Source organism: Herbaspirillum sp. FG34 (assembly GCF_057809315.1).
In genome coordinates this window covers 1-113,896 of record NZ_JBMDJS010000002.1, presented here as the reverse complement: position 1 = coordinate 113,896, position 113,896 = coordinate 1, and the positions used below count along the sequence as shown (strand labels likewise).

98 protein-coding genes, 2 pseudogenes and 1 riboswitch are annotated in these 113,896 nt (G+C 63.0%); of the genes and pseudogenes, 62 read left to right on the top strand and 38 right to left on the bottom strand.

Annotation, left to right across the window (positions count from 1 at the left end; translation table 11 throughout):
- Window positions 1-288: 288 nt before the first annotated feature.
- Window positions 289-4,089 carry a hybrid sensor histidine kinase/response regulator gene (locus ACODSZ_RS02595; RefSeq protein ID WP_488926984.1) on the top strand — a complete coding sequence of 1,267 codons (3,801 nt, stop codon included), beginning with the start codon at window positions 289-291 and terminating at the stop codon, window positions 4,087-4,089.
- Between the two features lie 81 nt (window positions 4,090-4,170).
- Here ACODSZ_RS02595 and ACODSZ_RS02590 read toward each other — a convergent pair whose 3' ends face one another.
- Window positions 4,171-4,785 carry a hypothetical protein gene (locus ACODSZ_RS02590; protein WP_488926983.1) on the bottom strand — a complete coding sequence of 205 codons (615 nt, stop codon included), beginning with the start codon at window positions 4,783-4,785 and terminating at the stop codon, window positions 4,171-4,173.
- Between the two features lie 2 nt (window positions 4,786-4,787).
- The gene (locus ACODSZ_RS02585; protein WP_175343495.1) at window positions 4,788-5,261 is read right to left on the bottom strand and encodes a PAAR domain-containing protein; all 474 of its coding nucleotides are present in this window, start codon (window positions 5,259-5,261) and stop codon (window positions 4,788-4,790) included.
- Between the two features lie 282 nt (window positions 5,262-5,543).
- On the opposite strand from ACODSZ_RS02585, the gene ACODSZ_RS02580 reads away from it, so the two are divergent.
- Both ACODSZ_RS02580 and ACODSZ_RS02575 read left to right on the top strand, forming a co-directional pair.
- Window positions 5,544-7,679 (top strand): TonB-dependent siderophore receptor, encoded by a 2,136-nt coding sequence (locus tag ACODSZ_RS02580; protein WP_488927093.1) that lies wholly within the window; start codon window positions 5,544-5,546, stop codon window positions 7,677-7,679.
- A gap of 66 nt (window positions 7,680-7,745) precedes the next feature.
- Window positions 7,746-8,996 (top strand): PepSY-associated TM helix domain-containing protein, encoded by a 1,251-nt coding sequence (locus tag ACODSZ_RS02575; protein ID WP_488926982.1) that lies wholly within the window; start codon window positions 7,746-7,748, stop codon window positions 8,994-8,996.
- A 25-nt stretch (window positions 8,997-9,021) separates the two neighbouring features.
- Here ACODSZ_RS02575 and ACODSZ_RS02570 read toward each other — a convergent pair whose 3' ends face one another.
- The gene (locus ACODSZ_RS02570) at window positions 9,022-9,846 is read right to left on the bottom strand and encodes a universal stress protein (protein ID WP_175343498.1); all 825 of its coding nucleotides are present in this window, start codon (window positions 9,844-9,846) and stop codon (window positions 9,022-9,024) included.
- Between the two features lie 229 nt (window positions 9,847-10,075).
- Here ACODSZ_RS02570 and ACODSZ_RS02565 point away from each other — a divergent pair, with 229 nt between their 5' ends.
- Complete coding sequence (locus tag ACODSZ_RS02565) at window positions 10,076-10,492, top strand: VOC family protein (protein WP_008329166.1); 417 nt, start codon at window positions 10,076-10,078, stop codon at window positions 10,490-10,492.
- Window positions 10,489-11,439: a 2-hydroxyacid dehydrogenase gene (locus ACODSZ_RS02560; protein ID WP_488926981.1), complete on the top strand. Its 951-nt coding sequence runs from the start codon at window positions 10,489-10,491 to the stop codon at window positions 11,437-11,439. Before ACODSZ_RS02565 ends, ACODSZ_RS02560 begins: the two co-directional genes overlap by 4 nt.
- Window positions 11,440-11,453: 14 nt before the next feature.
- On the opposite strand, the gene ACODSZ_RS02555 is transcribed toward ACODSZ_RS02560, so the two are convergent.
- The 5 genes from ACODSZ_RS02555 to ACODSZ_RS02535 form a co-directional block, all read right to left on the bottom strand.
- Complete coding sequence (locus tag ACODSZ_RS02555) at window positions 11,454-12,890, bottom strand: heavy metal sensor histidine kinase (protein ID WP_488926980.1); 1,437 nt, start codon at window positions 12,888-12,890, stop codon at window positions 11,454-11,456.
- Window positions 12,883-13,575: a heavy metal response regulator transcription factor gene (locus ACODSZ_RS02550; RefSeq protein ID WP_008329163.1), complete on the bottom strand. Its 693-nt coding sequence runs from the start codon at window positions 13,573-13,575 to the stop codon at window positions 12,883-12,885. The genes ACODSZ_RS02555 and ACODSZ_RS02550 overlap by 8 nt, the downstream gene beginning before the upstream one ends.
- A 99-nt stretch (window positions 13,576-13,674) precedes the next feature.
- Window positions 13,675-16,827, bottom strand: coding sequence for an efflux RND transporter permease subunit (locus tag ACODSZ_RS02545; RefSeq protein ID WP_488926979.1), 3,153 nt, complete (start codon window positions 16,825-16,827; stop codon window positions 13,675-13,677).
- Window positions 16,824-18,038: an efflux RND transporter periplasmic adaptor subunit gene (locus ACODSZ_RS02540; protein ID WP_488926978.1), complete on the bottom strand. Its 1,215-nt coding sequence runs from the start codon at window positions 18,036-18,038 to the stop codon at window positions 16,824-16,826. The genes ACODSZ_RS02545 and ACODSZ_RS02540 overlap by 4 nt, the downstream gene beginning before the upstream one ends.
- Window positions 18,039-18,093: 55 nt before the next feature.
- Window positions 18,094-19,554, bottom strand: coding sequence for an efflux transporter outer membrane subunit (locus tag ACODSZ_RS02535; RefSeq protein WP_488926977.1), 1,461 nt, complete (start codon window positions 19,552-19,554; stop codon window positions 18,094-18,096).
- A gap of 315 nt (window positions 19,555-19,869) precedes the next feature.
- On the opposite strand from ACODSZ_RS02535, the gene ACODSZ_RS02530 reads away from it, so the two are divergent.
- The 4 genes from ACODSZ_RS02530 (at window position 19,870) to ACODSZ_RS02515 (ending at window position 23,517) form a co-directional block, all read left to right on the top strand.
- A complete protein-coding gene (locus ACODSZ_RS02530; RefSeq protein ID WP_488926976.1) occupies window positions 19,870-21,258 on the top strand; it encodes a CoA transferase in 1,389 nt (462 codons plus the stop codon).
- Window positions 21,259-21,307: 49 nt separating this feature from the next.
- Window positions 21,308-22,003: a signal peptidase I gene (lepB, locus tag ACODSZ_RS02525; protein WP_175343505.1), complete on the top strand. Its 696-nt coding sequence runs from the start codon at window positions 21,308-21,310 to the stop codon at window positions 22,001-22,003.
- Window positions 22,004-22,109: 106 nt separating this feature from the next.
- Window positions 22,110-22,760: a TetR/AcrR family transcriptional regulator gene (locus ACODSZ_RS02520; RefSeq protein WP_217509863.1), complete on the top strand. Its 651-nt coding sequence runs from the start codon at window positions 22,110-22,112 to the stop codon at window positions 22,758-22,760.
- 418 nt (window positions 22,761-23,178) lie between these two features.
- On the top strand, window positions 23,179-23,517 hold the full coding sequence (locus tag ACODSZ_RS02515) for a hypothetical protein (RefSeq protein WP_237713545.1): 339 nt from the start codon (window positions 23,179-23,181) through the stop codon (window positions 23,515-23,517).
- Between the two features lie 8 nt (window positions 23,518-23,525).
- On the opposite strand, the gene ACODSZ_RS02510 is transcribed toward ACODSZ_RS02515, so the two are convergent.
- A complete protein-coding gene (locus tag ACODSZ_RS02510) occupies window positions 23,526-24,323 on the bottom strand; it encodes an endonuclease/exonuclease/phosphatase family protein (protein ID WP_488926975.1) in 798 nt (265 codons plus the stop codon).
- Window positions 24,323-26,632: a VTT domain-containing protein gene (locus ACODSZ_RS02505; RefSeq protein ID WP_488926974.1), complete on the bottom strand. Its 2,310-nt coding sequence runs from the start codon at window positions 26,630-26,632 to the stop codon at window positions 24,323-24,325. The genes ACODSZ_RS02510 and ACODSZ_RS02505 overlap by 1 nt, the downstream gene beginning before the upstream one ends.
- A 337-nt stretch (window positions 26,633-26,969) precedes the next feature.
- On the opposite strand from ACODSZ_RS02505, the gene ACODSZ_RS02500 reads away from it, so the two are divergent.
- From ACODSZ_RS02500 to ACODSZ_RS02480, 5 genes are read left to right on the top strand one after another with little or no spacing between them, the layout of a single operon-like run.
- Window positions 26,970-29,396 (top strand): ATP-binding protein, encoded by a 2,427-nt coding sequence (locus ACODSZ_RS02500; RefSeq protein WP_488926973.1) that lies wholly within the window; start codon window positions 26,970-26,972, stop codon window positions 29,394-29,396.
- A 52-nt stretch (window positions 29,397-29,448) separates the two neighbouring features.
- The gene (locus tag ACODSZ_RS02495; protein ID WP_488926972.1) at window positions 29,449-30,174 is read left to right on the top strand and encodes a methyl-accepting chemotaxis protein; all 726 of its coding nucleotides are present in this window, start codon (window positions 29,449-29,451) and stop codon (window positions 30,172-30,174) included.
- Window positions 30,171-30,779: a hypothetical protein gene (locus ACODSZ_RS02490; RefSeq protein ID WP_488926971.1), complete on the top strand. Its 609-nt coding sequence runs from the start codon at window positions 30,171-30,173 to the stop codon at window positions 30,777-30,779. Before ACODSZ_RS02495 ends, ACODSZ_RS02490 begins: the two co-directional genes overlap by 4 nt.
- A 31-nt stretch (window positions 30,780-30,810) precedes the next feature.
- Window positions 30,811-31,764, top strand: coding sequence for a chemotaxis protein CheX (locus ACODSZ_RS02485; RefSeq protein WP_175343511.1), 954 nt, complete (start codon window positions 30,811-30,813; stop codon window positions 31,762-31,764).
- A gap of 58 nt (window positions 31,765-31,822) precedes the next feature.
- Window positions 31,823-32,191 carry a response regulator gene (locus ACODSZ_RS02480; RefSeq protein ID WP_008329138.1) on the top strand — a complete coding sequence of 123 codons (369 nt, stop codon included), beginning with the start codon at window positions 31,823-31,825 and terminating at the stop codon, window positions 32,189-32,191.
- 50 nt (window positions 32,192-32,241) lie between these two features.
- On the opposite strand, the gene ACODSZ_RS02475 is transcribed toward ACODSZ_RS02480, so the two are convergent.
- The 4 genes from ACODSZ_RS02475 to ACODSZ_RS02460 form a co-directional block, all read right to left on the bottom strand.
- The gene (locus ACODSZ_RS02475; protein ID WP_488926970.1) at window positions 32,242-33,111 is read right to left on the bottom strand and encodes a PCC domain-containing protein; all 870 of its coding nucleotides are present in this window, start codon (window positions 33,109-33,111) and stop codon (window positions 32,242-32,244) included.
- 368 nt (window positions 33,112-33,479) lie between these two features.
- Window positions 33,480-34,796 carry a voltage-gated chloride channel family protein gene (locus ACODSZ_RS02470; RefSeq protein ID WP_034350366.1) on the bottom strand — a complete coding sequence of 439 codons (1,317 nt, stop codon included), beginning with the start codon at window positions 34,794-34,796 and terminating at the stop codon, window positions 33,480-33,482.
- Window positions 34,797-34,885: 89 nt separating this feature from the next.
- A riboswitch (Fluoride riboswitch) is annotated at window positions 34,886-34,959 on the bottom strand.
- Window positions 34,960-35,025: 66 nt separating this feature from the next.
- Complete coding sequence (locus tag ACODSZ_RS02465) at window positions 35,026-35,850, bottom strand: tetratricopeptide repeat protein (protein ID WP_081486055.1); 825 nt, start codon at window positions 35,848-35,850, stop codon at window positions 35,026-35,028.
- A 28-nt stretch (window positions 35,851-35,878) separates the two neighbouring features.
- Complete coding sequence (locus ACODSZ_RS02460; RefSeq protein WP_008329124.1) at window positions 35,879-36,253, bottom strand: cupin domain-containing protein; 375 nt, start codon at window positions 36,251-36,253, stop codon at window positions 35,879-35,881.
- A 266-nt stretch (window positions 36,254-36,519) separates the two neighbouring features.
- Between ACODSZ_RS02460 and queE the strand changes: the two genes are divergently transcribed.
- From queE to ldcA, 4 genes are all read left to right on the top strand, one after another.
- The gene (gene queE / locus ACODSZ_RS02455; protein ID WP_175343515.1) at window positions 36,520-37,155 is read left to right on the top strand and encodes a 7-carboxy-7-deazaguanine synthase; all 636 of its coding nucleotides are present in this window, start codon (window positions 36,520-36,522) and stop codon (window positions 37,153-37,155) included.
- Between the two features lie 106 nt (window positions 37,156-37,261).
- Window positions 37,262-37,708 (top strand): 6-carboxytetrahydropterin synthase QueD, encoded by a 447-nt coding sequence (gene queD / locus ACODSZ_RS02450; protein ID WP_034332336.1) that lies wholly within the window; start codon window positions 37,262-37,264, stop codon window positions 37,706-37,708.
- On the top strand, window positions 37,708-38,265 hold the full coding sequence (tadA, locus tag ACODSZ_RS02445) for a tRNA adenosine(34) deaminase TadA (RefSeq protein WP_175343578.1): 558 nt from the start codon (window positions 37,708-37,710) through the stop codon (window positions 38,263-38,265). Before queD ends, tadA begins: the two co-directional genes overlap by 1 nt.
- Entirely contained in the window at window positions 38,262-39,272 is a 1,011-nt protein-coding gene (ldcA, locus tag ACODSZ_RS02440) for a muramoyltetrapeptide carboxypeptidase (protein ID WP_488926969.1), read from the top strand. Before tadA ends, ldcA begins: the two co-directional genes overlap by 4 nt.
- A gap of 48 nt (window positions 39,273-39,320) precedes the next feature.
- On the opposite strand, the gene ACODSZ_RS02435 is transcribed toward ldcA, so the two are convergent.
- Window positions 39,321-39,899, bottom strand: a complete 579-nt coding sequence (locus tag ACODSZ_RS02435) for a DUF1439 domain-containing protein (RefSeq protein WP_488926968.1) — start codon at window positions 39,897-39,899, stop codon at window positions 39,321-39,323.
- Between the two features lie 244 nt (window positions 39,900-40,143).
- On the opposite strand from ACODSZ_RS02435, the gene ACODSZ_RS02430 reads away from it, so the two are divergent.
- From ACODSZ_RS02430 to ACODSZ_RS02390, 9 genes are all read left to right on the top strand, one after another.
- On the top strand, window positions 40,144-41,742 hold the full coding sequence (locus tag ACODSZ_RS02430; protein WP_175343518.1) for an ABC-F family ATPase: 1,599 nt from the start codon (window positions 40,144-40,146) through the stop codon (window positions 41,740-41,742).
- Between the two features lie 37 nt (window positions 41,743-41,779).
- Window positions 41,780-42,919: a quinolinate synthase NadA gene (gene nadA / locus ACODSZ_RS02425; protein ID WP_175343519.1), complete on the top strand. Its 1,140-nt coding sequence runs from the start codon at window positions 41,780-41,782 to the stop codon at window positions 42,917-42,919.
- Window positions 42,916-43,821: a carboxylating nicotinate-nucleotide diphosphorylase gene (gene nadC / locus ACODSZ_RS02420; protein ID WP_175343520.1), complete on the top strand. Its 906-nt coding sequence runs from the start codon at window positions 42,916-42,918 to the stop codon at window positions 43,819-43,821. Before nadA ends, nadC begins: the two co-directional genes overlap by 4 nt.
- A gap of 145 nt (window positions 43,822-43,966) precedes the next feature.
- Window positions 43,967-45,073 (top strand): zinc-binding metallopeptidase family protein, encoded by a 1,107-nt coding sequence (locus ACODSZ_RS02415; protein ID WP_488926967.1) that lies wholly within the window; start codon window positions 43,967-43,969, stop codon window positions 45,071-45,073.
- A 115-nt stretch (window positions 45,074-45,188) separates the two neighbouring features.
- On the top strand, window positions 45,189-45,602 hold the full coding sequence (locus ACODSZ_RS02410; protein WP_488926966.1) for a PAAR domain-containing protein: 414 nt from the start codon (window positions 45,189-45,191) through the stop codon (window positions 45,600-45,602).
- The gene (locus ACODSZ_RS02405) at window positions 45,599-46,102 is read left to right on the top strand and encodes a DUF4123 domain-containing protein (protein WP_488926965.1); all 504 of its coding nucleotides are present in this window, start codon (window positions 45,599-45,601) and stop codon (window positions 46,100-46,102) included. Before ACODSZ_RS02410 ends, ACODSZ_RS02405 begins: the two co-directional genes overlap by 4 nt.
- Window positions 46,095-46,451: a hypothetical protein gene (locus ACODSZ_RS02400; RefSeq protein WP_299540853.1), complete on the top strand. Its 357-nt coding sequence runs from the start codon at window positions 46,095-46,097 to the stop codon at window positions 46,449-46,451. Before ACODSZ_RS02405 ends, ACODSZ_RS02400 begins: the two co-directional genes overlap by 8 nt.
- Window positions 46,451-47,065, top strand: coding sequence for a Tox-REase-5 domain-containing protein (locus ACODSZ_RS02395; protein WP_488926964.1), 615 nt, complete (start codon window positions 46,451-46,453; stop codon window positions 47,063-47,065). Before ACODSZ_RS02400 ends, ACODSZ_RS02395 begins: the two co-directional genes overlap by 1 nt.
- Window positions 47,062-47,823 carry a hypothetical protein gene (locus ACODSZ_RS02390; protein WP_488926963.1) on the top strand — a complete coding sequence of 254 codons (762 nt, stop codon included), beginning with the start codon at window positions 47,062-47,064 and terminating at the stop codon, window positions 47,821-47,823. The genes ACODSZ_RS02395 and ACODSZ_RS02390 overlap by 4 nt, the downstream gene beginning before the upstream one ends.
- A gap of 73 nt (window positions 47,824-47,896) precedes the next feature.
- Here ACODSZ_RS02390 and ACODSZ_RS02385 read toward each other — a convergent pair whose 3' ends face one another.
- Window positions 47,897-49,240 (bottom strand): MFS transporter, encoded by a 1,344-nt coding sequence (locus tag ACODSZ_RS02385; protein ID WP_008329105.1) that lies wholly within the window; start codon window positions 49,238-49,240, stop codon window positions 47,897-47,899.
- A 160-nt stretch (window positions 49,241-49,400) separates the two neighbouring features.
- Between ACODSZ_RS02385 and cyoA the strand changes: the two genes are divergently transcribed.
- From cyoA to ACODSZ_RS02320, 13 genes are all read left to right on the top strand, one after another.
- Window positions 49,401-50,333 carry a ubiquinol oxidase subunit II gene (gene cyoA / locus ACODSZ_RS02380; protein WP_488926962.1) on the top strand — a complete coding sequence of 311 codons (933 nt, stop codon included), beginning with the start codon at window positions 49,401-49,403 and terminating at the stop codon, window positions 50,331-50,333.
- Window positions 50,334-50,409: 76 nt separating this feature from the next.
- On the top strand, window positions 50,410-52,413 hold the full coding sequence (gene cyoB / locus ACODSZ_RS02375; protein WP_008329103.1) for a cytochrome o ubiquinol oxidase subunit I: 2,004 nt from the start codon (window positions 50,410-50,412) through the stop codon (window positions 52,411-52,413).
- Window positions 52,406-53,032 (top strand): cytochrome o ubiquinol oxidase subunit III, encoded by a 627-nt coding sequence (gene cyoC / locus ACODSZ_RS02370; protein ID WP_008329102.1) that lies wholly within the window; start codon window positions 52,406-52,408, stop codon window positions 53,030-53,032. The genes cyoB and cyoC overlap by 8 nt, the downstream gene beginning before the upstream one ends.
- A complete protein-coding gene (gene cyoD, locus ACODSZ_RS02365; RefSeq protein WP_034350358.1) occupies window positions 53,029-53,514 on the top strand; it encodes a cytochrome o ubiquinol oxidase subunit IV in 486 nt (161 codons plus the stop codon). Before cyoC ends, cyoD begins: the two co-directional genes overlap by 4 nt.
- Window positions 53,511-54,362, top strand: coding sequence for an SURF1 family protein (locus ACODSZ_RS02360; RefSeq protein ID WP_008329100.1), 852 nt, complete (start codon window positions 53,511-53,513; stop codon window positions 54,360-54,362). The genes cyoD and ACODSZ_RS02360 overlap by 4 nt, the downstream gene beginning before the upstream one ends.
- 3 nt (window positions 54,363-54,365) lie before the next feature.
- Entirely contained in the window at window positions 54,366-55,748 is a 1,383-nt protein-coding gene (locus tag ACODSZ_RS02355; RefSeq protein WP_008329099.1) for an ATP-binding protein, read from the top strand.
- 129 nt (window positions 55,749-55,877) lie between these two features.
- Window positions 55,878-56,414, top strand: a complete 537-nt coding sequence (locus tag ACODSZ_RS02350) for a response regulator transcription factor (RefSeq protein WP_008329097.1) — start codon at window positions 55,878-55,880, stop codon at window positions 56,412-56,414.
- Window positions 56,415-56,526: 112 nt separating this feature from the next.
- A complete protein-coding gene (locus ACODSZ_RS02345; RefSeq protein ID WP_217509867.1) occupies window positions 56,527-57,714 on the top strand; it encodes an ABC transporter substrate-binding protein in 1,188 nt (395 codons plus the stop codon).
- A 56-nt stretch (window positions 57,715-57,770) separates the two neighbouring features.
- The gene (locus ACODSZ_RS02340; protein ID WP_488926961.1) at window positions 57,771-59,663 is read left to right on the top strand and encodes an ABC transporter permease; all 1,893 of its coding nucleotides are present in this window, start codon (window positions 57,771-57,773) and stop codon (window positions 59,661-59,663) included.
- Window positions 59,660-60,421: an ABC transporter ATP-binding protein gene (locus tag ACODSZ_RS02335; RefSeq protein WP_488926960.1), complete on the top strand. Its 762-nt coding sequence runs from the start codon at window positions 59,660-59,662 to the stop codon at window positions 60,419-60,421. The genes ACODSZ_RS02340 and ACODSZ_RS02335 overlap by 4 nt, the downstream gene beginning before the upstream one ends.
- Complete coding sequence (locus ACODSZ_RS02330) at window positions 60,418-61,071, top strand: ABC transporter ATP-binding protein (RefSeq protein WP_008329092.1); 654 nt, start codon at window positions 60,418-60,420, stop codon at window positions 61,069-61,071. Before ACODSZ_RS02335 ends, ACODSZ_RS02330 begins: the two co-directional genes overlap by 4 nt.
- Before the next feature lie 209 nt (window positions 61,072-61,280).
- Window positions 61,281-62,921 (top strand): histidine kinase famiy protein, encoded by a 1,641-nt coding sequence (locus ACODSZ_RS02325; RefSeq protein WP_488926959.1) that lies wholly within the window; start codon window positions 61,281-61,283, stop codon window positions 62,919-62,921.
- Window positions 62,922-62,949: 28 nt separating this feature from the next.
- Window positions 62,950-63,171: a hypothetical protein gene (locus ACODSZ_RS02320; protein ID WP_488926958.1), complete on the top strand. Its 222-nt coding sequence runs from the start codon at window positions 62,950-62,952 to the stop codon at window positions 63,169-63,171.
- On the opposite strand, the gene bioD is transcribed toward ACODSZ_RS02320, so the two are convergent.
- Genes bioD through bioB form a run of 5 tightly spaced genes read right to left on the bottom strand, consistent with a single transcriptional unit; the run spans window position 63,149 to window position 68,518 of the window.
- A complete protein-coding gene (bioD, locus tag ACODSZ_RS02315; protein WP_488926957.1) occupies window positions 63,149-63,829 on the bottom strand; it encodes a dethiobiotin synthase in 681 nt (226 codons plus the stop codon). The genes ACODSZ_RS02320 and bioD overlap by 23 nt on opposite strands.
- Window positions 63,826-65,172: an adenosylmethionine--8-amino-7-oxononanoate transaminase gene (gene bioA, locus ACODSZ_RS02310; protein ID WP_488926956.1), complete on the bottom strand. Its 1,347-nt coding sequence runs from the start codon at window positions 65,170-65,172 to the stop codon at window positions 63,826-63,828. Before bioA ends, bioD begins: the two co-directional genes overlap by 4 nt.
- A 13-nt stretch (window positions 65,173-65,185) precedes the next feature.
- Window positions 65,186-66,331, bottom strand: coding sequence for an 8-amino-7-oxononanoate synthase (gene bioF / locus ACODSZ_RS02305; RefSeq protein ID WP_175343533.1), 1,146 nt, complete (start codon window positions 66,329-66,331; stop codon window positions 65,186-65,188).
- 10 nt (window positions 66,332-66,341) lie between these two features.
- Window positions 66,342-67,508, bottom strand: a complete 1,167-nt coding sequence (locus tag ACODSZ_RS02300) for a cytochrome P450 (RefSeq protein WP_488926955.1) — start codon at window positions 67,506-67,508, stop codon at window positions 66,342-66,344.
- Window positions 67,505-68,518 carry a biotin synthase BioB gene (bioB, locus tag ACODSZ_RS02295; RefSeq protein ID WP_008329078.1) on the bottom strand — a complete coding sequence of 338 codons (1,014 nt, stop codon included), beginning with the start codon at window positions 68,516-68,518 and terminating at the stop codon, window positions 67,505-67,507. Before bioB ends, ACODSZ_RS02300 begins: the two co-directional genes overlap by 4 nt.
- 110 nt (window positions 68,519-68,628) lie before the next feature.
- Here bioB and ACODSZ_RS02290 point away from each other — a divergent pair, with 110 nt between their 5' ends.
- Entirely contained in the window at window positions 68,629-69,267 is a 639-nt protein-coding gene (locus ACODSZ_RS02290; RefSeq protein WP_008329077.1) for a GntR family transcriptional regulator, read from the top strand.
- Window positions 69,268-69,402: 135 nt separating this feature from the next.
- Complete coding sequence (locus ACODSZ_RS02285) at window positions 69,403-70,815, top strand: aminotransferase-like domain-containing protein (RefSeq protein WP_488926954.1); 1,413 nt, start codon at window positions 69,403-69,405, stop codon at window positions 70,813-70,815.
- 21 nt (window positions 70,816-70,836) lie between these two features.
- Here the strand turns inward: ACODSZ_RS02285 and ACODSZ_RS02280 are convergent, their stop codons facing one another.
- Both ACODSZ_RS02280 and ACODSZ_RS02275 read right to left on the bottom strand, forming a co-directional pair.
- On the bottom strand, window positions 70,837-71,043 hold the full coding sequence (locus ACODSZ_RS02280) for a hypothetical protein (protein ID WP_175343537.1): 207 nt from the start codon (window positions 71,041-71,043) through the stop codon (window positions 70,837-70,839).
- A 157-nt stretch (window positions 71,044-71,200) separates the two neighbouring features.
- The gene (locus ACODSZ_RS02275) at window positions 71,201-72,019 is read right to left on the bottom strand and encodes a lysozyme inhibitor LprI family protein (RefSeq protein ID WP_488926953.1); all 819 of its coding nucleotides are present in this window, start codon (window positions 72,017-72,019) and stop codon (window positions 71,201-71,203) included.
- Between the two features lie 196 nt (window positions 72,020-72,215).
- On the opposite strand from ACODSZ_RS02275, the pseudogene ACODSZ_RS02270 reads away from it, so the two are divergent.
- A pseudogene (locus tag ACODSZ_RS02270) lies at window positions 72,216-72,563 on the top strand (DNA polymerase II); the annotation flags it as partial.
- Between the two features lie 36 nt (window positions 72,564-72,599).
- Here ACODSZ_RS02270 and ACODSZ_RS02265 read toward each other — a convergent pair.
- The 9 genes and pseudogenes from ACODSZ_RS02265 to ACODSZ_RS02225 form a co-directional block, all read right to left on the bottom strand.
- A pseudogene (locus ACODSZ_RS02265) lies at window positions 72,600-72,824 on the bottom strand (cytochrome b/b6 domain-containing protein); the annotation flags it as partial.
- Between the two features lie 131 nt (window positions 72,825-72,955).
- Window positions 72,956-74,578, bottom strand: a complete 1,623-nt coding sequence (locus tag ACODSZ_RS02260) for an ABC transporter substrate-binding protein (protein ID WP_241822449.1) — start codon at window positions 74,576-74,578, stop codon at window positions 72,956-72,958.
- Window positions 74,579-74,743: 165 nt separating this feature from the next.
- On the bottom strand, window positions 74,744-75,442 hold the full coding sequence (locus tag ACODSZ_RS02255) for an HAD-IA family hydrolase (protein WP_175343544.1): 699 nt from the start codon (window positions 75,440-75,442) through the stop codon (window positions 74,744-74,746).
- A gap of 223 nt (window positions 75,443-75,665) precedes the next feature.
- A complete protein-coding gene (hppD, locus tag ACODSZ_RS02250; RefSeq protein ID WP_299540908.1) occupies window positions 75,666-76,742 on the bottom strand; it encodes a 4-hydroxyphenylpyruvate dioxygenase in 1,077 nt (358 codons plus the stop codon).
- Between the two features lie 136 nt (window positions 76,743-76,878).
- Complete coding sequence (locus ACODSZ_RS02245; RefSeq protein WP_175343546.1) at window positions 76,879-77,604, bottom strand: amino acid ABC transporter ATP-binding protein; 726 nt, start codon at window positions 77,602-77,604, stop codon at window positions 76,879-76,881.
- A 9-nt stretch (window positions 77,605-77,613) separates the two neighbouring features.
- Window positions 77,614-78,309, bottom strand: a complete 696-nt coding sequence (locus tag ACODSZ_RS02240; protein WP_175343547.1) for an amino acid ABC transporter permease — start codon at window positions 78,307-78,309, stop codon at window positions 77,614-77,616.
- 1 nt (window position 78,310) lies between these two features.
- The gene (locus ACODSZ_RS02235; RefSeq protein WP_175343548.1) at window positions 78,311-78,997 is read right to left on the bottom strand and encodes an amino acid ABC transporter permease; all 687 of its coding nucleotides are present in this window, start codon (window positions 78,995-78,997) and stop codon (window positions 78,311-78,313) included.
- A gap of 36 nt (window positions 78,998-79,033) precedes the next feature.
- Entirely contained in the window at window positions 79,034-79,873 is an 840-nt protein-coding gene (locus tag ACODSZ_RS02230; protein ID WP_299540919.1) for an ABC transporter substrate-binding protein, read from the bottom strand.
- Between the two features lie 56 nt (window positions 79,874-79,929).
- Window positions 79,930-80,835, bottom strand: coding sequence for a prephenate dehydrogenase (locus ACODSZ_RS02225; protein WP_488926952.1), 906 nt, complete (start codon window positions 80,833-80,835; stop codon window positions 79,930-79,932).
- 76 nt (window positions 80,836-80,911) lie between these two features.
- On the opposite strand from ACODSZ_RS02225, the gene ACODSZ_RS02220 reads away from it, so the two are divergent.
- Window positions 80,912-81,832 (top strand): LysR family transcriptional regulator, encoded by a 921-nt coding sequence (locus ACODSZ_RS02220; RefSeq protein WP_175343551.1) that lies wholly within the window; start codon window positions 80,912-80,914, stop codon window positions 81,830-81,832.
- Between the two features lie 185 nt (window positions 81,833-82,017).
- Entirely contained in the window at window positions 82,018-82,317 is a 300-nt protein-coding gene (locus ACODSZ_RS02215) for a hypothetical protein (RefSeq protein ID WP_008329061.1), read from the top strand.
- A 76-nt stretch (window positions 82,318-82,393) separates the two neighbouring features.
- Here ACODSZ_RS02215 and ACODSZ_RS02210 read toward each other — a convergent pair whose 3' ends face one another.
- Complete coding sequence (locus ACODSZ_RS02210; protein WP_008329060.1) at window positions 82,394-82,576, bottom strand: hypothetical protein; 183 nt, start codon at window positions 82,574-82,576, stop codon at window positions 82,394-82,396.
- A gap of 294 nt (window positions 82,577-82,870) precedes the next feature.
- Between ACODSZ_RS02210 and ACODSZ_RS02205 the strand changes: the two genes are divergently transcribed.
- The 6 genes from ACODSZ_RS02205 (at window position 82,871) to ACODSZ_RS02180 (ending at window position 87,738) form a co-directional block, all read left to right on the top strand.
- A complete protein-coding gene (locus ACODSZ_RS02205; RefSeq protein WP_488926951.1) occupies window positions 82,871-83,473 on the top strand; it encodes an undecaprenyl-diphosphatase in 603 nt (200 codons plus the stop codon).
- Between the two features lie 60 nt (window positions 83,474-83,533).
- The gene (locus ACODSZ_RS02200) at window positions 83,534-84,304 is read left to right on the top strand and encodes a COG4705 family protein (RefSeq protein ID WP_488926950.1); all 771 of its coding nucleotides are present in this window, start codon (window positions 83,534-83,536) and stop codon (window positions 84,302-84,304) included.
- A gap of 69 nt (window positions 84,305-84,373) precedes the next feature.
- On the top strand, window positions 84,374-85,132 hold the full coding sequence (locus ACODSZ_RS02195; RefSeq protein ID WP_241822446.1) for a COG4705 family protein: 759 nt from the start codon (window positions 84,374-84,376) through the stop codon (window positions 85,130-85,132).
- Window positions 85,133-85,153: 21 nt separating this feature from the next.
- Complete coding sequence (locus tag ACODSZ_RS02190) at window positions 85,154-85,819, top strand: response regulator (protein WP_488926949.1); 666 nt, start codon at window positions 85,154-85,156, stop codon at window positions 85,817-85,819.
- The gene (locus ACODSZ_RS02185) at window positions 85,795-87,144 is read left to right on the top strand and encodes a sensor histidine kinase (RefSeq protein ID WP_175343556.1); all 1,350 of its coding nucleotides are present in this window, start codon (window positions 85,795-85,797) and stop codon (window positions 87,142-87,144) included. The genes ACODSZ_RS02190 and ACODSZ_RS02185 overlap by 25 nt, the downstream gene beginning before the upstream one ends.
- Before the next feature lie 45 nt (window positions 87,145-87,189).
- The gene (locus tag ACODSZ_RS02180) at window positions 87,190-87,738 is read left to right on the top strand and encodes a cytochrome b (protein ID WP_175343557.1); all 549 of its coding nucleotides are present in this window, start codon (window positions 87,190-87,192) and stop codon (window positions 87,736-87,738) included.
- 51 nt (window positions 87,739-87,789) lie between these two features.
- Here ACODSZ_RS02180 and ACODSZ_RS02175 read toward each other — a convergent pair whose 3' ends face one another.
- From ACODSZ_RS02175 to ACODSZ_RS02155, 5 genes are all read right to left on the bottom strand, one after another.
- Window positions 87,790-90,450 carry an EAL domain-containing protein gene (locus ACODSZ_RS02175; protein ID WP_488926948.1) on the bottom strand — a complete coding sequence of 887 codons (2,661 nt, stop codon included), beginning with the start codon at window positions 90,448-90,450 and terminating at the stop codon, window positions 87,790-87,792.
- A gap of 94 nt (window positions 90,451-90,544) precedes the next feature.
- Window positions 90,545-92,047 carry a Tar ligand binding domain-containing protein gene (locus ACODSZ_RS02170; protein ID WP_488926947.1) on the bottom strand — a complete coding sequence of 501 codons (1,503 nt, stop codon included), beginning with the start codon at window positions 92,045-92,047 and terminating at the stop codon, window positions 90,545-90,547.
- A gap of 25 nt (window positions 92,048-92,072) precedes the next feature.
- Window positions 92,073-94,832: a hybrid sensor histidine kinase/response regulator gene (locus ACODSZ_RS02165; RefSeq protein WP_488926946.1), complete on the bottom strand. Its 2,760-nt coding sequence runs from the start codon at window positions 94,830-94,832 to the stop codon at window positions 92,073-92,075.
- Complete coding sequence (locus ACODSZ_RS02160) at window positions 94,829-95,920, bottom strand: response regulator (protein ID WP_175343560.1); 1,092 nt, start codon at window positions 95,918-95,920, stop codon at window positions 94,829-94,831. The genes ACODSZ_RS02165 and ACODSZ_RS02160 overlap by 4 nt, the downstream gene beginning before the upstream one ends.
- 15 nt (window positions 95,921-95,935) lie before the next feature.
- Entirely contained in the window at window positions 95,936-96,502 is a 567-nt protein-coding gene (locus ACODSZ_RS02155; RefSeq protein WP_175343561.1) for a response regulator, read from the bottom strand.
- Window positions 96,503-96,693: 191 nt separating this feature from the next.
- Between ACODSZ_RS02155 and ACODSZ_RS02150 the strand changes: the two genes are divergently transcribed.
- The 11 genes from ACODSZ_RS02150 to ACODSZ_RS02100 all read left to right on the top strand — a co-directional run.
- The gene (locus tag ACODSZ_RS02150) at window positions 96,694-97,218 is read left to right on the top strand and encodes a chemotaxis protein CheW (RefSeq protein WP_488926945.1); all 525 of its coding nucleotides are present in this window, start codon (window positions 96,694-96,696) and stop codon (window positions 97,216-97,218) included.
- Between the two features lie 46 nt (window positions 97,219-97,264).
- Entirely contained in the window at window positions 97,265-98,959 is a 1,695-nt protein-coding gene (locus ACODSZ_RS02145; RefSeq protein ID WP_488926944.1) for a methyl-accepting chemotaxis protein, read from the top strand.
- A 36-nt stretch (window positions 98,960-98,995) separates the two neighbouring features.
- Window positions 98,996-100,654 carry a methyl-accepting chemotaxis protein gene (locus ACODSZ_RS02140; protein WP_488926943.1) on the top strand — a complete coding sequence of 553 codons (1,659 nt, stop codon included), beginning with the start codon at window positions 98,996-98,998 and terminating at the stop codon, window positions 100,652-100,654.
- Entirely contained in the window at window positions 100,651-101,547 is an 897-nt protein-coding gene (locus ACODSZ_RS02135; RefSeq protein ID WP_175343565.1) for an XdhC family protein, read from the top strand. Before ACODSZ_RS02140 ends, ACODSZ_RS02135 begins: the two co-directional genes overlap by 4 nt.
- Before the next feature lie 44 nt (window positions 101,548-101,591).
- Window positions 101,592-101,825 (top strand): hypothetical protein, encoded by a 234-nt coding sequence (locus tag ACODSZ_RS02130; protein ID WP_488926942.1) that lies wholly within the window; start codon window positions 101,592-101,594, stop codon window positions 101,823-101,825.
- A gap of 443 nt (window positions 101,826-102,268) precedes the next feature.
- On the top strand, window positions 102,269-102,775 hold the full coding sequence (locus ACODSZ_RS02125) for an RNA polymerase factor sigma-70 (RefSeq protein WP_008329052.1): 507 nt from the start codon (window positions 102,269-102,271) through the stop codon (window positions 102,773-102,775).
- Window positions 102,776-102,953: 178 nt separating this feature from the next.
- Window positions 102,954-103,169: an MbtH family protein gene (locus ACODSZ_RS02120; RefSeq protein ID WP_488926941.1), complete on the top strand. Its 216-nt coding sequence runs from the start codon at window positions 102,954-102,956 to the stop codon at window positions 103,167-103,169.
- Window positions 103,166-103,921, top strand: a complete 756-nt coding sequence (locus ACODSZ_RS02115; protein WP_175343567.1) for a thioesterase II family protein — start codon at window positions 103,166-103,168, stop codon at window positions 103,919-103,921. The genes ACODSZ_RS02120 and ACODSZ_RS02115 overlap by 4 nt, the downstream gene beginning before the upstream one ends.
- Complete coding sequence (locus ACODSZ_RS02110) at window positions 103,896-104,579, top strand: 4'-phosphopantetheinyl transferase family protein (protein WP_488926940.1); 684 nt, start codon at window positions 103,896-103,898, stop codon at window positions 104,577-104,579. The genes ACODSZ_RS02115 and ACODSZ_RS02110 overlap by 26 nt, the downstream gene beginning before the upstream one ends.
- Window positions 104,580-104,636: 57 nt before the next feature.
- Entirely contained in the window at window positions 104,637-105,611 is a 975-nt protein-coding gene (locus tag ACODSZ_RS02105; protein ID WP_488927092.1) for a TauD/TfdA family dioxygenase, read from the top strand.
- A 25-nt stretch (window positions 105,612-105,636) separates the two neighbouring features.
- The coding region (locus tag ACODSZ_RS02100; RefSeq protein WP_488926939.1) for an amino acid adenylation domain-containing protein at window positions 105,637-113,896 on the top strand (8,260 nt) is incomplete at its 3' end.

Genomic DNA, 113,896 nt, shown 5'->3' with positions numbered 1-113,896 from the left:
GTGTAGGAAAACAGGAAGTCTGCGCTCGCGCTTGTGCCGAGCGGGGTTGCGGCCGACGGCTGGTTTGCCGTCGGTTGAGAGCGCCTCCGGAAGCGGCATGGGCTTCCCGTATAATCATCGGCGGCACGCAGCAGGTGCGGCGGGCGTTCGCGCCCCTCGGCAAGCGCCTGCTCCAAGCGGATGCGAACAACAATGAAGGGACCCGCGGGAGGATGACGGCGCAAGTCCGTCTTTCCCGCTCGACCGACCTCGGTGCTCAAAGCTAGGCTTAAAGGTAAGTTTCACGACATGGCAGACATTTCTTGGTTGCGCGGCACAGGCCTGGCCGCGCAGATCGTCACGGCAACCGATTGGACGGCAAGTCCCCTGGGAGCGCCGGCGCAATGGTCCCCGACCTTGCGTACCTCGCTCAACATCGCACTGCACTCGCCGCTGCCCAGTCTGCTGGTGTGGGGTGCGGCACGCCAGATGCTCTACAACGACGCGTTCGCCGCCTGCATCGGAGCGGCCCATCCGGCGGCTTTCGGTACGCGCCTGAGTCAGTCGCCGCTCTGGCGTGGCGCGGCACGTCTGTGCGAGGCGGCGATTGGCGCGGCCTTCAATGGCCAGCAACAGCAGCTGCCGCGCGTGTCGCTGTTTGCCGATGCCAGCCCGACAGACGGTGGGGCCGGCCAATGGGATCTGTCCTGCCTGCCGGTGTGGGAAGACGCTGCGGAGGGTGAGCCGGCGCAGGTGGCCGGCGTGTTCTGTACGCTTGTGCGCGCCGCGGGCCTGGATACCGCACTGGCGCACACCGACATGTTGCGCGACCTGATGGAGCAATCGCCCAGTTTCAAGGCGATCGTGCGTGGTCCGCAGCACGTGTTCGAACGTGTCAATGGTGCCTACTTCAAGTTGTTCGGCGATCGCCCGGTGCTGGGCCTGCCGGCGCGGCAAGCGCTGCCGGAATTGCTGGACGAAAATCTTTACGAACTGCTGGACCGTGTCTACCAGACCGGCCAGACCTATACCGAACGCGGCGCACGTCTGTTCTTGCGACGCGAGCACCAGAGCGGCTTTGCGGGTGCGGTGCTGGACTTCGTGTTTCAGCCCATCAAGGGTGCCGATGGCCGGGTAGCCGGCATATTCATCGAGGGCAACGATGTCACCGAACGCTTCGTGGCCGAAGAGCGTCTGCGCATCGTCGATCGTGCTGGCGGGATCGGCATCTTCGAGTGGTTCCCGGTTTCCGGAAAGCTGGCGGTCTCGGACCGTTTCCGCCGACTGTGGGGCCTGCCTGCCGAGGGCGAAGTGACTTCGCAGCAACTGGTGGACATGATCGACGAGGAGTTCCACCCCAATCTCGGTACTTCTCGCATCAAGGAGGGCGGACCGCGCAATCCGCTCGAATACACCGAGTACCACATCACCCGCCCCGACGGCGAGCAGCGCTGGCTGGCGCGCAAGGGCGAGGTGGTGGAGGATGATCCACGTACCGGTTCACGCTATGTCGGGGTGGTCTTCGACGTCACTTCGCGCAAGCTCGTGGAGCAGGCACTGGCCGCTTCCGAAGCCAGCGTGCGCGCCAACAATGCCTTCGTGCGGCAATTGCTGGACTCGACCGACCAGGGCTTCTTCTCCATCGACCGCGATGGCATCGTCACGCTCTGCAATGCCGCCTTCCTGCAATTGCTGGGCTATGCCGGCGAGAAGGATGTGCTGGGGCGTTCCATCCATGAGGTGATCCTGACTGCGGCTGACGACGGCACTGGCACGCGCGGCCAATGCGCCGTGCTCAAGGCCGCGCGAGAAGGGCTCGCGGCCCATGTGGAGAGCGAGGATTTCCTGCGTGTCGATGGCAGCAGTTTCCCGGTGCAGTACCAGGCCCATCCGGTATGGCAGGATGGCCAGCTGCAGGGAGCGCTCTGCACCTTCGTCGACCTGACCGAACGACGACGCGGACTGCAGGCCCTGTCATGGAGCGAGAACCGTCTCACTGCCATCTTCAACCAGGCCTCGGTGTGCTTCTCGGAGCTGGACCTGGAAGGCCGCTATCTGCGCGTGAACCAGGCACTGTGCCGTATGCTCGGACGCACCGAGGCCGAGATGCTGCAGATGACCCTGGCCGACGTCACCCATCCTGACGATGTGCCGATGAACATGACTCTGTTCAATCGCTGCATTACCGACGGTAGTTCCTTCACCCTGGAAAAGCGCTACCTGCGTCCGGATGGCAGTTCGTTCTGGGTCTCCAGCGACATCAGTCGCATCGTCGATGGCGAGGGCAGGCCGCAGGCCATGATCGCGGTGTCGACCGACATCACTGAACGCCGCCGTGCGGAAGACGCGTTGCGCGAACTCAACGATACGCTGGAGCAGCGTGTGGTCGAGGAAATCGTTGAGCGCAGTCGCGCCGAAGCGGCGTTGCGCCAGATGCAGAAGATGGAAGCGGTCGGCCAGCTCACCGGCGGTGTGGCGCACGACTTCAACAACGTATTGCAGATCATCGGCGGCAACCTGCAATTGCTGCAGACCGATCCGCGCCTGGACGACCGCAGCCGTCAGCGTGTGCGCACGGCCATCGGCGCGGTTGATCGCGGTGCCAAGCTGTCCTCGCAACTGCTGGCGTTCGCCCGCCGCCAGCCGCTGCAGCCACGCAGCATCAACCTGGAGCGGGTGGTGCAGAACATGGATGATCTGCTGCGCCGTGCCGTGGGTGAAAACATCGAGATTTCCACCGTCATTACGCATGACCTGTGGAACACCATGCTCGACCCCAACCAGGTCGAGAACCTCATCATCAACACCGCCATCAATTCGCGCGATGCGATGCCCAATGGCGGACGGCTCACCCTGCAGATCGACAACGTGCAGCTGAGTGATCCGGCCTTCCTCTCGCAGGCCGACCTGCAGCCGGGCGATTACGTGGAGCTGCAGATTTCCGACAATGGCGCCGGCATGTCGCCCGAGGTACGTGAGCGCGCCTTCGAACCTTTCTTCACGACCAAGCGCGAAGGCGAGGGCACCGGGCTGGGCCTGTCGATGGCCTATGGCTTCGTCAAGCAGAGCAGGGGCCACATCAGCCTGCACAGTGAAGCGGGCAAGGGCACCACGATCCGCATCTACTTCCCGCGCTGCATCGATCAGGAAGTGCTGATCGACGACAACCGCGACATGGAGGTGCGCGGTGGTGACGAGACCATCCTGGTCGTTGAGGATGATCCCAATCTGCAGTTGACGGTGATCGATACCCTGTCCTCGCTGGGCTACCGGGTGCTCAAGGCCGACAATGGCGAGCGTGCCCTGGCCATCCTGCAGAGCGGCATTGCAGTGGATCTGATGTTTACCGATGTGGTCATGCCGGGCAGTGTCCCCGTGACCGAACTGGCACGTCAGGCGCGGCAGCTGTTGCCGGAGATCGAGATTCTGTTTACGTCCGGCTATCCGCGCGATGCCATTGTGCATGAAGGACGCCTGGATGCGGGGGTGGAGCTGCTTTCCAAGCCGTATCGCATCAACCAGCTGGCCCAGCGCATCCGGCAGATGCTCTCCAGCCGGGCCCATCGCATCGAGCTGGCCCAGCTCACGCGCGAGCGCGACCAGGCCAATGCCAGCGCCAGCCTGCATGTGCTCCCGGTGGGGGATCCCCAGCGCCAGCCCGAGGGACAGGACGCGCATTTCGAACAGGCCGACGCCGGGAGCGCCGCTGCCGCGACGGCGACACCTGCGACACCTGAGCAGACGGCGGCCTCTTCCAGCGGATTGCGTCTGCTGGTGGTGGAAGACAACATCGATTCCCAGCAACTGGTGTGTGAATTGCTGGAGACGCTGGGCCACCAGGCACGCGGCGTGATCAGTGCGGAAGATGCGCAGCAGGCCCTGGACGAGCAGAGTTTCGATGTGCTCTTCACTGACGTCAATCTGCCGGGCATGTCCGGGGTGGACCTGGCCAGGCATGCCCTGGAGCGGTTTCCGGAAATGTCGGTGATCTTCGCTTCCGGCTACGGCACCATGGTGGCGCGCAACGTCGGCTTTGCCTCGCACTCCCTGCCCAAACCTTACGATATCGATCAGTTGCAGGAGATCCTCAGCAGGATTGCCATGGCCTGAGGAGGGCGGGGCGGTCGCAGACACCGTCCCGGCTTCCCCTGCGGCCGCAGACCGGACTGCTGAGCCATTCCGTTTCCGGTGTCATGATGGTTTCCTTGGATAGAAATTTTTCCTGACCAGACGGCGCGACTTCTCCAGCGCCGCGAGCAGTTCCGCGGGAGTCACCGGGGTGGGTGGCCAGCGCGGATCATGCGCGAGGATGCCAATCAACTCAAGGACGTCGGCAACGTTGGTCGAGCATGAATTGTCGAGAATGCTGTAGCTGCTCCGGGTGCCATTGCTTTGAAGGATCAGCTGCCTGTCCAGTGCCACTCTTCGTTTGAGCTCGACGTCCAGCATCTGCTTTTCCTTTGCCGATAACCAAAGGACGAGGCCAACACTGTCGCGATAGCTTTGTCCTCTGATGCTCAGGATTTTGAGAGCCTTCTCGAGTTTGCCACCATTCATGTACACGGTTTTGCTCATGACCAGGTATTCGTCATGCGCGCGCAAGTAGACGGTTCCATCAATCATGATCGCCGCATGACCCCACTGCTCCCCACTGCCGGGCGGTCGTGTGTCGCCAATGATGACCTCGATGAACTCCCTGTTCACGGTGACGACCTTCTCGCCGACATCGGTCATCGGCGTCAGCGTCCGGGTAGCGACCTTGCGCAAGGTCTTGCCGGTCCTGGGCGAGCGCAGCGGGTTATCCATCGTCAGCCCTCCAGATAAATATCCACCTCCCACCGCTGCGCCGCCGTTGCAGTCATGTGGGTGCGGCCATGCGCGTCGGTGAGGCCGAACTGCGGCGCTCCGCCGGCGATCGACAAGGCATATTCGGCATGGGCAATCGGGTTGCCGTGCTGGTCGCGCAGGAGGTAACGATCACCATAGCGGGTCTGTGCGGCCTGCGCCGTCGCCGTGAACTCGTCCGCCGTGACCTGCCGCTGGGTCGCCTGCAGCACGGCGCCGCATGAGGTCATCATCCCTTCCACCGCCACCTGACGCCCCAGATAGCGGAACTGCTCCGCGCCCTCGACAATGCTGAACACGCTGCGACATTGCGGGCAATAACCGCGATGCCCCACGCCGGCCATGGGCTTGCCAAACAGCGTGAAGTTGGAAAAGCCTTCCTGCACGATGCCGCCGTGAGAAGTGGGATCGCCTTGGCGGATGATGGCTCTGGCCATGTGCTGCTCCTCTTCATGGTTGAAACAGCACGAAGGTAAGCCGAGTTGAGCGCTTGTTGCTTATAAGCTGAAAGAGATCAAGCGGAGTCCGAAGTTATTCCAAAGACTCTTCTCATTATTTCGAGACAGCGAAGCGGGCAGGGGTGAAGACTTGTCAGGAAACTTTCTTTTTTCCGTCATATTGCTTAAAATAAATAAGAACTATTATCGTTCGCATTAAAGTTAATCAATATGAAGAGGAAACCCTTGATCCAGTCGTCGCTGCGCGCTCGTCCCCGCGCCATGTATCGCGCCTTGCGCCCGGTTTTCATCAGCATGGCGCTGGCCGGCGCGCCGGTGCTGGCGCAGGCGCAGGCGGTACAGACCGGCGCTGCCGACAGCGATGCCAATGACGCTGGCAGCGCGCAGTTGCCGACCGTGACCGTCTCCGCCACTGGCACAGGCGAGCGAACGCAGCACCTGCAAAGCCAGTCCAGCGCGGGTGCATTGGGATCGCGTTCGCTGCTGGAGACACCTTTCTCCGTCACCAGCATCACCGCTGCCGACCTGGCCGACAAGCAGGTCAACAAGCTTGGCGACCTGTTCTACAACGAGGCTTCGGTCAGCGACAACAGCGGTGGTTACAGTGCCTGGGCCTCCTACATCACCATTCGCGGCCTCCCTGCCGACTGGCAGAATTCCTTCCGCATCGATGGCAAGCCTTTCCTCGGCTATGGCATCACCTTGCCCTACGATCACTTCGAGCGGGTCGACCTGCTCAAGGGCTCGGCCGGCTTCATGTATGGATTCGGCTCGCCGGGCGGGGTACTCAACTACGTCACCAAGAAACCGACCGACACCCCCGTGCGCAGCGTCTCGGTGGGCTACACCAGCAACAGCATCTGGAGCGAGCACATCGACCTTGGCGGGCGCTTCGGTAACGACAACATGTTCGGTTATCGCCTCAACGTCACGCATGACCAGGGCCAGACCTTCAATGATGGCCACCTGCGCCGCAACTCGGCCTCGCTGGCGCTGGACGGACGCCTGACGCGCGACCTGACCTGGGATTTCCAGGCCATCTGGCAGAACAGCAATTCCACCGACCAGACGCCGTCCTTCGTGACCAGCAGCCTGAGCGGCAGCGCGCTGCCCTCGGTAGTGAGCGGCAGCGACAAGACCCTGGCCGGCCCCGGCCAGCATCTGGACACCAACTTCCAGTTCTACCAGACCGGGTTGACCTATCGGCTCAACGCCGACTGGAAGGCCAACCTGAGTTACAGCCACAGCACGGCCAAGCGCTTCCGCAATGAAGACATCGCCATGCTCTCGGATGCGGCAGGCAACTATGCCGACTGGCGTTCCGACAGCCGCGAGGGCCATACCTTCGACCAGTGGCAGGCCATGCTGGAGGGCAATGCCCGCACCGGCGGCATCGACCATCAGCTGGTGCTGGGGGCGTCATGGCAGAAGCAGGTCAATGATTATTCGATCAGTTCGGTGTACCAGCAGATCGGCAGCGGCAATCTGTATGTGCCCAATACCAATGCCTACTACAGCAGCACCGGCCTGCAGACCTATCACAACGCCATCATCAGCCAGCAGGCGATCTTTGCCAGCGATACGCTGAACTTCTCGGAACGCTGGTCACTGCTGGCCGGTGGCCGCTACAACCAGTTCAAGCAGGACAACTTCACCACCGCCGGTGCACTCAGTTCGCGTTACGACAAGTCGGCCCTGACGCCGACAGTCGCCCTCATGTTCAAGCCCGAGCGCAATACCACCCTCTACACCAGCTATGTGGAATCGCTGGAGCAGGGCGGTGTCCCCGGCGTGACCAACACCAACTACGGCAGCCAGCTGAAGCCGCTCAAGAGCAAGCAATATGAGGTCGGCGCCAAGACCGATCAGCAGAACTGGAGCGCCACCGCCGCGCTGTTCCGCATCGAGCGGGCTTCCGAATACACGCTCAATGGCGCGCTGGTGCAGGATGGTCAGTCCAACTACCAGGGCCTGGAGCTGGGCGCGGCCTATCGCCCGACGGCACGGTGGCTGGTCGCAGGCAGCCTGATGCTGCTCGATGCCAAGTACGACCAGGGCAATACCTACAACGGCAACCGTGTGGCCGGTGCACCGCGCAATATGGCCACGGCCCGGGTGTCCTACCTGGTGCCGCAGGTGGCCGGCCTGAAGCTGTCGGCCGATGCCAAGTTCACCGGCAGCACCATGGTGCGTGCAGCCAATGACATTGAACTGGCCAGTTACACGCTGTTCAATCTGGGTGCCAGCTACACCACGCGCATCGGGCAGCACGACACGACCTTCCGGGCGTCCGTCAACAATCTGCTGGACAAGCGCTACTGGCAATACCAGTACGAGAACTACATCAAGCCGGGTGACCCGCGTACCTTCAGCGTGTCGGCCAAGGTCGATTTCTGACCCGGTCATGGTCGCCTTCCGAGCAGCCCCTGAATCACTCCGCCCTCTAGCCAGGTAAGTCAGCCCATGCGTGCAATTCTCGTCCTCCTCCATCGCTGGTTCGGCCTGGCCGTGGCCGTGTTCCTGTTCATCGCCGGCGTGACCGGCGCGGTGATCTCCTGGGATCACGAACTGGATGCCTGGCTCAATCCGCAACTGTTCCATGCCCGCAGCGCCGACCGCCCCGACGCCGGGCCGCCGTTGCCGGGCCTGGAACTGGCACGGCGCGTGGAAGCTGCCGAGCCCGCCTTGCGCGTGACCTATGTGCTCACCGAGGCCGAACCCGGTCACACCATCAGCATGATGGTCGAGCCACGCCTGGATCCGGCTACCGGCAAGCTGCCGGTGCTGGATTACAACCAGATCGCGGTCGATCCGGTCACCGGCGACATACAGGGGCGCCGCATGTGGGGCGCGATCTCGCTGGCGCGGGAAAACCTGCTGCCCTTCCTCTACAAGCTGCACTACACGATGCACCTGCCGGACGTGGGCGGCATCGAGACCGGCATCTGGCTCATGGGCATCATCGGCATCGTGTGGACACTGGATTGCTTCATTGCGCTCTATCTGTCTTTCCCCAACTGGCGCAGCTGGCGCAAGTCGCTGGCCTTCCGCTGGCGCGAGGGCGGGCACAAGCTCAATTTCGATCTGCATCGCTCGGGCGGTGTCTGGATCTGGGGCTTGCTGCTGGTACTGGCGGTGACCTCGGTGTCGATGAACCTGGAGCGCCAGGTCATGCGTCCCCTCCTGCAGAGCGTTTCCACGCTGAGCGCCGGCCCCTTCGATACGCGCGCCCCGATCGCGCCCGACAAGGTGCCGGAGCCGCGTATTTCACGCGAACAGGCCGTGGCCCTGGGGCGCGCGCAAGGACAGAAGCTGGGGCTGACCGAGCCGGTCGGCGGGGTCTTCTATTCGGGCATGTTTGGCGTCTATGGGGTAGGTTTCTTCCAGCCTGGCAACGACCATGGCGATGTCGGGTTGGGCAATGCCTGGCTGTATTTCGATGCCATGAGCGGCGCCTATGAAGGCGGCAAGATTCCCGGTCGCGGCAGTGCCGGCGATATCTTCCTGCAGGCCCAGTTCCCGCTGCATTCGGGCCGCATTCTCGGGTTGACCGGACGCGTGCTGATTTCCTTGATGGGCGTGCTGGTGGCAATGCTGTCAGTGACTGGCGTGATCATCTGGGTGCGCAAGCGCCGTGCGCGCCTGCAACAGCGTGATCGTCTGGCCGCCCAAAAGACACCGGCCCGCGAGGGGCCGGTGGTGCAAGCGCGCTGACTCAGCGCAGGTCATGCTGATGGTGTCAGTGCGCCATCAGCACCGGCAGCGTCATGGTTTTGAGGATGGTCAGCGTCACGCCGCCCAGCAGCACTTCGCGGAAGCGGGTGTGACCGTAACCGCCCATGACCAGCAGGTCGGAACCCTTGTCGGCCGCCAGCGAGAGCAGGGCATTGCCGATATCGAGCGTGGTCTGTTCCTGCGCCACTTCCACCTTCACGCCATGGCGCGCCAGGTAGAGCGCGATGTCGGCGCCGGGCTGCTCACCGTGTGTGCCCAGGCGCTTGTCGGAATTGAAGAGCACCACCGTGACGTTGTCGGCCTGCCGCAGCAAGGGCAGGGCGGCGGTGATGGCGCGGGTCGATTCCATGCTGCCGTCCCAGGCGATGAGTGCATTCTTGCCCACCTGCCTGAATTCACCCGCGCTGGGGATGATCAGTACCGGACGCGGTGAATTGAGCATGACGTATTCGGGCAGGTCGGTGAGGAAGCTTTCGTCGGCATCATCGAGGTCGGCCTGGCTGACCACCACCAGGTCGGCATAGCGCGCCTGCAGAGCCAGACCGCCTTCGGCATCGTCATCGACGAAGCGCTTTTCGCAGGAGGGCACGCCGACGCTGTTGGCGATCTTGTCGAAGTTTTCCAGCGCAGCCAGGGCACGGTCGCGGAAACCATCCATCTGCGCCGCAACGTAGGCGGCGCCTTCCATGGTGATGAAGCTGGAGATGCCGCTGACGGCACTGCCGATCAGGTGCGCCTGCTGTGCGCGGGCCAGTTCGGCGGCAATGCGGATGCGCTGGGCGGCGTGACGCGACTGGTCGACATGGACCAGGATGGACTTGTAGCTCATGGTGGCTCCTCGGAGATTCGTGGGGGAAGGCATCCGCGGCGGAATGCCATGTCTTCAGAGTAGGCCGGACATGGGCAGGCGTCCAGCGCAAATCCGGGGCTGCTTGACGCATGTCAATGGCGTTTCGGCGCGATTGTATGGAAGCATCGTTGGCATGTTTCCATACAAGCACGCCCATTGCGGTATGCTAGACGGCTTTCGCAACCAGCCTGCCGATCCGGGACTTTTCATGCCATCCATCTTCCACCTGGCCTATCACGTGCGCGACCTCGACCAGGCGCGCCGCTTTTATTGCGATCTGCTGGGCTGCGCCGAAGGGCGCAGCACCGACACCTGGGTCGACATTGACTTCTTCGGTCACCAGCTCTCGCTGCACCTGGGCGAACCCTTTGCCGTGAGCAACACCGGTCATGTCGGTCATCACCTGGTGCCCATGCCGCATCTGGGCGTGATCCTGCCATTGGATCAATGGCAGCAACTGGCCGACCGTCTTGCCGCCAGCGGCGCGCTCCAGTTCGTGCTGGCGCCGCAGATCCGCTTTGCCGGAGAGCCAGGCGAGCAGGCCACGATGTTCTTCCTGGATCCCTCGGGCAACCCCATCGAAGTCAAAGGCTTCCGCGATCTGGCCACGGTGTACGCCAAATGAGCGCGGTCACGCCCATTGCCTTCGTCAGCCAGGGCGATGCCGCCTCGGTAGCCGCCTGGTTGCAGTGCTTGCGCGCGGCCATGCCGGAAGAAGAGATCCTGGCCTTTGCCGACCTGGATGAAACGCGACGTGCGCAATGCCGCGTGGCCATCGTCGCCAATCCCGATCCGGCGCAACTGAAACTGCTGCCGCAATTGCAGTGGGTCCATAGCGTCTGGGCCGGGGTGGAGCGGCTGGTGGCCGATCTCGATCAGAGCGGTCTGCAGATCACGCGTCTGGTCGATCCCCGGCTGGCTGCCACCATGGCCGAAGCGGTACTGGCCTGGACCCTCTACCTGCACCGCGACATGCCGTATTACGCCCGCCAGCAGCAGGCGCGGCAATGGCAGCCGCTGGACTACGTGCTGCCGGAGCAGCGTCGCGTGGGCATCCTCGGGCTCGGTGCCCTGGGTGAAGCGGCAGCAGCGGCCCTGCGCCAGGCGCGCTTTCCGGTGACGGGCTGGAGTCGCAGTGCGCGCAGCATACCGGGTATGCAGACCTGTAGCGGGATGGAGGGACTGGCACAGATGCTGGCACAGACCGACATTCTGGTCTGCCTGCTGCCACTGACGACCCAGACACGCGGTTTGCTGGATGCCGCGCGGCTAGCGCTGTTGTCACCGGATGCACAGCTCATCAATTTCGCGCGCGGACCCATCATCGATGATGCCGCCCTGCATCAGGCACTGGATGCGGGGCAGTTGCGGCATGCGGTGCTGGACGTCTTTGCGACTGAACCATTGCCGCCTGACGCCTGGCCGTGGTCGCATCCTGCGGTGACGGTACTGCCGCATTGTTCTGCTCCGACCGATTCGGGGACGGCCTCGTCCATCGTGGCGGCCAATATCCGCCATTACCGCAAGACCGGCGAGATCCTCGCCAATGTGGATCTGAAGCGCGGCTATTGAGGCCATCGGGTGCCTCAGTGGCGCGCGATGGTAAAGCCGATGCTGTTGTACCCGCCACGGCTGCTGGCGAAGGTCCGTCCACCGTGCATGCGCGCCACCGCCTTGACGATGGCCAGGCCCAGGCCGTGGCCGTGGCTGCCGTTGATGTCCTGGCGCGCGCTGTCGACACGATAGAAGCGGTCGAACAGGCGCGGCAGGTGTTGCTCGTCGATGGCCGCGCCGGGATTGGTGACGGCCACACGCACCATGTCTTCGCCGCTGGCGAGGTCAATGCGCAACTGCGCACCTTGCGGCGAATGCTGGATGGCGTTCTGGATCAGGTTGGTCAGGGCGCGCTTGAAAAGCGCGGTTTCCATGGTGGCCGTAGCCTCCAGGTCGCCCGCCACCGTGATGGCCATGCCGGTGTCATCGAGCACGAATTCGAAGAAATCCACCGTCTTCTGCACCGCCTCGGCCACCCGCACCGGCACCCGTGCGGTGGCGGCTTCGCCCTGGTCGGAGCGCGCCAGGAACAGCATGTCGTTGACGATGGAGCGGATGCGGTCCAGCTCTTCCAGATTGGATTGCAGCACGTCCTTGAATTCCCCCGCACTGCGTTCGCGCGCCAGCGCGACCTGGGTCTGGCCGATCAGATTGGCCAGGGGCGTACGCAGTTCGTGGGCGACGTCGGCATTGAAGGCTTCAAGCTGCGTATAGGCCTGTTCGATGCGTTCCAGCGCGCCGTTGAAGGCATCGGCCAGGACCGACAACTCGTCCGGCAAGGCTTCCACCGGCATGCGCGCCGACAGCTTGCGCGGAGAGAAACTCTGGGCGCGGGCCGACATGCGGCGCAAAGGGGCCAGGCCGGCGCGCGCAATCCAGTAGCTGGAAATGACGGCCAGCACGATGCCCAGCAGTGAGGAAATGCTCGTGGCCAGAAGAAAAGTGCGCCGCATCTCGAAGTAGGGTGCACCGTCGACCCCGACCGTGACCCGGACTTCCGGGCGGTCCTCGAAGGCAGGCAGGGTGCGCGTCATGATGTGCAGCGGATAGGCCCGCCCCGGCAGGTGCAGCCGTCCGACCTCCTTGCCATCCACATGATTGATGGCCGCCGGGGACAGCCGCGTGAGATCGCCATAGGTGAATCGCGCATCCTCGCTGGCGATCCAGAAGAATACGTGCTGGTCCGCCTGCGACAGGGTGGATAGTTTCAGTTGTACGCGGCTCCAGCGTTCGGTAGTGCCGGCGCGTTCGATCTGGTAGCTGATGTCATTGAGGGTAGTGAACAGGGAATCGCGTTCATGGCGCAGCAGCTCGCCCTTGAGGACGGTGTAGAGCACCACGGCAGCCACGGCGAAGATGAGCAGTGCCGATACCGCCGACATGAGCACCAGGCGCGCCGTGATGGAGCGCTGCAGCGGCAGGCGGCGTTTGTTCCGGCGGGCCCCCTGCGGGATCGGCGTCTCACTCATCGTCGCTGTCACAGGTGGCGCGCGGCTCCAGCACGTAACCCATGCCGCGCACGGTATGCAGCAGCTTCTGTTCGAAGGGCGCGTCGATCTTGGCGCGCAGGCGCTTGATGGCGACTTCGACCACGTTGGTGTTGCTGTCGAAATTCATGTCCCAGACCAGTTCGGCAATGGCCGTCTTGGAGAGGATTTCCCCCTGGCGCCGTGCCATCACGGCCAGCAGGGCGAACTCCTTGGCGGTGAGGTCGATGCGCAGCCCGCCGCGGAAAGCCTTGCGCGAGATCAGGTCGATCTGCAGGTCGCCGATGCGCAGCTGCGGTGCTTCCTGGACACGTCCCCGGCGGGTCAGTGCCTGCAGACGGGCCAGCAGTTCGAGGAAGGAGAAGGGCTTGATGAGGTAGTCATCGGCGCCCTCGTGCAAGCCCTTGATACGGTCTTCCACGCTGTCCCGTGCGGTCAGCATGATGACCGGCGTCTGCTTGACCGTGCGCAGCGAACGCAGCACGGCAAAGCCATCCAGGCCCGGCAGCATGACGTCCAGCACGATGACGTCATAGTCATGCTGGATCGCCAGGTGTTGTCCGTCGACCCCGTTGCCGGCCACATCGACCGCGCAACCCTGCTCGGTGAGGCCCTTGCAGAGGTACTCGGACATCTTTTGCTCATCTTCGACTATCAGGATCTTCATGCGCTCTCCACTGGCGGCGCCAGGAACATTCCCCGGCGCTCGCCCATGCCGGATTCTACCTTCCCGGCCGGACCTTGTTGATGACGCTGCTGCACAGGCTCAGTGCTCCTGTGCCAGGCGTGCCGCCTTGCGTTGCTGGCGCGCCTTCTTCTTGCGTTCGTACCAGTAGTGGGCGCGGTCCAGATAAAGGTAGACCACTGGCGTGGTGAAGAGCGTGAGCGCCTGCGACAGCACCAGCCCGCCCACCATCGCATAGCCCAGCGGACGACGCAGCTCGGAACCGGCACCATGGCCCAGCATCAGCGGCAGGCCCGAGAGCAGGGCACACATGGTGGTCATCATGATGGGGCGGAAGCGCAGCAGGCAGGCCTGGTAGATGGCTTCTTCCGGTTTCAGTCCCTGGCTGCGCTCGGCGGTGAGGGCGAAGTCGATCATCATGATGCCGTTCTTCTTGACGATGCCGATGAGGAGGATGATACCGATCAGGGCAATCACCGACAGGTCGTAGCCGCCTATCATCAGGATCAGCAGCGCCCCCACGCCCGCCGAGGGGAGGGTCGAGAGAATGGTCAGCGGATGGATGTAGCTCTCGTAGAGCAGGCCCAGCACGATGTAGACCGCAATGAGGGCGGCCGCGATCAGATAGGGTTGCGAGGCCAGCGAATCACCGAAAGCCTTGGCCGTACCCTGGAAGTTGCCCACCAGCGTTTGCGGCACGCCCATCTCGTCCTTGGTCTTCTGGATCACGTTGACCGCCTCGCCCAGCGACACGCCCTTGGCCAGGTTGAAGGAAATCGTCACTGCCGGGAACTGGCTCTGGTGGCTGATCGACAGGTAGGAGGTCTTGCTGGTATCGATCTTCACGAAGGTCGACAGCGGCACCTGCTGACCGGTCAGCGGCGAGGTCAGGTAGAGTTTGTCGAACAGTGAAGGATCCTTCTGCAGTTGCGGCGTGACCTCGAGAATGACGTGATAGCTGTTGATCTGGGTGAAGTATTGCGCCACCTGGCGCTGGCCGATGGCGTCATAGATGGTGGCATCAATCAGCGAGGGCGAGATGCCGAAGCTGGAGGCGCGCGCCCGGTCGATGGTGATGACGGCGGCGGCCGCCTGGTTCTGCTGGTCGGAAGCCACGTCGGTCAACTGCGGCAGGCGACGCAAACGCTCCAGCATGCGCGGCGCCCAGACGTTGAGTTCATCGAGGTCGGTATCGGTGACGGTGTATTGGTACTGGGTACGCGAAAGACGGCCACCGACGTTGATGTCCTGGCTGGCCTGCATGAACAGGTTCACTCCCTGGATCTTCGCGACCTGGGGACGCAGGCGCGCGATGATCTCGTCGGCATTGGTGGTGCGGCCTTCGTCCTTTGGCTTGAGCGCGATGAAGAATTGGCCGGTGTTGAAGGTGGTCGAGCCGGCACTCATGGCAAAGCCGAGCACGTCCGGATCACGGCGGACCACCTCGGCCACCTTCAGCAGGCGCTCGTGCATGGCCGCCGATGAGGTGTCCTGCGAGGATTCGGCAAAGCCGACGATGACGCCATTGTCCTGCTGAGGAAAGAAGCCCTTGGGGATGAAGATGAACAGCACCACCGTCAGCGCCACGGTAGCGATGAAGCTCATCAGGGTGATGAACTGGTGCCGCATCACCACGTCCAGCCCGCGTTTGTAGCCATTGAGCATGGCATCGAAGCCGCGCTCGAACCACTGGTACAGCTTGCCGTGCTGGTGACCATGTTCGTTCTTGAGGAAGCGCGAGCACAGCATGGGAGTCAGGGTGAGCGAGATGATGACCGAGACGGCGATGGTCAGCGTGACCGTGACCGCGAATTCGCGGAACAGCCGCCCCACGATGCCACCCATGAGCAAGAGAGGAATGAACACTGCCACCAGCGACACCGAGATCGAGATGATGGTGAAGCCGATCTCGCCGGCCCCCTTCAAGGCCGCCTCCAGCGGCGTCATGCCTTGTTCGACGTAGCGATAGATGTTTTCCAGCATGACGATGGCGTCATCCACCACGAAACCGACTGCAATGGTCAGGGCCATGAGCGAGAGATTGTCCAGGCTGTAGCCGACCACATACATCACCCCGGCCGTGCCCATGATGGCCATTGGCACCGTCACCGAGGGGATCAGGGTAGCGGCGACGTTGCGCAGGAACACGAAGATCACCATCACCACCAGCGCGATGGTCAGCACCAGGGTGAATTCCACATCCTGAACCGAGGCACGGATGGTCTGGGTGCGGTCGATCAGGGTATTGACGTGGATCGCCGCCGGAATGGCAGCGCGCAGGCGGGGCATGGCGGCCTTGATGCGGCCGACCGTCTCGATCACGTTGGCGCCGGGCTGCTTGGTGATGGCCAGCACGATGGAACGGCCATTGGTGATGGTGTGGTCGGCGGTATTGGCGGCCCCCGCGAAGGCCCAGGCGGCGATCTTGTTGTTTTCCGGGCCATCGACGGCTACGCCGATGTCCCTGACCCGGATCGGCGCGCCATTGCGCCAGGCCAGGACCATGTCATTCCATTGCTCGGCCTTGAGCAACTGGTCGTTGGTATAGACGGTAAAGGCCTGACGCGCACCATCGACGGTGCCCTTGGGCTGGTTGACGGTGGTGGTGGCGATGACGCCGCGCAGGTCTTCCAGGCTGATGCCCAGCGTGGCGATCTTGGCCGGATCGACCTGGATGCGCACGGCCGGTTTTTGCTGGCCGTTCACGTTGACCAGGCCGACGCCGGAGATCTGCGAGATCTGCTGGGCCAGGATGTTGTCGGCGTAGTCGTTGACCACCGTCAGGGGCAGCGCATCGGACTGCACCGACATGATCATGATGGGCGAGTCGGCCGGGTTGATCTTGCGGAAGGTCGGCGGATTGGGCAGGTTCGAGGGCAATTGCCCGGTGGAGGCGTTGATGGCCGCCTGCACGTCCAGCGCGGCGGCATCGATGTTGCGGTTGAGATCGAACTGCAGCGTAATCTGGGTGGTCCCCAGGGTACTCTGCGAGGTCATCTGCGACAGGCCGGCGATGAGCGAGAACTGTCGCTCCAGCGGCTGCGCCACGTTGGAGGCCATGGTCTCGGGACTGCCTCCGGGCAATTGCGCCGTCACCTGGAGGGTGGGGAAGTCGACCTGCGGCAGCGGTGCCACAGGCAGCAGCGGCCAGACCGCAATCCCCACCAGCAGGAGGGCGATGGCCAGCAGCGTGGTGCCGATGGGGCGCTTGATGAAGGTGGCCGAGACGCTCACTTGGTGCTTCCTTTCGTCTGGGCACTGGCCGACTGCGGCTTGCTTTCGACGATGCGGCTGCCGGGCTTGAGCTTGTACTGTCCGTCAATGACCACGCGCTGGTCAGCGCTCACGCCGCTGTCGGCGGCCAGGACGGCAATGCCGTCCTGAATACGGTCGACCTTGACCGGCTGCATGTCGGCCTTGTCGTCCTCGTCGATGGCATAGACGTAGGTGCCTTGCTGGTTGCGCTGGATGGCCGCTGCCGGGACCGTCAGGGCGTTGCCGTGGCTGTTCATCTGCAGGCGGGCATTGACGTACTGGCCTGGCCACAGCATGTGTTGGGCATTGTCGAAGCGCGCCTTCAGTTGCACGGTGCCGTTGCCGGTGTTGATCTGGTTGTCCAGCAGCACCAGTTTGCCGGTGGCCAGTATCTCCTGCGAATCGCGCGCATAGGCGATCACCTTGAGCGGCTGCTGGCTGCTGCGCTGAGCGCGATTGATGCCGACCACGGCGTCTTCCGGCAAGGTGAAGACCAGGGTGATGGGATCGATCTGGTTGATCACCACCAGCCCGTTGGCATCGCTGGCATGCACGATATTGCCCGGATCGACCAGACGTGCGCCGACGCGCCCCGAGATGGGCGCATGGATGGTGGTATAGCTCAGTTGCACCCGGGCATAGGCCACTTGCGCCTCATCGGTCTTGACCGCAGCTTCCAGCTGCGCCACCAGCGCCTTCTGCGTATCGAGCTGCTGCTGTGTCGCGGCATCCTGGCTGCGCAGGGTGGTATAGCGCTGCAGGTCCAGTCGCGCATTCATGAGGGTGGCGGCGTCCTTGGCGCGCTGCGCCTCGGCCTGGGCCAGCTGTGCCTGCAGGGCACGCGGGTCGATCCGGGCCAGCAGTTGTCCCTTCTTGACCTCGGCACCTTCCTGGAACCCGACCTGGTCCAGCTGGCCGTCGATGCGCGTCCTGACGACCACGCTGGCATTGGCGGTGACGGTGCCGACCCCGGCCAGGTAGAGCGGCAGATCGCGCTCCTGTACGCGGGCCAGCGAGACCGATACTGGCGGTGTTGCCTTGGCGGCCGGCTGGTCGGCGGCGCGGGCGCGCTGCAGGGTGATCCAGCCGCCAGCACCGGTGGTGAGGATGAGTGCCGTCGCCACGAAGAGGGCCAGGCGGGAGCGTTGCGCAGTCGGGGAAGTCTTGCGGGAGTTGGGTGAGGTGGTCATGCCGGAAACTCGTCCTGGAAAATGCACATGGGATTGGGAAGATGCAGCACGCCCGTCAGCGCGCCGCCATCGGTACCGGCACGCTGGCGGCAGCGGGCTGTCCGACCTGCCAGCCGCCGCCGGTCGCCTTGATCAGCGCGACGCTGGCCACCAGCTGGCGGCCCAGCAGGGTGACGGCACTGCGCTGATTGCTCAGGGACGTGGCCTGGGTGGTCACGACCGACAGGTAGGTGACGGTGCCGGCCTGGTACTGGCTCATGGCCAGCCGTTCGGCCAACTGCGCCGATTGCACCGCCTGGGCCTGGGCCGCGCTTTCCTGGTCCAGCACACGCAAGGTGGAGAGGTTGTCTTCCACGTCCTGCAGAGCGGCCAGGACCGTCTGCTTGTATTGCGCAGCGGCGGCGTCATAGGCGGCGACAGCGGCATCGTTGCGGGCACTGCGTGCGCCGCCATCGAAGAGGGTCTCGGCCAGCGCTGCGCCCAGCGACCAGACGCGGCCCGGGGTATTGAACAGATCGGCCAGGGAAGCGCTGTTGTAGCCCCCGCTGGTCGACAGGGTCAGGGTCGGGAAGTAGGCTGCACGCGCCACGCCGATGTTGGCATTGGCGGCGGCGGCCAGGCGTTCGGCATTGGCGATGTCGGGACGGCGTTCCAGCAGGTCCGAGGGCAGTCCTGCCGGGATCTGCGGCAGGCTGGCTTGCAGGTGCAGGGCGTTGGCATCCATGCTGCGGTCGCTGGCCGCGGCGGGCGGCAGCGGTGCCAGGCTGAAGGCGGCCGGGGCCTTGCCGATGAGCATGGCGATGGCGTGTTCCAGCTGGTTGCGGGTGGCGTCCAGATCGATCCATTGGGCTTGGGCAGCGCGCAGTTGTGTGTCGGCCTGGGCGACGTCGGAGCGCAGGGCGGTACCGGCTTCGTACTGATGCGTGGTCAGTTGCAGGGAGCGTGTATAGGCCGCCACGGTGCGGCGATACAAGTCTTTCTGCAGGTCGGTCACGCGCAGTTGCAGGTAGTTTTGCACCAGGGTCGCCTGAATTGCCAGGCGGGCAGCCGCGAGGCTGGCGGCACTGGCTTCGGCGCCGGCGTCACCGGCCTCGGCGCCACGGCGGATGCGGCCCCAGAGGTCGGCCTCCCACGAGGCGTTCAAGCCCACGGTATAGCTGTCGCCCAGGCGTTGTACTCCGTTGGTATTGGTCTGTGCGCGCGTGGCCCCGGCCTGCGCACCGATGGTCGGCCACAGGCTGGCCCGCGCCGCCGCAGCCGTGGCCTGGGCCTGGCGATACTGGGCCGCAGCCTGCTGGATGGTCTGGTTGGCGGCGTTGGCCTGACTGACCAGCTCATCGAGGACGGGGTCGCCATAGGCTTCCCACCAGCGCTGGCGATCATCGACCTGGCGCGGGGCGGCGACTTTCCAGGGGCCCTGTTCCTTGTAGGCCGCGGGCAGGTCGATGGCCGGGCGCACATAGTCGGGTCCGACCGCGCAGCCGCCCAGGAGCGCAGCCAGCACCAGTACCGTCATTGCCTTCTTGGCGCGGAAGGCGAAGTGTTGTGGAGGATGAGTGAAATGACGAAGACGGGCGCTGGCTGCGACGCGGCAAAACGGGACGACCATAGGGCTCACGATGATGGCTTGCGGATGAAGGACCGGCCGGCCTGGCGGCACCCCTCAGCGCCCAAGGCCGACCTCGGCTTACGGCGACAATGTAAGCGTTGACACTCAACGCGAGGCTGACATCAAGATGACAATTTTGTCAGCCAGGGCGCACACCGGTGCAGGCCGCGCCCCTGGCCCTGATATCCTGCCGGGATTGCTGAGCACTTTTCGAGGATATCCATGACCACATACTCCATTGCCCACGCCATGCTCCGCACGATCTGGAGCGCGCTGGACGGCGCGCCCGATGCACTCGCCGCCGTGCGCCTGAGCGGCCAGGGTGACTTGCCCTCGGTGTTTGCGACCTCCGATCTGGCCCAGGCCTCGGTGGCCGCCGCCGGGCTGGCCCTGGCCGGACTGGTCCAGAGCGACGGTGCCGCGCCTGCGGAGGTGGTCTGTGACCGCCGCCTGGCGGCGATGTGGTTCAGTGGCAGCCTGCGCCCGCAGGGTTGGGCGCCGCCGCCCTTGTGGGATGCGGTGGCGGGGGACTATCGCGCCGCCGATGGCTGGATACGCCTGCACACCAACGCCAGCCATCATCGTGCGGCGGCACTGGCCGCGCTGGGGCTGGACGCCCGGCAGGCCACGCGCGAGGAAGTGGGGCAGGCCGTCGCGCGCTGGAAGGCGGGCGAACTGGAAACTGCGGTGGTAGCACAGGGAGGTTGCGCGGCTGAAATGCGCAGCCAGGCGCAGTGGGCGACCCATGCGCAAGGTGCGGCCGTCGCCGCAGAAGCGCTGGTTGCACGGCAAGGCGTCGAGGCCGCCGCGCAGCCATCGGGTTCCATCGATCCACGGCGACCCCTGGCGGGAGTGCGGGTACTGGATCTGACGCGGGTGCTGGCCGGGCCGACGGCCACGCGCTGGCTGGCCGGTTTCGGGGCCCAGGTGTTGCGCATCGACCCGGCCTTCTGGGAGGAGCCCGGGCTGGTCCCCGAGATGACCCTGGGCAAGCGCTGTGCCGGGCTCGATCTGCGCCAGCGTGCCGATCTGGCTTGCCTGGAGGATCTGTTGCGCGGGGCGGACGTGCTGGTACATGGCTATCGCGCCGATGCACTGGAACGCCTGGGCCTGGGCGTGCAGCGTCGGCGCGAGCTCAACCCCGCTCTGGTGGACGTGGCCTTGAACGCCTACGGCTGGAGTGGTCCGTGGGCGCAGCGGCGCGGTTTCGACAGCCTGGTGCAGATGAGCAGCGGCATTGCCGAGGCTGGCATGCGCGCCGCCGCCAGCGACAAGCCCGTGCCGCTGCCGGTACAGGCCCTGGATCACGCCACCGGCTATCTGATGGCCGCCGCCGCCGTACGCGGTCTGACGCTGCGCCGGATTGCCGGTGAAGGCAGCCAATACCGCTTGTCGCTGGCGCGCACCGCGCAGTTGCTGGCCGACCATCCCGCCGCCTCGGGGCTGGCCGGACTGGCACCGGAAACGCCAGTCGACCTGCATCCGCATCTGGAACAGACCGTCTGGGGCCCGGCCCGGCGCCTGCGCGCGCCGCTCAGCGTGGGCCAGGCCGAGATGGCCTGGGATCATCCGGCCTCGCCCTTGCGTTCGGCGCGGCCTGAGTGGCTCTGATTTCGTTTAACATGATGGCCTTGTGAATACGGGGCAGGCAGGCGGCATCATGACATCCACGCTCAAGGAACTGGTGGCAGGCAACAAGGGCCTGCTGGCCTTCATCGCGCTGATGGTGGTGTTTCGCAGTGCCATCGCCGACTACAACGTGGTACCCAGCGGTTCCATGCTGCCGACCGTGATGGTAGGGGACCGCATCCTGGTCGACAAACTGGCCTACGACCTGCGCCTGCCGCTGACCCATATCAGTCTGTGGCGCCTGGGCGAGCCGCGACGCGGCGACATCGTCACCATCGATTCGCGGCAGGCCGGCGAATTGCTGCTCAAGCGTATCGTTGGCCTGCCTGGTGACGTGGTGGAACTGCGCGACAACGTGCTCTTCATCAATGGCCGGGCCGCCAGCTACGGTCCGGCCCACGCCCCTCCCGAAAGCGGTGACGGCATCGACCAGGCGCGCTATCGCGATGAAGAGATCGATGGCATGAACCACCTGGTACGTCTGTCCGCAGCGCATCCCAGCCTGCACAGCAGCTTCGGCCCGGTGGTGGTGCCGGCCGATCACTACATGATGCTGGGCGACAATCGCGACAACAGCATGGATTCCCGCTACTTCGGTTTCTTTGCCCGCAGCGAGCTGATGGGGCGTACCCGTCGCATCGCCTTTTCCCTGGATGCCGACCACTTCTTCAAGCCGCGCCCGGATCGCTTCGCTCTTCGCCTGGATGCCGTGACCCGACCGCAGTGAGATTTCGGCGATTTTTTGTCACAATAATCTTCATTTTTTTGCTGTCAATCGCTCAAGTTGTCCAAAAGCATGCCGTTACCAGTGACGGAAAACATGCCTTTGTCATCTGGAGCACATCATTTCTCTCACCTTCATCTCCGATCCGGCCACCGGTCGCCGCAGGAATGCCGTCAGTCATGACGCCATCCTCGATGCCACTTATGTGATGCTCGAGGAGATCGGTTTCGACAAGCTCTCCCTGGAAGGAGTGGCGGCGCGCGCCGGCGTGGGCAAAGCCACCATTTATCGCTGGTGGCCCAACAAGAGCGCGCTGGCCATGGAAGCCCTGCTGCGTGCGGTGGAACCCCTGCCCGCGCTGGGCGACAGCGGTTCGACCCGCGACGACATCGAACAGCACATGCTGCAACTGTCCCAACTGTTGCGCGGCAAGTCCGGCCGGGTGGTGCGCGAGATGATTGCCCTGGCCCAGTTCGAGCCGGAAAGCCGCCGCATTTTCAATGACAACTACCTGGAGCCGCGCCGCCTGGCGCTGGTCAATGTACTGCGCCGTGGTGCCCAACGCGGCGAGTTCCGGGAGGATGCCGACCTCAACCTGGTCTTCGACCTGCTGTATGCCCCCGTACTGCAGCGCCTCCTGACCGGCAGTGCCGACATCGACGAGCGCCAGATTCAGTCCCAACTGAAGCTGGTCCTGGGCAGCATCGCGCTGTCCCAACCCCTTTTGACGTCTAGTAAAATTTCGAGCCAACAAGCGTAAATTTTGTTGAGCAGTCCCCTGATTGCACCTAGAATCCGAGACGAAACGTATCGTATTGGTTCTGGGTAAGTGAACTTTTGCGTCAAAAATCAGCGATTCCGGGCAGCCGGGAGACGCTGGAAGCGCCAGCAGACGGCGCCACACGACGATAAAAATCCATCTCTTCCTCCGCAGAGGGTGCGGAGGACAGCCCACGGGAAATGCGAGCCGCCTGCATGCCGGGCGTCCTGTTGCTTTCCATGCGCCGGTGCAGGCCGGCGCTTGACCAGTCTACGTTGATCCGAACAGACATCGCCGGCTTCCCGCCTCGGGAGGCCGGCACATGGTTGCCGCAGCGCATTTGGGCGTCGTCATGACGGCGCGGTGGCAACCCAGGGGCAGACCACACATGCAAGATATGCCAGTGCAAGGGGGAAACATGCACAGCAACGCAATGCAGCCATGCCGGGGCGGTGACGCCTCCGGGCAGGGAAAACTACGCTGTCGCCGCTATCGCACGATGCGGCGCTGGTGCCTGACCGGCTTTGTCGGCATTCCGCTGTTGCTGGGATTTCTCTGGTTGCAGTTCGCGGCCGCGCGCAACGGTGGCGAATTGTTCTATGCCGATCAGGTCTGCGACTGCCGCCAGGCGATATCGATGTGGGTGCGGGATTATGTCTGGACCCAGATGATCTGGTTGCCGGGCAACATGCTGTTCCTGCTGATCTGGATCGCGCTGGCGGTCAAGCTGTGGAACGGCAAGCGCAACCCTGGCTGAGAACTGAATCAACCGTCGATGTGCGCCACCAGCGGCAGATGATCGGACGCCACCCGTGCCAGTGCGGTGCGATGCACCTGCACCTGCAGCAGGCGCTGGCGCGGACTGATCCAGATGCGGTCCAGCGCCAACAGCGGCCAGCGCGAGGGGAAGGTGGGCGGTGCCGGAGCGGCTTCGAAGTGCGACACCAGCCAGCGCAGCGCGCGCCCCCACATGAACCATTCATTGACATCGCCCATCAGGATCACCGGTGCCTGGTCGGTATCGAAGGCCCGCAGCAGTCGTTTGATCTGGGCGCGCCGCTCGGCAGGCTTCAAGCCCAGATGGGTGGCGATCACCCGCAGCATGTGCCCGTGGCAGTCGATATCGGCATCCAGCGCCCCGCGTGGTTCGCGACTGCCGAAGGAAAGGTCGATGCTCTCCTTGGCCAGGATGGGGTAGCGGCTCAGGACGGCATTGCCGTAACGGCGCTCGGCGCTTTGCAGGGTGGGGCCCTCGACCGCATGGAAACCGGTCTCTTCGCGCAGCAGCGCCAGCACATCCGGCTGCGAGCGGCCTCCCAGCGGTACCTCCTGCAGGGCCACCACATCGGCCCGGATTTCCTTGAGCACCCCGGCGATGCGTTGCGGCGCGAAGACGCCATCGGTACCGACGGCACCGTGGATGTTGTAGGTCGCCACGGTCAGCGGCCAGGGATCGCGCTCGCGCAGCGGCATATCCGCCGTGAGGACAAGCTCGGTATCGGCGTGCGGCGCAGACGGCGCAGAGTGGTCCGGCTCACGATGGGACAGGGTGCCGGTCGTCATCAGGCCTGCCTTGCCTCCACGCCATGCTCGGCATTGACGCGGGCGATGCCGTCATCGCTGGTCGATGGCGGCGGCGCACTGCGGCGCGCCGCCCTTGCGGAGGTGTTCGACGGTCTTGCCGCGCGCGGCTTGAGCAGCTTCTGCAGGCCAAAGGCCATGAGCATCAAGGCGGCAGTCACGCCGACCAGGATCAGCACTGTCTGCACACTGGGATGACGGATCGCTTCAGCCAGATTGTGCGAAAAGACCACCGTCAGGACGATGCCCGGCGCCATTCCGATCAAGGTGCCCAGCAGGTAATCTCGCAAGCCCAGATGAGATGCTCCCGCCACCACGTTGACCACGGTGAACGGGGCAATCGGCAGCAGTCGCACCACGGCCATGGCGGCGATGCCGCGCTGGGCAAAGCGGCGGCTGAGCTTGTTGATGCGCGGCCCCAGCATGTCACGCAGGGCATCGTGGCCCAGCCAGTGGCCGAGTCCGAAGCCCAGCAGAGCGCTCAGGCCCACACCCGCGGTGGCATAAAGGCCGCCATTGACGGGGCCGAACACCACCCCCGCCACGGCGATCAGGACGGTAATCGGCACCATCAGCATGCCCGCCACCACGAAAGCGGCAATCACGATGGCCGGCGTGAAGGGCATCTGGTCGACGCTGCGCGCCAGCGCAATGAGCGCGCTCAGGTTGATCCATTCGCGCAGCGGGGTGAAGCGCCAGGCCAGCGCAAAGATCACCAGCGCCACCGCCAGCACGCCCAGGCCGATCATCCGGCGCGGCACCGGCTTCCTGGCACTGCGCGGCACATAGGCATCGACGATCTCATCGGGGCTGACAGGGCGCTCGGGATCGAAGACGGCGTTGTCCTGGGTCAAGGCGTCCAGTTCGGGAATCAGGCGCGGATCCATCGGCCGCAGCTCACGCCGGCCGGCCTGGCGCAACCTTGCAATCGCGGCGTGCAGGCCGTGCTCCTGCTGCATGGCGGTCCGCACGTCCTGCACTGAGCAGCCCAGATGTTCGGCCAGCAGACGATTGCGCATGAGGGCGATGGCGGTGCGGATCTGCTCCTCTTTGGCGGCATCGCCCTGTACCTCGATAGTGAGGCTGCATTCGGTATCGAAGGCCATGGAGCGATTGCTCATGTTGGCCGAACCCACCGAGAACAGGCGGTCATCCATGGCAAAGACCTTGCTGTGCACATTGAGGCAGCAGCCATCCTCCAGTCCGGGCAAGTGCGGGCAATACATCTGGTAGCGGGCGGCTGCATGCTCGCCCTGGTTTTCCAGTGCCGTCTTGAGGCGGTGGTGGATGCGCGCCCGCAGCGCGCCCATGGTGGCCTGCTCCAGCCAGCCGCTCTGGGTCTGGGGCGAGATCACGGCCACTTCCGGGCCTTGGGGTTCGCGCAGGCGTGCGCCGATGGCTTCGGACAGCACGTTCGAGGTGAAATACTGGTTTTCAAAGAAGAGGTGATGCCGTGCTCCCGCGATGGCATCCAGATACAGCTCACGGATTTCGAAGACGCCCGGGCGGTCCTCATAGGCCGGTTCGGTACGGGAGATGCCGATCTGCAGGTCGCACAGATCGGGCTCGACACCGTGTGGCCATGGATCGTCGGCAGGCAGGGTCGGCACCGTTGACCAGGACGTGCGCCGCTCGGCATAGCCGGCCAGGGCCCAGCGTCGGCGCGCCAGTTCACCCAGGGCGCGGGCGACATCGCCATCGGCCATGGCCTGGACATCATGGAAGGGAGCGTAGGGCTTGTCATCGGGATCGCGCCGCAGCGGGTTCTCGGGCAAGTGCTCGGGGGTATCCCAGCGGCAGCGCGTCAGGTCCAGTCCGCCCACGAAGGCCAGCCTGTCGTCGATCACCACGATCTTCTGGTGATGCGACGCTCCCACCGGATGACGCGCGTCAGTGCGGAAGTGCAGGCGCTTGTTGCGCGCACGGCCGGGCTTGCGGGCCATCATCCATTCGCGTTCGAGCGCGTAGAGCATGGCGTAGTCCCAGTTCAGCACATGGATGTGCAGATCCGGCTGGCGTTCCACCAGTGCGTGCAGCAGGTCGCCCAGCTGCGGCGGCAAGCCGTCATCGGTGACACCGGGGACCAGCACGGTGCGGCTGTCGATGTCCCAGCCCAGGATGTAGACGCTGTGCCGCGCATTGAGCAAGGCCAGGCGCAAGGTACGGAAATAATCGGCCGCATCGATGAGCAGCTTGAACCGGTCCGCGTGCGCCAGCCGCCAGCAATTGCGGCCGGGTTGCAGCAGCCCGGCCGGCGAGCGGTCCAGGGCAGTAGGGATCTTGTCGCTCATGGTGTGCTGCTCCTCCATAGGGAAAGCGTGAGGGCGGCACGACGACGCGCACGGTGCCGCAAAAAGCTTCACCTTAGAATCTTCCTGCATCGCCGCCCATCGGACAGCCCCCCAAGCTGATGTAGGAAGATGCTGTCGCGCCGCGCCCGTCGGTGATCAAATGCGAGTTTCCCGATAGTGACGAAGATGTGAATTTTTGTTGTCACGCAGCAGTAATACTTGAGTGCAACAATGCGCCCCGCATCCAGACCGGCTGTTCATTCGTTCAGTTTCCAGGGAAGAAACTGAAGCAAATGATCAAACTTCACCGGTTCACCGCCACCTCAAGGGGAATTCCATGACCATCCGCATGCGTATCACGCTTTTGGTGATACTTACCTTCGTTGCTATCGCCGGTATTGGCGGCTATGCCATGATGCAGTCCCGCAGCAGCGCCCTCGAGGTACGCTCGGTCACGGAAGGCGTCATGCCCAGCGTGCTGGCGTCGGCCGACCTGATGGGCCAGTTGAAGGATGTGCAGCTGGCCGCGATGGTGATGGTCAACGAGACCGACAAGCAGCTGGTGGCCCAGGAAAACGACAAGCTGGCCGAGAAGAAGGCGGTGCTGGAGAAGGCCCTGGCAGCCCAGACCCGACAGGCTCAGGGCGTGGCCCAGCACGGCTTGATCGAGCAGGCCAGGGAGAGTCTGGACAATTACTTCGGCGCCATTGATACCACCGCCAAGTTCAAGCTGGCCGGCAAGAACGAGATCGCCCAGGCGCAGTTCTTCGGCGGCGTGATGCAGTACCAGACCGAGCTGGAAGGCATCGTCAACACCCTGCGCATCGAGAAGAACCGTTTCAAGGACAATGCGATCGCCTCGTTGAACGACAAGCTGGCGCAGACCACTACCACCATCAGCATCGTCACCGTGGTGGCGGTGTTGCTGCTGGGTGGCCTGGGCTTCCTGCTGTATCGCCAGATCACCGGGCCGATCAGCCGCATGGCGGCCATGATGGGCGAGATCGCCACCAGCCAGGACTTTACCCGTCGCCTGCCGGTACAGCGCATGGATGAAGTGGGGCACTCCATCGTTGCCTTCAACGGCATGGTCGAGAAGATCGAACTAGCCTCGGCCCAGGTGCGCCAGAAGACTGCCGACATGCAGGCCATGCTGCAGAACATCCCGCAGGGCATTCTGACCATCGTGGACGGCAACAAGGTGCATCCGGAGTATTCCGCCTTCCTCGAAACCGTCTTCGAGACCACCGACATCGCAGGCCGCGACGTGATGGAGCTGGTCTTCTCCAACACCAACCTGGGCGCCGACACCCTCTCGCAGATCGAAGCCATCGGTGGTGCCTGCATCGGTGAAGACCTGATGAATTTCACCTTCAACGAACACCTCATGGTCGGCGAAATCGAAAAGACCATGGCCGATGGCAGCGTGAAGATCCTCGATCTGTCCTGGTCGCCCATCACCGATGAAGAGGACAGGGTGATTCGCCTGATGCTGTGCGTACGCGACGTGACCGAGCTGCGCCAGCTGGCTGCCGAAGCCAACGAGCAGAAGCGCGAACTGGAAATGATCGGCGAAATCCTCGCCGTCGCGCCGGCCAAGTTTGCCGACTTCATCGGCAGCGCGCGCCGCTTCCTGGACGAGAACGAGCAGATCGTCCACCAGAACCCGGAAGCCACCGCCTTTGCCATCGCCAAACTGTTCCGCAACATGCACACCATCAAGGGCAACGGTCGTACCTATGGCCTGCTGCACCTGGCCAACGTCGTTCACCAGACCGAGCAACACTACGACGACCTGCGCCACGCCGACAGCGGCGCTGTCTGGAGTCAGGAAGCGCTGCTGCTGCAACTGGCGCAGGTGCGCGAGATCATCGACCGTTACGCCCGTATCAACGACGTGACCCTGGGTCGTGGTGCGGCTGCGGGTGTGGAAGCAGTGCTGCCGGGTTATGCGCGCCATGTCCTGACCATCGACCGCAAGCATATCCAGGACAGCCTGCTGCGTCTGGAAAACGTCAATACCGCCAACCTGCATGAACTGGTGGCCGTGCGCAACGATGTGCGCCGCACCCTGCGCCTGCTCGGTACCGAGACCATCGAGGAAATCCTGGCTCCGGTCATCGATTCGCTGCCGGCCCTGGCGGAGGATCTCGGCAAGGCGGCTCCGGTCGTGCTGATCGATGACAACGGCTACGTGGTCCACAGCTTCGCCTCGCCGCTGCTGCAGAACGTCTTCATGCACCTGATCCGCAATGCGGTCGATCATGGCCTGGAGACCGGTGAAGAACGCCTGGCCAAGGGCAAGCCGGAGGCCGGCACCATCAAGCTGGAGATGGGCGTGATGGACGACATGTTCCAGATGGCCCTGTCCGACGATGGTCGCGGACTGGCGCTGCACAAGGTGCGGCAGATCGGCATCGAGAAGCAGCTCATCACGGTGGACCAGGTGCTCACCGATGCCGAGATTGCACGGCTGATCCTGCAACCGGGCTTCTCCACCCGCAGCGAAGTGACCGAGGTCTCGGGACGCGGCGTGGGCATGGATGCGGTGTTGGACTTCGTGACCCGCGAACACGGCAGGATCGAGATCCGTTTCATGGATACCGAGGAAGGCGCAGCCTTCCGCACCTTCCAGATCATCGTCATGCTGCCCGAGAACGTGGCGGTGGAAGTCGACGGCATCGATGTCCCTTACCCCATGGCGGGGCAGGACGTGGCCGCACCGGTCGTGCTGCCGCAGGGCGGCGACGAGCAGGTGGCCTGAGCTTCCGGGCTGCGATCACGGACCATCATCAAAACAGCAGGAAAACCGATCCATGTTGCATTCTCTTCTCCTGGTGGCGCTGGGCGCCGTGCTGGCCGGTCTGCCGCTGGCCGGGCTGTGGTTGCGCCAGAAACGCCGTGCGCGCCAGCTCATCGATGCCGGCCAGCTCGAACAGGTGCGCGACCAGGCCCAGGCCACCCTGGCCGAGCAACAGCAGCAATGGGCCGCACATCAGCAGCAGCTGGAGCAGGATCGTCTGGCGGCCCAGGAGCACATGGCCGCGATGCGCCGCGAGAGCGAGGCCATGCTGGCCCGCCTGTCCAGCGCGCAGTCCGACCATGTCTCACGCGTGCGCCAGAGCTGCGACGAATCGCAAGACACCATCAGCAAGCTGCTGGGCCTGGTGCGCACCTTCGAGCGCTGGCACGACGACATGAACGAACTGATCGCTCACAATCGCGAGATGCACCGCAAGAACGACGAGTTCGCCCTGATCGTGAACCAGGTCATCATCGTGGCCCTCAATGCCTCCATCGAGGCGGCGCGCGCCGGGGTGCATGGTCGTGGCTTTGCCGTGGTGGCACAGGAAGTGCGTGATCTGGCGCAGCGTGCCGAGAAACTTTCCAAGAGCTATCGCGCCAACCTGTACCAGAACGACCTGATCACCACCACCACCTTCCAGGACCTGCAGGCCGGCGGCAAGATGATCATGGGCGCCGTCATCGGCCTGGACCTGATCAACAAGAAGACCCGCCAGGCCCTGGCTGAAGCCGCATGAGCGCCAACGACATGGACGAATTGCAGGCGGTGGCCGAGGTGGTGGGCGACGAACGCATCAGTGCCAGCGCCCGAGACGGCTTCGATAGCCTGCTGCTGCAGGCGCTGCGCAGCAGCCTGATACCTGCGGACACCAGCGCGGAGATCTCGGTGAGCGAGGATGCGGCCGATCTCACCGATCAGAAGATGGTGGTGCTGACCATCTCGTCTTACCTGTTCCGCCTGATGGTGATGTTCCACTTCAGGCCCGACGCCGGCACCCGTGCGCATTTTGCGCGGCTCACGCGAGCCGCCGCCAGCGAGATGGACGATCAGGCCCTGCTGGATGCCATCGCCGAATGCGGCAATCTTTGCTGCGGCATCTTCAACCGCGAGCTGGGGCGTTATTTTCCGCACCTGGGCATGTCCACGCCCAATGTGATTGATACCCGGTGTGTGGCTTATCTGCAAAAACTGAACTGTGCGCACGTACGGCATTTCGCCATCGACCTGCCCGAGGCGCCGCGCCTGCATGTCTCGCTTGCGGTCTGCGCCTACGACCGGCTGGACTTTGCCGTGGCAGCGGGCGAAGCGGGCGATGCCACGGGCGAACTGGAACTGTTCTGACCCATCAACGATTCGGGGGAATCTCATCACCATGGAAACCACTGCCAGTCTTGACGACGCCGTCACCAGCAAGATTCTGGTGCTCGATCGTGACGCCGATTGCTACGACACCATCAAATCCTTTTGTGATCGCCACAATCTGGTGGGCCTGAAGGCCCATGAGGAACACGTGATGGCGGTCCTGCGCAGCAACGTCGATCTGGGCGGCATCATGCTCTCGGAAAGTCTGGCCGGACTGGGCGGCACGGTGTCGGGTCTGGCCCGTCGCATTCGCGAGGTACGTCCGGAACTGCCGATCTTCCTGCGCCGTCGCCGCGAGAGCGCGGATAGCGACTTGTCCGATCGCGACAGCGAACTCTTCAGTGCCGTCTACCGCATCGAGGATATCGATGCGCTGGCACCGGCGGTGGCCTCGTCCATCTTCAGCCAACGCTATCCCAACGCGCTGGTGCGGGGCATTGCCGAGATCAGTCGCATGGTGCTGGAGAGCCAGTTCCCCGGCAAGCAGGTGGAGATCGAACAGCCTTACCTGGTGCGCGACCGCATCATCTTCGGCGAGGTGTTCACGCTCATCCCGCTGGAGAGCAGCTGGTGCCGTGGCTACATGATGCTGCAGGCTGAACAGAAGACGTTGCAGGCACTGGCCCCGGAGGAGTCGGGTGATTTCCGCCATCTCAACAATGCGCTGGGCGAACTGACCAATCTGATCTGGGGCTGGTTCAAGAACCGCTTCATCAACCAGGCCCCGCCCATCCATCAGTTGAGCCAGGTGCCGATCATCATCAATCATCAGCATCGTTACATTTCCTTCGGTTCCGAGGATGCGCAACTGTGCTTCAAGTATCTGCTGCGTCGTGATGACGGTGCGCCGCTGGTGCTGTTGCAGCGCTTCATCTTCAACCTGTCTTGGTCGCCGGAGGATTTCACCGAGAACCAGACCTCTGTCGAGGAACTGTTCGAATCCGGCGAACTGGAACTGTTCTGAAACCGGGCTGCCCGGCACTGATTTACCTTCCCCCCCCAAAGCAAAGAGAGCATTCAAGATGGCACAAATCCTGGTAGTGGACGATTCGAGCACCGTGCGCGCCGAAGTCGGTGACTTCCTCAAGAAGAATGGCCTGGACGTCGCCCTGGCCGTGGACGGCCGCGATGGCCTGGCCAAGCTCAAGGGCGACCCGGCCATCAAGCTGGTGGTATCCGACGTGAACATGCCCAACATGGATGGGCTGACCATGGCCGAGAAGATCCGCAGCGAACTGGGCAATGCCAGCGTGAACATCATCATGCTGACCACCGAGAATTCGCCCATCATGAAGGAGCGCGGCAAGGCGGCCGGCATCAAGGGCTGGATCGTCAAGCCCTTCAAGGGGGAGGCAGTATTGCCGACCTTCAAGAAGCTGGTGGGCGTCTAAGCCTTGCCTGGCGGGCGATCAAGCCGGCTCCCTGCCGCAAGGGGCCGGCTTCATTTTTCTTCCAGCACCAATTCGAAGCAGATCAGGACCGGATTGCGACCGCGTGCGAGCACACCCTCACAGACCTCGCCTTGTGGATTGATGAGCCCGATATCCAGCTGCCCGCGGCCCTCGCGAACTTCGCCCGAGCGGATCAGGATTTCGGTGGCGCGGTCCTCCAATACCCGTCCATCCGCGAATTCGGCGCCGATGATGCTGCCCACGCTGCCGCGCACGATGGCATGGTCGATGCCATGTGCTGCACAGGCGCGTTCGACGGCGATGGTCAGGTCCTGGTCCGGGCGGATGCGCGCCAGCACGACGCGTTTGCCGCTGCTCGCAGTGGGCCGGTCGCTGAGGCGGGTGGGGTAGAACAGGGTGAAATTGGTTTCAGGGTCGTAACGGGTCGCCATGGTGGCGTCGTGCAGTCCCCAGGCTTGCGCCGGTGTACTGGTCGCGACCATGGTCTTTTCCATCATCAGATGTCCGCCCTGGCGCTGGCCGTTGCGGCCGCGCCAGACGGCGTGACAATGCACGAAGGGCTCGCCGTCCTTGCGGCCCACGGTGGCGCAGGCGTATTCGATGAGCGTGCCTTCCTCCATGGCATGCGGTGCACTGTAGAAGGCGGCATGCTGGTCATCCACCGCCAGCGCGGGCATGAGGAAGTGCAGGGCGGCAATCGGCAGGTTGGCAAAGCGCACGGTGCCGCCCTCCAGGCCTGCGCGCGCCAGGGGAATGCAGATGGCGTCCCGCAGGTTGAGGCCGGCTTCGAGGGTGAAATCAAGCTGCATCGCCGGACCCGCCAGCGCGACGATGCGCTGCGGGTCGGGCGTGCCGGGATGACGGACGGTGCGGGCGAAGGATGGTGCGACGACTGGCATGGGGTCTCCTGGTCAGCTGGCTGCGGGCGGTGCGGCTTTGGCGGGCCGTCTGGGCATATCGGGAGCAAGGATTATCGCGCGTTCGATGCAAGCATGCGGGTGAATGTTTTTAATCTTCCGGCATGACGGAAAAGTCTTGATCAAATAATGCGGACGATTGTTTGACGAGATTTGCAGCCTGGAACAGTTGCACCTCTGAAAGGGAACGCACGGGAAATCGGCATTTACCCTGACACCGTCCGTACACATCAGCTTCGAGCAGCAGTACGGATCGTAGCCGGGGCCATTACAGTCCCAGTACACTTTACTGTACAGTTCTGGCGCCGACATCCTCTCTCACAAGACCGGATGTCGGTCCTGGTCCAGGCTCACTGCTCGGCAACGCTCTCCTGCTCGCTCTCCGCCCGGCGGCGCGCCCGATAAGCCCCGATCTCCCCGATCTTCAAGCCCTCCGGCAGCCGCAGATACTTGCCTTGTCCCACCCGCTGCGCATGATAGATCCCGGTATGCCCTGAAAACAGGTATGCCACCACGCAAGCCAGCGCCGCAAACGGTCCGATCTCCGGACCGAACAGTTCGATGGCCATGATGGTGGAGGCAATCGGCGTGTTGGCCGCTCCCGCAAAGACCGCCACGAAACCGATTCCCGCCAGCATCGAGAACGGCAGATGCAGCAGCGGCGCCATGGCATTGCCCAAGGTCGCGCCGATGTAGAAGAGTGGTGTGACTTCGCCACCCTTGAAGCCGCTGCCCAGCGAGGTCACCGTAAAGACCAGCTTGCCCAGAAAGTCCCAAGGGGCCAGCGGATGCTGGAAGGCTTCCACGATCACCGGGATACCCAGACCAATATAACGATGTGTGCCGATCGCCCAGACCGCCACCGCGACCACCGCGCCGCCGATGAAAGGCCGCAGCGGCGCATAGCTGACATGACGCTTCATGAAGGCCGACAGGCGGTGTGTGCTGTTGGCAAACACCATCCCCGCCAGCCCGAAGACCACGCCCGCCGCGATCACCGCTGCCACGCTCCAGAGCGCGACAGGCGCACTGCCGCTCATGAGGTAGTGCGTATGATGCACCCCCCAGGCCAGGCCGACCTGGTCGGCCGCGATGGCAGCGACGAAGCAGGGCAGGATGGCGTCATAGCGCATGCGGCCGATGGCCAGCACTTCCAGCCCGAAGAGCGCGCCTGCCATGGGGGTGCCAAACACCGAGGCAAAGCCGGCGCTGATGCCGGCCATCAAGAGAATGCGCCGGTCCTGGGTGCGCAGGCGCAGCAGGTGCGTGAGCTGGTCGGCCAGCGCGCCTCCCATTTGTACGGCCGTCCCCTCGCGGCCCACCGAGGCGCCGAAAAGATGCGACATCACGGTGCCAAACAGCACCAGCGGCGCCATCCGCAGCGGGATCACCTTGCGCGGATCGTGGATCTCATCGATGAGCAGGTTGTTGCCAGCTTCCACCGGCTTGCCGGTATGCAGATACAGCCAGCCCACGGCAAAGCCGCCCAGCGGCAGCAGCCAGATGATCCATGGATGGGCTTCCCGCCATTGGGTGGCATAGTCCAGCGCGAAGAGGAAGAAGGCCGAGGCCGATCCGGCCAGTACCGCGATCAGGCAGGCAATCAGACACCATTTGAGAATGTAAGGCAGCAGGTGCAGCTGTTCGGGGATATTTTGATTTTTCATGTAACCAGAGTGCTGAATGAACATCCTGGCACACGGAGCGTGGAGCGCGCGAAGCAGAAAGGCGAACGCCTACAGCCCCGGATTGCCAGGTCACTGTAGGCATCATCAGCCCCAACATGAAGTTGGTGGCGGTTGGAGGAGGAATGCCATCTCCTTGGCGGCGATAGTAGCAATTTTGCAGCTCATCGGCAACGGTACGTTGCTTGTTACCGACATGGTGTGGCGGTAATCATGCCCGCAAGGCCGCTTCCAGGTCACGCATGTGCAGCCAGAGGCGGCCGCTGGTGCCGGCCGTGAGGGCGTGGGCGATGCGTCCGAACCATTGCGGTTGCAGCCTGAGCGCTGTGCGGAAGGCTTGCAGGGCCTCGTCCATGCGATGGACTTCCTGCAGGGCCACGCCCAGGTTGAGGGCGGCATCGGCATAGTCGGGGCGCAATTGCAGCGCCCGGGCGAAGGCCTCGACGGCGGCGGCCGTCTCCTGCAGATCCTGCAGGGTCAGTCCCAGGTTGAACCAGGGTTCGGCCAGGTCCGCGCGCAGGCGGCACGCTTGGGTGAAGGCGGTGCGCGCGGCGGCCAGGTCTCCCAGTTCGCGCAGCGCACTGCCCAGGTTGAGGACGGCTTCCATCGCCTGCGGTGCCAGCGCCACGGCCTGGCGCAGGGCCGTGGCCGCTTGCGCATGACGGCCCAGGGCCGACAGGCTGGTGCCGAGATGGAAATGGGCCTGGCTCAGATCGGGCTGATGGTGCGCCGCCGCCTCGAAACAAGCTACGGCGCCTTCCGGATCGGCGTTGGCCAGCGCAATTCTCCCGGCGATGAGCAACGAGGGGACATGCTGCGGGCGCGGCGCCAGGCTCAGCAGGATATGTTGGCGCGCCTGTGCCAGCGCTTGACGGTTCAGCGCCAGCATGGCCAGCAGCTGATGCGCCGCAGGATGTTGGGGGGCCAGCGCCAGCACGGCATGGCTGGCCTGCTCGGCTTGCGCAAAATGCCCGGCATTGTAGTGCTGCAGGGCGCCAGCCAATAGCTGGTCCGGACTGGGCGACGGGGCTGGCATGGGAGCGCTGGGCAGTGGCCGGAAGGCGTCAGCCAGCGGCGCGTTCAACAATGACGTAATGCTTGCGGACCGGCTCGACCACCTCAAAGACACCCTTGAAGCCGGCCGGGATCACCATGGCATCCCCCGGGCCCGCCTCGGCAACCTTGCCCTGCTCATCGATGACGCGGCAGCGGCCCTCCAGCACGCAGAAATATTCATCCTTGTCGGGGGCGAAGGCGATACGCCAGCTGCCTTTTTCGCAGGCCCAGACGCCGGCGTTCATCTGGCCGCTGGCGCTGGTGAAGTAATTCCAGGTGGTGCGCAGGGGATTGCCCTCCAGTCGGCGGTCTTCGCGGGGATGGTCGTATTCGGGCGTGGGCGCGGCAAGGCGAAACTGGGTGATGGCGGGTGTGGCGGACATGATCGGCAGGCGTGGCGGTAAAGGGTCGACGATGAGGTCAGCAGTGTAACAGCAGCAGACGCGTGGCCGATGAGGATCAAGGCGCTGAATCGGTCCGGGGAACCGCTATAATGACTCCCCTGACGCGGAAAAATGGGCTGCTATATCAGTCACCAGTCACTTGGTCACGCCTGCCGATGCAGGACGGTCCTATTTGATGATGCCCTGGCCGTGTCGTGTACATTCATCCCCGTGCGGCCCCGCGCCTGCCTTTCGTCTTTCCTATCGTGACTTACAGTATCAAAGAAATCTTCTATACCTTGCAAGGCGAGGGGGCGCATGCCGGTCGTCCGGCGGTGTTCTGCCGTTTTTCCGGCTGCAACCTGTGGACCGGTCGCGAGGAAGATCGCGCCCGCGCCATCTGCCAGTTCTGCGACACCGATTTCGTCGGCACCGATGGCGAGAATGGCGGCAAGTTCAAGTCGGCCAGCGAACTGGCCGACCGGATCAACAGCTTCTGGCCGGCCCGCCATGCCGCCAGCAAATACGTCGTCTTCACCGGGGGCGAGCCGCTGCTGCAACTGGATGCGGCCCTGATCGAGGCGATGCACGCGGTCGGCTTCGAGATCGCCATCGAGACCAATGGCACCATCGAGGTACCACCGGGGGTGGACTGGATCTGCGTCAGTCCGAAGATGGGCGCGGAATTGAAGGTCAGGCAGGGCAGCGAACTGAAGGTGGTGGTGCCGCAAGCCGGACAGCCGCTGGACGAGTATGAACAACTGGACTTCCGACATTTCCTGCTGCAACCCATGGATGGCCCGCAGGCGGCGGCCAATACCCGCCTGGCCATCGAGATGGTCAAGAACAACCCGAAGTGGAAGCTGAGCATCCAGACCCACAAGCTGCTCAATATTCCCTGAGCGATTTTTTGCTTTTTTCTTCATGCGGCTGCGCGCCGCATGATTACAATGGCTTTACCCCGCCCGCTGCACGGCTTGTGCGGCCGGCATCCTCGAAGAAACATTCATGCTGACCATTACCCGCAAACTCGAATTCGACGCCGGCCACCGCATTCCGGACCACAAGAGCCAGTGCCGCAACCTGCATGGCCACCGCTATACGCTGGAAATCACTCTGACCGGCGCGGTCATCGACATCGAGGGCAATTCCGACAATGGCATGATCATGGATTTTTCCGACATCAAGGCTCTGGCCAAGGAGCATCTGGTCGACGTCTGGGACCATGCCTTCCTGGTCTATGAAAAGGATGCGCCGGTGCGCGACTTCCTGGCCAGCCTGCCGGGCCACAAGACGGTCATCATCGGCAGCATCCCGACGGTGGAAAACCTGGCCCGCGAAGCCTTCGCCATCCTCAAGGCGGCCTATAAGGACCGCTACGGCACCGGCCTGCATCTGCAAAAACTGGTGCTGCACGAAACGCCCAATTGCTGGGCCGAGATCACGGCGGATTGATGGACGGCGCCAGCAGCCCCTTGCCAGCGGTCATCACGGAGGCCGACCTGCGCCACATGCGCGCTGCGCTCGACCAGGCCAACCATGCCTGGGCGCTGGGCGAGGTGCCGGTGGGCGCGGTGGTGGTCAAGGACGGGGTGGTCATCGCCAGCGGCTTCAACCAGCCCATCGGCAAGCACGATCCGACCGCGCATGCCGAGATCATGGCGCTGCGTCGCGCAGCCGAAAAGCTGGGCAATTATCGTCTGCCTGGCTGTGAACTCTACGTGACGCTGGAGCCCTGCGTGATGTGTTCCGGCGCCATGATGCACGCGCGTCTGGCCCGCGTGGTCTATGGTGCGGCCGATCCCAAGACCGGCGCCTGCGGCTCGGTGGTGAACCTGTTCGAACAGGAGAAGCTGAACCATCATACCGAGCTGCTGGGCGGCGTGATGGCCGAGCAATGCGGTCAGTTATTGAAAGAATTCTTCGCCATGCGACGCGAACAGGTGAAGCAGCAACGGCTGCAGGAAGCCGCCGCGCAAGGCGATGCCCCCACATCAGGTGAACACGCATGAAGACTGCCTCTGCTGGTCGCGAATTGCTGGAAGAACTGGTGCCACCGGGCACCGGGGTGGCCGTCGTCGCCCCCTGCGGTCATGCCGGGCTTGATCCGACCGGCGTACAGCGTGGCGTGGCCTTGCTGGAGTCGCTGGGCTGCCGGGTACGCAACTTCTACGACCACGCCCGGCGTTACCAGCGCTTCGGCGCCAGCGATGAACGGCGCGCTGCGCAACTGATGGAGGCGGCGGCCGATCCGGACATCGACATCATCCTGGGCCTGCGCGGCTCCTATGGCATGAGCCGTATCCTGCCGGCGCTGGATATTGGCGCGCTGGCGGCCTGCGGCAAGCTGCTGGTGGGCTATAGCGATTTCACGGCCCTGCAGTGTTGCCTGTTGGCGCAATCCGGTCACGCCGGTTTCCAGGGGCCGATGCTGTGCGGGGACTTCGGTGCGGAGTCGCCCAACTGGGGCGCGCTGGCGACGCTGTGGCGTACCCTGAGCTCAGCGCAAGTGGTGGTGCGCAACTATGACGGGCAGGACGGTGCGGACCGGGCGCCCAATGGTGATCGCCGTACCGATCCCTTGAGCCCGGTCGTGCAGTGTGCGGGCAAGCTGTGGGGCGGCAATCTGGCAATGGTGGCGCATATGGTGGGCCATCCGCAGTTCCCGTCCCTCGAGGGTGGAATTCTGTTCCTTGAGGATGTGAATGAACATCCTTTCCGGGTGGAGCGCATGATCCTGCAGCTGGAGCAGGCCGGCGTGCTCGGTCGGCAGAAGGCCATCCTGCTGGGTGATTTCTCCGCCTACCGGCTCGCCGAGATCGACAACGGCTACGATTTCGGCGAAATGCTGGCCTACCTGCGCGGGCGCATCGCCACTCCCATCGTGACCGGCCTGCCGTTCGGTCATGTGCGCGACCTGGTGACGCTGCCGCTGGGCGCGCATGCGGTACTGGATGCCCGCGGTGCAGAAGGCTTCACCTTGACCTTGTCGGATTATCCGACGCTGGCCCGCCGTTGAGGTGCCCGGCGGACGCGCGGGCAGCCTTCGGCGCGACGGAAGGAAAGCTCACTTTTCCTTGATGTCGACCTTGACCGCGTCCTGTTCGACGGTGATCTTGCCCGGCTCGAAGGTCTTGCCGTTCATCTGCAACTGTTCCGGCTTGAAGGTGTAGAGCGCATAGTCGCGCAGGAACTGGTCGGCGGCGGCATTGCCCAGGGCCGTCAACTGCTGCGCATATTGCGGCGGCAAGTCAGTGCTGTCGACCTTGTCCACCTTCGGGCCGTCCAGACGCAGCGTGCGTGTGGACGGATCGTACTTGAAGGCGCTGCTCAGGGTCAGCACCGCGTTGACCGGGCGCTGCAGCAGCAGGGGATTGGCGATCTGGGCGTCGACCACGGTCTCCATGCGATTTTGTGCCGGCAACATGCCCAGGCGCGGGTTGCTCAGGGTGACATCGAAGATGTCCATGTAGCGCAGCTTGCGCGGAAATTGCGGCGCAATGGCGCTTTGCAGCTGCTGCTTGGAGACGGTGTATTCGCTGGTCCAGATGTTGTAGCCGGTATCGGCAGCGTGCGCCGATACCGGCGCAAAGACCAGCGTAGACAAGGCCAGGACGGCGGCTGCGGAAATGAGGGCTTGCTTCATGCTTGCTGTTTCCAGAGTGGCAAAGTGAATCAGAGCGCCCGTGACGGGCAAAAAATCCCGGGCAATTGTAAGCCGGTGCCGGTCGGCAAGCGCAGAAACATAGCATTTCAGCAAGTTTTGGCCGCCACCCCGGCCCGCAACGCAAGCCGCCACAGGCTTGCAGTGGTAAAATGTCCGGTTTCGCGCGCCGCCCCTTTGGCTTTGGTCGGCGCACGCAAGTTACATTTTTGAAAAGGTTTTCGCAGTGCTATCCACCGCAAACATCACCATGCAGTTCGGCGCCAAGCCGTTGTTCGAGAACATTTCCGTCAAGTTCGGCGATGGCAATCGCTACGGCCTGATCGGCGCCAATGGCTGCGGCAAATCCACCTTCATGAAGATTCTGGGCGGCGACCTGGAGCCGTCGGCCGGCAACGTCAGCCTGGACGTGAACGAGCGCCTGGGCAAATTGCGCCAGGACCAGTTTGCGTATGAAGAAATGCGCGTGCTGGACGTGGTCATGATGGGCCACGTCGAGATGTGGGCCGCGATGTCCGAGCGCGATGCCATCTACGCCAATCCGGATGCCACCGACGACGACTACATGAAGGCCGCCGATCTGGAAGCCAAGTTCGCCGAATACGACGGCTACACCGCCGAAGCGCGTGCCGGCGAGCTGCTGCTGGGCGTGGGCGTGCCCATCGAGCAGCACAATGGCCCGATGAGCAATGTCGCACCCGGCTGGAAGCTGCGCGTGTTGCTGGCGCAGGCCCTGTTCTCCAACCCGGACATCCTGCTGCTGGACGAACCGACCAACAACCTGGACATCAATACCATCCGCTGGCTGGAAGAAGTGCTCAACGAGCGCAATTCCACCATGATCATCATTTCCCACGATCGCCACTTCCTCAACCAGGTCTGCACCCACATGGCCGACATGGATTACGGCACCCTGAAGATCTATCCGGGCAATTACGACGACTACATGCTGGCGTCTTCGCAAGCGCGCGCCCAGCAACTGGCCGCCAATGCCAAGGCCAAGGAAAAGGTGGCCGAACTGCAGGACTTCGTGCGCCGCTTCTCGGCCAACAAGTCCAAGGCCCGCCAGGCAACCTCGCGCGCCAAGCAGATCGACAAGATCAAGGTGGAGGACATCAAGCCGTCTTCCCGCGTGAACCCGTTCGTGCGCTTCGAGGGCGAGAAGAAACTGCACCGCCTGGCCGTGGAAACTCAGGGCATCACCAAGACCTATGATCGTGACATCTTCAAGAACTTCAGCATCATGGTTGAAGCCGGCGAGAAGATCGCCATCATCGGTGCCAACGGCGCGGGTAAAACCACCCTGCTGCGCAGCATCGGCGGCGACGTTACCGGACTGCATCCCGATTCGGGCGAGGTGAAGTGGGCCGAGAACGCCAATGTCGGCTACATGCCGCAGGATCCGACCGAGGAATTCGCCGGTGGCGAGACCCTGACTGACTGGATGGGCAAGTGGACCCAGGAAGGCGACGATGATCAGGCCGTGCGCGGTATCCTGGGCCGTCTGCTGTTCTCCGGCGACGACGTGAAGAAGTCGGTGAAGGTGCTCTCCGGTGGCGAGAAGGGCCGCATGATGTACGGCAAGCTGATGCTGGGCCGCCACAACGTGCTGCTGATGGATGAACCGACCAACCACATGGATATGGAATCCATCGAGTCGCTCAACATCGCGCTGGAAAAGTACGCCGGCACGCTCATCTTCGTCTCGCACGACCGTGAATTCGTGTCCTCGCTGGCCACGCGCATCCTTGAAGTCAAGGATGGGCAGGTGATCGACTTCCAGGGCAGCTACGAAGACTACCTGGCCAGCCAGGGTATCGAATAATTTCCCCAACCGCATCAGCACCGTATTGTTGACCGCCATGCAAGCAACAGCAACCAAGGTCGTCGAGTTCGAGCGACCGCAAATGGAGACCGGCGGCAGTTGTACCGCCAATGCGTGGGCCAAGGTACCGGCCACGCCCAGCCCCGAGGAACGCGCGCAATTGAAAGCGCGCATCCGCCAGCTGCTCAAGGAGAAGCAGGCGGTGCTGGTGGCGCACTACTACGTCGATGGTGACCTGCAGGACCTGGCCGAGGAAACCGGCGGCTGCGTCTCCGATTCGCTGGAAATGGCGCGTTTCGGCCGTGACCACGCCGCCCGGACCCTGGTGGTGGCCGGCGTGCGCTTCATGGGCGAGACGGCCAAGATCCTGAGCCCCGAAAAGCGCATCCTCATGCCCGACCTGGACGCGACCTGTTCACTGGACCTGGGTTGCCCGGCGGATGAATTCGCCGCTTTCTGCGACCAGCATCCGGACCGCACCGTGGTGGTCTACGCCAACACCAGCGCAGCGGTGAAGGCGCGCGCCGACTGGATGGTGACCTCCGGCATCGGCCTGGAAATCGTCCAGCACCTGCATGCGCAGGGCAAGAAGATCCTGTGGGCACCGGACAAGCACCTGGGTAGCTACATCCAGAAACAGACCGGCGCCGACATGCTGCTGTGGCAGGGTTCCTGCCTGGTGCATGACGAATTCAAGGGCGTGGAGCTGGAACTGATGCGCGCCGAGCATCCGGATGCTCTGGTGCTGGTGCACCCGGAATCGCCCGAAGCCGTGGTGGCGCAGGCCGACGTGATTGGCTCGACCTCCCAGTTGATCGCCGCCGTGCAGTCCTCCGACGCGCCGGCCTTCATCGTCGCCACCGACAACGGCATCCTGCACAAGATGCGCCTGGCGGCGCCCGGCAAGCGTTTCATCGATGCCCCGACGGCGGGCAACAGCGCTACCTGCAAGAGCTGCGCGCATTGCCCGTGGATGGCCATGAACGGTTTGCAGAATCTGCTGCACGTGCTGGAGACCGGTGCCAACGAGATCCATGTCGATCCTGCAGTAGGTAAAAAAGCCGTGCTCTGCATCGACCGCATGCTGGACTTCGCTGCCCGGCGCAAGGCCAAGGTTCGCCCCTCGGCGCGCCTTGAAGACGAACAGCAACTGTTTGCAGGAATCGGCCCCGCATGACTCTCCACGCTCTCAAGACTGCCTCGACGATTGCGGCCAGCAACCTGCGCAATCCCTTCGGGCCTTTCGATGCCGCGCTGCATGCGGCCTTCGATGCCAATGTCAACCAGGCCATCGCCGAAGATGTGGGTGATTGCGATTACACCGGCTTGCTGGTGCCCGAAAACGAATTCGTGAAAGCCCGCGTGATCGTGCGCGAAGCCGCGGTGCTATGCGGCGCACCCTGGTTCGAAGCCGTCATGACCCGGCTCGATCCGCGTCTGCAGGTGAGTTGGGCCTATGCCGAAGGCGAGCTGATGGCCGCTGACAGCGAAGTGTGCCGCATCGAAGGGCCGGCGCGCGCCTTGCTGACGGCCGAACGTGGCGCGCTCAATTTCCTGCAACTGCTTTCCGGTGTGGCCACGGCAACCCGGCGCTACGTGGAGGTGGTGCAGGGCACCCGGGCGGCCATCCTCGATACCCGCAAGACCTTGCCCGGGCTGCGCCTGGCACAGAAGTACGCGGTCCGCGTCGGCGGTGGAGAAAATCAGCGCCTGGCGCTGTATGACGGCATCCTCATCAAGGAAAACCACATCGCCGCAGCCGGTGGCATCACCGCTGCCGTAGCGGCCGCGCTGAAGCTCAACGCCGGAGTGAGCATCCAGGTCGAGGTGGAGAGCATTGCCGAGCTCGACGAAGCCTTGCAGGCGGGGGCCGAGTCCATCCTGCTGGACAACTTCTCGCTGGAGATGATGCGCGAGGCCGTCACCGTCAATGCCGGTCGGGCGCTGCTGGAGGCCTCCGGCGGCATCAACATGCAGACCGTGCGCGCCATTGCCGAGACTGGCGTGGACAGGATCTCCATCGGCAGCCTGACCAAGGATATCCAGGCGACCGATTTCTCTCTGCGCGTGATCGGCTGATTGCGCTCGCCTGGCGCTGCGAGCCTGCGCCAGGCTTCATTTTCCTGCGCCATCAAGTGCAGGAACGTATTGAGGTTTTCCCCTTCCAATGCCAGATGCCGGCGACAATGGTTCGCCGGCCATGACGATAAACAAAGGGGGAGCCATGAAAACCTTTCACTGCGACAACTGCGGCCTGCAAGTTTTCTTCGAAAACACCGTGTGCGGGAATTGCGGCTGGATGCTGGGTTATCAGCCCGAGTTGCAAGCCATTGGCAGCTTTTCGCTACTGGATCCGGAAGTGGCGCCGCCACAAGATGCCGAGCCCGAACCGGGTTCGGGCCGCTGGCGCAGCGTCAGGCCGGACAACGAGGGCAGGGTCTTCAAGCAGTGTCTCAACTACTGGCGCGAGAACATCTGCAACTGGATGCTCGATGAGCGCGAACCGCACGAGCTGTGCGCTTCCTGCCGCCTGACCCGCGTCATTCCCAATCTCGACGAAGGCAACAACCGCGTGTTGTGGAGCCGACTGGAGACGGCCAAGCGACGCCTGCTGCATTCTCTCTGGACCTTGCAATTGCAGCCGGTACCAAAGATGGAGGATGAAGAAGCCGGCCTGGCCTTCGAATTCCTGCAGGATCTGCCGCATGGCGAGCGGGTGCTGACCGGGCACGCCGATGGCGTCATCACCATCAACATCGCCGAAGCCGATCCCGCCTACCGCGAACAGGCGCGCGAGCAGATGGCCGAGCCGTATCGCACGCTGCTGGGACATTTCCGGCATGAGAGCGGCCACTATTATTTTGATCGCCTGGTGGCCCCGACAGCATGGCTGGAGCCTTTCCGCGCCAAATTCGGCGACGAGCGCCAGGATTATGGCGAGGCGTTGAAGACTCACTACCAAAACGGCCCACGTCCCGATTGGGAAGAAAACTTCGTCAGCGCCTATGCCAGCAGCCACCCCTGGGAAGACTGGGCGGAGACCTGGGCGCATTATCTTCATATGTTCGATACGCTGGAGACGGCCTACGCTTGCGGCGTGCAATTGCGGCCACGTCACGAAGGCGAGCAGAAGCTGGTCATCACGGCGCCGCCGGTAGCGGCTGGCTCCTTCGATGAGCTGGCCCGCGAGTGGTTTGCGCTGACCTATGTGCTCAACAGCCTGAATCGCAGCATCGGTATGCCCGATTCCTATCCCTTCACCTTGTCCACGCCGGTACTGGAAAAATTGCGCTTCGTGCATGAGGTGGTCAATGCGGGCGCACCTGACTGAGGCTCAAAGGATTTCGATTATTGCTCGTTGATTGAATGAGACGGGGAGTCATTCTCCGCCGAGCGACTCGAAGCGGCTCATCAATTCCAGCGGTAGTGCTGGCAAGGAGAGCTGCATGGGGCGTCCCTTCATCGTTGTCGGCGACAAGACCAGCCATGGTGGCACGGTCATTTCCGGCGATCAGACCTTTCTCGTTCATGGCAAGGCCGTCGCGCGTGTCGGCGACCTGACCACCTGTCCCAAGTGCAAAGGGACATTTCCCATCACATCCGGTGCGGGCGACATGAAGTCCATGGGCCAGGCACCGGCGCGCGACGGCGACCGGACGGCTTGTGGGGCCACGCTGATGGCGAGTCAGGGGGTGGCCACGCATTCGGAGGGGCAAACGGCTGGCCAGACCGCGCCCGCCGAGGATGCCGTTACGGCCCAGTCCCTGGCGGCAGCCGCGTCGTCCTTGCCTTCCTCGATTTGCCTGCCTTGCCTGGCTGCCGCCGCGCGGTCTGGCCAGACCTTGATGGTGCGGACATGAGCGCTTCATTGCTGCATGGGCGTATCAAGGCGCTGCCGAAGCCTTTGCCGGGCGAGCACCTGCATGTGCTGGTCGATGGGTTTCAGTACGCGGAGATGAACTTGCCGGGGCGCCTGGCTGAGCAGCCGGGTGCTCAGGCTTTGTTCGCAGGTACCGAAGAAGAGTCCTTGAAGGAGGACGGCCCGTGGTTGCTGGCGGTGCAATCGCAATCCGAAGCGCTTTGCCGCGATTTGCTGGCATTGGAGCAATGCAAGCCGGCTGTTTCCTGGATTTATGCCGCGCTTGGCACTGCCGAACTTGCCGCGCATTTGAAGGCGCGCCTGGACATGCGCTTGCCTGACGGCCGCTCGGCCCTGGTCCGGTTCTGGGATCCACGCGTACTGGCGACGCTGGCGCAGCGGCTCGATGAGGCTCAGCGCCTGGTTTTCTTCGACTCCCTCCGGGAATGGCATTTTCTGCTCGACGGCCGTCCTGTTCATATCGGACGCGATCATGATTGAACTCACCCCTGCGCAATACCAGCAGTTTCTGGATAGCGATACTCAACACTTCATTTCGGCTGCAGCGGATCAATATCTCGCGGACCACGAAGATCTGCGTAGCGACCCCGGTCGTGCCGAAGTGATCGAGCGCATGCGTGTTGCCTATGAGCGGGGTAGGGAAATCGGGTTTACCTCGACGCCGCATCTGCTCTACATGATGACATTCGAAGCGGGGGCGCCTGGCTTGTTCGGCGATGAACTGATCCGCTACTACCTGAGCAGGCCAGGTGCCACGCCGGAGCAACGGCTGGATGACTTCGATGCCATTCTGGCCGACGAATTACAACGCATGAAGGAGGAACAATAATGGCAGGTCTTGCAGTTCAGGCCGGGCGCGCCGCGGCGCAACGTGCCGTGCCCGTGATCCAACGCTGGTTGCCTCGTGCCGCAGGCGGGGCGGGAGGCGTGGTGGCGGGTGAGGGAATCGAGAAGCGACGGGAAGAAGCAGATAAGACCAAAAATTCACCACTGGCCAAGGCCGAGGTGGATTCGGCGTCGCGGGACAAGTGCCGGGCTTGCCCGCCGCTGGCGGGGCATGAGATCACCAAGAATTTCAGGGAGCACAAGTCATGGATGGACTATCAGGCGCGTATTACTGGTATGCGATCCGGCCCATTGTTCTTGACGGAGTGGAAATACGACAAGAGAGAATTCGATGGATTCAAGCCGGCCGAGTGCTTGCTGATGGAGGCGAAGGCGGGATACGACCAGTTTTTTTCGGGCCCCGGCGAATTTGAATACGACTTCAAGAAAAGAATCATCCACGACATGGTGGGGCAGGCAAGGCTGCAGAACATTGCCGCTCAGCCACGACCGCCTGTAAAGCTGCACTGGTACTTCATGGAACCCTGGACTTATGCCTATCTAAAGCCCCTGTTCTTACGAATCTCCCCGACTATTCGAGTCATTTTCCGACCATGAGCAAGCCGATGAAAGCGTTTGATATCAATATTTTCTATCCAGCGGTAAAGCCCCGTATCAGCCTTGTTGAGCGAATGAAGAAGGCTGGCGACCTTTTATCTATGTGGAGCAAGCACGACAAATGGATGAGTCTGGAGCATTGGCTGGTGGCGACAGGCGATGAAGATGGCTCGTTTCGATATCCAGTCTTTGAGGGGGCAATGCCTGGCACATCCGCTTTGGCCTATTACCGTGAGTTCCAGCGCAATCACGAGCCGGACGATCCGCGCTATCTCTGTTTTTGGAATGGGCAGCTAGAGAGAGGAGGGCGGGCCAGTTACTCTGATGAATACAACCATGTGGACGGCAGTCCGGAGATTGTCTGCCTCACCGTTGATCACATGGAGCGCTGGCAATATCCTTCGGCCCTCGTGGATGCGTTGAAGGAGTCTGCAAACCTTTTCTCCCCGCGTGCGATGTTCGTCAAGCCTGCAAGCTATACGCCGGTATTCTTCGACAAGCCCTGCGTGGCCTGGATGCTTTATCTTCCAGTTCAGCTCTCACCCATACAAGTCCCAGAAGCGGCGCGACTTGAGCCCGTCCACGATGCTTCCGGCCAGTTGCTGGGTACGATCATCGTCAGCGTCGCAGATGTGGTTTTCGACATCGGCAACCCCGCGCACGTACGAACCGCACATGACATCGAGGTTCGCCTGACCGACCAGGATTTGCTGCCCCGCTATCCTGATCTGCTGATCGGCGAAGATGCCGGCAGATAGATCCAATAAAAAACCCGGAAGTCACCTTCCGGTTTTTTCATCCTGCCAGTACCGACGAGGTGCTCAACGCAGATCAGTCGTCCCGTGCCTCCAGCGCACGGTTCAGGCTCAGTGCAGCCAGCGAGCCGACCGCACCCGAGAGCAGGTAGAAGCTCACATAAGCCATGCCGAAGTGCGCCGACAGACCCAAGGCGACCAGCGGTGCGAAACCGGCGCCGACCAGCCAGGCCAGATCTGAAGTCAGGGCCGCGCCGGTATAGCGATAACGGGCCTTGAAATTGGCCGTCACGGCACCGGCCGCCTGGCCGTAGGACAAGCCCAGCAGGGCGAAACCGATCAGGATGAAGGCATTCTGGCCGGATTCGCCACCATTCATCAGCGTCGGCACGAAGGCCGACAGGATCGCGATCAGCAATGCCATCGAGCCCAGCGTGTTGCGGCGACCGAAGCGGTCGGCGATCAGGCCCGAGACCACAATGCCCACCGCCATGATGAGGCCGCCCCAGATCTGGATCACCAGAAAGTCCACCGCTTCCCGCAGCGAATACAGCTTGATCCAGGACAGCGGAAACACCGTCACCAGATGGAACAGGGCATAGCTGGCCAGGGCAGCCAGGGCACCAATGATGATGTTGCGGCCCTGGGTGGTAGCGAGCTCAACCACGCCGGCCGGTTCCAGCTCACGCTCATCGAGCAGCTTGGCGTATTCCGGCGCCGAGACCAGGCGCAGGCGCGAGAACAATGCGACCACGTTGATGGCAAAGGCCACATAGAAGGGATAACGCCAGCCCCATTCCAGGAAATCGGCGGTGGTCAGGCTGGAAAGCATGTAGGCAAACAGGCTGGCCGCCACCACGAAACCCAGCGGGGCGCCCAACTGGCCCAGCGCAGCATACCAGCCGCGCTTGTTCGGCGGCGCGTTCATCGCCAGCAACGAGGGCAGACCGTCCCAGGCACCACCCAACGCCACCCCTTGACCAACGCGCAAGAGCGAGAGCAAGATGATGGCCCACATGCCAATGTGTTCAAAAGTTGGCAACAAGGCAATGCCCGCAGTCGAAAAACCGAGCATGAACAGGGCCAGCGTCAGTTTCACCTCTCGTCCGAAGCGTTTTTGAATCGCCATGAAGATCGTGGTCCCGATGGGGCGGGCCAGGAAGGCGAAGGAAAAGATCACGAAGGAATAGAGCGTGCCTTCCAGTTTGGGCTCGTTGGGGAAGAAGACCTGCGGAAACACCAGCACCGAAGCCAGTGCATAAACGAAGAAGTCGAAGTATTCGGACGCTCGTCCGATCACCACGCCGACGGCGATCTCACCGGGTTCGATCGTGCCGTGTTCGTGGGAAGTGGAAGGATTGTTCGCTTGAGGCCGGAGTTGACCCGAACCCTGAGCATTGTGGATGCTGGTGCTTGCCATGGCTTTGTCTCCCACTGTTAGAGGTTTAGTCGCAGTACGTGCTACAAATCCCAACCTGGCAGGTGGCAAGTGACAGGGTGGGACAAAACGTCCAATCGCCAACACACTTTATTGGCGTTACATTACCACGCTCTGATACATACGACTGGAATTTTCCTTCATGGTTTCTCAAATCCTCCGTCGCGGATTGCTCCTGCTTCCTGCGCTTCTGTTGGCTGGGTGCAACACCGTCGTGATGAATCCTTCCGGCGACATCGCTAACCAGCAAGCACGCCTGATCGTCATCTCGACTGCGTTGATGCTGCTCATCATCGTTCCGGTGATCGTCCTGACGCTGCTGTTTGCATGGCGTTATCGCAAGGGCAACACTTCCGCTCCCTACGAGCCGGACTGGGATCACTCGACCCGCCTGGAGCTGGTCATCTGGGGCGCGCCCCTGCTGATCATCATCGCCCTGGGCCTGCTGACCTGGATCACCACCCACACCCTGGACCCGTACCGTCCGCTCTCGCGCATTGACGCCGAGCGTCCGTTGTCGCCCCAGGTCAAGCCGCTGGTGGTGGAAGTCGTGGCGCTGGACTGGAAGTGGCTGTTCATCTATCCGGAGCAGGGCATCGCCACCGTCAACGAGCTGGCCGCACCGGTGGATACCCCGATCCAGTTCAAGATCACCGCCTCCAACGTGATGAACTCCTTCTACATCCCGGCACTGGCAGGTCAGATCTACGCCATGCCGAGCATGGAAACCAAACTGCACGCCGTGATCAACAAGGCCGGCGAATACGACGGTTTCTCGGCCAACTACAGCGGTGCCGGCTTCTCGCACATGCGCTTCAAGTTCCACGGCCTGGATCAGGCCGGCTTCGACGCCTGGGTCCAGAAAGCCAAGGCGTCGGCCGGCAAGCTGGACCGTGCCGAGTACATGAAACTGGAACAGCCGAGCGAACGTGAACCTGCCCGCCTCATCGGCAGTGTCGAGCCCGACCTGTTCCACGCCATCGTGAACCGCTGCGTGGCTGCCAACACGGTCTGCATGGACAAGATGATGGCCACCGACCTGAACGTGAAACCGGGCCAGCAAAAGGCCGAATGATTTCCTTGCCTGGTAGCCGTATCAGCGCAGCAGAATACCGCTGCGCCCCCATTTCCTTTTTCCCCGGGAAGTAAAGATGTCTGACAATTTTGACCTGATAAAGCTGATCTTCGGCCGTCTCAGTCTGGAAGCGATTCCATACCATGAGCCGATCCTGATTGGTACCTTCGCCATGGTGGCGCTGGGCGGCATAGTGGTACTGGGCCTGCTCACCAAATATCGCCTGTGGGGCATGCTGTGGCGCGACTGGTTCACCAGTATCGATCACAAGCGCATCGGCATCATGTACATCGTGCTGGCCATCGTCATGCTGCTGCGTGGCTTTGCCGACGCGCTGATGATGCGTGCGCAGCAGGCCATCGCGTTCGGCGACAATGCCGGCTTCCTGCCGCCGCACCACTATGACCAGGTGTTCACCGCCCACGGCGTGATCATGATCTTCTTCGTGGCCATGCCCCTGGTGACCGGTCTGATGAACTACGTCGTGCCCCTGCAGATCGGTGCGCGTGACGTGGCCTTCCCCTTCCTGAACAACTTCAGCTTCTGGATGACCACCTTCGGCGCAATGCTGGTGATGGCCTCGCTGTTCGTGGGCGAGTTCGCCCGCACCGGCTGGCTGGCCTACCCGCCGCTGTCGGGCATCCTCTACAGCCCCGACGTGGGGGTGGACTACTACATCTGGGCCTTGCAGGTGGCCGGGGTAGGGACACTGCTTTCCGGCATCAACCTGGTGGTGACCATCGTCAAGATGCGCGCCCCTGGCATGAACATGATGAAGATGCCGGTCTTCACCTGGACCTCGCTGTGCACCAACGTCCTGATCGTGGCGGCCTTCCCGGTGCTGACCGCCGTGCTGGCCATGCTGTCCCTGGACCGCGTCTTCGGCACCAACTTCTTCACCAACGACATGGGCGGCAACGCCATGATGTACGTGAACCTGATCTGGATCTGGGGCCACCCTGAGGTCTACATCCTGATCCTGCCGGCCTTCGGCGTGTTCTCGGAAATCGTCTCGACCTTCAGCGGCAAGCGCCTGTTCGGCTACACCTCGATGGTGTACGCGACGGTGGTGATCACCATCCTGTCCTACCTGGTGTGGCTGCACCACTTCTTCACCATGGGTTCGGGTGCCAGCGTGAACTCGTTCTTCGGCATCACCACGATGATCATCTCGATCCCGACCGGTGCCAAGATCTTCAACTGGCTCTTCACGATGTACCGTGGCCGTATCCGCTTCGAAGTGCCGATGCTGTGGACCATTGGTTTCATGGTCACCTTCGTCATCGGCGGCATGACCGGCGTGCTGCTGGCCGTTCCCCCGGCTGACTTCGTGCTGCACAACTCGCTGTTCCTGATCGCCCACTTCCACAACGTCATCATCGGTGGCGTGGTGTTCGGCATGTTTGCCGGCATCAACTTCTGGTTCCCGAAGGCCTTCGGCTTCAAGCTCAATGAGTTCTGGGGCAAGTGCTCGTTCTGGTTCTGGCTGGTCGGCTTCTACCTTGCCTTCATGCCGCTGTACGTGCTGGGCCTGATGGGTGTGACCCGCCGCATGAGCCACTTCGACGATCCGTCGCTGCAGATCTGGTTCGTGGTCGCTGCACTGGGTGCCGGCCTGATCGCCCTGGGCATCGGTTCCTTCATCATCCAGATCGCCGTCTCCATCCGCGACCGCAAGAAGCTGGCCGATGTCACCGGTGACCCGTGGAATGGCCGTACCCTGGAATGGTCGACCTCGTCGCCGCCGCCGGCCTACAACTTCGCCTTCACCCCGGTCGTGCATGACAACGACGCCTGGGCTGACATGAAGAAGAACCAGTATCAGCGTCCGCTGGGTGACTTCGTGGAAATCCACATGCCCAAGAACACCGGTGCCGGCTTCATCATCGCTGCACTGTCGGCCGTACTCGGTTTCACCCTGATCTGGCACATGTGGCTGCCGGCCGTGGCGATCTTCGTTGCACTGATCGCTGCCACCATCATCCACACCTTTAATTACAACCGCGACTACTACATCCCGGCCGACGAAGTCGTCCGTGTCGAAGCAGAGCGCACTCGTCTGTTGAATAGCCATGTCTGAAGCAATCAACCACACGGCCGACGCGACGCCAAGCTCGCGCTACTTCGTCCGCCATCATCATCCGGAGAACGGCACCCTGCTGGGCTTCTGGATCTACCTGATGAGCGATTGCCTGATCTTCGCCTGCCTGTTTGCGTGCTACGCCGTGCTCGGCCGCAACTATGCAGGCGGTCCGACCGGCGCCGAGCTGTTCGACCTGCCGCTGGTGGCGCTCAACACTGCGCTGCTGCTGCTGTCGTCGATCACCTACGGTTTCGCCATGCTGGCCATGCAGGCCAAGAAGCAGCAGAACACCATCATCTGGCTGGTCATCACGGGTCTGTTGGGTGCGGGCTTCATCTACTTCGAACTGTATGAGTTCCTGCACCTGATCCACGAAGGCGCCGGCCCGTCCCGCAGCGGCTTCCTGACCTCGTTCTTCGCGCTGGTCGGTACCCACGGTCTGCACGTCACCTTCGGCATCATCTGGTTGATCGTGCTGCTGTTCCAGATCAACAAGCATGGCCTGACCGAAGCCAACGGTCGCCGCCTGATGTGCCTGTCGATGTTCTGGCACTTCCTGGACGTGGTCTGGATCGGCGTCTTCACCTTTGTCTATCTGATGGGAGTCCTGCCATGAGCCGCGGCCACCAAGAACACCCGGCCCGTCCGATGGGCCAGCATGACGACCATGGCCACGGCCACGGTCATGGCGACCACGCCGCCCACGGCACGATGAAGGATTACGTCACCGGCTTCGTGCTGGCCGTGATCCTGACCGCGATCCCGTTCTGGATGGTGATGAACAAGACCATTTCCAGCTCGTCGACCCTGGGCATCGTGCTGCTGGCCTTCGCGGCCGTGCAGATCGTGGTGCACATCAAGTACTTCCTGCACATGAACGGCAAGTCCGAAGGTGGCTGGAACATGCTGGCGATGATCTTCACCGTCGTCATCGTGGTCATCGCGCTGTCCGGTTCGCTGTGGGTCATGTATCACCTGAACCACAACATGATGCCGACCATGTCGCCTGAAAACATGCCCACCGAAACGGTGCCGCAATCGATGCAAGGTATGCCGGGCATGCAGGATATGCAGCACGGCGCAGCCCAATCGAAATGAGCCCGACGCCAACCGATGGCGTGACGCAAGGCAAAGAAAGCGGGGCGGTGCAAGCCGCCCCGGTATCCCGCACAAAGGCCAGCTTGCTGCTGCTGACGCTTTTGGCGGGATTTTTCTTTCTGGTCTTCGCTGCGCTGGGAACCTGGCAGGTCTATCGCCTGCAATGGAAGCTGGACCTGATCGCCAAGGTCGATGCCCGCGTCCACGCCGCACCGGCGCCGCCGCCTGGTCCGCAGGAGTGGCCGAGCGTGAACGCCGAACGCGACGAGTACAAACGCGTGGTTCTCGCGGGCCGCTATCTGTACAGCAAGACAGTCGCCGTGCAGGCCAGTACTGACCTGGGCAGCGGCGCCTGGCTGCTCACCCCCTTGCAGATGGCCGATGGCAGCGTGGTGCTGATCAATCGCGGTTTCGTAGCGGTCTCGCCGCTCAAGCTGGCGGAAATGCAGCTGACCGATGCGCCTGCGGGACAAATGAACGAAGTGACCGGGCTCTTGCGCATGAGCGAGCAGGGCGGCGGCTTCCTGCGCAGCAATGACGCCGCGCAGAACCGCTGGTATTCACGCGATGTGAAGGCAATTGCGCAAGCGCGTGGCCTGCCGCTGGCGCAGGTGGCCCCTTACTTCGTCGATGCTGACAAGGCTTCCGCGCAAGCCAATGCCGCCGTGGCGCCGGATGCACAGAAACCGGTCGGTGGACTGACGGTGATTGCCTTCCACAACAGCCACCTGGTCTACGCCCTGACCTGGTATGCCCTGGCTCTCATGTCGCTGGCTGCAGGCTACTGGGTGATCCGCGACGAGCGCCGCTGGCGCCAGCGCATTCTGGATGCGCAAACCGGGCACTGAGTCATGACTGCCTCCGACACCGTCGCCAAGCGCAAGACGCTGCGCGAGCGCTGGCAGCGTCTGCGCCAGGGCGAGCAGAACCCGGCCGGCCACCAGAACATGCTGCTGCTGATCCAGCTGCGCTGGCTGGCGGTGCTGGGGCAGGTGTCCACCATCGCCTTCGTGGTGCTGGTATTCGACCTGCACCTGCCGCTGCCGCACATGCTGGAGGTGCTGTCCTGCCTGATCGCCTTCAATATCGCCAGCCACCTGCGCTGGCACGAGCGGCGCATCGCCACCAATGCTGAACTGTTTCTGGCCTTGCTGGTGGATGTAGCCGTACTGACCTTCCAGCTCTATCTCAGTGGCGGCATCACCAATCCCTTCGCCTTCCTGTATCTGATGCAGATCATCCTCTCGGCGGTGCTGCTCAAGCCCTGGTCGAGCTGGGCCATCGTCGGCGTGACCATGCTCTGCCTGGCCGGGCTGGCGCTGTTTTCCGAACCACTGGCGCTGCCGCCGGACCATAACGCCGGCCTCCTGAGCCTGTACGTCGAAGGAACGCTGATCTGCTTCCTGCTCAATGCCGGATTGATGGTCTTCTTCATCACCCGCATCAGCAGCAACCTGCGCGCCGGTGACGCCTTGCTGGCCGACCTGCGCCAGCGCGCCGCCGAGGAAGACCACATCGTGCGCATGGGCCTGCTGGCCTCGGGTGCTGCGCATGAGCTCGGTACGCCCCTGGCGACCGTCTCGGTGATCCTGGGCGACTGGAAACGCATGCCCGAGATCAGCCAGCGCGCCGACATGCTTGACGACATCGCCGAGATGGAAGCGCAGCTGCAGCGCTGCAAGTCCATTGTCAGCGGCGTGCTGTTGTCTGCCGGTGAGGCGCGGGGCGAATCCTCCATCAAGACCACGATCAATACTTTCCTCGACAGCGTGGCCGAGGACTGGCGCAAGACCCGTCCCGTCGAAATCTTCGAATACCGCAACCAGATCGGGCAGGATGTGCCGGTGGCCTTCGACTCGGCCATCAAGCAGATGCTGGGCAATGTCCTGGACAACGCCTTCGAGGTCTCGCCGCAATGGCTGGCCCTGGAAGTGCGGCGCGAAGGCGATCTGCTGCTCATGGAAGTGAGCGATCGCGGTCCCGGTTTCCCCGACTGGATGATCAATCAGATCGGCAAGCCCTACCAGTCCACCAAAGGCAAGCCTGGACGCGGCCTGGGCCTGTTCTTCGTGGTCAACGTTGCGCGCAAGCTGGGCGGTCGCGTTTGGGCCAGCAACCGTTCCGCCGGCGGCGCGCGCGTGACGCTGGAGCTGCCCCTGTCGGCCATCAGCCTCGAACCGCTGGAGCAGGCTGGTCCCGCCAGCGAAGCGCCGGACTATCCGACCGGCGCTTGAGCTGCCGCAAGCCGCCTCTGAAGCGGCTTTGACCGTGATCATTTCCTTTTTCTTCAGGGGCCGGCCATGTCCGGTGCCGTCTCGCCTTACAATATCGGCTTTGGCAAAGTAGAAAAATAGGGAATGACCATGTCGGCTGATCGCCTGCTTCTGATCATCGAGGACGACGCCGCCTTCGCACGCACCTTGGGACGCTCCTTCGAACGTCGCGGCTACACCGTCCTGCTGGCCGCCAGCCAGGAGGAAGCGGCCCTCCACCTGAAAGAACACAAGCCCGGCTATGCCGTGGTCGACCTCAAGCTGGGCGGCAATGCCTCGGGCCTGGCTTGCGTGCAGATGCTGCACACCCACGACGAAAACATGCTCATCGTGGTCCTGACCGGCTTCGCCAGCATCACCACGGCGGTGGAAGCCATCAAGCTGGGCGCCTGCCAATACCTGGCCAAGCCCTCCAATACCGACGACATCGAAGCCGCCTTCGGCCACGTGGCCGGTGCTTCCGAGCTCGAACTGCCGGCGCGCGCCACCTCCATCAAGACCCTGGAATGGGAACGCATCCACGAGGTACTGGTGGAAACCGATTTCAACATCTCCGAAACCGCGCGCCGCCTCGGTATGCACCGCCGTACCCTGGCGCGCAAGCTGGAAAAACAGCGTGTGAAGTAATCTGCACATGCCGTCGGCAGCGGTTATCATTACGCCCGCCCCGCGCGGTGAAGCGGGCCGGGCACTTTCATCAGAGGGAAATGACGTGAACCATTTCAACTTCCAGCGCGGCCTGCTGTGGGCCTGCACCGCAGCCATCGTGAATCTTTCTGCCGGCACTGCCCGGGCCGAGGACACCATCAAGATCGGCGAGATCAACAGCTACAAGGCCCAACCGGCCTTCCTGGAGCCGTACCGCCGGGGCTGGGAGATGGCCCTCGATGAAGTCAATGCCGCCGGCGGCGTGCTGGGCAAGAAGCTGGAAGTGATCGCCCGCGACGACAACGGCAACCCCGGTGACTCGGTACGAGTGGCCGAAGAGCTGATGGCGCGCGAGCGCGTGGCGCTGCTGTTCGGCGGTTTCCTCTCCAATACCGGCCTGGCTCTGACCGATTACGCCAGGCAGCACAAGGTGTTCTTCCTCGCCGCCGAACCACTGACCGACAAGATCGTCTGGCAGAACGGCAACAAGTACACCTACCGCCTGCGTCCCTCGACGTACATGCTGGTGGCCTCGGTGGTCAAGGAGGCGGCCAAGCTGAAGAAGAAGCGCTGGGCCATCGTCTATCCCAACTATGAGTACGGGCAGTCCGCCGTGGCCAGCTTCAAGACCCTGATGAAGCAGGCCCAGCCGGATGTGGAATTCGTAGCCGAACAGGCCACGCCGCTGGGCAAGATCGATGCCGGCGCGGTCACCCAGGCACTGGCCGATGCCAAGCCGGATGCCATCTTCAATGCGCTGTTCGCGGCTGATCTGGGCAAGTTCGTCCGGGAAGGCAACACGCGCGGCCTGTTCGAGAAGGTGGACGTGGTGTCGCTGCTGACCGGCGAGCCGGAATACCTCGATCCGCTCAAGGGCGAAGCGCCGCAGAACTGGATCGTCACCGGCTATCCCTGGTACGCCATCAACACACCCGAACACAAGAAGTTCGTCGAGGCCTACCGCAAGAAATACAACGACTACCCCCGCAACGGGTCGCTGGTCGGCTACAGCGCCCTGATGTCCATCGCCGCCGGCATCAGGAAGGCCGGCAGTACCGATGCCGACAAGCTCTCCGCAGCCTTCTCGGGCCTCAAGGTGGACACACCGGTCGCCTCCATCGTCTATCGTCCGCAGGACCACCAGTCCACCCTGGGCGCCTTCGTCGGCCGCACCGGCATCAAGGACGGCAAGGGCATCATGACCAGCTTCAGCTATGTCGACGGCGCCAGCCTGCAGTTGCCGGATGCCGAGGTCAAGAAGCTGCGTCCGGCCGACTGATCCGCGCAGCAATCGTGTCCGCCTTCGTATCCGGCCCACGCTGAGGCCATGCGCTCATGACGCTTGCCAGTCTCACCGTCCAGCTGCTCAACGGCCTGGCCGATGCCTGCGCGATGTTTCTGGTGGCGGCGGGGCTGTCGCTGATCTTCGGCGTGACGCGCATCGTCAATTTTGCCCACGGCTCCTTCTACATGCTGGGGCTGTATGTGGCCTACAGCCTGGTGGACCGGCTGGGCAGCAGTGCGCTTGGTTTCTGGGGGGCGCTGCTGCTGGCTGCGCTGGTGGTGGCTGCGCTTGGGGCGCTGGTGGAAGTGCTGATCCTGCGCCGCATCTATCGCGCGCCGGAACTGTTCCAGCTGCTGGCCACCTTTGCCCTGGTACTCATCATCAAGGATGCGGCGCTCTGGCTATGGGGTCCGGAAGACCTCTTCGGCCCGCGCGCACCGGGCCTCTCGGGGGCCGTGCATCTGCTGGGACGCAGGCTGCCGCAATATGACCTGCTGCTCATCGTCATCGGCCCGCTGGTGTTCGCCCTCTTGTGGCTGCTGCTCAATCGCACGCGCTGGGGCACGCTCATCCGTGCGGCCACGCAGGACCGCGAGATGCTGGGCGCGCTGGGGGTGAACCAGGCCTGGTTGTTTACCGCCGTGTTCGCCTTGGGCTGCTTCCTGGCGGGGCTGGGTGGCGCGCTGCAAGGGCCGCGCATGCCGGCCAACCTGGCGCTGGATCTGGACACCATCGGCAACGCCTTCGTGGTGGTGGTGGTCGGCGGCATGGGCTCGCTTGGAGGCGCGTTCGCCGCCGCCTTGCTGATCGCCGAAGTCAAGGCGCTCTGCATTGCGCTGGGCAATGTCTCCTTGTTCGGACTGGAAGTCTCGCTCTCGCGACTCACGCTGGTGGTGGAATTCCTGGTCATGGCGGCGATCCTGGTGATACGCCCGTGGGGCCTGTTCGGCAAGCCGCTGGCGCTGCTGCGCAATGGCGCCGGGCATGACGCGCCGCTGCGCGCATCAGGCCGCCGGGCGCGCCTGGCGGGATGGGCCGCGCTACTGCTCTTGCTGGCACTGCCGTTGCTGGCTGCGCGCTTCCCCTATCTGCCGGTGCTGATGGTGGAAATCCTCATCGCCGTCCTCTTCGCGGCCAGTCTGCATTTCCTGATGGGGCCGGGTGGCATGGTGTCCTTCGGCCATGCCGCCTATTTCGGACTGGGTGCCTACGCTGCCGCACTGGTCACGCTCAAGCTGCAATGGCCGATGCCGCTGGCCATGCTCACGGGGGCGCTCACGGCAATGGCCGGGGCGCTGCTGTTCGGCTGGTTCTGCGTGCGCCTGTCGGGCGTCTATCTGGCCATGCTCACGCTGGCCTTCGCGCAGATCGTCTGGGCGGCCATCTTCCAGTGGGACGACCTGACCGGCGGCAGCAACGGGCTGGTCGGCATACGGCCCAGTGCAGCGCTGGCCTCGCCGCTGGCCTACTACTATCTGGCCCTGGGGTGTGCGGCGCTGGGTGTCTACCTGTTACGGCGCGCGATCCACGCGCCATTCGGCCTGGCCCTGCGTGCCGCACGCGATGCTGCCGTGCGCGCCGAATCGCTGGGCATGGACGTGCGCAGCCTGCAGTGGGGTGGCTTTGCCGTCGCCGGGCTGTTCTGCGGGCTGGCCGGGGTATTGTTCGCTTTTTCCAAGGGCAGCATCTCGCCCGAAGTGTCCAGTGTCGGACGCTCGGTCGATGGTCTGGTGATGGTCTTGCTGGGCGGCGTACAGAGCCTGCTTGGCCCGGTGCTGGGGGCGGCCCTGTTCACCTGGCTGCAGGATCTGGTGGCGCGCGAGACCGATTACTGGCGTGCCTTGCTGGGGGGCGTGATTCTGTTGCTGGTGTTGCTGTTCCCGGACGGTATCGCCGGGGCCTGGCAGCGCCTGCGCCGGCCGGTCAGGGAGGAGGGCACATGAGCCTGCTGCAAATCGACGGCCTGCGCAAATCCTTTGGCGGCGTTGCCGCGCTCGATGACCTGTCCTTCACGCTGCCGGCCGGCCAGATGCTGGCACTGATCGGCCCGAACGGCGCCGGCAAGTCGACCTGCTTCAATGTCATCAACGGCCAGTTGCGGCCCGATGGCGGGCGCGTACTGCTCGATGGTGCCGATATCGCCGGTCTGGATCCGCGCCGCATCTGGGCGCGCGGCGTGGGGCGTACCTTCCAGGTGTCGGCGGCTTTCGCTTCGCTCACGGTACTGGAGAACGTCCAGGCGGCCTTGCTCTCGCATCACCGTCGGCTGTGGCAGTTATGGCGTCCGGCGGCCGCCTGCCTGCGCCAGGAAGCCATGCAGCTGCTGGAGCAGGTCGGCATGGCCGACCAGGCCGGGCGGGCCTGTGCTGTGCTGGCCTATGGCGACATCAAGCGGCTTGAGCTGGCCATGGCCCTGTCCAATGCGCCGCGCCTGCTGTTGATGGATGAGCCGACCGCCGGCATGGCCCCGCGCGAGCGTCAGGAACTGATGGCGCTGACGCGCCGCCTGGTCAGCGAGCGCGGCTTGTCGGTGCTCTTTACCGAGCACAGCATGGATGTGGTCTTCGCCTTCGCCGACCGCATCATCGTATTGGCGCGTGGTCAGCTGATCGCCCAGGGCGAGCCCGAAGCAGTCCGCCAGGATGCCCGCGTGCGCGACGTCTATTTCGGTTCCGGCGCCAGTTTCGGGAGTGCGGCATGAGTGCGCCTCTGTTGAGAGTGGAGGGCCTGCATGCGTTCTACGGACAGGCGCACATCCTCTTCGATCTTTCCCTGGAGGTGGGGCGGGGCGAGGTGCTGGCGCTCACCGGTCCCAATGGCGCAGGCAAATCCACCACGCTGAAGGCGTTGATGGGACTGCTGCAAGGCACGCAGGGCCGGGTCATGCTGGACGGACATGACATCACGCGTCTGGCCCCCTATCAGCGCGCACGCCTGGGGCTGGGTTTCGTACCCGAGGACAGGCGCATCTTCACCGAACTGAGCGTCCTGCAGAACCTGGAGACCGGCCGCCAGCCCCCGCGCCAGGGCGTGCCGAGCTGGACCGTGCAGGCGCTGCTGGCACTGTTTCCCAACCTGGCCGCCATGCCGCATCGCCCCGGTGGGCGCATGAGCGGCGGTGAGCAACAGATGCTGACCATCGCGCGCACGCTGATGGGCAATCCCCAACTGCTGTTGCTGGACGAACCGTCCGAAGGGGTGGCCCCGGTCATCGTCGAGCAGATGGCCAGGATGATCCTCGACCTGAAGCAGCGCGGCCTCTCCATCCTGTTGTGTGAACAGAATACGCACTTCGCAAACATGGTCAGCGACCGCAGCTGCGTGCTGGATCAAGGCCGCTTGTTGGTGTAGGAAAACGCCCGATGGCGGCAAGCTCATCCGCGCCAAAGTGGCCTGTGGCAAGGCCCGTAGGGGGAGGGCCTGCAAGATGTAACAACGCATGCCCATCCTTGTTGCAAATCGCGGGGAACCGTTGAGGTGGCCCGTGTCCAAACTCCTGAACGCTGCTCGTTTCCTGTTTCCTCACTGCAATCGAGCCCAGCCCAACGGAGAAAAATACAATGCCCAACATCGCCAGGCACCCCACGGTGCATTGGCCTGCCGACGACTTCAATGATGCTGGAATACGCAACGACCACGCCAAGGTCGCGGTAGGCGATGACGCCAACGATATCTTCTTTGCCGCCGTCGAAATGACGCGCATGCCGATGATCGTGTCCGACCCCAACAAGCCGGACAACCCCATCATCTTCGTCAACAATGCCTTCATGAACATGACCGGCTACAGCCGTGCCGAAGTGGTGGGCAAGAACTGCCGCTTCCTGCAAGGGCCGGAGACCGACCGTTCGGTGGTGGCCCAGGTCCGCCAGGCGGTGGCCGAGCGACGCGAGATGGCCACCGAACTGTTGAACTACCGCAAGAACGGCTCGACGTTCTGGAATGCCCTGTTCATTTCACCGGTCTATGATCAGCGCGGCGAGCTGAAGTATTTCTTCAGCTCCCAACTGGACATCAGCCGCCGCCGCGATGCCGAACAGGCGCTGGGCCAGGCGCGCAAGATGGAGGCGCTGGGCCAACTGACCGGCGGCATTGCGCACGACTTCAACAACCTGCTGCAGGTCATCAGCGGTTACCTGGACATCATCAACCTGGCCCTGCGCAGCGATACGCCTGACCTGGGCCGGGTCTCGCGCAGCGCCGACAGCATCCGCAAGGCCTCCGGCAAGGCCGCCATGCTGACCCAGCAACTGCTGGCCTTCGCCCGCAAGCAGCGGTTGGAGGGCCGCACCATCAACCTCAATTCGCTCACGGAAGGTTTTACCGACCTGGTGCAGCGAACCCTGGGCGGCGACATCGTGGTACGGACCCAGCTGACCCCGGGTCTCTGGAATTGCCGCCTCGACCCCACCCAGATGGAAGTGGCCCTGCTCAACGTGCTCATCAATGCGCGCGATGCGATGTCCGGCAAGGGAACGGTACGCATCCATACAAGCAATGAAGACCTCACTTCCGAAGATCGTGCGATCCAGCTCGGCGTCAAACCCGGTCTCTATGTCTGTATCGCGGTCACCGACAACGGTCCCGGCATCCCGGCCGACATCCTGCCGCGGGTGATGGACCCCTTCTTCACCACCAAGGAGGAAGGCAAGGGCACTGGCCTGGGCCTGTCGATGGTGTATGGATTCGTCAAGCAATCCGGCGGCTCGGTGCGGATTTCATCGAGCGTGCAGAGCGGCACGACGGTATCGATCTACTTCCCGGCCACGCAGGACCAGGTCGGCGGGGCATTTGAGTATGACAATCGTACGCACACCCAGGGAGGGCACGAGCACGTCCTGGTGGTGGACGACAGAATCGAAGTCGCCGAACTGGCTCAGGCCATGCTGGAGAGCCTGGGTTACCGCGTGACGATGGTCAATTCCCCTACGGAAGCGCTGCAGGTGTTGCGCGCCGAGCCCAAGGTGGATCTGCTGTTCACCGATCTCATCATGCCGGGCAGCATGAATGGCGTGGTGCTGGCGCGAGAAGCCCGGCGCATGGTACCTTCCATCAAAATATTATTAACTACCGGTTACGCCAGTGAATCGATAGAGCGGCATGGGGCCGACGGCGAGTTTCCCGTCATCGACAAGCCATACCGCCATGATGAGCTGGCCCGCAAGATCCGCATAGTCTTGGATGGCGCCACTGGCGTGAGCTGAAAAAAAGAATAACAAGTCGTCCGTACACGTGCCCTCACACGAAGGGGAGTCATCCCATGCAGTTGGGCACTGGCTCGATGCCAACGAGGTCGACGCCATCTATTCCGAGGAAGCCGTCAGCGAACTGGTGGAACTGTCCAACGCCATGGCCGAACTGGGCCTGGCGAGCTACCGCACCATCTACGACAAGCATGTTACGGCGGTGCGCAGCGGCGCCTCCAATGGGCTCAGGCTGGATCTGGCCAAGTAAGGCAGGCGGCTGCTTGCGCTGCCGTCATTGCCGGTGACCACGGCAATCGCCCCAGCAGCGGTGCCTGCAGGCGCTGCACCAGACTGTTCACCATGGCCTCGGCCCGATCTTCGCTCGCATCGATGTGGTTGGCGACCCAGCCGGCCAGGTGCAGGCCACAGGATCGTATCGCCAGTGCGCTGAGCAGGGCATGGTTGATGCAGCCCAGGCGGATGCCCACCACCAGCACTACCGGCAGTCGCAGTCGGATCACCAGGTCAGCGCTGGTGAAATCCGCATCGAGTGGCACCATGAAGCCGCCCGCACCCTCCACGATCAACACATCGCAGGCCCGCTGCAATTGCGCATGACACCGTACAAGGTGTTCCAGCCCGATCTGCACGCCTTCTTCAGCGGCGGCGATGTGCGGTGCCGTGGCCTGCCGCAGCAGGTAGGGATTCACCAGTGAGTCGGGCAAAAGCACATTGGACGCCGCCTGCAAGGCCTGCACATCTTCATTGCACCAGAGACCTTCCTGCAGGAATGCCCCTGAGGCAACCGGCTTCATGCCTGCTGCGCGCAAGCCCCGTGCCGCCTGCAGATGGATCAGCGCCGCCGCCACCCGGGTCTTGCCCACGCCGGTATCGGTGCCGGTAACGAAATAGATGCGGGCCGTCATGGGCGTGCCTGCTGCTTCATCGCGGCATCGAACGCCGCATGCAGGCGTTGGCCCAGCCACTGCGCCTGCGCCTCGTCCAGAATGTAGGGCGGCATCACATAGAGGGTCGTGCCGATCGGACGCACCAGCAGTTCACGTTGCGCGGCTTCTTCAGCGAGACAGCGTGAGAAGCGTGCAGCCAGGTCGGCCTCCCCGATGACGGCATCACAGGCCCAGATCATGCCGCGCTGGCGTACATGCCGCACCCGTGCATCCTGCGCCAGCGGTTGCAGCGCGCGCGCCAGCACCGGTGCGAAGCGGGCATTGCGTTCCAGCACCCGCTCCTGCGCAAAGAGGTCCAGCGTCGCCAGCGCCGCACGACAGGCCAGCGCATTGCCGGTATAGGAGTGCGAATGCAGGAAGCCGCGCCGCACGTCGTGATCGTAGAAGGCCGCGTAGATCGCATCGCTGGACATCACCAGCGACAGTGGCAGGTAGCCGCCGCTGATGCCCTTGGACAGGCACAGCAGGTCCGGCCACACACCGGCCTGCTCGCAGGCGAAGAAGCTGCCGGTGCGGCCGCAGCCCACCGCGATCTCGTCGGCGATCAGGTGTGCGCCGTGGGCATCGCACAAGGCGCGCAGCCCGCGCAGGTAGTCCGGGTCATACATGACCATGCCTGCCGCGCATTGCACCAGCGGTTCGACGATGACGGCAGCGATGCGTCCGCGGCGTTCCTGCAGCAGCCTTTGCACATCAGCCAGGGCACGACGGCTGACATCGGCGGCACTTTCGCCAGGCGCCGCCTGCCGTGCATCGGGTGAGGCGGCGAGATGGGCCGGGCGCAGCAAAACCTCATAGGCGGTACGGAACAAGGGGAGGTCGGTCACGCCCAGCGCGCCCACGGTTTCGCCGTGGTAGCTGCCGGCCAGGCAGATGAATTCATTCTTGTCGGCATGCCCGGCATTGCGCCAGGCATGCACGCTCATCTTCAGGGCGATCTCCACTGCCGAGGCACCATCCGAGGCGTAAAAACAGTGGCCCAGTGCCTGACCGGTCAGCGCGGCCAGCCGTTCCGACAGCTGCACCACGGGCTCATGCGTGAAGCCCGCCAGCATGGCATGTTCCAGCTGGCCCAACTGGTCGATCAGGGCGGCGTTGATGTAGGCGTTGGTATGTCCGAACAGATTGACCCACCACGAACTGATCGCATCCAGATAGCGCCGACCGTCCGTGTCGAAGAGCCATGGCCCGTGGGCACGAGCCAGCGCAATGGGCGGGACCTCTTCATGCCGGCGCATCTGGGTACACGGATGCCAGACGCTGCGCAGGCTGCGCGCGGCCAGGGTGCTGGTGTGCTGCATGTGTTGTCTCTCCTCAGGCCAGGGCGGTCAGCGCCGTTACCAGACGTGCGACGTCGGCGGATGTATGGAGGGCCGACAGGCTGATGCGCAGACGTGCCGTTCCCTTGGGTACCGTGGGGGGACAGATCGCCGGGACCCAGATCCCCTGCGCGCGCAGTGCGCTCGACATGGCGCGGGCCGCTGCGTTGTCTCCGATGATCAGCGGTTGTATCGCCGTAGCGGAGGGCAACAGCGTCCAGGGCAGGCCGGCCAGGCCGCTGCGCAGTTGCGCGGCCAGTTCCTGCAGTCGCTGGCGGCGCCATTCATCCTGTGCAATCAGGCGCAGGCTGGCCGAGGTGGCCGCCGCCAGCGCGGGCGGATGGGCGGTGCTGAACATGTAGGTACGGGCGCGCTGCAAAATCCATGCAAGCACCCCGGCTTCACCTGCGACGAAGGCGCCGGCCACACCGGCGGCCTTGCCCAGGGTCCCCATGGTCAATACGTGCGGCGCGTGGACGCCGGCCAGGGCCAGGCTGCCGCGCCCCTGCGGCCCCAGCACACCCAGGCCGTGGGCATCATCGACCAGCAACCAGGCCGCGTGGCGGCCACAGACCGCCGCCAGTTCGGCCAGCGGTGCGAGGTCGCCATCCATGCTGAAGACGGCATCGGTCAGCACCAGCTTGCGTCCCGCCGTGCAGCGCGCCAGCACCTGCTCCAGGCGCTCCACGTCGTTGTGGGGAAACACCTTCAGGCTGGCCCCGGACAAGCGCGCCCCATCGATCAGCGAGGCGTGTGCCAGGCGGTCCACGATCACCGTATCGCCCTGGCCGACCAGCGCCGGGGTGACACCGAGATTGGCCATGTAGCCATTGGCGAAGAGCAGTGCCGAGGGCATGCCGACGAAGTCGGCCAGTTCGCTTTCCAGCACCTCATGGGCAAGACTGTGGCCGCTGATCAGCGGCGAGGCCGCCGCACCCAGGCCGTAGCGTTGCAGGGCCTGGGTGGCGGCGGCCAGCAGCGCGGGATGATTGGCCAGGCCCAGGTAATCATTGCTGCAGAAGGACAGCTCAGCGCGTCCATCGACCTGCAACAGCGCGCCTTGCGGACCATCGACCACGCGCCGCGTGCGCAGCAGGCCCTGGTCGGCGAGGGCGTCCAGCGCCGAGGTGAAATCTTGCATGGAGGACCTTTCAGAAACAAACAGACAAGCGATCCAGCGCCCGATAGGCGGCCTTGTCTTGCCAGACCGGCGCGGCCTGAGCCAGGGTCAGGGTGGGCAGGCGCTGCATCAGTGCAGTGAAGGCAATCTCCGCTTCCAGTTGCGTGAGGGCGGCACCCAGACAGACGTGCGGTCCCTGACCGAAGCACAGGTGCATGCCTTCATCGCGCCGGATATCGAAGCGCTGCGGGTCGCGGAAGCGCCGTGCATCGCGATTGGCCTGGCCGATGTGCAGGATGGCCAGTTGCCCGCGCCGCAGCGTCTGACCCGCCAGGGTGAGGTCCTGCAGCAGGCGGCGGCCGGTGTATTGCACCGGACTGTCATGGCGCAGCATCTCGCGCACGGCCAGACGCAGGGCAGCGGCATCTGCTTGACTTGCCTGGAGCGCCGCCCATTGCTGCGGATGCTGCAGCAGGGCCAGCAAGCCATTGCCCAGCAGGTTGCGGGTGGTTTCATAGCCGGCCATGAACAGGGTGCAGCATTGCGCCAGCAGTTCGTTGCGGTTCAGTTGCCCGTCCGCATGGGCTAGCAGCAGCCCGCGCAGCAGACTGTCCGGCGGCAGCTCGGCGGGGTGTGCCAGTGTTTGTCCGAAGAATTCACAGAGATTCTGCATGGCCTGCTGCGCGGCCCCGGTCTGGCTCGCCTCGGGCGTGGGACTGCCGATGAAGGCGGCCAGATCGGCGGCCCAATCGATGAATTGCGTCGGCACACGCTCCGGCAAGCCCATCAGTCGGGCAATCACCAGTGCGGGCAAGGGGCGTGCGAAGCGCGCGATGAAATCGAATCCACTCGCTGCCTGCGGATCGGCCACGATGTCGTCGATCAGTCGATGCGCCAGTGCAGTGATGCTGGCGCGCCGGGCCAGCAGGTCGCCCGGCTTGAACCAAGGAGTGAGCACGCCGCGCAGGCGTCGATGAGCGCGTGCGTCGAGGAACAGCAGGGAGCGCGAGAACAGGCGCTTGAACTGCTGCCGCTGCGGGTCCTGCTTTTGCCCGGCGTTCTCGCCCCGGGTACTGTTGATCCAGCGTACCGCGCGCCGCGCCGAGAAGCGCGGATCGCGCAATGCCCAAGCCACTTCCTCGTAACCGGTGATGACCCAGGCCCCGCCGCAATGGGCGCTGCTCCAATGCAGGCTCATCCGGCGGAGGCAGCGGCCGCCTGCAGTCCCAGGCGTTGCAGCAGATCAAGGTCGGCCGAGACCGGAGCATTGGCGGTGGTCAGCAACTTGGCCCCCAGGAAGATGGAATTGGCACCGGCGGCAAAACACCAGGCCTGGGTCGCCTCGCTCATGCTCTCGCGACCGGCCGACAGGCGGATCACCGCATGCGGCAGCGCGATGCGGGCCACGGCCACGGTGCGCACGAATTCGAATTCGTCCAGTGGCGCAACATCCTGCAGTGGTGTGCCGGCAATGGGGACCAGGTGGTTGATCGGCACCGATTGCGGCGGCACCGGCAGGCTGGCCAGCTGGGCAATCAGGCCGGCACGCTGGGCGCGTGTCTCGCCCATGCCGATGATGCCGCCGCAGCACACGTTCAGACCGGCTTCCTGCACGCGCTGCAAGGTGTCCAGCCGGTCCTGGTAGCTGCGGGTGGAGATGACCTGGCCATAGAAATCCGGGGCGGTGTCGAGGTTGTGGTTGTAGTAGTCCAGCCCGGCCTGCTTGAGCGCCTCGGCCTGGGTCTGTTCCAGCATGCCCAGGGTCATGCAGGTTTCCAGTCCCAGCGCGCGGACCTGGCTGACCATCTCGGTGAGGGCGGCCATGTCGCGCTGCTTCGGATTGCGCCAGGCCGCGCCCATGCAGAAGCGCGTGGCGCCCTGGGCGCGCGCAGCCCGGGCCGCCTGGACCACGTCATCCACGTCCATCAACTTGCCCGCCGGGACGCCTGCCTCCTTGTGATGGGCCGACTGCGCGCAGTAGCCGCAGTCCTCGGCGCAGCCGCCGGTCTTGATCGACAGCAGGCTCGACAACTGGACTTCATTGGGCCGGTGGTGCTCGCGGTGTACGGTCTGTGCGCGGTACAGCAGGTCCAGGAAAGGCAGTTCGAACAATTGCGCAATGGCGCCGCCGTCGACCGTGGTCGGCGCGCGGTACCAACGCAGGGGCGCACTGGCGGGTGCGGCGGTGGGGGAAGGGCACTGGCTCATCGATAAAATCCGGTCCGTGGATAAAAAGGCATAGAATTGCGTTCCGGCGGATTCTAACTTCGCTCAAATTCGTTCAACAATTTCTTTTTTAATAGATTATCTATAAAAATATGGTGCATCATTCCGAGCATCCGAGCACCGTGGAACGCATCGCCGAGGTGCTGCGCACACGCATCATTCGAGGTGAAATCGCAGGCGGGGCGGCGCTTCGCCAGGACCATGTAGCCCAGGAATTTCAGTCCAGCCACGTGCCGGTGAGGGAGGCTTTTCGCCAGCTGGAAGCACAGGGACTGGTGCTCACCTTGCCCCGTCGCGGGGTGCGCGTAACGCAGGTGGACCGGGCCGCCGTGAAGGAAAATGCCGAGATGCGCGGCTCGCTGGAAATCCTGGCGCTGCGCCACAGCGCCCGCAAGTTCGGTTCCGAGCACATCGCCCGCCTGGAACAGGCGCAGCAGGCTTGCGCCGAGGCGGCCTCCCTGATCGAATGGGACGCGGCCAACAACCTGTTTCATGACATCCTCTCCAGCGAGTGCGGCATGCCGCGCCTGCTGGCGGTGCTCAAGCAACTGCAGCTGACCAATTCGCGCTACCTGTTCTCGACCGGATTCAAGCGCGGCTGGCAGCCACGCTCCGATCACGATCACCGTCTCATCATCGACGCCTTGCGCGATCGCAAGACCGACCGCGCCGTGCAACTGCTGAGCATGCACATCGGCACCATGGAACGGGTTGGTTTCGTGGCCGCTTAGGCGGCAGGCACGGCGTGCCAGGCCTTGGCACAAAGGGAAGTCACGATGTATGGATTTTTGATGTCCATACATCCATACTAGACGACCGCCCCGCAGGAACGACCTGCTGGCACACTCGTTCATCCCAGGAGCCGCATGGCCAGACCGGAACCCCCACACGCCGCAGGGCATACTCTGCACTGGATTTCCCGCTTTACGGCCGGAGGTGGCCCGCGTTACCTGCAGATCGTCGGCTTCATGGAGCAGGCCATCTCGGAGGAGCGCCTCAAGCCCGGTGACCGCCTGCCGCCGCAACGGGTGCTGGCCGAACGCCTGCAGGTCGATCTGACCACGGTCACCCGCGCCTACGGTGAGGCGCGCCGCCGCCATCTGCTGGAGGCGCGCGGTGCGGCCGGCAGCTTCGTGGCTGCGCCCAAGGTGGATTTGAGTCAGGTGATCGACCTCTCCATGAACATTCCGCCACCCCCGGCCGGCATCGACCTGGACGACCTGTTGCGCCAGGGGGTCTCGCAGGTGCTGATGCACAGCGATATCGATCTGCTCATGACCTACCACCTGGGTGGCGGCAGCAGTGCCGACCGGGCGGCCGGGGCACTGTGGCTGCAGGACATGCTGGGCGCGCTCGATGAGAGTCGGGTGCTGGCCTGTCCGGGGGCGCAATCGGCACTGGCCGCCTTGCTGCTCTCGCAGACCCGGCCGGGCGAGACCATCCTGGCCGAGCCGCTGACCTATCCCGGCCTGCTGGCCGCCGCTGCGCAATTGGGGCGCAACGTGGTCGCCGTCGATGTGGATCACGAGGGCATGCGTCCCGATCTGCTCACTACCATGGCGCGCAGGCATGGCGCCCGCCTGGTGTACCTGAACCCGACCCTGCAGAACCCGACCACCCAGACCATGCCCGCTGCACGCCGTGCCGAGATCGCGGCCGTGGCCACGCGCATGGATTTGCGCATCATCGAGGATGATCCCTATTGGCGCTTTGCCGCCAACGCGCCCAGGCCGCTGGCGCACTATGCGCCCCGGCACGTGTTCTATGTCTCCACACTGGCCAAGTGCCTCTTGCCTGGGCTGCGCACCGCCTATCTGGTCACGCCCCAAGGACAGTCACAGGAGGAGGTGCTGGCGGCACTGCGCTCCTTCGTGCTGATGTCCACGCCGCTGACCACGGCACTCTCGACCCAATGGATACACGACGGCACCGCCGCCGCGCTGACCGCGGGCATCCGCCAGGAAGCCTGGGCCCGCCGGGAGCTGGCCTTGCGCACCCTCGGTGATGCAAGCCTGGCCGACAGCGGCGGCATCCACCTCTGGAAAGCCTTGCCAGAGCGCTGGAAGGGACAGGATTTCGTGGTCAAGGCCAGGGAGGCCGGGCTCAATGTAGTGGCTCAGGACAGCTTCGAGGTTGCTACCCAGCGCTCGCGTTCCGGTCTTGGATCGCACATCCGGATCTCGCTGGGGCGTTCACGCAGCCGCTTTGAACTGGTCCACGCATTGCGGCGGCTGATGGAGCTGGCCCATCGCCGCAGTGTGCGTGAAGTGGTGGTGTAGCGTCGTGACGAAGACGTGCGGCTAGGCAGGCAATGCGCTGGCGGTATGGTCACGCGCGGCGGCCAGGATCTCGCCGACGGCTTCGTCTTCGGAGTGGGCAGCCAGCGGCAGGGAGCCTCGGCTGATTTCTGCACGATCCTTCAGGATCGCGTAGGAAGCTTTCCAGCGGCCCTCGCTGTCATCGGCCTGATAGACCAGCAGGTAACCGTCGAATTCGATTTTCTTCATATGAGCTTCTCGCCAGGGCAAGGGGAGCATGCGCACCATGCTCGGTGCTGCCCAGTATGCCCGTGCCGTGCCGCCCCGCCTGTCATCCCTCTTCGCTATCGCGTGTAGGACAAGTGCGCAATCGCATGCCGCCCGTGGCCTGTTGTCATGGCTGTTGCTATTGCGACTGCACCGGTGCCAGCAGGCCGTTGACGGCATCGCTGACGATCAGTCCCGGCAGCGAAGCACGGTCATTGCTGACGATGACGGTGTCCTTTTCCACGTCGCCCGGCAGGGCCAGCTGTGCGATGTAGCGGCAATCGGCACTGCAGGTGTAGCGCAAGACGGTCTGGCCGCGCACGGCTTCGAGGATGTACTGCCCGTTCTCCATGCCGTAATAGCGCACGGCCACCAGCGGCTGTGTCTCGGCTGCCTGGGGATCGCGATAGAAATACTGGCCGCGCTCGACTCGCGCATAGTGCGGCCAGGGCATGCTGCCTTGCGGTGCCAGTTGCTCGATCTGGCGCGTGTCCAGCCCCAGCCTCAGGGCTTCTGCCGCCGCCGGCGCACTTGTGGTGGCGCCTGGCGGCACGGCTGCCAGGGCGGGCGCGGGCGATCCGGCCGGTGACTTGGGCGGCGTGGCCGACAGCGCCACGGGTGATGCAGCCGGCGCCGCCTGGGCCTGCAGTTCGGCCTGGCGGCGCTGATACCAGGCCAGCAGGCAGTCGCGGTCACGGCAATTCTGTTCGCGCCAGCGCCATTGCGCATCGCTGGCCGTCCGGAAGGCGCGCACATCGGTGGCAGCCTGGCGGGCGCGCCGATAGGTACGGCCCAGTTGGTCATCCAGGGCCGACAGTTCGGGGTCGCGGCAGATGGTCTTCTCGTTGGCCGACCCGGCCTTGCTGCAATCGAAGCTGGCGGCGCGGGCCGGCGAGAGTTCAAGTGCACCCAACAGGCTGGCGCTGCCGAGCAGGAGGACGAGGGGCAGGGATTTCATGGCGAGACTCTCCGTATTGCGGGAACGTGATGGGCGCCAGCATCGCACCGCCTGCCAAGGCTCAAAACGTGGAGAAGAAACGGAATTTTTTAAAAATCTTTGCAGCTGAAAAAGCGTGTTGGGGATTCTTCACAATTGCTCTGCCCCATGGGTGCGCAAGGATGCTCACATCCAAGTAGAATCCCGTCTCCATCGCATGTATCCGCAACCGCCGGTGACCGACGCAGCCACTCCCACGACTTCTTCTGCCTTGCGCCCCGGCGAGCGCGCAGGTTTCCTGCTGTCCCGGCATTGGCGCGATACGCCGGCCGGGGTGGAGATCGAGCTGTGGCTGGCCACCGACGACGGTCCGCAATGCCTGCGCCTGCCGCCGCAGATGGCGGTAGCCTTCGTGCCGCAGGAGCATGCCGAACGGGTGCGGGCACACATCGTCAACGAACCCGATATGGAACTGCGCACGCTGGCGCATTTGAAGGATCTCAGTCAGCGTCCTGTGCTGGGTCTCTATGCGCGCCAGTACCGCAAGCTGCTGAAGATGGAGAAGGCGCGGCAGCGGCAGCTCCGCTGGCACGCCCAGCGTCTTGCGCGCGATCAGGCGCACCACGACCAGGATCAGTACCAACTGGCCTGCGTGCATGTGCACGGTGCGCAGCAGGTCGCGCAGGGGATCGCTCTTGGGAATGTCATCGCGATATTCGATGGTGGCCAGCGCCACCACGAACAGCAGGAACATCAGCCAGTGCAGCGCGGCGTAGAGGGGGTGATAACGGGTGCCTTGCCCGAGTGCATCATCGGTATTGTTCATCTGGGTTCCCATGGAAAAAAATGTTCCCAATGGTAAGTCAGGAAACTTGGATCAGCATTAGCCTGGCGCAATATTTTTTGACCAATGCTGACCATCGCCCCGTCATTGCCCCGCAACTTGTATGGATCAGATCACGCATCCAGCCATACATGCTCGGCGAAGGAATACCCCATCATGCCGCCCAGCGGAATCGGCGAGAGTCCCTTAAGCTTGCTGCTGTACCCGTCCAGGCTGGCGAGGAACATGGGAATGCCGATCCCGGCCTGCTCATGAATGAGGGTCTGCATGTCTCCATACATCTGCTTGCGCTTGCCGATATCGATCTCGGCGCGCGCAGCCGTCAGCAACTGGTCGAACTGCTCGCTCTTGAAACGCGACTCGTTCCAGGCGGCCTGGGACTGGAAGAACTGCGTGAGCAGTACGTCGGCGCTCGGGCGCGGATTGACGTTGCCGAATCCGACCGGATTGCTGAGCCATTGGTTGGCCCAGTAGCCTTCGGGCGGCATGCGCTTCAATTCCAGTTCCAGGCCGATGCGCTGCGCGGTCTGCTGCAGCACCGTGGCGATATCGACGGAATACATGGCCGCCACCGAGCAGACCATGGGCACCTTGCCGGTCACGCCCGATTTCTGCAGGTGGTACTTGGCCTTGTCCAGGTCCATCTGGCGTTGTGGCAGGCCGGCCAGATAAAAGCGGTTGGTCGGATCGATGGGCTGATCGTTGCCCAGCACGGCGTGGCCGCGCGCGATGTTCTTGCGCATCACCTCGCGGTCCATCAAATACTTCATGGCCAGCACGAAGTCGGGGTTGCTGCCGGGGCCGATGTCCTTGCGCAGGATCAGGTCGGTGTAGGCGCCGGACTGGGTTTCCAGCACCGCAAAGCCGGAGCTGCCTTTGATCCGCTCGATGGTGCGTGGATTGAGGTTGGCCACCAGGTCGAGTCCGCCCGAGAGCAGGGCGTTGACGCGTGCATTCTCGTCGCCGATGCCGACCAGTTCGATCTCGTCCAGATAGGGCTTGCCAGGCTTCCAGTAGTTGTCGTTGCGCACGACCACGGAGCGGATGCCCGGACTGAATTCCTTGAGCTTGTAGGGGCCGGTACCGATGCCGGTGCTGAAGTCGGTCGTGCCGGCCTTGACGATGTGGAAGTGGAAGGTACCGACGATGACCGGCAGGTCGGCATTGGGTGCAACCAGGGTGACGGTGACTTCGTTGGGCCCGCTCTCCTTGACGCTGTCGATCTGGTCGGCCAGGGTCTTGGCCTTGGACGCCGTGGCCGGGTCCTTGTGGCGCATGAGCGAGAACACCACGTCGGCCGGCGTGAGCGGCTTGCCGTCATGGAAGGTAACGCCACGGCGCAGCTTGAACACCCAGACCTTGGCATCCTTGCTGCTGAACGACTCGGCCAGGGCCGGTTGCGGCGTCAGACTGGCATCCAGCGAGGTTAGGCCGTTGTAGAGCATGGTGCCGCGCGAGTAATCGGTCTTGTTGGCCTGCTTGGCCGGGTCCAGCGTGTCGCTGACCGAGGCGGTGTCGCTGCCCACGCGCAGCTTGCCGCCGCGACGCGGAGTCTGGGCGTAGGCGCTGGCGGCGCTGGTCGCCAGGCTGCCGGCCAGTGCGGCCTGCATGCCGCCGGCCATGAGCACCTTGAGAATATCGCGGCGGCTGGCGCCACGCTTGAGGCAATCCATCACACCGGCGGTAGCGCTGGCCAGCAGAGTGAGATCGTGTTTGTTCTTGCCGTTGTCGTCCATGTTGCAGCTCCCTGTGTGGTTGAGGCGTGAGAAGACAGGCGGACCGGAGGGGGGATGGCCGGTCCGGACTTGGATGAACTGATGCAAGCTGGCGCCGCGCAGCGCCAGTCAGGGCGGGCTGTACGGCCCGCCGGGAGGTGGGCGGATCGCGCGATCCGCCCTGCGTCACTGACCTGCTTCTACCGCATCGGCCAGTTGGGCCAGCGTGTGGAAGTGGTAATCCGGTACCGTATGTTCGGAGGCGATGGTGCCGCCCGAACTGGGCTTGCCGTGACGGCGCTCGATCCAGCAGGTGGTGATGCCCAGGCGTTTGGACACGCCGATGTCGTGATACTGGCTTTGCGCCACATGCAGGTTGTCGGCCTGGCGATACCCCCATTGACCTTCGAAGCGGCCGCGTGCGTAGGCGAAATATTGCGGGTCGGGTTTTTCGCAGAGCGCGTCGTCGCAGCTGAGCAGCAGGTCGAAGGGCTCGCCCAGGGTGCGCGCGAAGTGCTGCAGGGCCCAGGTCTGGGCGTTGGTCATGGTGACCAGCTTGAAGTGCTTGCGCAGACGCTGCAGGGCCTCGACCGAGTCCGGGAACGCCGGCCAGTTGGCCACCGAGTCACGCAGACCGCGAGCCAGCGCGGGCGTATCGGGCAGGCCCAGGCCAGGGGCGATGACATGCCAGCAGCGTTCCAGGTCATCCGGATACCAGCCTGTGTTGCCGTCACTGCGGGCGGCGCGATAGGCTGCCAGGAAATCCTCATCTGAGATCTTGCTCTCGGGGACAGCCTTGCGCAGATAGGCGAGCATGCCGCCTTCGAAATCAATGAGGGTGCCGACGACGTCAAACGTGAGTACCTTGAAATCCTTCAGAGGCATGTCTTGCTCCAGAAAAAGGGAATGACGATGAGAGTGGGGGCATAGCCACGAATGAGAGCGATTGAGCTATTGCTTCAAGAATACGGGCGCGCGCGCCTGCACTGGATGCGAAGTAGGCAGGTCAAACCGCACAGAATTTTTTTCTGGACGGCTGCCACAGCATGCTGTGGCATGCCTTCTCCAGCGTTGCCGCAGGACGGGAATGCGCTTCTGCAGGTTCTCATCACGAGGCCGCCAGTACGCCCCGCTCGATCTGGTCGCGTTCAATGGATTCGAACAGGGCCTTGAAATTGCCCTCGCCGAAGCCGTCATCCCCCTTGCGCTGGATGAATTCGAAGAACACCGGACCCAGCAAGGTCTTGGAGAAGATCTGCAGCAGCAGGCGGCGTTGTCCGCCTTCGCTGCTGCCATCGAGCAGGATGCCGCGCGACTGCAGTTCGGTCACCGGTTCGCCATGGCCGGGCAGGCGGCCTTCGAGCATCTGGTAGTAGGTCGCCGGGGGCGCGCTCATCAGCGGCAGGCCGGCGGCTTTCAACTGGTCCAGAGTGCCGATGAGGTCATCGGTGGACAGGGCGATATGCTGGATGCCCTCGCCATTGAACTGCATCAGGAATTCCTCGATCTGGCCTGCGCCCTTGGAAGATTCCTCATTGAGCGGAATGCGGATCTTGCCGTCGGGTGCCGTCATGGCCTTGGAGGTCAGGCCGGTGTATTCACCCTTGATGTCGAAATAGCGTATCTCGCGGAAGTTGAACAGTTTCTCGTAGAAGCCCGCCCAGTAAGCCATGCGGCCGCGATAGACATTGTGGGTGAGGTGATCGATTTCCTTGAGGCCGACGCCCTTGGGCTGGCGTTCCACACCCTCGATGAAGGTGAAATCGATGTCGTAGATGGACTTGCCTTCCTCGAAGCGGTCGATCAGGTATAGCGGTGCACCACCGATACCCTTGATGGCCGGCAGGCGCAGTTCCATCGGGCCGGTGGGCATGTCCACCGGCTGCGCGCCCAGCGAGAGTGCGCGGGCATAGGCGTGGTGCGAATCCTTGATGCGGAAGGCCATGCCGCAGGCGCTGGGGCCGTGCTCGCTGGCGAAGTAGGCCGCAGCGCTGCCGGGTTCGCTGTTGAGAATGAAGTTGATACCACCCTGGCGGTACAGGCTCACCGCCTTGGAGCGATGGGTGGCGACCTTGGTGAATCCCATCATGGAAAACACCTGGTGCAGCACGGTCGGATCGGGGGCGGCGAATTCAACGAACTCGAAACCCATCAACTGCATGGGATTGTCAAACAGGTCGGGCATGGTCTTCTCCTTGGGCAAGACAGGATCGATGGCTGGCGGATGCGCAGGCTGCGCGTGACCGGCCGCAAGCGGCGACTGGCCGCTGCGGTGAGTCAGGTTGGCATGGGGAAGGCCGGGCTCAGGCGGCCTCGGTCATTCAGTGCCGGGTATCGGACAGGAACTTCTGCGCGCGCGGATGCTGCGGGCGGTGGAAGAAATCCTCGGGCGTGGCGCGCTCCAGTACCTGACCGGCATCGATGAACCAGACGCGATCGGCCACCTCACGGGCAAAGCCCATCTCGTGCGTGACGCAGACCATGGTCATGCCCTGGCGGGCCAGGTCCTTCATCACGGCCAGCACTTCGCCGACCATTTCCGGATCCAGCGCACTGGTCGGTTCATCAAACAGGATCAGCGGCGGTTCCATGGCCAGCGTGCGGGCAATGGCGACACGTTGCTGCTGGCCACCGGAGAGTTCAGTCGGGAAGGCCTGTGCCTTGTGTGCCAGGCCGACCCGTTCCAGCAGGGCATGGGCGCGCTCGCGCGCTTGGGCGCGGGGCATGCCGCGCACGGTGGTTGGCGCCATCATGACGTTCTCCAGCACGCTGCGGTGAGGGAACAGGTTGAACTGCTGGAACACGAAGCCGATCCCGGCACGCAGGGCATTGATGTCGCGTCCCGGTTCGTGCACATCCTGATCGGCCACGCGGATGCTGCCGCGGTCGATTTCTTCCAGTCGATTGACGGTGCGGATCAGGGTCGACTTGCCGGACCCGGACGGCCCGCATACTACCACCACTTCACCGGTGGCGACCTTTTCCGAAATCCCCTTGAGCACAGGCGTATTGCCATAGGATTTGTGGACGTCGATGAATTCAAGCATGGTCATTCCTCAGGCAGGACGGCTGCGGCGGGTACGGGCGATGCGCTGTTCGAGCGCGGCCACGGCACGGCTCAGGGCGAAGCACACCACGAAATAGGTCATCGCCAGCAGGGCATACACTTCAAACGGTTTGGTCAGCAGCTGGCTGTTGACCTGATAGGCGGCGTTGGTCAGTTCATCGACCCCGATCACGTAGGCCAGAGAGGTGTTCTTTACCACCACCACGAACTGGTTCATCATGCTGGGAATCATGTTGAACAGCGCCTGAGGCAGGATCACCTTGCGCAGCGTGGTCCAGTAACCCATGCCCAGCGTGCGCGCCGCTTCGGTCTGGCCACGCGGCAGGGCCTCAATGCCGGCCTTGACGATCTCACCCAGATAGGCGCTTTCGTAGATCACCAGCGCCACCAGCATCACCAGGCTGGCATTGATGCTCTTGCCGAACAGCATCGGAACGGCGAAATACGACCAGAACACCAGTAACAGCAGGGGCAAACCGCGCACCGTGTTGGCATACAGGCCGGCCAGCCGTGCCACCAGCCGTATCGGCGAAGTGCGACCGATGCCGACCAGCACCGCCAGCGGAAAGGACAGCAGCAGGGCGGCGGCGGCCAGAATGAGGGTCATGGCCAGTCCGCCCAGCGGGCCGTGCGGATATTCGCCGATCAGCAGGATCAGCCCATAGTCGTGCAGGATATCGAGCATGTCAGTTCCTCGCGCTGTTCAAGCGACGGCTGGCGTAGGCACCGGCCCCCATGATGAGCCACGACAGCAGCACATACACCACCGAGACCATCAGGAAGGCTTCAAAGGTGCGATAGGTCTCGTTCTCGATCTGGCGCGTGGCGTGCATCACGTCAGCTACGCCCACGGTCATGGCCAGGCTGGTGGCCTTGAACAGGGCCAGGGTCTGGTTCACCAGCGGCGGCAGGGCAGCACGCAGCGCCTGCGGCAGCAGGATGTGCTGCAGCGTCTGGCGGTACGACATGCCCAGCGAACGCGCTGCCTCCACCTGCCCGCGCGGCAGCGAACGCAGGCCGCTGCGCAGGTCCTCGCTCATGTAGGCTGCCGCGTAGAGCGTAAGCGCGATGCAGGAGAAGAAGAACTCGCCGTCGTGGTGGTTGATCCAGCGCTGCACCTCGCGCGGCAGCAGTTGCGGCATGCCGAAATACCACACGAAGATTTGCACCAGGCCAGGCACATTGCGGTGATACTCGACAAACAAGGCCACCAGGGCCTGCCCCAGCCTGCTGCTGGTGCTGCGCACGGCAGTCAGCAGCGAGGCCAGCAGCATGGCCAGGATCCAGCTGGTCACGAACAGCTTTACCGTCACCAGCAAACCATGCGCAAGCAGGCTCTGGTAATCCGGATTGGCCAGCAACAGGTCTTTCATGGGCTCCCCTCGGTCCTCATTCTGGTGGCTTGGCGCTTATTGGGCAAAGGCCGAGATGGGCGTGAGTTTCTTCTCGCGGGCAAAGGCGAAGCGCGTGTTGGGCCCGTACCACTTGTTCCAGATGGAATCGATCTCGCCAGCCTTTTCCATCTCTTCCAGCGACTTGTTGACCGCCGCCAGCAGGGCCGGCTCATCCTTCTTCACGCCCAGCGCGGTCGGCTCCCAGGCCAGAGCATCGTTGATGTAGGTGGCCTGCCCCTTGGATTCGACCAGGTAGCGCAGACCGGCGGTCTCGGAGGTGGAGAAGCCGTCCACCTTGTCCTGCATGAAGGCCAGGAAGGCGGATGGTCCATCCTGGTAGGTCACGATCTCGGTCTTGGGCAGGCCGCGACGGGCGTAGATTTCCGTGGTGGCGCTCTTGACCGCACTCACGCGCAACCCCGCCAGCTTGGCAAAGCTGTCGATATTGGCCGATTTCTTCACCATCACCCGGATCGGCACCTGATAGTGAGCCGAGCTGAAGGCAATCTGCTGTGCACGTTCCTTCGTATAGCCCAGGGCAGCCGACACCACGTCCACCCGTCCCACGCTCAGTTCGGGGATACGCTGCTCGATGGAGAGCCCCTTGTGTTCCATCTTCAGCCCCATGTGCTGGGCCAGGGCCTTGCAGATATCCACGTCGAAACCAACGATCTGGCGCGTCTGCGGATCCTGGTAGCCCAGCGGTTCGGTGCTGGTCAGGGTGCCGCAGACCAGGGTGCCGCGTGCCTTCATGTCGGCCAACTGGTCGGCATGAACGGCGGGCACGGCGGCCAGGCAGGCGGCCGAAACGGAAAACGCGAACAGGGTCTTGCGCAGTGCGGAGTGGGTGGTCACGGTGAGGCTCCTCGTTTTTGTGGTGGGGTGGACAAAAGGGCGTTGCAAGTCGTGGGTCAGGATCCGGCCGGGCGTTGCGTGACTGCATGCAAATCCCGTGCCGTGGAGAAATGCCCGGCCAGTCGGCTGCGCTCACCGGCGACCAGCGCAGCGCGCAGCTCGGCCAGCGAAGCGCTGAAGCGATCAATCTCGGCCAGCAGGGGGCCAGCGTTATGCACGGCAATGTCGGCCCAGAGTGCCGGATCTGAGGATCCCAGCCGGGTAAATCCGGTAAAGCCAGTGCCGCGATAGTCCAGCCACTGCCGCGCCAGAGGTTGCTGCGCCAGGCTGTGCAGGTAGGCATAGCTGAGCAGCTGGGGCAGGTGACTCAGGCTGGCATAGATGGCGTCGTGCTCGTCGGCCGCCATGCGTGCCGTACGCGCGCCCAGCCGCTGCCAGAATTCCTCGATACGGGCCAGCGCGGCCGGTGGTGTGGCGGCATCCGGGGTGAGGATGCAGAGCTTGTCCTGCAGCAGATCGGCATCGGCCGACACCCAGCCGTGGCTGGCCTTGCCGGCGATGGGGTGACAGGGAATGAAGCGCGCCAGCGCGGCGCTGCTGCCATCTTGTTGCAGGGCCTGCAGGACCGGTCCCTTGACGCTGGCTACATCGATGCCCAGTGCGCGGCCGGCCGTGATATCGCGCCGGTGTACCCGCAGGTAGTCCAGCAGCACGCCCACAGGCTGGCACAGGATCACCAGGTCATGGTCGCGAAAGAAGTGTTCGGGACTGGCCGCGACCAGGTCGGCAAAGCCCGCTTCGCATATCTGCTCGGCCAGGGCGCGGTCGATGTCGAACACGGTCACGCGGCCCTGGTAGCCGTCGGCCCGCAGCGCCTTGAGGATGGAGCCGCCGATGAGACCCACGCCGCACAGGGCAATGCGCTCGAAGGGAAGGGACTGGCGTGTGGATGAGGTCAGCATGGGGCAAAGTATCAGATAGACATTCCATAATCACCAATGCCAAAATATCCAGACTCCATAACATCAGGTTAGACCCATGAATTTGCGCCAGATCGAAGTTTTTCGTGCCGTGATGCGGGCCGGCACCTTGTCTGGTGCGGCCGAGGTACTGCATGTCTCGCAGCCCGCGGTGAGCCGGCTGATCCGCTATCTGGAGAGCAAGCTGCAGGTGGCGCTGTTCGAGCGCAGTGGCGGGCGCCTGCATCCCACGCCCGAGGCGATGGCCCTGATGCGCGAGATCGACAGTGCCTGGCGCAGCATCGACCGCGTGAAGATGTATGCCGAGCAGCTGCGGCACGGCGTCTCCGACACCCTGCGCATCTGTACCAATCTGAGCCCGGCACTGGATCTGCTACCGCGCGCCGTTGCCGAGCTCAAGCGCCGCATGCCGGGCCTGCACATCGCGATGGAGATCGCCACGCAGACCCAGATCACCGAGCAGTTGTTGACCGGAGAGTGCGACATCGGCGTGGCGGCCTTTGTCCAGCACCGTCATCCGGCGCTCACGCATCACCTGATCGGCGAGGGCAACGTGCTGTGCGTGATGGCGGCGGACCATCCGCTGGCCATGCGCACACAGCTCAAGCTGGAAGAGATCCAGGCCTATGACGTCATCTCGTTCGGGACCGAAACAGCGCATGGCAAGGTGGTGGAGGCCTTGCTGGGCAGCAGCGAGGCGCTACGCAAGGCCACGGTGGATGTCCGTTATGCCTATATCGCCTGCAGTGTGGCCGTGCATGGCTGGGGCATTGCCCTGGTGGATGACCTGACGGTGGCGGGCTTCAAGGATCCGCGGCTGGTGGCGGTCCCGTTGGCGCAGTCGGTGCGTTACGGGGCCTACGCCATGAGCAGTGCCGAGCGTCCACCGTCTGCCGGCGGACGCGAGATAGTGAACCTGTTGCAGCTCTACTGGAAAGAGGCTTGCCGGACGATGAATGCACAGACCATGGCGCAGTGAATCGTCAAGAGCAAGTCTGCGCGAGCGCAGCACCAGGCGGCATTGCCAGTGCAGTTGGCAAGGCGGCGGGGACACGGTGTCACGGCGCAGGAAAGACCGCACTTGTCGGTGTTGAAATCAGGAAACGCCTGATGGCGCTGCGGCGGGGCGAGCCCTATCTTGATTTGCACAACAAGGAGGGAGACATGTGTACCAATGCCATGAGCATCGCGCGGCGCCATCTGTGCATCATCGTGCGGCTGTGCGAGATGTCCGAACAGGAGGAACCGATCGGCGAACTGGTGCGTGCCACCGTACGCAATTGCCTGCTGGCCATGCAGACAGCGGGAACCGAGCCCATCGAGGCCGCCGAGATCATCGAGCAATTGCTGCAGCATGAACTGGCAGCGCTGCCTACGGAGCGAGCGAAATGTCGCCAGGTGCTGGAAGCGGCACACCTGCACGCCGAATACCTGACCATGGCCGAGCGGCGAGCGACCCATTGAGCGGGGTGGTGTGCGAGTCCGCGCTCATCCCGATGAGCCGACCATTCAGATAGGCAATGGCCGGCTTGCCACTACATCAGGCGTGCGTATCGATCATTGTGCCGAGCGTGCCGGACATCGGCTTGGCCTTTTCTACTTCACCTGGCCGACTGTTGTCATTATCTCCGTCACTGTCGGTCTTGCTGGCGCTTTGACGCGGATTGGCCGCCACAACATTGTTGTAAAAGCTGCTGGAGAGACTGCTGATCGCTGAAGTCATGGATGGCTCCTTGGGTTGATGGATGTTGCCAGACAATAATTCTGGCAGCTTGAGCTTATTGTTCGAGACTTAGCCAGGCCTTAGCCGCCCGGATATCCGCAGTCCGGTTTCTGCCGCAATACCTTCCTGTCTCATGTCGGCCCAGTCCGTGCTCAGTCCGGGCTAAGTTTTCCTGGCTACATTTCCCCTGTCCACCAAATCTTCCTGCTCATTTTGCAATGCGCCGCGTGTTGTGGTTGTCGCAAGCCATCATCAAGCCGACCGTCCATCATCGTTCATTGCCAGCGCTCCATCATGGAAAATATCAATAACATTGTCTTCTTGTGGTTGAATGCCTCCTCACATCCCAGTCTGATTGCCGTCGACCTGGCCACGGTGCTCGCAGAATTCCAAATCTGGATCGTTCCGATCGTGATTGCCGTGATCTGGTTGCGCGGCCACGAGCCTCAGCGCCGAACCATGCTTGTCGCGACCGCAGCCGGCCTGATCGCATTGTCCGCCAATCAGCTCATCGGCATGGTCTGGTGGCATCCTCGTCCTTTCATGATCGGACTGGGACACACACTGATCCCGCATGCCGCCGACTCTTCTTTTCCCAGCGATCATCTGTCACTGTGGTGGGCGGTGGCCTTCAGTTTCCTGCTTGCCCCTTCGTTGAGACTTTCCGGGATTATCCTCTGCATTTTTGGTTTGCCATTGGCCTGGGCACGTATCTATCTCGGCGTGCACTTCCCCTTCGATATGGCAGGGGCCGCCATCGTGGCGATGCTCAGCGCAATCCTCGTGCACCGCCTTCCTGCCTGGTGTCTTGATGTCACTTACCAGGTGACGATCCGCATCCACTGCCGTCTTCTCTCCAGGTTCATCGCCAATGGATGGGTTCGTGGCACCAGCTAAGTGAGAGCTAAGTTCAACGGTTCAGACTTCTCAACATTAAATTTCTGTCAGGAGAGCGACATGATCATGCCCAATGTCGAACATCCCAAGCACTGGCTGAACAAGGTTCCCGAAATCGGTTTGTCGTTCTGGATCATCAAGATCATGTCGACTACGGTAGGTGAGACCGGGGCGGATTTTCTCGCATTCCATGTTGGATGGGGCCAGGCAATCACCAGCGCGATCATGGCAAGCATCCTTGCAGTCGTTCTTTTTGTCCAGTTGAAGACTCGCCGGCATATCCCCTGGCTCTATTGGATGAGCGTGATACTGGTCAGCATCGTGGGCACTCAGATTACCGATCTCCTGACTGATAACCTGGGCATCAGCCTTTATGTCAGTACCAGTGTCTTCTCTCTGTTGCTCGCCGTGATCTTCTTCGTGTGGTATCGCGTCGAGCACAGCCTGTCCATTCACCATATCGTGTCACGTCGCAGAGAGCTTTTCTATTGGGCCGCCATTCTGTGCACTTTTGCTCTGGGCACTGCCGCTGGCGACCTGGCAACAGAGGCATTGGGCCTGGGATTCGCATGGGGTGCGCTGATCTTCGGCACGCTGATCGCTATCACCTACCTCGCCTGGCGCCGGGGTGGCAATGCGGTCGCCAGCTTCTGGATTGGCTATATCTTGACACGACCTTTCGGTGCAGCGCTGGGCGATCTGCTGACCCAGAACAAGGCGGACGGTGGCTTGGGAATGGGAACGATGTGGATCAGTGCGTTGTTTCTGGCGGTCATCATCATGCTGGTCGCCGCCGCACAGGTTGGCACCAGCAGGCAGCGATCAGCCTGAACATCTGCGGGCGATCAAACTTTGGCTCGACGAACTGCTGCGTCTACGATCAATTTCGAAGGAAGATAGATGAAAACATATTCTGAAAATGTCTTGGCAAAAGTGCCCGAAGTGACTCTGGGATTCTGGCTCATCAAGATCGCAGCGACCACGCTTGGCGAGACCGGAGGTGACGCGGCCTCCATGTCGATGAACCTCGGCTATCTGACCAGTACGGGCATCTTCGCTGCACTCTTCCTGATCGCTGTGGCGTACCAGATCAAGTCCAAAACTTTCCATCCCTTGATCTATTGGTCCACGATTATCGCCACCACCACCGTTGGTACCACGCTGGCTGATTTTGCGGATCGCTCCTTGGGGATCGGTTACGCCGGTGGCACGACCTTGTTGTCGGCGCTTTTGCTGGCGTCCCTGTTGCTTTGGAAGCGCATGCTTGGCTCTGTTTCCGTGAACACGGTAAGCAGCCCGCGAGCAGAAATGTTCTACTGGATGACCATCATGTTTTCGCAGACATTGGGCACGGCACTCGGGGACTGGACGGCCGATAGCGCAGGACTGGGTTATACCGGTGCGGCTGCGGTTTTCGGTGGACTGCTCGTTTTGTTGGTGTTGGCCTACTACGGAACAAAAATCTCCCGCACCCTGCTATTCTGGGCGGCGTTCATTCTGACGCGTCCACTGGGCGCCGTGGTGGGCGACTTTCTCGACAAACCGCTGAGTGCCGGTGGCCTGGCCCTGAGCCGCTACGGTGCGTCCATCGCGTTGCTGGCGTTCATGCTGTGCGCCATGCTGGTGTTCCGGCAGAGGGCGGCAACGGCAGCACATTGACACCATTCCAACGGAGGCAACATGCGGGTACTGCTGGTCGAAGACGACGCAATGATTGGCGAGGCGATCCAGGCCGCGTTGAAGGATGCGTCGTACGCGGTGGACTGGGTCAAGGACGGACAGATTGCCATCACCACCATCAGCAGCCAGCATTACGACATTGCCCTGCTGGACCTGGGATTGCCAGGCAAAGACGGGTTGGATGTGCTCAGAAGCATACGCGCGAAGAACATCCCGATTCCCTTGCTGATCATCACGGCGCGCGACGGGCTTGATGATCGGCTGCAAGGACTGGATGGCGGCGCAGACGACTACGTCCTCAAGCCCTTCCAGATGGCCGAGCTGCTGGCCCGCATGCGCGCGGTCCTGAGGCGTAAAGGGGGAATGGCTTCTCCTTTGCTCACCAATGGACTGGTGTCACTTGACCCGGTCAGCAAGGAGGCAAGTCTGCCAGAGGGAGGCGCGACGCAATTGTCCAACCGAGAGTTCGCTCTGCTCCACGCATTGCTGATACGTCCGGGAGCAATTCTGTCGCGCAGCGAATTGGAAGACAGAATCTATGGCTGGAACGAGGAAGTCGAAAGCAACGCGGTCGAGTATTTGATCCACGCCTTGCGCAGAAAGCTTGGCAGCGACATCATCAAAAACGTCAGGGGGGTAGGATGGATGGTCTCAAAAGGCGGCTGAACGAATCGGTTCAGCTGAAGCTATCCGTCACACTTTGCATGGCGATACTGGCCGTAGCCGTTGTGGCAGGGGTGTTTTCATTCGCCTCCGCGCTGGATGAAGCGCACGAGTTGCAGGACGATGTGCTTCGTCAGATCGCACATCTGATGGAACGCCAGCGACTTTCGCCTGGCTCTCCCGTGCCGGAGGTCAGTTTCGCTTCGTCGAACGAAGAGTCTCGCGTCATCGTTCAACATCTTGGCTATGCCGCCAGCAAAGCCGAAGTGGCTGCTGAAGAAGCACTCCCTCTGCCGTCCAACCTGACCGATGGCCTGCACAATCTTGACGCTGCGGGAGAGAATTTCCGCGTGCTGGTTCAGACCATGCCGGGTGGAGAACGCATCGCCGTTGCACAAGAGTCCGATTTTCGCGATGAAATCGCCAGAGACGGTGCCTTGAGGACCGTCATGCCCTTCCTGCTCCTGATGCCGGTCCTGCTGCTGATCGTCGCCGATCTGATCCGGAAAATGTTCCGTCCCATCGCGGCATTATCCAGGGAAGTGGACCAGCGCCAGGATGAGCAATTGCATCCGGTACAGACCAGTCACTTCCCTGTTGAAGTAAGACCGTTTGCGGTGGCCATCAACCGACTGCTGGGTCGGGTCGAGCAATCGATGGCGTCGCAGCGGCGCTTTGTTGCGGACGCCGCACATGAACTGCGCTCCCCCATGACGGCCATCTCTCTGCAGGCGGAAAGGTTGGCGCAAGCCGACATGCCGGAGCAGGCGCGGCAACGCTTGCACGCATTACGTGATGGAATCGACAGAGGTCGCAATCTTCTCAATCAGCTGCTGGACCTGGCAAAGGCTCAGTCGTCCGTGTCGGTGGTCGATACACCCGTCTCCGTCCAATCCGTTTATCGTCGGGTGTTGGAGGAGCTCATGCCATTGGCCGAGTCCAAGCAGATCGATATCGGCGTGGATGGTCAGCGAGATGCTCATCTGATGGTAAGCGAACTCGATCTGTTTTCGCTCCTCAGAAATCTTGTTGATAACGCCGTGCGGTATACGCCGAATGGGGGCAAGGTGGATCTTTCAATCGAATTTGACGATAAAAACGTGGCCTTGATTGTTGAAGATAGCGGGCCAGGTATCCCTGTGATCGAGCGGGCGCGAATCTTCGAGGCGTTCCACCGGTTGCTGGGTAGCGATCAGGTCGGCTCCGGCCTGGGCCTGTCCATCGTCAAGGCCATCGCAGACAGGCTGGGCGCGAGCATCACGCTGGGCTTCAGTGACGAGTCAAGTCAAACTGGACTGCGCGTGGTGGTCAACATCCCGAATCAATGAGTGCGTCAAACAGAAGTCCAAATCAGTGAAATCCAAGGAGCCATCATGTCCAACAGTGTTCAAGAACAATATTCACCCATCGCCAAGTTTTTCCATTGGATCACGGTGCTGCTCATCATCGCCCAGTGCACCATAGGCTGGACCATGCCAGATGTGGACGATCTGCAATCGCCCGAAGGATTGGTCAGTCTGCACATCTCGGTAGGATTGCTGATTCTCCTGGTCATGCTGGCCAGACTGATCTGGCGCCTGATCAGTCCGGCGCCCAAACCGCTCCATACGCGTGTGACGCTCACCGTGGTTGTCGCCAAGCTCGTGCATGGCGGACTCTACCTTCTTCTGGCCATCTCACCCATCCTGGGCTGGATGAACGCTGCAGAGCGAGGCTGGAACCTGTCCTTCTTCGGTTTGATGCAGTTGCCCGCCATCTTCCCGGCAAATTCCGATCTGCTGGCCACGATCGGAGATTGGCATATTGCCTCGGTCTGGGCGCTGTTGGCCTTGATTGGCCTGCATGTCTGCGGTGCGCTCTATCATCAACTTGTCGTTAAAGATGGAACGCTCTCGCGCATGCTTCCATTGAGCAAGCGGTAATCGTCAGCTTGTCCGCCCTGCAGGGCGTCGGTTTGCGCCCGGGTTCAAGCCTCAACAGACGTCTTCAAACTGCTCGGCCGGCATCGGACGTCCGAACAGGTAGCCCTGATAGCGCGTGCAACCCAGTGCCGCCAGGAACTGTTGCTGCTCGCGGGTTTCCACGCCTTCGGCAATCACTTCCAGGCCCAGGGCATCGGCCAGCGTGATGATGCTCTTGGCAATGGCCACGTCGCTGGGCGCAAACAACAGTTCGCGTACGAACGACTGATCGATCTTGAGCTGGTCGATGGGCAGGCGCTTGACCAGAGACAACGAGGAATAGCCCGTCCCGAAGTCGTCCAGTGACAAGGCCAGGCCATGCTGCTTGAGTTCCATCATCTTCTCGATGGTGGACTGAACATCGTCGACCATGGCTGATTCGGTCAACTCCAGCTTGAGATGACAGGGGTCGGCGCCGGTCGCCTTGATCGTTTCCAGCATGCACTGCACGAAGTCGGGCTGGCGTACCTGTACTGCGCTGACGTTGACTGCGATCACCACGGGCTGACGACGACTGTCGCGATTCCATCGGACAGATTGCCGACAGGCCTGCTGGAAGACCCAGTGGCCCAGCGGCAGGATCAGTCCCGATGACTCGGCTACCGGAATGAAGATGGCCGGTGAGACGCTGCCCCGGAAGGGACTGTTCCAGCGCGCCAGGGCTTCCACGCCGATCAGATTGCCGGCCTGGTCGCGCTGCGGCTGGTAATGCAGCAGGAATTCGCTGCTGCCGATGGCGCGCCGCAGATCGCTCTCCAGGCCCGTACGGAAATGCAGCGCATGCTCCATGGCCTGGTCAAACAGGCAGCAGGTATTGCGTCCTTTCTGCTTGGCCGCGTACATGGCCAGGTCTCCCTGGCGCAGCAGGTCTTCGACGCTGGCGCCTTGTTCCTGCATCAGGGCTACACCGACCGAGCAGGTTGCGAAATGGCTGAGCCCGTTCAGATCGAATCGCTGCTCCATGGCTGCGACGATGCGCTGGGCAAATCCGGTGGCGGTCTCCTCGATGATTGCCTGCGTCGCCGCTGGCTGCTGTTGCAACACCACGAACTCATCTCCACCCAGGCGCGCCACCAGGGCGCCTGCAGCCAGTTCCTGCAGACGTGCGGCAATCTGGCACAGCAGACGATCGCCGATCGAATGCCCCAGCGCATCGTTGAGGTCCTTGAAATTGTCGATGTCGATAAAGAACAGGGCCGCCTGATGTCCCAGGCCGCTGGCGGCGGCGATTCTGTCGAGCAACAGGCGTCGGTTGGGCAGCCCGGTGAGAGGGTCATAGAAGGCCAGTTGGCGGGTCTCCTCCTGCAGGCGTTTCTGGTCGCTGATGTCGACCTGGGTGCCGACATAGTGCGTAATGCGTCCGCTCGGATCGGCAACGGCAGTCAGCGTCACCACCGCGTAGAAGGATTCGCCATTGCTGCGCCAGACGCGCAGCTCTCCCTGCCACTTGCCGTCGCGCTGGACCAGTGCCCATAGTCGTGCGCGGAAATCCTCATGGTCTTCTTCGCGCTGGCACGGCGGCATGCCTGAGGCGGGTACCTCGTGCTGCTGGTAGCCGGTCAGTGCAGTAAAGGCGGCATTGGCATCGAGCACCTTGCGGTTGGCGTCCATCACCCAGATCGCCTCGGAGGAGTGGAAGGCCGCTGCCGCGATGCGCAGCGAGGTTTCGCTCTGCTGCAATCGGGCCGTGCGCCGGGCCACTTCGCGCCGCAGATAGGCCGCGATGCCCAGGGCGCCCAGCAATAGCACCAGTGCGCCACACAGCAGCCACCAGACATAGCCAGGCAGGGTGGTATTGCCGCGCCCCCATTTGCGCAGGATCTTGAAATAGATGGAATCGGGATCGCCCTGCCACTGGCTGAGCGCACGGTCGACCGCAGCCAGAATCTCGGGGGGCTGCTGTCTGGCGCTCACGAAGAACAGCTTCACCGGCTGGAATACGATGTTGGTATCGGCCAGGTGATAGCGGTCGACCAGCATGTCACCGACCTGCTGGCTGGCCACGAGGCCATCGATCTCGCCCGCTGCCGCCATCCTGAACCCGTCCTCGATGCTGTGCAGCGCGACCAGCTGGACCTTGATGCCGGAGTTGTCCATCAGGTTGCGGAAATAATTGGACTGCACCGAGTTTTCCAGCAGGCCTATCCGCTTGTCCTTGAGATCGAAGATGGAGTTGATCGCCACCGAGCGGTTGCGATAGAGAATGGACCAGCTGTAGAGCGCCGGAACGGTCGAAAAACGCATCAGTTTTTCGCGCTCCTCGGTCCATGCCACGTCAGGCAACAGGTCGATCTGGCCGTTCTCCACCTGCTGCAGGCAGGCCTGCCACTCACAGGGGACGAAGCGCAGTTGCCAGTGCTCGCGCTCGGCGATGAGTCGGATCAGATCAATGTGCAGTCCGCTGGCCGTGCCTTCGCCATCGAAGAAGATTTTTGGGGGATTCTGGTAAACCCCGACCGTGAGTACCTTGCCCGGTTCAGGTGGCTGCGCCTGTGCGGCAAGCCAAACACCGCAGCCGACCAGCAAGGCCAGCCCCACCAGCGCTGCCCGGCTGCGCAGAGCTACATGCAGCCAGCGCGCCGCTTGCCACGCGCGGTGGCATGGCGGCCGGTCTCGATGGCCGCCGGTCTGACTCTCCCCCGTCGCAGCCGGAATGGGTGCTGGATGCTTCATGCTGCCTGCGCCTGTCCCTGATTTGGTTTTTTGTCTACTTTATAGAACATCCAGCCAAATGGAAACCCTCATCGGAGCAGGGTATTGCGACCTGTCATGGGTGCTGCTTCCTCGTGGTATCCAGACATTCGCCCTGCCTCGAAAGACTTCCGCCACTACTCGCCCCTGGAGATGTATTTCCGAAGGGAAACAGGAGTTGGAAGCAACTTCCCTTACCTGGGGTTGATCTGACTAGCACGTGTCCTCCAATCCGGCTCATGATGCCATGCACCATGGAGAGACCCAGGCCTGTTCCCTTGCCGATGTCCTTGGTGGTGAAGAAAGGATCGAACAGGCGTGACATGTGCTGAGAGAGGATGCCGCGTCCTGTATCACGCACTTCGAGCGCCAGGTACATTCCGGAAAACCGCTGCTGAGCGAGGGCGCAGACCTGGTTGGTGATTTCCACCCGGTGCAGGATCATGTCGATGCGGCCCTGACCTTCGATGGCATCGCGCGCATTGATGATCAGGTTGACGAGCACCTGATTGAGTTCACCTGGATCCATCTTGATCGGCTCGGCATCTTCGATGCTGATCTGCAATTCGATGCTGGAGGGGATGGATTGGCTCAACATGGAGCAGGCCTCCCTGACGACATCGTCCACAGCGATCAGGCGGGCCTCGTCGCTGGGCTCGCTACGCGCGAAGATCAGCAGCCGTCGAACCAGATCGCGTGCGCGCTCGCTGGAGGCAATGATCTCGGCCAGATAACGTCCCAGCTTCGAGTGTTTGTCCACGACATGCCGCTCCAGTGCCAGGTTGGCATAGCCGAGGATGGCAGTGAGCATATTGTTGAAATCGTGGGCGATGCCGCCGGTCAGTTGCCCCAGAGCCTGGACCTTCTGCGATTGCTGCAGTTGTCTCTCCAGTTCCCCCTTGGCCTTTTGTGACTGTTCAAACTGCTGGCCGGATCGAACAATGCCTCGCACCAGGAGTCCGCCCAGCCCAGCGGCGAATACCAATCCGGCGCCCATCGACAGTAAAGAAATCTGCCAAAGTATGTTGAAGCGGGCTAGCGCCTTTTCGTATTCGGCATTGGCGCTGTCTAGCTGTAGTCGCGCCAGAGTGTGAAGATGGGTCCGATAACGCGCCGAGAGCGGAATCATCACATCGAGCTCGATCTTGCGGATTGCATCGTAATCGGCGGACTTCAGTGCAGTCAGGGCTGGAATGAATCCGGCTTCCCGAAAACGCTGAAGATCCGAGCGGAACTCCTCCGCCAGAGCGGCTTCCTCCGGTGGTAGCGGCGTACTGAAATATTCAGCCAGGAGACGATCGACCGAAGAGAGGCTTTCCTCGGCATCCTTGAGATAAACGGCAGTGAACTCCGGTGTGCGGATGTTGCGCCCGATCGAGATGATCAGCCATGTTCGCTGCATCAAGCGCTGGATTTCAGCCAACTTCCACATGGGAACCGTGCGCTGCTCATACACCCGCTTGAGTGAATCATTTGCCTGATGCACACCGGCCAGCCCAATGACTCCTACCAGTAGCAGCAGCGAACTCAACAATGCCACGAGAAGGGTCAGACGACGCGAGATGGAACGTAACATCATGTGTGCAGTCCTTCCTGCGTCGCGCTCATTGGGCGGATTCCGCAGGCAAGTGGTGACTAAGCAGATCGGCAATCGCCTTGAGCAGCTCAGGTGCGGGGACCGGCTTTATGAAGAGGCGGTCGATTTGATAGCGGTCCAGGTCCTTGCTGTCAATCCCTTCGCCGAAGCCCGTACAGATGATCACGGGCAGCCCGGGCCGCAGTTCGCGCGCATGGCTGGTCAATTGCAAGCCGGTCAGGCCGGGCATGGTCTGGTCACTGATGAGCAATTCAATACGCTGGTGATTGCTGCGCAAGGCGCTCAATGCGATCAGGGGATCATTGAAGAGCCTCACCTCATATCCACTGTCATCGAGCAATTCACCCAAAAAACCGGCAACCGCGCGTTCATCATCGACAACCCAGATGGCCTGGCCGTTGCCCGGGCGTGCGCGTTTCTCGCCGATCACAGCCAGGGTGACCTCTTCGCTTCCATGTACCAATGGGAACAAGAGCTGAAATAGACTGCCGCGCCCTGGCTGGGACGAGACGATCGCATGGCCACCACATTTCTGCAGAATTCCCTGAACCACCGACAAACCCAGCCCGGTTCCCCTGCCGACTTCCTTGGTAGTGAAAAAGGGATCGAACAGACTTCCTAGGTGCTCGTCTGCGATACCGCTGCCGTTGTCGCCAACCTCGATACAGGTGTATTGGCCGAACAGGCGTTCGTGGGTAATGGCGCACACCTGTCCTTTCATCTTGCAGCCACGCACACGGATATCAATCCTGCCCTGGCCGGCAATGGCATCACGTGCATTGATGATCAGGTTGACCAGGACCTGGTTGAGCTCGCCCGCCTCCATGAGGATCGAGCGCTCTTCGTCACTGCGGCAACTGAGCTGGATGCTGGTGGGAATCGACGGTCGCAGCATGGCTATGACTTCTTGCACTACCTGGGACACGGAAATTACTCGCATCGGACCAACAGGCTGGGTACGCGCGAAGGTCATCATCTTGGCGATCAAATCACGGGCACGCTCACTGGCAGTGACGATCTCGCGCAGGTAAAGGGCAAGTTTGGACTCCTTGTCCTGCGCGAAACGACTCAGCGCAAGATTGGCATAACCCAGGACCGAAGCGAGGATATTGTTGAAATCATGAGCAATGCCGCCGGTGAGCTGTCCGAGTGCCTGGATCTTCTGAGCATGTTGCAACTGGCGCTCCAGATCCTGTTTGGCCATGCTGTGCTGCTCGTGCTCGCTCATGTCGCGGCAAAACACATAGCAATGCAGGGATTGCGGATCGTAGGCCACGGACATGTCCAGAGGAAGAATACTGCCGTCCTTGCGGATGTGGCGGCAGGAAAAGCGTGCATGGCCGTTTTGTACCGCTAGCGCCAGATAACGGCGGATATTTTCTTGCTCAGGCACGCTGGCGAGATCGTAGACGCTCATGTTCAGCAATTCATCCTGAGAGTAGCCGGTCATGCGCGCAAAGGCGCCGTTGCTCTCCAGAAACTTCCCGTCCGCACGAGATAGCCAGTAGCCATCAAGGGCGGTCTGCAAGACGCGCTGATGGCGCGCCTGTGTCTGGACGTTGCGGGTGATGTTTTCCGAGACAGCGACGTAACCTTCCAGCGCACCAACATCACTTCGGATCGGAGTGACCGTGCGATCCAGATAGAGATGCTCCTGATCCTTGTGGAGATGGACCAGATCACGCCACACTTCTCCGTTGACCAGGGCCTGTTTCATCTTGCGTCGTTCGTCCGGATCGGGTGTGAGCACCGGATCGAACAGCGACATGCTCTCATCATGGGCTCCCGGACATAGGGCGATTGCAGCGCGATTGCGCCAGCGGATGATGCCGTGGATATCGGTGACGCAGACCGGCGTAGCCGTCGATGCCAGTGCCAGGGACCGCACACGCAAGGCTTCATTGACTTCACGCAGCGCCTGCGTCTGCTGCGACAGGATTTCGTAGGGCTTGCGCACGCTCAGCAGGAACATCGCCCGGAACACCATCCAATAGGAAACGATCTTGTACAGATGGCCAACCATATTCTGCATGTCGTTAGCGACCAGATAGTTGGCGAAGAACAGTTCGCCCACGGCCGACAGGGAAGCAGCTCCGAACATGATGGCGTAGTAAGCCTCGCCGCTGGAGCGGGCGAGCACGTAGAAACGCCAGGCAGCAACTGCAAAGACGCTGACCAGAACGACTTCCGCACTGCTCTTGAGCAAGGTGGTCCCGTGTCCGCCAATGAAGAAATGCGGTACTAAGCGCTGATGGAACAGCACCATCCATGCCGTTGCCATGCTCGCACCGACAAACAGTAGCGCCAGAGCAATGCGATTGGTTCGCGAAATGGCCACATTCTTGCGGATGATGCAGCCGCTCAGAAGGCCCGCTGCGACCGTAGCCCGTGCCGCCAGCCAGAAGGAGATGCTTTTCTGCGAGTCATTGGTGGTGACGAAGTCAGGCATGCCGTTGATGGACATCATATGCAGAAAGTCCAGTATGCCCGCACTCAGCAGAGACAGCGAGATGATGACCAGCGACGTCGAAACGTGACGGGAGGGCGTGCTCCAGATGATGGCAAAAACCAGGAAGGAAATTAGTACCGAGATAAACTCCAGCACAGTATGAACCGGGACATATCCATCGATGGGCAGATGCACGTCTTCCAATGGCAGCATGACCGTAGCCAGATAGATCAGCAATGCCGTCACCAGCGCTTGCACTTGCGGCCGCAGACTGGCTCGACTGGCTTCCTGCGGTACATGCTCCTGCGCGGAATTCATGGCAATTCCCTGCGGCACCATTCGATCGCTCCCGTCGCCTGAATCTCTCCGAAGAGCCTGCATCCAAGGTCCTCCTGATTAGCCGGCGGAGGTTCGAGAAGCTCTGGCTGGTTCTCTGCGATTTCCAGGAACAAGCTTGTAATTTCGGGATCGCGCCAGCCGCGCTGCATTTCCTCTCGCATCGTCGCGATCACCTGTTCGCGCACCATTGCGGGCTTGTACGGACGGGCATGGGTTAGCGCATCATAGATATCAACGGTCTGGAAAATGCGTGCCAGCAAGGGGATGTCCCGCCCCGCCAGGGCATGGGGATAACCGGTGCCATCCCATCTTTCGTGATGGTGCAGGATGATCGGAGCGGTCAGACGCATACTCTTGAGTTCGCCGACGATGCAGGCCCCGATATGCACATGTTGCTGCATGAGCCGCCATTCCTCCTGCGTCAGCTTGCCCGGCTTGAGAAGGATGCTTTCGGGAATGCCCAGCTTGCCGATGTCGTGCAGCACGCCACCACGGCGCAGCGCCAGAAGTTCCTCAGCAGACAGACCCAGCGCCCGCCCCAGCACCACACTGGTGTGTGAAAGGCGGGTGCAGTGATCGCCCGTCGTGCCGTCCTTCGCTTCGACCATACGCGCCAGCGAGAACAGAAGACTCTCAGCGCTGTCAAGCTGGTCAGTCAGGCGCTTCTGCGCCGCAGCTGCGTCGACCCTGGCGATCAGTTCCGCCGGATGGTAGGGCTTGCGTATGAAGTCCGTCGCCCCCACCCCCAAGCTGTCGGTAAGATTGGCAATGTCGTTGCTGCCGGTGACCATGAGTACCGGCAGCAAGGCCAGCCCCAGTTCCCCGCGAATACGTCGGCATGTCTCGTCGCCATCCATCCCGGGCATGCGCTTGTCTAGCAAGACTACATCTGTCTCATGATGACGTAGCCATTCCAGCGCCTCTGTACCGGATTCACATTCGCTGACTTGATAGCCTGGTGAGTCGAGCAGTTCTCTCTCCAGCTTGCGATGCTGGGTATCGTCATCGACGATGAGCACCCGGACCGGAGGATGAGCAGGAAGGGCAGAAGAGTTGGCTAACGACATTGCGACTCCTTGGTGTCAGTTGCCCAGGCCGATCGTTTGCAACAGGCGGTCGGTGTCCAGGGGCTTGGTAAAGCAACATTCAGCGCCGACGGCGAGCAGTTCCTGTTCGTCTTGAGGAGTCAGGTAGCCGCTCATGGCCAGCACCCTTATATCGGCATTACCTTCGACCTGCTTGATGCGGCGGCAGACCTCCGTTCCCTTCAGGCCGGGCATCATCAAGTCCAGCAACACCACGTCCGGCCGGAAGGTGTGAACCTTCTGTCCTGCTTCGAAACCGTCGAAGGCCGCCTCTACCACTGTCCTGCCGGAATCATCGCTGAACAGTTCCTTGAGAAATCCGACCAGAGTTCGATCATCGTCTACCACCAGGATACGAAGCGGGCCGGTATTTCCCTGGGGATTCCAGGCACGGGCAAAACGCTCGACCACTTCGGCACGATAGCGCCGATGCCCGCCGGGCGTGACCTCTGCTTCCAGCAGTCCTCTCTGAGCCCAGCCACGCACGGTGATGGGCGAAACCATCATGCGCCTGGCGACTTCGCTGGGCGTCATGTAGGTCTTTTCCTCTGTAATGTCTTCCATGCTTATTCATCCATTAAATCGATTTAATCGATTATCAACAGCTGCTGGATGTTTGTCCATAAAAGACCACCAGAATCAAGAATTGGATTAAATCGCTTAAATCGATTGACCGCGCGCCGATTTGAACTATATCATCGATTCAATCGATTTTAAACGATCAATCGAATTAGCTTCTCATGAAAGGGAAAAGGATGCACCAGACTCCGACCACGGCCAGTAGCAGTCTTGTGACGTCTTCAGTGTCCGAGTACCTGGCATTTGTGCTGGGCCAGGAGCATTACGGGATCGATGTGCAGAACGTGCAGGAAATCCGATCCTATGAGAGGCCCACCCAGTTGGCCGATTCGCCCGCATTCATCAAGGGCGTGATCAATTTGCGCGGCGTCATCGTACCGGTGGCTGATTTGCGGCTGCGCTTTCAGATCGAGGTTGCACGCTATGGCGCATTGACGGTGGCCATCATTCTCAACGTGAAAGGGCGCACGGTGGGGTTGGTGGTTGACGCCGTCTCGGAGGTCGTTGCGCTGTCGAGCGACGAGGTCAGGCCCATGCCCACCATGTCGGCCGCTGTCGGGGCAGCCTGTGTAAGGGGGGTGGGGACTGCCAATGGACGCATGCTCATGCTGGTCGATATCGACAAGCTGATGACGGAAATGGGAATGAATGGCCAGCACGCTTTAAGGGAAGCATCGCTGGCAACAGGCTGCACAACTTAGGCATGCTTTGTGGCCGCTACAACGTACTGAACTAAAAGGGGAAGACATGAACTTCAGCAACATGAAGGTGGGGGCCAGGCTGGCCTGCGGTTTTGCGGTGATCATCCTGACGGGACTGGGCGTGGCCATTTATGGTGCATGGCAGCTCGACCGGATCAAGGCCGAGGTCAACCGACTGGTTGAAGACAGGATCGTCAAAGTCGAGCATGTGAACCAGCTCAAGGACAATCTCAATTCGGTCGCGCGAATCACTCGCAATATCGTGCTGTTGAGAGAGGAAAAGGCCAAACGGGTCGAAATGGACCGCATCAAGCAGATCCGAAACAATAGCTCTGCCATCTTCAAACTGCTGGACCAGGTCGCCAGGGACGAGAAGGAGCGTACGGTTCTCAAGAACCTGGTCGGCTATCGGGTGGCCTATAACGAAGCGATCAACAAGGCGCTGGATCTGGCCATGGCAAGCAAGGAAGAGGAGGCGCGCGACATGTTGCTGGTCGAGACACGGCCGGCGCAGTTGGCCTACTTCAAGATACTGGACGAATTTATCGTCGTACAGAAGCGCGAAATGAATGAAAGCGGTGCGTTGGTGCGTGAGATCGCCCGTCGTACAGGTGTCCTGATGATCGTCATTGCCGTCCTCTCTGCGGCTGCCGCCGGGATCGTGGGATGGCGCATTACCCGTTCTTTGACGCGCCAGCTGGGCGGCGAGCCGGACTATGCTGCTGGCGTGATAAGGCAGATTGCCAACGGCAACCTGCAAGTAGATGTGGCCTTGCGCGGTGGTGACCAGTCCAGCATGCTAGCGGCCATGAGTGCCATGCGCGAGAGCCTGGCCGGTGTGGTGGGCATGGTACGACGCGGCGCCGACAGCGTGGCCGCCGCCAGCCTGCAGATCGCTCAGGGCAATCAAGACCTGAGCGGGCGCACCGAAATGCAGGCCAGTTCGCTGGAAGAGACCGCTGCCTCGATGGAGGAACTCAGCTCCACCGTCAAGCAAAATGCCGAGAACGCTCGCCAGGCCAACCAACTTGCCCTTAACGCATCCTCGGTGGCAGAAGAGGGAGGGGTAGTGGTGGCCCAGGTAGTCGATACCATGAAGGAAATCAGCGATAGCTCGCGCAAGATCGCCGATATCATCAGCGTCATCGACGGTATTGCCTTCCAGACCAATATCCTGGCGCTCAATGCTGCGGTGGAAGCAGCACGTGCCGGCGAGCAGGGCCGTGGCTTTGCGGTGGTCGCCAGTGAGGTACGCAGTCTGGCCGGCCGTAGCGCCGCAGCCGCTAAGGAGATCAAGGAGCTCATTACCCGCAGCGTCGAACGTGTCAGCCAGGGCAGCTCCTTGGTCGATCAGGCCGGCGCCACCATGCAAGAGGTAGTGGCCAGCGTGCGCCGCGTCACCGACATCATGAGTGAGATCAGCGCTGCCAGCGCCGAACAGAGTGCCGGGGTGGCGCAGGTGGGTGAAGCCGTGACGCAGATGGACGAAGCAACCCAGCAGAACGCCGCGCTGGTGGAAGAGATGGCTGCCGCTGGCGCCAGCCTGACCGATCAGGCACAGGCACTGGTGAAAGCGATGTCGGTGTTCTCGGTCGATGGCAGTGTCGCTGCGCCTGTGTTCTCGCATCATCGCGCTCCGAGCGTCCCATTGGTCGCGCTCGATGGCCGCCCTGTGCGCAACTTGCCGGCCAACTCTGGCACGGCTGCCGCCAAGAGCGGTGATGAATGGGAAAGTTTCTGAGTCTTGTCGCCCCGACCTACCTGACAGGAGCTCAATATGCGTATCAACATACCCGTCACCCAGCAGGGCTACAAGCTGACACCAGGTGAAATCCTGGTGTCGGTCACCGACCTCAGGGGGCGCATCACCTATTGCAATCCGCCCTTTATTGACGTCAGTGGTTTCAGTCGGGATGAATTGCTAGGGCAGCCGCATAACATCGTGCGCCATCCGGACATGCCTGGCGAAGCCTTCCGCGACATGTGGCTGACCATCCAGTCAGGCGCGCCGTGGTCGGGTCTGGTGAAGAACCGTCGCAAGAACGGCGACTATTACTGGGTGCGCGCCAACGCAACGCCGATGATGGACGGCCAGCGTATTACGGGTTATCTGTCGGTGCGTACCATGCCTTCAGACCTGGAGATTGCCGAGGCACAAGCTCTCTACCAGCGCATGCGCGATGAAGCCAGGAGCGGGCGCCGCATCCATACGCTGAGCGCCGGGACACTGGTCAAGCGATCGCCGACTGCGACGTTGGGCCGCCTGTTCAAGCCGAGCACACTGGCAAGACTCGCGCTGGCGCAGTTGGCTCCGCTGGCGTTGATGATTGCCAGCGGAGCCTTCGATCTGCCGATCCTGCCGGCGATCCTCGGCAGCGCACTGTGCTGTATCCTGGCGATTTACCTAACCTGGCGCCTCGCTCTCAAGCCCTTGCAGGCCGTGCTCAAGGATGTGAATCGTCTGGCATCGGGAGACTTCTCCCTGACGGTAAAGGTGAGAGACGGTGGTCAGCTCGGGCGTATCCAGCAGGGGCTGAACCAGATGGTACTCAACCTGCGCACGGTGGTCAGCGATGTACGCAAGGAAGTGCAAGGCCTGCGCAGCGCCGTAGCGGAGATCGCCCTCGGCAATCAGGACATGTCGGCCCGTACTGAATCGCAGGCCAGCAGCCTCGAACAGACCTCGTCAGCGATGCACGAGATTAATAGTACCGTCCAACAGAGCGCTGCCTCGGCCAGCTCCGGCGCTGACCTGGCCCGCGAGACCGCCGATATCGCCAACGTGAGCAACCAAGCTGTGTTGTCGATTGCCGCGACGATGGGCGATATCTCCCAGTCTTCCCACAAGATCGAAGAAATTACCCAGGTGATCGAAGGGGTCGCCTTCCAGACCAACATCCTGGCGCTTAACGCCGCCGTGGAGGCGGCTCGTGCCGGAGAAGCCGGACGTGGCTTCGCGGTGGTCGCAACAGAGGTGCGGGCACTGGCGCATCGTACCTCCCAGGCAGCGCGCGAAATCAAGACGCTCATCAGCGAATCGGTGGAACGCGTGAGCAAGGGTGAGGTGCAGACCCAGACCGCTCTGCAACGCATGCAGGAAGCGTTGGCCGCCGTTACTCAGGTGAGGGGCGCGCTCGATGAGATACGGCATTCCAGCCTGGAACAGAGCACTGGCATTGCCCAGGTCAATGACGCCATCGTGCAGATGGATTCGATCACCCAGCAGAATGCAGCCATGGTCGAAGAGCTTGCTTCCTCGGCACTGTCGCTACAGGCGAAGGTGGAAGCGGTCAGCAGTTCGATGCAGCTATTCCGATTGACTCGTGGCGAACAGACCCTGTGCCAGCTCGATGCAGTCAGCTTGCGGCGCGAGATGAAAGCCGGCAAGGACGTCGATGGCCGCATCCAGTCAGCAGCGGCATTGAGCGCAGGATGAGCGGCGAAGAGATGAAGCTGCTACGAGCGCTGCATGAGTGGCGTGAGCATGGCGAGCACGCGATCCTTGTAACGGTGGTCAAGACCTGGCCACGTTCACCCTGGCCCGAAGGTAGCATGATGGTGATACGGGAAAACGGCACGACCGTAGGACAGGTCGCCGGCGGCTGTGTCGAGGCCGATCTGGTGGTGCGCTTCTTGGCCTGGAGGGAGGAGGCAGGCTTTGCTCCGGCCAAACCGGCGGTGGTACGCAAGCTCATCGAGGCTGCCGCTGGACGTGCATACGGGGTGCCGACGGACGCCGAGATCGTCGTCTTGCTGGAGTTCGATCCACATCCCTTGAATATCCGCGATATCGTCAAGGAACTCGAATGCCGCGAGTTGGTACTCAGACGCGTCTCTCGTAGAGATGGCAGCGTGACCAGCCAGCGCATGAACCGAGAGGCCCGCCTGATGCTCAGTCACGATGAGCTGGTACATCCGCTGGGACCGGTCTATCGCATGCTGCTCATAGGCGCGGGCCCGGTGGCTGAGGCATTGGCTACCCTGGCTAAGCTCAACGGTTTTGAGGTCACGCTGTGTGAGCCGCGAGGCGAATGTTTGCATGGATGGTCGGTGGGGGGGATCAAAGTGATTCACGAGATGCCGACCACCGCCATCGGACAGTTCGCTCCTGATGCGCGCAGCTGCGTCATGAGCGTCTCAGGCGACCCGCTCATTGATGAAGAAGCGACCCGTTGCGCATTGTATTGCGGCGCATTTCACGTTGGCGGTATCGCCGACCATAACCAGAGCAGCGACAGCGATACTCGACTGCGTCGGGAGACACCTCCGGCAGTAGCACTGCGTCTCATGGCCGAGATACTCTCGGCCATGAGTATGGTCGGCCAGTGAACGATGCCGTGTGTAAAGATTCGCGACTTTTCATGGGAAACTCCATGTATCCAGACGAAGTAAAGTACATGCTGGCCAAGCAGCACGCCTTGGAAATCATCGTTCAAGCACTCTGCTTGCACCTGGACGAAAATGAAGCCGCCGTTATCCTGGGGCATGTGCAGCGAATGACCAATCGTCTCGCTAATTTCAATTCGGACAATCCGCTCTCCGAGAGCGTATTCAAGCAGATCGCCGAAGAACTGATCATATTCCAGCGCATCCTGATGGTTGACTGAGGAAAGGTTGGGTGTGGCCGGGCGCAGGCCCGAAGTTCCGCCTCGCTCGCAGAGGGCAGCACGGCCTTCCCCTTTGCACTGATTTGCCAAAAATAAGCACATACCCCTCTTTCAATTGATAATGGTTCTTGTTACTATTTGAGACGTAATTAAAACTTAAAGTGACGACGTGCGCATTCAATGCCTGTGAATGTCATGGGCCAACCGTCGTGACCCCCGCTCAAGAAGCGAGCCGCAAAACAGACAGCCATAGCCTCGATCCGATGTTGTAGTGATCGACGGTCTCCAGCCATCCAATCAATCAAGTCACGCCCCGTGCCGCCACCTTGGCGCCGCGCAGGACCTGCCGCCAGGCAAAGGCCCCGTCACTTCGGACGGATTGGTCCTGAACCGGGCCAGATGGTGCCAGGTGCACGTGCGTGATGTTGTAGAGGAAAAGCGCTATGTCTGACCAATCCGATCCGATGGACCTGCGCCTTCAGTTCATCGCTTGCCGCTCGCAGCTGCGTGACGCTGCTGCGAGAATTCTGGGATGTCGCCAACGAGCAGAGGATGTGGTGCAGGATGCCTGGTTCAAGATCGCCGAGTTGCCTGAAGAATTCTCCGCCCGTCATCCTAAGGCCTTTCTGCTCCAGGTCACCCGCAACCTCGCCATCGACCGCCAGCGCCGCATGGCCATGGAGTCCTTCATGTTCGCCGAGGAAGAGGAGGGCATGGATGTCATCTGCCACCAGGCAAGCCCGGAGGGCACAAGCATTTCGCGGCAGACCCTGGTGAGCGTCGCGAATGCCTTGTCGACTCTGCCGGAACGCACGCTGCGAGCCTTCGAACTGCATCGCCTGGAAGGCTATACCCAGCGCGAAGTAGCCGAGCACCTGGGCGTCTCCACCACGCTGGTGAACTTCATGATCCGCGACGCAATGCAATGCTGTCTCAAGCAAGCCGTCTGACACACCGTGGTTGTCCATGCCCGTGCGGATCTGAAAACGCTAAATTTATGGCCTCGTGATTCGTCAATATAAACAAGATTGATTCGCATTTGCATATTGCAATGTGAATAATTCATGTACAGGGCGAACGATCTGTGAAATGAACGTTCGCCGCGAATCAGGAAAGTTGAGACGAACGATGAGCTTCGACCGTGAAGATGGCGTATTCCGCGTGCTGGTCAACGAGGAAGAGCAGTATTGCCTCTGGCCCGACTACAAGAGCATCCCTGGTGGCTGGCGTGACGCCGGCGTCAGTGGCAGCAAGCAGGTCTGCCTGCAGCATATCGAAACGGTGTGGACCGACATGCGTCCGCGCAGTCTGCGCGAATTCATGCAGGGTCTGGACCAGGCATGATCACACTGTTCTGCCTGCCCTGTGCCGGCGGCAGTGCCAGCATGTATTTTCCCTGGCAAGCCGCCTTGCAGGATGTAGCGCAACTGCAGGCCGTCGAGCTGCCCGGTCGCGGCCGTCGCATCCGCGAGCCGCTGCAGCAGGACTATGTCGTGCTGCTGGATCGACTGACCGATGAGTTGGCCGGCACGGCGGCGCCATCTTCCGGCTACGTGCTGTTTGGTCATAGCATGGGCGGCCTGCTGGCGCAGGGATTGGCGCGCAGCTTGCCGCAGCGCGGCTGGCCCGCGCCCCGCGCGTTGATGGTATCGGCCTGCGCAGCGCCGCTGGCGCGTGAGTGGGTGACGCCGGAGGATTCCGATGCCGCCCTCATCGCCGCCATGCGCCGCCAGGGTGGCACCCGTGAGGAGGTCTTCGACTGTCCCGAACTGCTGGAACTGGCGCTGCCCGTCTTGCGCGCCGATTACCGCGTATGCAGCAGTTTCCAGATGCAGCGTCCAGCCGATGAAATGGCTGACTTGCTCGATCTGCCGGTACATGTCTATGGCGGCATCGGCGACCCGTTGGGTAGTGCAGCGCTGCAGGCATGGCAGCGCGAAACACGGGGCGTCGTCACGCTGGACTGGTTCGACGGTGGTCACTTCTATCTGCAAGGCCAGCAGGACGCGCTGCTGGCCCGTTTGCGGCGTCATCTTCAGGCGCATGCCAATTCCTTGTCCCACGCCGATCATGCTGCAGCGCTTGCTCACGCCTGAGGGCGTTCCCGCGCAGATCGAACTGTGGCAGGTCGCCTTCGACCTGGGTCATGGTGATGACGCAAAGGATGCGCTTGTGCTGAGCCCGCAAGAGCAGGCCCATGCGCGTCGCTACCGCCGCCGCGACGATGCCCGGCGCTTTTGCTGCATGCGTGCCTGCCTGCGCCGCCTGCTGGGCGAGCGCCTGGACTGCGCTCCGCAAGCCGTGCCGCTGGTGCGCAACGCCTATGGCAAGCCGCTGCTGGGCGGGCCGGGCGGGCTGTCCTTCAATGTCTCGCATGCCGGTGACATCGGGCTGCTCGCCATGGCACCCGGTCTGGCGCTGGGCATTGACGTCGAATGCGGCATCGCTGCAGGGCTGCAAGAGTTGCACGGTATGGCCAGGCAGGTACTGAGCCCGGATGAATGGGCCGCATTGCCAGCCCCGCTGGACGAAGTGCGCTTCCTGCGTCATTGGGTCGCCAAGGAAGCCGTGCTCAAGGCGCTGGGCCTGGGTATCGGTGAGCACCTGCAATCCATTCACCTCGATCTGGAGAGCCATCCGCGCTACCAGATCTTCCATCAGCAGTCGCAGTGGCCTGCACCCGCACGGCTGCATGCACGCGCCTTGTCCACCCGACCCGGCCATGCCGCCGCGCTGGCCTGGGTCGACGCCTGACCCCGGAGAATCCTCTTGAGCACCGCTATCACCGCCACCATCGATACGCCCTCCCAGATGCCGCTGACCTTCAGTCGTCATCCCCGCCCCGACGCCGGCAGGGACGCCCTGCCGGTGCTGCTGCAGCCGCTGCACCCCGGCCAGACGCTGGCGCAGGCACGGGATGCCTTGTCCGGTCAGATCGAGGCGCATCTGCGCAGTGTCGGCGGGGTACTGTTGCGCGGCTTCGAGGTGCCCGGCGTAGCTGACTTCCAGCAGTTCGCGGCCAGTTTCGGCGATCCGCTGTTGCGCTACGAATTCGCCTCCACACCGCGTTCCTCGGTGGCCAATGGCATCTATACCTCCACCGAGTATCCGGCCCACCAGCACATCCCGCTGCATAACGAGCAAGCCTACACGCGCGAATGGCCGATGCGCATCTGGTTCCACTGCGTGACCGCCTCGCCCACCGGTGGCGAAACCCCGATTGCCGACAGCCGCGCGATCTATCGCCGCATGCCTGCCGCCATCCGCGAGCGCTTCGCCCAGGGGCTGCTCTACGTGCGCCACTACAGCCATGATTTCGACCTGCCATGGCAGGACGTCTTCGGGGTGCAGACCCGCGCCGAAGTGGAGGCCTTCTGCCGCCGCCAGCATATCGAGTGGCAATGGCTGGAGGACGACGGCCTGTGCACCCGCCAGCGTTGCCAGGGCGTGGAGCGCCATCCGGTGACCGGCGAGATGGTCTGGTTCAACCAGGCACACCTGTTCCATGCCTCCAACCTTGCGCCCGAAGTGCGCGCATCGCTCATCGACCTGGTCGGCGAAGACCAGTTACCACGCAATGTCTGCTGGGCCGACGGCACGGCCATCGACGATGCCGTCCTCGACCAGGTGCGCGAGGTCCTGGCGGCGGAGACGGTGATCTTCCCTTGGCAGGCGGGCGACGTACTGATGCTCGACAACATGCTGGTGGCCCATGCCAGAACACCGTTTTCCGGACCGCGCAAGGTGGTAGTGGCAATGTCGCGCTCCCACACCAATCTCGACTGATCCCTTTGCCCACGATTGCCACGCCATGACGATTACCGCCGATTCCCCCGACCGCGCCACTCACATCGTCGCGCGTCTTTTTCAGCTGGCGCTGACGCGCCCGCATGACCTGGCGCTGACCACGGTCAAGGCCGAAGGCGAGCGCGCCTTCAGCTACCTCGAACTGGCCGACGCCACGCGCACGCTGGCCGCGCACCTGCAACAGCATCACGCACCGGGTGAGCGCGTCTTGCTGCTGCTGGACAATGACCATCATTACGTCATCGCCTTCTTCGCCTGCCTGGCCGCCGGCCTGATCGCGGTACCGCTGCATCGCCCGGAGTCGATGCGTCAACAGCACCTGCAACGTCTGAGCGGGATCGCCGAGGACGCCGGGGCCGCCTGCTGGCTGGTCACCTCCGCCGTGCGCGACGCCTTGCAGGCAGCAGCGGCACCACTGGCGGGGCAGGCGACGATGCTGGCCGTCGATGCGCCGCAGGCCGGGGAGGGCATCTTCCGCGAACATCCGATCGCACCCGCCGACGTCGCCTTCCTGCAATACACCTCCGGCTCCACCTCGCAACCCAAGGGCGTGATGGTTACCCACGCCAACCTGATGGCCAACGAAGCCGCCATCGAGGAGCGCCTGGGGGTGGGCAGCGACGATGTCTTCGTCAGCTGGCTACCGCTCTACCACGACATGGGGCTCATCGGTGGATTGCTGCAGCCGATGTATCGCGGCATCCCGGTGGTACTGATGTCACCGGCCTTCTTCCTCGAACGTCCGGTGCGCTGGCTGGAAGCGATTTCACGTCATCGCGGCACCATCAGCGGCGGCCCCGATTTTGCCTATCGGCTGTGCGTGGACCGCATCGGCGGCGAGCGTGCGGCAGGGCTGGACCTGTCCTCGTGGCGGGTGGCGTTCTCGGGCGCCGAACCGGTACGTCACGATACCTTGCAGGCGTTCATCGACCGCTTCGGTCAGATCGGCTTTGCTGCCGATGCCGTCTATCCCTGCTATGGTCTGGCCGAATCGACCCTGCTGGTCACCGGGGGGCGGCGCGGGCAGGGCATGCAGGTCGCGGCCTTCGAGGCCGAAGGCTTGCGCCAGGGGCGTGCCGATGTCATTGATGTCATCGCGCCGGCAGCGCAGGCGGTTCATCTGGTAGCCTGCGGCATCTCGCCAGCGGGCCATGCCTTGCGCATTGCCGATCCGGCCACCGGCGCCGCGCTGGCCGAAGGCCTGGTCGGCGAGATCTGGGCCGCCGGCCCCAGCATTGCCGCTGGCTACTGGCGCCGCCCACACGACAGCGATCACGCCTTCGTCGAGCAGGAGGGCCAGCGCTGGCTGCGCACCGGCGACCTGGGATTCTGCCGCGCAGGCGCCCTGTTCGTCACGGGCCGCAGCAAGGACATGATCATCGTGCGCGGTCAGAACGTCTATCCGCAGGACATCGAGCGCGCCATCGAGCGCGAGGTCGAACTGACCCGCAAGGGCCGTGTGGCGGCTTTCGCCATCCCGCGCCAATGGCATCCGCAGGGGATCGAGGGTATCGGTGTGGCGCTGGAAATCTCGCGTAGCGTGCAAAAGATGGTCGCGCCACAGCAACTGGTGGAAGCGCTGCAGGAATGTATCGTACAGACCTGCAACGAGGCCGCCAGCGTCATCGTGCTGCTCAATCCCGGTGCCTTGCCCAAGACCTCCAGCGGCAAGCTGCAACGCAGCGCCTGCCGCGAGGGCTGGCACACGCAGAGTCTGGACGCCTATGCCATCCTGGCCTTCGGCCATCTGCAAGGCGGCACGCAGCCTACGCCCACGACCGCTCTTGCAACCCGGGGCGACAGCCCCGACACCGCTACTCTGCGCAGCTTGTGGGAGAGTGTGATACACACGCCTGCGTTGGCGGGCCAGTCACATTTCTTCCGTCAGGGTGGCAATTCGCTTCAGGCGGTGCAGCTGGCGGCGGCCATCGGCGAACAGTGGCAGATCGATTTCCCGGTGCGCCTGATCTTCGAATACCCGCAGCTGGAGCAACTGGCCGAACAGTTGCAGGCAGTGCGCCAGAACGCGCCGCGCCGGCCACCTGTGGTCATGGCCGGCCTGAACGAGAGCCAGCGCCAGGCCGGCCTGCCCCTGTCGCCGGGCCAGCATTCGCTCTGGACCACCTGGCAGCTCGACCCTGACAGCCCGGCCTACAACATGCCGGGCATCCTGCATTTGCAGGGTGCGCTGGATGTGGCGGCGCTGGACCGCAGCCTCGATGACCTGGTCGCGCGCCATGCCATCCTGCGTACGGTGTACCGGGTGCAGGCCGACGGTGTACCGGTACAGTTGGCCTTGCCGGCAGGTCCGGGTGTACTGGAAGTGTTGGGCGACGTGTCCGGCGATGCGGGGCAAGCACGCGCATGGCTGGAGCAACGCGCCCGCCTGCCGTTCGCATTGGCGCAGGAGATTCCCTTGCGCGCATGCCTGGTGCGCATTGATGAGCAGCATCATGCACTGGGCATCACGCTGCACCATATCGCCGCCGATGGTCAGTCGCTGCCGGTATTGCTGCAGGAGCTATGCGCGCTGTATGCGTCGCATCGCCAGGGCCAGCCATTGCCGGCCGCTCCCGTGCGGCAGTTCAGCGATTACGTCATGTGGCGACAGCAGCAGCTGGACAGCGCCGAGATCGCCCGTCAGCTTGACTACTGGCGTAATGCTTTGGGCAGCGAGCACGAAGCACTGCCTTTGCCGGAGGGTCGCCGTCAGGCGAGCCCGGGAGAGGGGTTGCCCGAGGCGCGCCATGCTTTCACCTTGCCGACCGATATCTCACGGGCGCTGCGCGCCTTGTGCGCGGCACAGGGTTGTTCGCTCTACATGGGCATGCTGGCCTTGCTGGATCTGGTGCTGTATCGCGCCACCGGTTGCAGTGATCTGCGTGTCGGTGCGCCCATGGCCGAGCGCAGCCATCCGCAGACGCGGACCATGATCGGCTATCTGCTCAACCTGCAGGTGCTGCGTACTCGTCTGGACAGCCGGCTCGGCTTTGACGCCTTGCTGCGCCAGGTGCGCGCGACGGTGCTGGCGGCGCGCCAGCATCAGGATGTGTCCTTCGACATGGTGGTGCAAGCCCTGCAGCCGCAGCGGCAGTCGCACGTGCATCCCCTGTGCCAGGTCAAGTGCACCGAACGTGAGACCTTGCCGGTGTGGCAGGCGGACGCACTGTCGCTGCAGCTGGAAGAGTTGAGCGCAGGCCAGGCCCACTTCGATCTGAGCCTGGACTTCAGTCTGGCGGGCGAGGAGCTGCACTGCCTGTTCGCCTACGCCAGTACGCGCTGGACGCAGGAAGAAATCGGCCAGATGGCCGACGCCCTCGGCAGGTTCGCCCGGCAAGTTTGCGCTGCCCCGACTTCGCCGCTGGGGCAGCTGTCCTGGCCGACAGCGCCCGCCCCGCTGGCCGCGCCCCAGACCGAGTGCGCCGCCATCGACAGAGAGGGGGATGTGATCGCACTGTGGCTGACCCACGCCCGGCGCGCACCGCAGGCCCTGGCGGTAGCCGATGAGCGCATCCACCTGGAGGCGCAGCAGTTGCGCACCCAGGTGGAGCAGTTGGCGCGCCAGTTGCGCGAGCTGGGTGTGCAGGCCGAAGACAGGGTGGCCATCGCAAGCGCGCGCCAGGTCGAGTTCGTCGTCGCCGTGCTTGCCTGTCTGCGCGCTGGCGCCTGCTATGTCCCGCTGGACCCGCAGTTGCCGGACGAACGCCTGGCCTATCAGCTTGCCGATAGCGGCGCCCGCCTGCTGCTGACCACGCCCGAGGCTGCGCGCCTGCACAGCTTGCCGGGCGCGCCGGCACACCACCTGACCATTCCGGCGGCCACTGCCGCCGTCGAGGAAACCGCGCCAGGGGAGGACTGGCCCGCAGTGCATCCGCAACAGGCCGCCTATCTGATCTACACGTCAGGCTCTACCGGTCGTCCCAAGGGCGTGGCGGTGAGCCGTGCTGCGTTGAGCAATTACGTGCAGGCGCTGCTGCTGCGTCTGGCGCTGCCGCCGGAGGTGCGCAGCATGGCCATGGCCTCGACGGTAGCCGCCGACCTGGGCCATACCACCTTCTTCGGCGCCTTGTGTTCCGGCCGTGCGCTGCAGTTGCTGCCGGCTGAGGCCGCCTTTGATCCGGCACAGTTCGCCGCCTTCATGCAGGAGCGCCGCGTCGATGTGCTCAAGATCGTGCCCAGCCATCTTCAGGCGCTGCTGCAATCTGCACAGGCGACGCAGATCCTGCCGCGCCATACCCTGATCGTCGGTGGCGAAAGCACCAGCCCGGCCTTGCTGGAACAGATCCATGGGCTGTGCCCGGACTGTCGGGTGGTCAACCACTACGGCCCGACCGAAACCACGGTGGGCGTACTCACCCAACTACTGGAGGGCGATCAGCCTTTGCCGCTGCCCTTGGGCCAGCCATTGGCACAACTGAGGCTGCAGGTGCTCGATGCCGATCTCAATCCGGTGCCGCGCGGGGCAGCGGGCGAACTGTATATCGGCGGCGCCGGTCTGGCACGTGGCTACCACGGCAAGCCCGGCGCCACAGCCGAGCGTTTCATCGCCGATCCGGCCGGCAACGGCGCGCGCCTGTACCGTAGCGGCGACAAGGTCAGGCTGGACCGCGCCGGACGGCTGGTGTTCCTGGGCCGTATCGACGATCAGATCAAGATTCGCGGCTACCGTGTCGAACCACAGGAAATCGCCGTGGTCCTGCGCGCCCAGCCGGGCGTGAGCGCGGCCGAAGTACTGGCCCTGCCGGGTCCCGAGCAACGTCTGCAGCTGTGCGCGTATGTGGTCGGCAGCGCCGATCCGGTGGCCCTGCGCCACGCCCTGGCGGCGCAACTGCCCGACTACATGGTACCGGCCCACTTCGTGCCGCTGGCGCAATTGCCGCTGACGACCAATGGCAAGATCGACCGCAAGGCATTGCCGCTGCCGCAGGAGGGCAGCCAGCACAGCACCGGACTGTCCGGGGAGGATAGTCCGCAAGAGGGCGTCGAAAGCGTGATCGCGGCAATCTGGGAAGAAGTGCTGGGAGTGGCTCAGGTGAGCCGCCATGACAATTTCTTCGCCCTCGGCGGCGACTCCATCCTGACGCTGAAGATCGTTGCCCGTCTGCGCAAGGCCGGCTGGCGTATCACGCCGCGTCAGCTGATGCAGACCCAGGATCTGGCCGCCGTCGCCGCGCTGGCGCTACCGCTGGAGGGACAGGGCAATGCACCCGCGGCTGCACCGGCAGCGGCGACCGAAGGCCCGCGCTCATGGCCGCTCACCCCGATCCAGCAGTGGTTCTTCCGGCATCACGCGCAGCCGCCGGCGCACTGGAACCAGAGTGTGCAGTTGGAAGGACCGGCCGATACCCCGGTCGATCGCCTGCACCATGCCGTCGACCAGTTGGGTCGTCTGCATGAGGCGCTGCGTCTGCGCTTTCACCGTAGCGACGACGGTGTCTGGCGGCAAACGGTGGCGCCGCATGCCGGCCAGTGCTTCGACGTCCGGCACGTGGCCGACGCAGCGGCGCAGGCGGCGGCGATTGCAGCCGCCCAGCGCAGTCTCGATCTGTCACAGGGGCCGCTGTGGCGGGTGCTGTGGCTCACGCAGCCGCGTCAGTCGCGCGGCATGCTGGTGCTGATCGCGCATCATCTGGTAGTCGATGGCGTGTCCTGGCGCATTCTGCTGGAGGATCTGCTGAACCTGCTGCAAGGCACGACGCCACCCGCGAGCAGCAGCGGCTTCAGCGCCTGGGCCGGCGCAGTGGCGGCGGCCCGTCTGAGTACGGCGGAGCAGGCGCACTGGGAGGCTCTGGCGTCGACCGGTGATGAGGATTTGCCCTGCACGCCGGCGCATGGCGTGGGCATGCGCGCCACCAATACCATCGGCCGCAGCGCACGTGAAGCCGTGGTGCTGGATCACGACAGCACCACCTTCCTGCTTGGTCCGGCCCACGCCGCCTATCGCACGCGCATCAACGACATCCTGCTGGCCGCTGCCGCCCAGACACTGTGCGAGTGGGCAAAGCGCGATCGCATCCTCATCGAGCTCGAAGCGCACGGCCGCGAAGAGTTGCCCGGTGCCGCAGGAGAAGCACCGGATCTGAGCCGTACCGTGGGATGGTTCACGGCGCTCTGTCCGGTGCAACTGACGGTCACCAGCAGTGCACCGGGCATCCTGCTGGCACAGACCAAGGAGCAACTGCGCCAGTGGCCCGGGCAGGGGCAGGGTTATGGTCTGTGGCGCAGTCAGAGCGGGCAGGGCGGTCTGCAGCCGCAGGTGAGCTTCAATTATCTGGGGCGCTTCGATGCGCTGCCCGAGACCTCCGGCTGGCAGATGCTGCCCCGCACGGCGGCGCAAGCCGACCTGGAGCGAGATCCGGCCAGCCTGCGGCGCTGCCTGCTGGACTTCACGGCCCTGGTCACCGATGGTCAACTCCATCTGGAGTGCCTGTATTGCAGTGCCTTGCACCAGCAGGCCGACATCGCCGCGTTGCTGCAGCAATACCTGCAGAACCTGCGTGCGCTGCTGGCCCATTGCGCCGGGGTGAGCGGTCTGGCCACGCCATCGGATTTCCCGCTGGCGCGCCTGCAACAGCCCCAGCTCGACCACTTGATGAAGAGCCTGCCGGCCGAACGCGTGGCCGATCTCTATCCGCTCTCGCCGATGCAGGCTGGTCTGTTTTTCCATGCGCTGCTGGCGCCACAAGGCGGCGCATATCTCAACCAGTTGCAGGTGCGTCTGCACCGCCTCGATGTAGAACGCTTCCGCCAGGCCTGGTGGACCGTCCTGGACCGTCATGACATTCTGCGCAGCGGCTTCCTGATGCAGGGCGACCAGCCGCTGCAATGGGTGGCCCGAGACGCCGCGCTGACCATCGACGAACACGACTGGCGCCAGCGCCCCGATCTGGATTGCGCCCTGCAGGCGCTGGCTGCCACCGAACACGCACGCGGCGTCGATCTTCAGCATCCGCCGCTGATGCGCCTGAGTCTGGTGCGGGTGGACGATCAGGTGCATCACCTGATCTGGACCCGCCATCACCTGCTGCTGGACGGCTGGAGCAGCCAGCAGTTGATCGGCGAAGTGCTGCGACTTTACCGGGGCGCGATTCTGCCCGCGCCGACGCTGCGCTATCGCGACTACATCGCCTGGTTGCAGCAGCAGGACCGTGGCAGTGCCGAGCAATTCTGGCGCGCTCATTTGGCTGGCGTCGAAGGCCCGACCAGCCTGGTCAACAGCCTGCCGCCACTGCGGCAGCCGGGCCGGGGCCAGGGCAGTTGCCAGGCCACGCTGGATTTGCTGGCCACGGCGCACCTGCAGAGCTTCGCACGCGAACATCAGTGCACTCTCAACACGCTGGTACAAGCGGCCTGGAGCCTGGTGCTCGCCCGTTATTGTGGCCAGTCCACGGTGATCTTCGGTGCAACCGTCGCAGGCCGTCCCGACGAACTGGAAGGAGCGGAGAATCTGCTGGGCCTGTTCATCAATACCCTGCCCATCGTGACCCGCCTGCAACCGGAGATGACGCTACAGACTCTCTTGCAGCGGCTGCAGGCCAGCAATCTGGCCGTGCGCGAGTTTGACAGCACGCCGCTCTACGACATCCAGACCTGGGCCGGACATGCCGGACAATCGCTGTTCGACAGCATCCTGGTATTCGAGAACTATCCGCTGGATCTGGCCTTGCAGGCCGAGCAGCAGCAGGGCCTGCGTCTGGAGGTGCTGCACAACCGCGAAGAGACCCATTACCCCCTGACCCTGATTGCCACGCTGACCGAACGGCTGCAACTGGAATGGCGCTACGACACCGCGCGCATCGCGCCCGCCAGCGCGCAGGCATTGCGGGACCTGACGGTGTCACTGCTGTTGCAATTGGCCGGACATCTGCACCGTCCGCTGGCCGAACTGGCCTGGCACAGCCGGGCTGAACAGGCGGCAATGCTGGCCTTGTCGCGCAATGCGCAAGTCCATGAGGCCGGCAACGTGCTGGCGGTGATCGAAGCACAGGCAAAGGCGTACCCCGAGCGGCCCGCCTTGCGGGTACCGCATACCGGGCAGGTGCTCGATTACGGCCAGCTCAACGCCCGCGCCAATGCCCTGGCGCAGTGGCTGATGGCACAGGGCCTCACGCGTGATCAACGGGTGGGCGTGTGCATGGAACGCTCACAAGAGATGGTGCTGGCCTTGCTGGCGATCATGAAGGCAGGCGCGGCCTATGTGCCCATGGACCCCGACCATCCGCCGCAGCGGCTGCGCTATTTCATCGAGGACAGCCGCACCAGCC

Excerpts from the sequence above, each read along its gene's own strand:
- ACODSZ_RS02595 (WP_488926984.1), top strand. The coding sequence starts at position 289 with ATGGCAGACATTTCTTGGTTGCGCGGCACAGGCCTGGCCGCGCAGATC.
- ACODSZ_RS02590 (WP_488926983.1), bottom strand. The coding sequence starts at position 4,785 with ATGGATAACCCGCTGCGCTCGCCCAGGACCGGCAAGACCTTGCGCAAG.
- ACODSZ_RS02585 (WP_175343495.1), bottom strand. The coding sequence starts at position 5,261 with ATGGCCAGAGCCATCATCCGCCAAGGCGATCCCACTTCTCACGGCGGC.
- ACODSZ_RS02580 (WP_488927093.1), top strand. The coding sequence starts at position 5,544 with ATGTATCGCGCCTTGCGCCCGGTTTTCATCAGCATGGCGCTGGCCGGC.
- ACODSZ_RS02575 (WP_488926982.1), top strand. The coding sequence starts at position 7,746 with ATGCGTGCAATTCTCGTCCTCCTCCATCGCTGGTTCGGCCTGGCCGTG.
- ACODSZ_RS02570 (WP_175343498.1), bottom strand. The coding sequence starts at position 9,846 with ATGAGCTACAAGTCCATCCTGGTCCATGTCGACCAGTCGCGTCACGCC.
- ACODSZ_RS02565 (WP_008329166.1), top strand. The coding sequence starts at position 10,076 with ATGCCATCCATCTTCCACCTGGCCTATCACGTGCGCGACCTCGACCAG.
- ACODSZ_RS02560 (WP_488926981.1), top strand. The coding sequence starts at position 10,489 with ATGAGCGCGGTCACGCCCATTGCCTTCGTCAGCCAGGGCGATGCCGCC.
- ACODSZ_RS02555 (WP_488926980.1), bottom strand. The coding sequence starts at position 12,890 with ATGAGTGAGACGCCGATCCCGCAGGGGGCCCGCCGGAACAAACGCCGC.
- ACODSZ_RS02550 (WP_008329163.1), bottom strand. The coding sequence starts at position 13,575 with ATGAAGATCCTGATAGTCGAAGATGAGCAAAAGATGTCCGAGTACCTC.
- ACODSZ_RS02540 (WP_488926978.1), bottom strand. The coding sequence starts at position 18,038 with ATGACCACCTCACCCAACTCCCGCAAGACTTCCCCGACTGCGCAACGC.
- ACODSZ_RS02535 (WP_488926977.1), bottom strand. The coding sequence starts at position 19,554 with ATGACGGTACTGGTGCTGGCTGCGCTCCTGGGCGGCTGCGCGGTCGGA.
- ACODSZ_RS02530 (WP_488926976.1), top strand. The coding sequence starts at position 19,870 with ATGACCACATACTCCATTGCCCACGCCATGCTCCGCACGATCTGGAGC.
- lepB (WP_175343505.1), top strand. The coding sequence starts at position 21,308 with ATGACATCCACGCTCAAGGAACTGGTGGCAGGCAACAAGGGCCTGCTG.
- ACODSZ_RS02515 (WP_237713545.1), top strand. The coding sequence starts at position 23,179 with ATGCACAGCAACGCAATGCAGCCATGCCGGGGCGGTGACGCCTCCGGG.
- ACODSZ_RS02510 (WP_488926975.1), bottom strand. The coding sequence starts at position 24,323 with ATGACGACCGGCACCCTGTCCCATCGTGAGCCGGACCACTCTGCGCCG.
- ACODSZ_RS02505 (WP_488926974.1), bottom strand. The coding sequence starts at position 26,632 with ATGAGCGACAAGATCCCTACTGCCCTGGACCGCTCGCCGGCCGGGCTG.
- ACODSZ_RS02500 (WP_488926973.1), top strand. The coding sequence starts at position 26,970 with ATGACCATCCGCATGCGTATCACGCTTTTGGTGATACTTACCTTCGTT.
- ACODSZ_RS02495 (WP_488926972.1), top strand. The coding sequence starts at position 29,449 with ATGTTGCATTCTCTTCTCCTGGTGGCGCTGGGCGCCGTGCTGGCCGGT.
- ACODSZ_RS02490 (WP_488926971.1), top strand. The coding sequence starts at position 30,171 with ATGAGCGCCAACGACATGGACGAATTGCAGGCGGTGGCCGAGGTGGTG.
- ACODSZ_RS02485 (WP_175343511.1), top strand. The coding sequence starts at position 30,811 with ATGGAAACCACTGCCAGTCTTGACGACGCCGTCACCAGCAAGATTCTG.
- ACODSZ_RS02480 (WP_008329138.1), top strand. The coding sequence starts at position 31,823 with ATGGCACAAATCCTGGTAGTGGACGATTCGAGCACCGTGCGCGCCGAA.
- ACODSZ_RS02475 (WP_488926970.1), bottom strand. The coding sequence starts at position 33,111 with ATGCCAGTCGTCGCACCATCCTTCGCCCGCACCGTCCGTCATCCCGGC.
- ACODSZ_RS02470 (WP_034350366.1), bottom strand. The coding sequence starts at position 34,796 with ATGAAAAATCAAAATATCCCCGAACAGCTGCACCTGCTGCCTTACATT.
- ACODSZ_RS02465 (WP_081486055.1), bottom strand. The coding sequence starts at position 35,850 with ATGCCAGCCCCGTCGCCCAGTCCGGACCAGCTATTGGCTGGCGCCCTG.
- ACODSZ_RS02460 (WP_008329124.1), bottom strand. The coding sequence starts at position 36,253 with ATGTCCGCCACACCCGCCATCACCCAGTTTCGCCTTGCCGCGCCCACG.
- queD (WP_034332336.1), top strand. The coding sequence starts at position 37,262 with ATGCTGACCATTACCCGCAAACTCGAATTCGACGCCGGCCACCGCATT.
- tadA (WP_175343578.1), top strand. The coding sequence starts at position 37,708 with ATGGACGGCGCCAGCAGCCCCTTGCCAGCGGTCATCACGGAGGCCGAC.
- ldcA (WP_488926969.1), top strand. The coding sequence starts at position 38,262 with ATGAAGACTGCCTCTGCTGGTCGCGAATTGCTGGAAGAACTGGTGCCA.
- ACODSZ_RS02435 (WP_488926968.1), bottom strand. The coding sequence starts at position 39,899 with ATGAAGCAAGCCCTCATTTCCGCAGCCGCCGTCCTGGCCTTGTCTACG.
- nadA (WP_175343519.1), top strand. The coding sequence starts at position 41,780 with ATGCAAGCAACAGCAACCAAGGTCGTCGAGTTCGAGCGACCGCAAATG.
- nadC (WP_175343520.1), top strand. The coding sequence starts at position 42,916 with ATGACTCTCCACGCTCTCAAGACTGCCTCGACGATTGCGGCCAGCAAC.
- ACODSZ_RS02415 (WP_488926967.1), top strand. The coding sequence starts at position 43,967 with ATGAAAACCTTTCACTGCGACAACTGCGGCCTGCAAGTTTTCTTCGAA.
- ACODSZ_RS02410 (WP_488926966.1), top strand. The coding sequence starts at position 45,189 with ATGGGGCGTCCCTTCATCGTTGTCGGCGACAAGACCAGCCATGGTGGC.
- ACODSZ_RS02405 (WP_488926965.1), top strand. The coding sequence starts at position 45,599 with ATGAGCGCTTCATTGCTGCATGGGCGTATCAAGGCGCTGCCGAAGCCT.
- ACODSZ_RS02400 (WP_299540853.1), top strand. The coding sequence starts at position 46,095 with ATGATTGAACTCACCCCTGCGCAATACCAGCAGTTTCTGGATAGCGAT.
- ACODSZ_RS02395 (WP_488926964.1), top strand. The coding sequence starts at position 46,451 with ATGGCAGGTCTTGCAGTTCAGGCCGGGCGCGCCGCGGCGCAACGTGCC.
- ACODSZ_RS02390 (WP_488926963.1), top strand. The coding sequence starts at position 47,062 with ATGAGCAAGCCGATGAAAGCGTTTGATATCAATATTTTCTATCCAGCG.
- ACODSZ_RS02385 (WP_008329105.1), bottom strand. The coding sequence starts at position 49,240 with ATGGCAAGCACCAGCATCCACAATGCTCAGGGTTCGGGTCAACTCCGG.
- cyoA (WP_488926962.1), top strand. The coding sequence starts at position 49,401 with ATGGTTTCTCAAATCCTCCGTCGCGGATTGCTCCTGCTTCCTGCGCTT.
- cyoB (WP_008329103.1), top strand. The coding sequence starts at position 50,410 with ATGTCTGACAATTTTGACCTGATAAAGCTGATCTTCGGCCGTCTCAGT.
- cyoC (WP_008329102.1), top strand. The coding sequence starts at position 52,406 with ATGTCTGAAGCAATCAACCACACGGCCGACGCGACGCCAAGCTCGCGC.
- cyoD (WP_034350358.1), top strand. The coding sequence starts at position 53,029 with ATGAGCCGCGGCCACCAAGAACACCCGGCCCGTCCGATGGGCCAGCAT.
- ACODSZ_RS02360 (WP_008329100.1), top strand. The coding sequence starts at position 53,511 with ATGAGCCCGACGCCAACCGATGGCGTGACGCAAGGCAAAGAAAGCGGG.
- ACODSZ_RS02355 (WP_008329099.1), top strand. The coding sequence starts at position 54,366 with ATGACTGCCTCCGACACCGTCGCCAAGCGCAAGACGCTGCGCGAGCGC.
- ACODSZ_RS02350 (WP_008329097.1), top strand. The coding sequence starts at position 55,878 with ATGTCGGCTGATCGCCTGCTTCTGATCATCGAGGACGACGCCGCCTTC.
- ACODSZ_RS02340 (WP_488926961.1), top strand. The coding sequence starts at position 57,771 with ATGACGCTTGCCAGTCTCACCGTCCAGCTGCTCAACGGCCTGGCCGAT.
- ACODSZ_RS02335 (WP_488926960.1), top strand. The coding sequence starts at position 59,660 with ATGAGCCTGCTGCAAATCGACGGCCTGCGCAAATCCTTTGGCGGCGTT.
- ACODSZ_RS02330 (WP_008329092.1), top strand. The coding sequence starts at position 60,418 with ATGAGTGCGCCTCTGTTGAGAGTGGAGGGCCTGCATGCGTTCTACGGA.
- ACODSZ_RS02325 (WP_488926959.1), top strand. The coding sequence starts at position 61,281 with ATGCCCAACATCGCCAGGCACCCCACGGTGCATTGGCCTGCCGACGAC.
- bioD (WP_488926957.1), bottom strand. The coding sequence starts at position 63,829 with ATGACGGCCCGCATCTATTTCGTTACCGGCACCGATACCGGCGTGGGC.
- bioA (WP_488926956.1), bottom strand. The coding sequence starts at position 65,172 with ATGCAGCACACCAGCACCCTGGCCGCGCGCAGCCTGCGCAGCGTCTGG.
- bioF (WP_175343533.1), bottom strand. The coding sequence starts at position 66,331 with ATGCAAGATTTCACCTCGGCGCTGGACGCCCTCGCCGACCAGGGCCTG.
- ACODSZ_RS02300 (WP_488926955.1), bottom strand. The coding sequence starts at position 67,508 with ATGAGCCTGCATTGGAGCAGCGCCCATTGCGGCGGGGCCTGGGTCATC.
- bioB (WP_008329078.1), bottom strand. The coding sequence starts at position 68,518 with ATGAGCCAGTGCCCTTCCCCCACCGCCGCACCCGCCAGTGCGCCCCTG.
- ACODSZ_RS02290 (WP_008329077.1), top strand. The coding sequence starts at position 68,629 with ATGGTGCATCATTCCGAGCATCCGAGCACCGTGGAACGCATCGCCGAG.
- ACODSZ_RS02285 (WP_488926954.1), top strand. The coding sequence starts at position 69,403 with ATGGCCAGACCGGAACCCCCACACGCCGCAGGGCATACTCTGCACTGG.
- ACODSZ_RS02280 (WP_175343537.1), bottom strand. The coding sequence starts at position 71,043 with ATGAAGAAAATCGAATTCGACGGTTACCTGCTGGTCTATCAGGCCGAT.
- ACODSZ_RS02275 (WP_488926953.1), bottom strand. The coding sequence starts at position 72,019 with ATGAAATCCCTGCCCCTCGTCCTCCTGCTCGGCAGCGCCAGCCTGTTG.
- ACODSZ_RS02260 (WP_241822449.1), bottom strand. The coding sequence starts at position 74,578 with ATGGACGACAACGGCAAGAACAAACACGATCTCACTCTGCTGGCCAGC.
- ACODSZ_RS02255 (WP_175343544.1), bottom strand. The coding sequence starts at position 75,442 with ATGCCTCTGAAGGATTTCAAGGTACTCACGTTTGACGTCGTCGGCACC.
- hppD (WP_299540908.1), bottom strand. The coding sequence starts at position 76,742 with ATGCCCGACCTGTTTGACAATCCCATGCAGTTGATGGGTTTCGAGTTC.
- ACODSZ_RS02245 (WP_175343546.1), bottom strand. The coding sequence starts at position 77,604 with ATGCTTGAATTCATCGACGTCCACAAATCCTATGGCAATACGCCTGTG.
- ACODSZ_RS02240 (WP_175343547.1), bottom strand. The coding sequence starts at position 78,309 with ATGCTCGATATCCTGCACGACTATGGGCTGATCCTGCTGATCGGCGAA.
- ACODSZ_RS02235 (WP_175343548.1), bottom strand. The coding sequence starts at position 78,997 with ATGAAAGACCTGTTGCTGGCCAATCCGGATTACCAGAGCCTGCTTGCG.
- ACODSZ_RS02225 (WP_488926952.1), bottom strand. The coding sequence starts at position 80,835 with ATGCTGACCTCATCCACACGCCAGTCCCTTCCCTTCGAGCGCATTGCC.
- ACODSZ_RS02220 (WP_175343551.1), top strand. The coding sequence starts at position 80,912 with ATGAATTTGCGCCAGATCGAAGTTTTTCGTGCCGTGATGCGGGCCGGC.
- ACODSZ_RS02215 (WP_008329061.1), top strand. The coding sequence starts at position 82,018 with ATGTGTACCAATGCCATGAGCATCGCGCGGCGCCATCTGTGCATCATC.
- ACODSZ_RS02210 (WP_008329060.1), bottom strand. The coding sequence starts at position 82,576 with ATGACTTCAGCGATCAGCAGTCTCTCCAGCAGCTTTTACAACAATGTT.
- ACODSZ_RS02205 (WP_488926951.1), top strand. The coding sequence starts at position 82,871 with ATGGAAAATATCAATAACATTGTCTTCTTGTGGTTGAATGCCTCCTCA.
- ACODSZ_RS02200 (WP_488926950.1), top strand. The coding sequence starts at position 83,534 with ATGATCATGCCCAATGTCGAACATCCCAAGCACTGGCTGAACAAGGTT.
- ACODSZ_RS02195 (WP_241822446.1), top strand. The coding sequence starts at position 84,374 with ATGAAAACATATTCTGAAAATGTCTTGGCAAAAGTGCCCGAAGTGACT.
- ACODSZ_RS02190 (WP_488926949.1), top strand. The coding sequence starts at position 85,154 with ATGCGGGTACTGCTGGTCGAAGACGACGCAATGATTGGCGAGGCGATC.
- ACODSZ_RS02185 (WP_175343556.1), top strand. The coding sequence starts at position 85,795 with ATGGATGGTCTCAAAAGGCGGCTGAACGAATCGGTTCAGCTGAAGCTA.
- ACODSZ_RS02180 (WP_175343557.1), top strand. The coding sequence starts at position 87,190 with ATGTCCAACAGTGTTCAAGAACAATATTCACCCATCGCCAAGTTTTTC.
- ACODSZ_RS02175 (WP_488926948.1), bottom strand. The coding sequence starts at position 90,450 with ATGAAGCATCCAGCACCCATTCCGGCTGCGACGGGGGAGAGTCAGACC.
- ACODSZ_RS02170 (WP_488926947.1), bottom strand. The coding sequence starts at position 92,047 with ATGATGTTACGTTCCATCTCGCGTCGTCTGACCCTTCTCGTGGCATTG.
- ACODSZ_RS02165 (WP_488926946.1), bottom strand. The coding sequence starts at position 94,832 with ATGAATTCCGCGCAGGAGCATGTACCGCAGGAAGCCAGTCGAGCCAGT.
- ACODSZ_RS02160 (WP_175343560.1), bottom strand. The coding sequence starts at position 95,920 with ATGTCGTTAGCCAACTCTTCTGCCCTTCCTGCTCATCCTCCGGTCCGG.
- ACODSZ_RS02155 (WP_175343561.1), bottom strand. The coding sequence starts at position 96,502 with ATGGAAGACATTACAGAGGAAAAGACCTACATGACGCCCAGCGAAGTC.
- ACODSZ_RS02150 (WP_488926945.1), top strand. The coding sequence starts at position 96,694 with ATGCACCAGACTCCGACCACGGCCAGTAGCAGTCTTGTGACGTCTTCA.
- ACODSZ_RS02145 (WP_488926944.1), top strand. The coding sequence starts at position 97,265 with ATGAACTTCAGCAACATGAAGGTGGGGGCCAGGCTGGCCTGCGGTTTT.
- ACODSZ_RS02140 (WP_488926943.1), top strand. The coding sequence starts at position 98,996 with ATGCGTATCAACATACCCGTCACCCAGCAGGGCTACAAGCTGACACCA.
- ACODSZ_RS02135 (WP_175343565.1), top strand. The coding sequence starts at position 100,651 with ATGAGCGGCGAAGAGATGAAGCTGCTACGAGCGCTGCATGAGTGGCGT.
- ACODSZ_RS02130 (WP_488926942.1), top strand. The coding sequence starts at position 101,592 with ATGTATCCAGACGAAGTAAAGTACATGCTGGCCAAGCAGCACGCCTTG.
- ACODSZ_RS02125 (WP_008329052.1), top strand. The coding sequence starts at position 102,269 with ATGTCTGACCAATCCGATCCGATGGACCTGCGCCTTCAGTTCATCGCT.
- ACODSZ_RS02120 (WP_488926941.1), top strand. The coding sequence starts at position 102,954 with ATGAGCTTCGACCGTGAAGATGGCGTATTCCGCGTGCTGGTCAACGAG.
- ACODSZ_RS02115 (WP_175343567.1), top strand. The coding sequence starts at position 103,166 with ATGATCACACTGTTCTGCCTGCCCTGTGCCGGCGGCAGTGCCAGCATG.
- ACODSZ_RS02110 (WP_488926940.1), top strand. The coding sequence starts at position 103,896 with ATGCTGCAGCGCTTGCTCACGCCTGAGGGCGTTCCCGCGCAGATCGAA.
- ACODSZ_RS02105 (WP_488927092.1), top strand. The coding sequence starts at position 104,637 with ATGCCGCTGACCTTCAGTCGTCATCCCCGCCCCGACGCCGGCAGGGAC.